The sequence below is a fragment of the Pseudomonas knackmussii B13 genome (genome assembly GCF_000689415.1).
In the GTDB taxonomy this organism is placed as follows: domain Bacteria; phylum Pseudomonadota; class Gammaproteobacteria; order Pseudomonadales; family Pseudomonadaceae; genus Pseudomonas; species Pseudomonas knackmussii.
Genome location: NZ_HG322950.1, coordinates 1679919 through 1791395 on the forward strand (window position 1 = coordinate 1679919; position 111477 = coordinate 1791395).

Genomic DNA, 111477 nt, shown 5'->3' on the forward strand with positions numbered 1-111477 from the left:
GCCTCGCCCTGCATGGCCACGGTGACCGAGCCGGTCAAGGCTCGAATCACCACCTGATCTCCTTTGTGAACGACTGCTGCCTGCTCCAGGAATACCGGGGCGAGCACCTGGTCGTTGGTGGTCGGACGCTTGAGCTTCTGCCCGACGGCGCGGTCCGGTTCGGTCAGGTAGCCCTGGCTGAGCTGACCGACGTCGCGCTCGACGACGCTGATGTCGCCCGGCTCGATGACGTGGTCGCGCTTGAGCGGCTGGGTGGTCACCACCACCTGGCGATAGAGGTGCACGGTGGCTGGGATGTACACGGTCCACGGCGAACTGCCGTCGCAGCGCACCTGCACCGTCACCCGGCCGAGCGGCTGCGCCGGGCTTTCCAGCGACTGCGACAGGTCCTTGTCGCATTGCGCCAGGCGCAGGCGCGGATCGAGGCGCGCCACTTCGATTTCGTAGCGTGCGTCGATGCCGCTGTTACGTAGATAATCTTCAACCTTGAACTCAAGAAACCCCTGGGTCGAGCCGATAAGGATTTCGGGAGCGGTGAAGTCCTCTGCCTGGGCCATGCCCAGTCCGAACAGGCCGGTCGCCCCCAGAACTCCGCAGAGTGTCCGGACGCGTTTTCGGGACTGTCGGAAAAATGTCGTTGACTGTTTCATGCAACGATCCAAGCAATGCTCGTGCCGCTTGGCGTGGAATCGCGCTGCGGCGGCAAATGGAGGCGCAATGGCCGGAGTCATGGATTCGGTCAACCAGCGCACGCAGCTGGTTGGCCAGAATCGTCTCGAGTTACTGCTGTTCCGGCTGGATGGCAGCCAGCTCTACGGTATCAACGTGTTCAAGGTGAAAGAGGTACTGCAGTGCCCGCGCCTGACCGTGATGCCCAAGTCCAGTCCGGTGGTGCGCGGTGTGGCGAACATCCGCGGCGGCACCATCCCGATCCTCGACCTGTCGCTGGCCACCGGCCGCCGCGGCTTGCGCGATATCGAAAACAGTTTCGTGATCATCACCGAGTACAACACCAAGGTGCAGGGCTTCCTGGTGCACTCGGTGGAACGCATCGTCAACATGAACTGGGGCGAGATCCATCCGCCGCCCAAGGGCACCGGCCGCGATCATTACCTGACGGCGGTCACTCGTGTGGACAAGCAGCTGGTGGAAGTCATCGACGTGGAGAAGATCCTCGCCGAAGTCGCGCCGACCAGCGAGGAAATCTCCGAGGGCGTCGTGGATGCCGATACCCAGGCTCGCGCGATCAGCAAACGCGTGCTGGTGGTGGACGACTCCTCCGTGGCCCGCAAGCAGCTGGTGCGCTGCCTGGAAACTGTCGGTGTCGAAGTGCTGGCGCTCAATGACGGCCGCCAGGCGCTGGACTACCTTCAACAGATGCTGGATGCCGGCGGCAAGCCGGGCGAAGAACTGCTGATGGTGATTTCCGACATCGAAATGCCGGAGATGGACGGATACACGCTGACAGCAGAAATTCGCCATGATCCGCGACTGCAGGATTTGCATATTCTCCTGCATACTTCGTTGTCGGGGGTGTTCAACCAGGCGATGGTCAGGAAGGTCGGCGCCGACGATTTCCTGGCCAAGTTCCGTCCGGACGACCTGGCGGCACGAGTAGCCGAACGGATTCGCGCGTTCGACGCACGTTGACACGGGGAACACCCGCAAGGTGACCACGGGCGGCCCCAGTGCCGTCCAAGGCCGGGGTCGACTCCGGCCTGCACGGTGCCGCAGTGGGCATCGGGCCAACACAAAGGGGCGTTCATAGGTGACATCAACCAATCTGGAATTCGAGCTGTTCCGGGACTTCCTGGAAAAGACCTGTGGCATCGTGCTGGGTGCCAACAAGCAGTACCTGGTCGCCAGCCGTCTGAACAAGTTGATGGAACAGCAGGGCATCAAGACGCTCGGCGAATTGGTGCAGAAGATCCAGGGCCCGTCGCGCGGTCAATTGCGCGAGCTGGTCGTGGATGCCATGACCACCAACGAAACCCTCTGGTTTCGCGACACCTATCCCTTCGAGGTGCTGAAGAACCGCGTGCTGGCCGAGAGCATCAAGGCCAGTCCCGGACAGCGCCTGCGCATCTGGTCGGCGGCCTGTTCGTCGGGCCAGGAGCCCTACTCGCTGTCGATGACCATCGACGAGTTCGAGAAGACCAACCTCGGCCAGCTCAAGGCCGGCGTGCAGATCGTGGCGACCGACCTTTCCGGCTCCATGCTCAACGCTTGCCGCGCCGGCGAGTACGACAGCCTGGCGATCGGCCGCGGCCTGTCCCAGGAGCGCCTGCAGCGCTACTTCGACGCCAAGGGGCCGGGACGCTGGGCAGTGAAGCCGGCAATCAAGAGCCGCGTCGAGTTCCGCGCGCTGAACCTGCTGGACAGCTACGCGAGCCTCGGCAAGTTCGACCTGATCTTCTGCCGCAACGTGCTCATCTATTTCTCCGCCGAGATCAAGCGCGACATCCTGCTGCGCATGCACGCCGCGCTGAAGCCGGGCGGCTACCTGTTCCTCGGCGCCTCCGAAGCGCTCAACGGCCTGCCGGATCATTACCAGATGGTCCAGTGCAACCCGGGGATCATCTACAAGGCCAAGTAGGCCGTGGCCGGACCGGCGTTGCGGCCGGCCCGTGCATCTGGTGCAGGCCTATCGGTCTGTTGCCGATCCGATCTCTCCCTCTCCCCAACCCTCTCCCGCAAGCGGGAGAGGGGGCTGTCCGGCGTGTGCGGAAATCCCGGCGTCAGCCTGCAGGAGCGGATTCATCCGTGAACCGTACGGCACCGTGATCCCTGTAGGAGCGGCCCATGGCCGCGAATCGCGCGCATGGCGCGCTCCTACAGGTTCAAATTGGCGCGAGAATTTTCGCGGATGAATCCGCTCCTGCATGACCTGGAAGGGAAGCTCGATGCGCGACTGTAGGAGCGGACCTTGTCCGCGAAAATTCGCAGGCGCAGCCTCGCACTCGCGGAGATCACGGGAAGCTGCGAGCGGAGCTCGAACACCCCGCCCAAAGGGCAGGGCGCCCTTGCCGCCGGGCGGAAATGCCTTGCCGCTTGCCGCGATTTGCCGCCTCTTGCCGCTCCCGATTTCATCTCAATGCCTTGATTTAAAAGGATTTCAAATATTGGCACGCACCTTGCTGAAGTGATGGCAAGCCCACACCGGCAAACAGGTTCGTGACCATGAGCATCAGCTTCGATACCGCCCTCGGCATCCATCAGCAGGCCCTCAGCTTCCGCTCACAGCGCGCCGAGGTCCTGGCCAACAACCTGGCCAACGCCGACACGCCGAACTACAAGGCGCGCGACATGGATTTCGCCTCGGTGCTCGCGGCCCAGTCCGGCAATGCCCAGCGCGGCAACTTCGCCACCACGCTCACCAACTCCCGGCACATCGAAGCCGACGGCGTGAGCCTGAGCGACGACGCGCTGAAGTACCGCATTCCGGCCAACCCCGCGCTCGACCAGAACACCGTCGACGCGCAGGTCGAGCAGGCGAAGTACGCCGAGAACGCCACCCAGTTCCAGGCCAGCTTCACCTTCCTCAACAGCAAGTTCAAAGGTCTGATGACCGCCATTCGCGGGGAGTGATCGCCATGTCTCTGGCCAGTGTCTTCAACATCGCCGGTACCGGCATGAGTGCCCAGACCACCCGTCTGAATACCACCGCCTCCAACCTCGCCAACGCCGAGAGCGTGTCCTCGAGCATCGATCAGACCTATCGCGCGCGCCATCCGGTGTTCTCCGCGATGTTCCAGCAGGCCCAGGGCGACCAGGGCTCGCTGTTCGACGACGGCAACAACCAGGCCGGCAGCGGTGTGCAGGTGCTCGGCGTGGTCGAGGACCAGAGCCCGCTGGTGCCGCGCTACGAGCCGAACCATCCGGCTGCCGACGCCAACGGCTACGTGTACTACCCGAACGTCAACGTGGTGCAGGAGATGGCCGACATGATCTCCGCCAGCCGCTCGTTCCAGAGCAATGCGGAAATGATGAACACCGCCAAGCAGATGATGCAGAAGGTGCTGACCCTGGGTCAGTGAGTCGCCGCCTCGAAGGATAGAAAATGACCACCACTTCCAGCGCCACCAACAGCAGCTCCAGCGCCTCGATCCTGTCGGCACTCAACGCCGGCTCGTCGAGTTCGTCGAGCTCGACTGCGGAAACCGGCACCAGCTCGCTGGGCAAGGATTCGTTCCTGCAGCTGCTGGTCACCCAGCTGAACAACCAGAACCCACTGGACCCGCAGGACAACACCCAGTTCGTGTCGCAGCTGGCGCAGTTCAGCAGCCTGGAGAGCATGGAGAACCTGGATACCACCCTGGGCTCCTTCTACTCCTCCTTCCAGTCCTCGCAGGCCCTGCAGGCTTCGTCGCTGGTCGGCCGCTCAGTGATAGTCGCCTCCGGCAAGGCCCAGCTCGACGATCCGACTGCCGGTGTCGCGGGCACCCTGGTGATGCCTTCGGCCGGCGACGGCACCGCGGTGAAGATCTACGACGCCGACGGCGACCTGGTGCGCACCATCGACATGGGCACGCAGAAGAGCGGCAACATCGACTTCAAGTGGGACGGCAAGGACGACAGCGGCAACCTGGTGGATGCCGGCGCCTACACCTTCAAGGCCACCTCGACGATCGATGGCACCAGCACCGCGCTGACCACCTACCTGCCGGCGACGGTGAACAGCGTCACGCTGGGCCAGAACGGCGCGAGCATGACCCTCAATCTCGCTGGCATCGGCGCCGTCTCGGCCTCCAGCATCCAGACCATTGGCAAATAATCACGCCGTCCTTCGGCACGGGAGCTGATCCATGTCTTTCAATACCGCCCTGAGTGGACTGAACGCCGCGAGCACTGACCTGAACGTGACCGGCAACAACATCGCCAACGTCGGCACCACCGGCTTCAAGTCGTCGCGCACCGAGTTCGCCGACCTCTATGCCTCTTCCATGCTCGGCACCGGGCGCAATGCCGTGGGCAGCGGGGTCATCACCCAGTCGGTGTCCCAGCAGTTCACCCAGGGCAACCTGAGCAACACCGGTCGCAGCCTGGACCTGGCCATCAGCGGCAACGGCTTCTTCATGACCAGCGACAACGGCTCGCGCATCTATACCCGTAACGGCACCTTCAATACCGACGCCGCCGGCTACATCATCGACGGCTCTGGCAACCGCCTGCAGGGTTACGGCGTGAGCTCCACCGGTTCGGTGGTCAACGGCGTGATCACCGACCTCAAGGTCGATACTGCCAACCAGCCGCCGAGCCCGACCTCGAAGATCACCTCGACCCTGAGCCTGAATTCCAAGGCCACCACTCCGACCACCACGCCGTTCGACGCGACCAACTCGGACACCTACAACTGGTCGACCTCGGTGGATATCTACGACTCCCAGGGCAACTCGCACACCATGACGAACTACTTCGTCAAGGACAGCAGCAACAACTGGAGCATGTACAGCCTGGTTGACGGCCGCTCGCCGACCAACCCGGCCAGCACCACGCCGATGACCACCCAGCTCACCTTCAGCAGCGCCGGCCAGCTCACCGGGATCAGCTCCACCGACCTGACGGTGAACGCCGACAACAGCCTGACCCTGAACGGCTGGGTGCCGGCCGCGGTCACCAACGCCAACACCAATCCGGTGACCTGGGGTGCCAACGGCGCGGCGGCCGCTTCCGGCGGCATCAACATGGACTTCACCAAGACCACCCAGACCAACGCCAGCTTCGCGGTCACCGCAGTGACCCAGGACGGCTACTCCACAGGCCAGATGTCCGGCCTGTCGGTGGCCGAGGACGGGCAGATGTACGCCACCTACACCAACGGCCAGTCCAAGGTGATCGGCCAGGTGATTCTCGCCAACTTTGCCAACACCCAGGGCCTGACCCCGGTGGGCAACACCGGCTGGAAGCAGTCGCTGGCTTCCGGCGAGGCAGTGGTGGGCACACCGACTTCCGGCACCCTGGGTTCGGTGGGCTCCGGTTCGCTGGAAGAATCCAACGTCGACCTCACCGCGCAGCTGGTGAACCTGATCGTGGCGCAGCGCAACTACCAGGCGAACGCCAAGACGGTCCAGACCGAAAGCACCATCTCCGACGCGATCATCAACATCCGCTGATTGCGGCAAGGCGTCTTGCCGCTGGCGGCAGTCCGTCGCCGCCAGCGCTCCCTTCAGGCTCCCTCGGGAGCCTTCTGTTTTTGTTTTTTCCTTTCATATCAGCGTTTTATTCTTATTTTTCAGATTTGGCACAGCCCTTGCTGAAGTACCTCCAGCAGCGCCGGGAAACCGACCCGGCCTTGGAGGATCACCTTGGACAGAATGCTCTACGTCGCCATGAGCGGGGCCAGCCAGAACACCCTGGCGATGCAGGCCCACGCCAACAACCTGGCGAACATTTCCACCACCGGATTCCGTCGGGATTTCGAGCAGGCGCGTGCCATGCCGGTCTTCGGCGACAGTTTTCCGGCGCGTGTGTACGCCATGAGCGAACGCCCGGCCACCGACTTCAGCGGCGGCTCCCTGCAGGAAACCGGACGTGACCTCGACGTAGCTGCCAAGGGCAATGCCTGGATCGCCGTGCAGGCGCCGGACGGCGGTGAAGCCTACGTGCGCACCGGCAGCCTGGAAATCGACGCGCTCGGCCAGCTGCGTACCGGCGACGGCATGCCGGTGCTGGGCAATGGCGGGCCGATCGCCGTGCCGCCGGAAGAGAAGATCGACATCGGCGAGGACGGCACCATCACCATCCGCGGCCAGGGCAACAACCCCAACGCGCTGGCCACCGTCGACCGCATCAAGCTGGTCACTCCGGACCCCAAGCAACTGGAGAAGGGCGCCGACGGCCTGATCCGCGTCGCCCAGGGCCAGCCGGCGCCACAGGCCGACGCCAATGCCAGCGTGCAGTCCGGCTTCCTCGAATCGAGCAACGTCAACGCGGTGGAAGAGATGACCTCGATCCTCGCGCTGTCCCGCCAGTTCGAGCTCCACGTGAAGATGATGCGCACCGCCGAGGATGACTCCCAGGCGGCGGCAAAGGTTTTGCAAATTAGCTAATCACCCGGTAGAGGCGTCATGAATCCGACGCCCGAGGAGAACCGACATGCTTCCGGCTCTGTGGGTCAGCAAGACGGGCTTAGCCGCCCAGGACATGAACCTGACCACCATTTCCAACAACCTGGCCAACGTCTCGACCACCGGCTTCAAGCGCGATCGCGCCGAGTTCCAGGACCTGCTGTACCAGATCAAGCGTCAACCCGGCGCCAACTCGACCCAGGACAGCCAACTGCCCTCGGGCCTGCAGCTGGGCACCGGCGTGCGCATCGTCGGCACCCAGAAGAACTTCACCGCCGGCAGCCTGCAGACCACCGACAACCCGCTGGACATGGCGGTCAACGGTCGTGGTTTCTTCCAGGTGCTGACCCCGGACGGCACCGTCGCCTACACCCGCGACGGCAGCTTCCACCTGAACTCCGACGGCCAGATCGTCACCTCCAACGGCAACGCCCTGGAGCCGGCCATCGTGGTCCCGGCAGAAACCCAGACCTTCACCGTCGGCACCGACGGCACCGTCTCGGTCACCGTCGCCGGCAACTCCACGCCGCAGGTGATCGGCAACATCCAGACCGCCGACTTCATCAACCCGGCGGGCCTGCAGGCCAACGGCAACAACCTGTTCCTGGAGACCGCTTCCAGTGGTGCGCCGCAAGTCGGCACGCCGGGCCTCAACGGCCTGGGCACCGTACAGCAGAACACCCTGGAGAACTCCAACGTCAGCGTGGTGGAAGAGATGGTGAACATGATCACCACCCAGCGCGCCTACGAAATGAACTCCAAGGTGATTTCCACCGCCGACCAGATGCTGGGCTTCATCAGCCAGAACCTGTGATGAGTGACCGGGCCGCGAGGCCCGGGTAGTTGAAAGCTCTCCCCGAGAGGTAGTTGCAATGAACCGTTTCCACGTCCTTCCGCTGCTGGCGATCACCGCACTGGCTGGTTGCGTCAGTCCTCCGCCGAAGCCGGACGATCCCTACTACGCACCGGTCATGCCGCGTACCCCGATGCCGGCGGCGCAGAACAACGGTTCCATCTATCAGTCCGGGTTCGAGAACAACCTCTACGGCGATCGCAAGGCGTTCCGCGTCGGCGACATCATCACCGTGACCCTCAACGAGAAGACCCAGGCGAGCAAGAAGGCCAACTCGGATGTCTCCAAGGACAGCAAGAACAAGCTGGGCGTGACCTCGCTGTTCGGCAGCACACCGTCGACCGATAACCCGTTCGGCAGTGGCAGCCTGAACCTCGGCGCCGAGTACAACGGCAGCCGCGAATCCAAGGGCGACAGCTCGGCGGGGCAGAGCAACAGCCTGACCGGCTCGATCACCGTGACCGTGGCCGAAGTCATGCCCAACGGCATCCTCGCCGTACGCGGCGAGAAGTGGATGACGCTGAACACCGGCAATGAGCTGGTGCGCATCGCCGGCCTGATCCGCGCCGACGACATCGCCACCGACAACACCGTGTCCTCGACCCGGGTCGCCGATGCGCGCATCACCTATTCGGGCACCGGCTCCTTCGCCGACGCCAGCCAGCCGGGTTGGCTGGACCGCTTCTTCCTGAGCCCCCTGTGGCCGTTCTGACGGGGTGACCTGAGATGTCGATGTTCTCTCGCCTGCTCCTTGTCCTCGGCCTGTCCTGCCTGGCGTTCGCCGCCCAGGCCGAGCGCCTGAAGGACATCGCCAGCATCCAGGGCGTGCGCAGCAACCAGCTGATCGGCTACGGCCTGGTGGTCGGCCTCAACGGCACCGGCGACCAGACCACGCAGACCCCGTTCACCCTGCAGACCTTCAACAACATGCTGGCGCAGTTCGGCATCAAGGTGCCGGCGGGAAGCGGCAACGTGCAGCTGAAGAACGTCGCCGCGGTGTCGGTGCATGCCGACCTGCCGCCGTTCGCCAAGCCGGGCCAGACCATCGACGTCACCATCTCGTCCATCGGCAACTCCAAGAGCCTGCGCGGCGGCAGCCTGCTGATGACCCAGCTGAAAGGCATCGACGGCCAGACCTACGCCATCGCCCAGGGCAACCTGGTGGTCGGCGGCTTCGATGCCGAAGGCCGCGACGGTTCGAAAATCACCGTCAACGTGCCGTCGGCCGGGCGCATTCCTTCCGGCGCTACCGTCGAACGTACCGTGCCGAGCGGCTTCGACCAGGGCAACAGCCTGACCCTGAACCTCAACCGTCCGGACTTCACCACCGCCAAGCACATCGTCGACCGCATCAACGACATGCTCGGCCCGGGCGTTGCCCAGGCCATCGACGGCGGTTCCGTGCGGGTCAGCGCGCCGCTGGATCCGAACCAGCGGGTCGATTACATGTCGGTGCTGGAGAACCTCGAAGTGCAGTCCGGCGAGGCGGTGGCCAAGGTCATCATCAACTCGCGTACCGGCACCATCGTCATCGGCCAGAACGTGCGCGTCTCGCCGGCCGCCGTGACCCACGGCAGCCTCACCGTGACCATCACCGAAGACACCCAGGTCAGCCAGCCGGCGCCATTCTCCAACGGCCAGACCGCGGTAACGCCGCGCTCCACCGTCAACGCCCAGCAGGAAGCCAAGCCGATGTTCAAGTTCGGCCCGGGCACCACCCTCGACGAGATCGTCCGGGCGGTGAACCAGGTCGGCGCGGCGCCCAGCGACCTGATGGCCATCCTCGAAGCCCTCAAGCAGGCCGGCGCGTTGCAGGCCGAGCTGATCGTCATCTGAGGACGCCACCATGGACGCACGACTGCTCAATTCCGGTACCACCAGCGGCGACAGCCAGGCCTTCACCGACCTCAATCGCCTGAGCCAGCTCAAGACCGGCGACAAGAACAGCCAGGGCAACATCCGCAAGGTGGCCCAGGAATTCGAGTCGCTGTTCATGAACGAAATGCTCAAGTCGATGCGCTCGGCCAACGAGGTGTTCGCCAAGGACAACCCGATGAACAGCGAGGCTGGCAAGCAGTACCAGGACATGTACGACCAGCAGCTGTCGGTGAGCCTGTCGCGCAACGGCCACGGCATCGGCCTGGCCGACATGCTGGTCAAGCAGATGGACAAGATGCAGGGCGTGCGCCACACCGGCGACAACCCCTTCGCCAAGACCCAGGCGCAGGCCGACGCCACCAGCCAGACCCAGGCCTCCGGCGAGCGCCAGCAGGCGAAGAGCCTGTGGTCTTCCAGCGGCAAACCCTTGCCGGTGCCGGCCGCCGGCCGCGACGACCGCGCCGCGCTGAACGCCCGTCGCCTGGCGCTGCCAGGCAAGCTCAGCGACCGCCAGGTCGCCGGCATCAGCGGCGCCTACACCAAGGCCGCGAGCGACACGCAAGGGCAGTCTCTGGGCAACGACAACTGGCGCCAGGGCAAGGCCTATGACGCGCAGCAGGATGCCAGCCAGGCGAGTGCCGATGCCTCCAGCGCCAAAATGTCGGTCAAGCCGGGCAAGCCGATGTTCGCCTCCGCCGACGACTTCGTCGCCACCATGATGCCGATGGCCGAGCGCGCCGCAAAGCGCATTGGCGTCGATCCGCGCTACCTGGTCGCCCAGGCCGCGCTGGAAACCGGCTGGGGCAAGAAGATGATCGCCCAGCGCGATGGCAGCAGCAGCCATAACCTGTTCGGCGTGAAGAGCGGCTCGAACTGGGACGGCGCCTCGGCGCGCGCAGTGACCAGCGAGTACGAGAACGGCAAGCAAGTGAAGGAGGTGGCCTCGTTCCGCGCCTACAACTCCTTCGAGCAGAGCTTCCAGGACTACGTCAGCTTCCTGCAGAACAACGACCGCTATCAGGGCGCGCTGGATTCCACCGCGCGCCCCGACCAATTCATGAAGGAACTGCAACGCGCCGGTTACGCCACCGACCCGCAATACGCGCGCAAGGTGTCGCAGATCGCCAAGCAGATGCAGGTCTACCAGTCCGTCGCCATGGCCGACGCGCCGACCCGGACGCTCTAAGGAAAGCCCATGAACCTGTTATCCATCGGCCTGTCGGGCCTCAACGCCTCGCAGACGGCGCTGACCACCACCGGCAACAACATCACCAACGTCGACACCCAAGGCTACACGCGCCAGCAGTCGGTGCAGGTCGCCTCGGCGTCGCAGTTCGCCGGCCAGTACTACGTCGGCACCGGTACCACGGTGCAGGACGTTCGCCGCCTCTACAGCCAGTTCCTGGCCAACCAGCTGCGCGGCGCCACGGCGGTGGACAACGATGCGCAGACCTACCTGACCCAGGTGAACCAGGTCGACTCGCTGCTCTCGGACAGCACCACCGGCCTGTCGACAGTGATGCAGAACTTCTTCGCCTCGCTGCAGACGGCCGTCGCCACGCCCACCGACGCGGCCTCGCGCGGCCTGGTGCTGACCCAGGCGAAAAACCTGGCGCAGCGTTTCAACTCCATCTCCACCCAGCTCGGCACGCAGAACAGCTACGTCAATACGCAGATGGAAAGCCTGGCCGGGCAGGTCACTGACCTCGCCAAGACCATTGCCGGCTACAACCAGGCGATCACCGCGGCCTCGGCCAGCGGCGCCAGCGTCAACGACCTTCTGGACAAGCGCGACCAGGCGGTGGTGCAGCTGTCGAGCATGGTCGGCGTGAGCGTCGTGCAGCAGGGCAGTGCCTACAACCTCTACCTCGGTTCCGGGCAACCGCTGGTGGTCGGCAGCAACGCCTCGACCCTCAGCGCCGGCCCCAGCGCCAACAACCCGTCGCAGGACAGCCTGACCCTGACCAGCGGCAGCGTCGATGTCGATGTCACCTCGGTGGTCACCGGTGGCCAGATGGGCGGCCTGCTGCGCTATCGCACCGATGTGCTGGACACCACCCAGAACGAACTGGGGCGCATGGCGGTGGTGCTCGCCGATACCTTCAACAGCCAGCTGGGCCAGGGCCTGGACCTCAACGGCAATTTCGGCGCCGAACTGTTCAAGGACATCAACGACCCGAGCGTGATCGGCAACCGCAGCCTGGCCAACGCGCACAACGTCGGCACCGGCAACCTGAACGTCAGCATCGACGACAGCAGCGCCCTGACCACCAGCGACTACGAAGTGACCTTCACTTCGGCCACCGGTTATTCGGTGCGTCGTCTGTCCGATGGCCAGTCGATGGGCACCGGCGACCTCACCGACAGCCCGCCGAAGGATTTCGACGGCTTCAGCCTGAGCCAGCAGAGCGTCGGCACCATCCAGGCAGGCGACCGTTTCACGGTGATCCCGACGCGCACCGCCGCCTCCGACATCGGCGTCACCATGACAGATGCCAACCGCCTGGCCTTCGCCGCGCCCGTGGTCGGTTCCACCACCACCGGCAACATCGGCAGCGGCGCCATCAGCGGCACCAGCCTCACCACGCAGCTCGACGCCAGCAACAGCGCCACGCTGCCGGCGGCCATCCAGGCCGGGCTGCCGGTCAAGCTGGTGTTCGACGCCGCCAGCGGCGGCACCCAGGGCTATACCGTCTACGATTCGGCGGGCAACTCCCTGGGCACCGGCAGCATCGTGCCGGGGCAGAGCAACGACATTGCCGTGAACCTGGCCGGCCCGCCGGCGTTCAGCCTGCAGACCACCATCGCTGGCTATCCGGGACAGAACGACAGCTTCACCCTGGCTTTCAACGCCAATGGCGATGCCGACAAGACCAACGGCCAGAAGCTCATCGACCTGCAGAGCACCAAGACGGTCGGCAGCGGCACGGGCAGCGGCAGTGGCATGAGCCTCACCGGTGCCTACGCCAGCCTTACCGAGAACGTCGGCGCCACGGCCAACCAGGCGAAGCTCGATGCTACGGCGACCGACGCGGTGCTGACCCAGTCGCAAAGCAACCGCGACTCGCTGTCGGCGGTGAACCTCGACGAGGAAGCGGCGAACCTGGTGAAGTTCCAGCAGTACTACACGGCCTCCGCGCAGATCATCAAGACCGCGCAGACGCTCTTCGACACCCTGATCAACAACATCTGAGGCGGCCGTGATGCGTATTTCCACCCCGCAGATCTTCAACTCCAACATCGACGGTTACCAACGCGGCTACGCCAGCATCGCCAAGACCCAGGAACAGATTTCCAGCGGCGTGCGCATCCAGACACCGGCGGACGACCCGGTCGGCGCCGCGCGCTTGCTGCAACTGCAACAGCAGCAGGCGCTGCTGACCCAGTACAGCGGCAACATGACCACCGCGACCAACAGCCTGAACCAGGAACAGAGCGTTCTCGATTCGATCAACAGTGCGCTGCAGCGCGCCCGCGAACTGACGCTGTCGGCTGGCGACGGTTCGCTGACCGACGAGGACCGCGGCGCGCTGAGCGACGAGCTTGGGCAGATCCAGAACCAGCTGCTGACCCTGATGAACAGCAAGGACGCCAGCGGCAACTACCTGTTCTCCGGCAGCAAGAGCACTGTGCAGCCCTTCGTGCAGAACGCCGACGGCAGCTACAGCTACCAGGGCGACCAGAGCGCGCTGGACCTGCAGGTGTCCGACAACCTGCTGATGCCGATCAGAGACAGTGGCTGGGGCATCTTCGAGATGGCCGCCAACGCCAGTCGCACCACCAGCTCGCTGACCACCAACCCGAACGCCGACGGCGTGCAGCGAGCGTTCCTCTCGCAGGGCACGGTGACCGACAACACCAGCTACAACGCCGACTTCCGTAGCGGCGCGCCCTACACCTTGAAGGTGCTCAGCGGGACGCAGTACCAGATCCTCGACAGTGGCGGCAACGACGTCACCGCCGAGGCCAATACCAATGGCACCTTCGACGCGACCTCCAGCGACAGCAACACCATCCTGTTCCGCGGCTCGCAGTTCCAGCTCGACGTGTCACTGGCCAAGGGCGACGATCCCACCCAGATGAACACCCTGGTCGGCGGCTACAGCTTCAGCTTCGGTACCGCACCCGATGCCATGGCGATCAAGCGCAACGCGTCGAACACCTCGGCCGCGCAGATCACCAGCGCCACGGTCAGCAACACCACGGCCTACAACACCCAGTTCCCCAATGGTGGCGTGCAGCTGAAGTTCACCAGTGCCACGACCTACGATGTCTACGCGCTGCCGACCAGCCCCAGCGCCACGCCGATGACCAGCGGAAGCCTTGGCGCCACTTTCCCGCAGACCATCACCGTCGGCGGGGTCGACTTGTCGATCAGCGCGGCGCCGAACACTGGCGACCAGTTCAGCATCACCGCCACCTCGCCGGAACGGCAGAACATCCTCAATACCCTGGGCGACCTGCGCAAGGCGCTGGATACCTCGACCACCAACAACCCCCAGGCCCAACTGGCCATTCGCGACATGGTCGCCAGCGCCGTGAGCAACATCGACAACGGCATGAACCAGGTGCTCAGCACCCAGTCGTCGATCGGCTCGCGGCTTAACACCATCGACCTGCTCGGCCAGGAGAACCAGAGCCTGAGCCTGACCAACACCACCACGCAGTCGTCGATCCGCGACACCGACATGGCCTCGGCCACCTCGCAGCTGGTGCTGCAGCAGACCATGCTGGAGGCCGCGCAGGCGGCGTTCGCGCGAATCAGCCAGCTGAGCCTGTTCAACAAGCTCTGAGGTTTTCCAGCGGACATGAAAAAGGGGATGCCATCGGGCATCCCCTTTTTCATTGGCCTGAGGGTCAGGCTTTCTTCAGGCGGAGGAGGGTGAGGCGGTTGTCGAGCTGCTCGTGCAGGCCCAGGGCCGCCTTGTGCGGCAACTTCTGGTGGTCGTGCAGCAGGAACCCGTGGCGGTTGGCCTGGCCCAGGTACCACTCGGCGTCGCGGTAGCGGCCGGCCTGGTCGTGGGACAGGTTCCAGCGGGCATCCATGATGTCCAGCAGCAGCAGGTCGCCTCGGTGTCCGCCGAGGCTCGCGAGCACGGCGCTGAACTGTTCGTCGTTGAGGCGGCCGAGGATGTCGCCCAGCACCAGGTTCGCGGTCGGGAAGCGCCGCGAAAGATCGGCCAGGGCGTCGTTGCCGAGTTCGATGTCGAGCCCGCGTTGCAGGTCGTGGGCCAGCAGGCGGCCGTCGGCGACGCGCAGCTCCAGGGTCGGGGTGTCACCCAGGTAAGCCTGCAGGTAGTCCGGAATCGACCATCCGCAGGGCGCTTGCCCGGGAACCAGCGGTACGCGTGATTTCCACTCGCGGTGTGCAGCGACTCCACGCTCGTAGAATCCTTTGCGCTCCTGCAGCGGCAGCAGCAGGTAGTTGGATGCGTTGACCAGTTCGAACACGCGATGCACGCGGTAACCGTTGTGCGCGACCCAGGCCAGGAACGGCGACTTGTTGGCGTTGGCGATCTCGATCAGCAGCAGCGGTCGGGCCCGCTGGATGAGCGCCTGGGCGCCGGCCAGGACTTCCAGCTCCATGCCTTCCACGTCGATCTTCAGCAGGTCGATGTCGGCATCCGGGAACAGCCGGTCCAGGGTCTCGACTTCGATCTGACCGTGTTCGTCGTTCTTCAGGCTGGTGGCGCCGAGGTTGCTCGTGTCGATCCGGTCGAGGCTCGCGCGGCCACTGCTGGCGCCGATGCCAAGACGATGGATGCCGTAGCGTGACGGTTCGATCTCGTTGATGCGGAAGTTCACTTCCAATTGCTCGGCGATGTGCTCGGCCGGCTCGAAGCAGTGGATCTCCGCCGCTTCGCCGATGCAGGCGAAGAACAGGGCGTGGTTGCCGATGTTGCTGCCCACGTCCAGTATCCGCGCCTGTTTCGGCAGGCAGAGCAGGGTCTCGGAGAGTTCCGCGACCTCGAAGAAATGCTCGCGGGCGAGCTGGTTCTGGATCAGGTCCAGGGTATTGCCGAGGCGGAAGTGCACCTGCTGCCCGCCGAAAGGCACGCTGGCGATGACGTCGTTGTCGCGGCAGAAGTCGCTGAACACCCGGTTGATCGCGTTGCGCCAGTCGGTGCCGGTGGCCGAGCGCGGCCCGGTGGAGTGCTGGCCGCGGACATTGAGGAACAGCGGCCGGTCGATCTTGATGCAGCGATTTTCCTTCCACACGCGCAGGTAGTAATCGAAGTCCTCGCCGGTATCCATCTCCGTGTCGAACGGGTAGGCGGCGGCGACTTCCTGGCGGACGAAGTGACCCATTTGCAGGGTCAGGTAAGGGTCGTTGAGCAACAGCTGTTCGAGGGTCGTCAGCGGACTGATCTGCTGCGGCCGCCGTTGTGCCTGCTGCGATTGCAGGTCGGCGACGTAGATCGCGCCCCAGATGCCGTCCTGCTCCTGGAGCAGGTCAGCCACTTCGAGGAAGGCGCTTTCGACCATCAGGTCGTCGGCGTCGAGGAAGAACAGCCAGTCGGCGCCTTTCTCGCCGGCCGCGGCGACGGCAAGATTGCGCGCCCGCGAGCGGCCCAGGCCCTGGCTGTCGTCCTGGATCAGGATCTCGATGTCATCGAAGGCTCCGGTGCCCTGTGCCTTGGCGCGCTCCACGGAGGCTGCGGCGCGTTGGGCGAGTTCCAGGTGTCCCGGTCCGACCGGGATGATGACGCAGCACTTCATGCGATTGATCCTTCTTGGAGAATGCCGTCGCCGCGCAATTGCCCGGCCACTCGAGTCAGGACATCGTCCCATTCGTTCAGTTTGTGGTTACGTACCCGCCGCACGCTCGGATACCAGTAGCTGGGGCCTTCCTCCAGCCCCCAGCGCCAGTTCGGATTCAGCGGGAGCAGGGCATAGGTCGGCACGCCAATCGCGCCCGCCAGGTGCACGGTGGTGTTGTCGATGCTCACCACGGCGTCCAGGGCCGCGATCTGGGCCGCCTGGCGGTCCATGTCGTGCAGCGGATTGACGCTCTCGTCGTGATGGATCTCGAAACCGTTCTCGCGGGCTCTTTCGCGCTCGGTGCTGGTGTCGCCGTATTGCAGGTTGACCAGTTGCACATCGGGCTGCGCCGCAAGGATCGCCAGGCTTGGGATAGGGATGATCCGGCTTTGCTTCTCGTTCGAGACGCTGGTGCCGCCGCGCCAGGAAACGCCGATCAGGCGCTTGCCGGGGAAGCGCTGCTGGTAGTCCTGGCGAAGTTCGGCGGCCATGGCCGGGTCGGCCTGCAGGTAATGCGGCTGCCGCGGGAAGCTTTCCAGGTTCGGTCGCAGCAGGGCGGGAAGGCTGCCCATGGGAATCTGATAATCGCTTCTCGGCCAGGTCTGCCGATGCATGACTTGGGCGCCATCCTTTGCGGTGCCCTGCAGTTCGCGGCGAACGAACTGGACCGAGGGGAAGCTGCGGCTGAAGAGGGCATCCAGGCGCTCGTAGATTTCGTAGTGGATGGTGCCGCCCAGCTTGGTCAGCTCTTCGAGCATGCTGGCGAACATGATGTGGTCGCCAATGCCCTGTTCCGCCCAGACCAGCAATGTCTTGCCTTCCAGGGACTCGCCTTGCCAGCGCGGAATGCTGAAGAACTGGTTGTGCTCCTTCTGCACCTCGGCCCAACGCCACTCGTATTGCTGCCAGCCCTGCTCGAACTCGCCCAGGCGCAGCATCAGCAAGGCCAGGTTGTTGTGGGTGGCGACGTGTTCGGGGTCCAGGCGCAGGACCTTGGCATAGGCCTCGAAGGCTTCCCTATAGCGTGCGACCTGTTCTTGGGCGACTGCGTAGTTGAAATTCAACGGCACGCTGTCCGGCGCCTGTTCCAGGCCGAGCTGGCAGCAGGCGACGCTCTCGTGGAAGCGCCCGGTGTTGTAGTAGAGCTGGGCCAGCAGGTTCAGAACCTGGGTCTGCTCGGAGGACGGCAGCGGCTGCTCCAGGGTCCTGAGAATCAGCTGCTCGGCGTCGGCGTGGGCTTCGATGCGATTCAGCGCAGCCAGCAGCAGCTTGAAGCGCCAGAGGTTCGGCTTGGCGTCGTACCACTGCTGTGCCTTCACCAGGTGGCCATTGAAACGCGGGCGCTTGGCCAATTCGTCGAACAGCAGGCTGTCTACCTGGTCGTCCTGAGGCAATGCCAGTGCGTGCTCCACGTGCGGTAGCGCCTCGTCTTCGCGATCACGCTCGAGCAGCAGGGCGGCAAGGTGGGCGTGGGCCAGCGCGAGGTCGGGCAGCAGCTTCAGCAACTGGCGATATAGAGGAATCTTGGCTTCCTCGTCCCCGGTCCGTTCGGCTTCGCCCAGCGCCTGCGCTATACGCTGGACCTGGGCCTGGAGGGTCGGTGTCTGCATGGAGCCTTTACCTTGAAGTGACGTTGCCTTGACGGGATGCAGGAGGGTTGCAAGAAGGGGGCCAGCGCCGCTTTGCAAGAGGGATGGAAAAAAAATTTGAAAAAGGGCTAAAGGCCAGCCGCGTCCCGACGATAACCCTAACGAAGGTTCTCCAGGCCACTTCGGGCGGTTGCCAAGGCTGGGAGCCACAGTTGCCCAAATTACGAGGATCTCGTCATGGCTCTTACTGTTAATACCAACATCGCTTCGCTGTCCGTTCAGAAGAACCTGAGCAAGGCTGCCAACTCGCTGTCGAACTCGATGACCCGCCTGTCCACCGGCCTGCGTATCAACAGCGCCAAGGACGATGCCGCCGGCTCGCAGATTTCCAACCGTCTGACCAGCCAGGTCAAAGGCCTCGATGTGGCGGTGAAGAACGCCCAGGACGCCAACTCCATCGCCCAGGCCGCCGAAGGCGCCCTGCAGGAGTCCACCAACATCCTGCAGCGTATGCGTGAACTGTCCCTGCAGTCGGCCAACGGCTCGAACAGCTCCGAAGACCAGGCTTCCCTGAACCAGGAGTTCAAGTCGCTGACCGCTGAACTGACCCGTATCTCCAAGACCACCACCTTCGGTGGCGGTACTTCCGGTATCAAGCTGCTCGACGGCACCGCCGGCACCAACGGCACCATGACCTTCCAGGTCGGCGCCAACGCCAACGAAACCATCAGCTTCAGCCTCGGCGACATGGGCGCTTCGGCCCTGAAAGGTTCGTCCTCCCTGGCTTCGGTCAACGTAACCCTGACCACCGCCCTGGCCTCGGCCAACGCCGTGACCGCAACTGCCGGTACCATGAAAATCGACGGCACCACCGTGAACATCGCCAAGGGGTCGACCACCAAGGACATCATCAGCGCGATCAACACCAACGTCAGCGGTGTGACTGCCACCACCGACAGCACTGGCACCAAGATCATCCTGCACTCCGGTAGCACCGTAATCGTCAGTGCTGGTAGCGGTGCCACTGCGGCGACCGCCAGCAGCACCAACACCGTTCCGTCGTCCTTCACCGTTCAGCAGCTGGACATCACCACTTCCAAGGGTGCCCAGTCCGCTACCCAGGTGATCGACGCCGCGCTGAAGCAGATCGACACCCAACGCTCCGCCCTGGGTGCCGTGGAAAACCGCCTGGACAGCACCATCTCCAACCTGCAGAACGTGTCGCAGAACGCCACTGCCGCACGTAGCACCATCCAGGACGTGGACTTCGCCTCGGAAACCGCCGAAATGACCAAGCAGCAGACCCTGCAACAGGCCGCCACCGCGGTGCTGGCCCAGGCCAACCAGCTGCCGTCCGGCGTGCTGAAGCTGCTCCAGTAACAGGGGCGCCTGAAGGCAGAAAATGGGGGAAGGGCGCTCGGCGCCCTTCCTTGCTTTGCGTGTGGAGGGTAAAGCCAGATGGATACGAACATCCGCATCACGACTCTGGGCTCCGTCGACACCGTCGGATTCACCGCAGGCCGGTCGACCAGCGCTGCCTCGAGCGGCAACGCCTTGCCGCAGGACGACAAGAATTCGCCTGCCGCCAAACCGTCCGACCTGGGCGAAGCCGTACGCCAGTTGCAGGATCACGCCCAGAGCGTGCAGCGCAACCTGGAGTTTTCGGTGGATGAAGCCAGCGGTGAAACCGTGGTCAAGGTGGTAGCCTCCGATACCGGCGAGCTGATCCGGCAGATTCCGTCCGAGGTCGCACTCAAGTTGGCGGAGAGTCTGAAGGAGTCCGGCAACCTGTTGTTCGAGCGTGCCTGAAAGCTGGCGCGAAACTTGAATGAGACCGGAACAGCGAACGCGGTGACGAAAAACCGCCGGGATTTTGGATAGGAGAGTGCTGAGATGGCTGGGACTTCAATCAATGGGGTGGGCTCCGGGTACGACATCGACTCGATCGTGTCGTCGCTGGTCAACGCCCAGAAGGCTCCGAAGCAGAGTCAGATCACCACTCAGCAGACCAAGGCCAATACCCAGCTCTCGGCGCTCGGCAGCCTGAAGAGTGCGCTGTCGACCTTCCAGACCGCCCTGGAGAAGCTCAACGATTCGAGTTCCTTCGCCGGCCTGGCCGTCAAATCCTCGTCGACCGACGTGCTGACCGCCAAGCTTGGCACCGGCGCTGCGGCGGGCACCTACGCGATCAACGTCACCAGCCTGGCCACCAGCTCCAAGGTTGCCACCCAGTATGTCGGTGCCTCGACCAGCTTCGGCGCCGGCAGCCTGAAGATCACCCAGGGCAGCAGCACCTACAACGTCAACGTTGCAGACGGCTCCAGCCTGTCGACCATTCGCGACAGCATCAACACCCAGCTGAAGTCCAGCGGCATCACCGCCAACATCATTACCGACTCCACCGGCCCGCGCCTGGTGCTCAGCTCCAGCACCACGGGGGCGGGCAGCGACATCAGCATTGCCGCGTCGGGCGACAGCAGCCTGAACGTGCTCAACATCGACGGCTCCGGCACCCAGGCCTCGGCAACTGCCGGTGGCTATGTCTCCGCGCCGGCCGCCAATGCGTCGTACACCATCGACGGGCTGCAGATGTCCAGCAGCACCAATACCATCACCAGCGCAATCAGCGGTGTGGAGTTCGACCTGGTCTCTGCCGGTAAATCGACGGTAACCGTCGACACCAACAAGGACGGTCTGAAGACCTCGATCCAGTCCTTCGTCGACGCCTATAACGCGCTGACGACTTCGATCAACTCGCTGACCAAGGTCACCAACACCACCGACAGCAGCGGCAACGCCACTACCTCGGCTGCGGCCCTGGCAGGCGACGCCATGACCCGTAACCTGGTAAGCGGCCTGCGCGACCAGCTGGTGGGTACTTCGGCAAGTGGCGGGACCATCAAGCTGCTCTCGCAACTGGGCATTGCCACGCAGAACGATGGCACCCTCGATATCGATGACACCAAGCTGGACAAGGCGCTGAACAACAACTTCGCCTCGGTGCAGGGCTTCTTTACCGGCAGCGGCGGCCTGCTCGATCGCATGACCAGCAGCCTGAAGAGCTACACGCAGAGCAACGGCCTGCTCGATCAGCGCACTTCGAACTTGAACCAGGCCCTGAGCGACCTTGCGACCCAGCAAACCACGCTGGATAACCGCATGGACAAGCTGAACACCACGCTGATGGCCAAGTACAACGCCATGGACAGCCTGGTCGCCCAGCTCAAGTCCACCAGCAGCAGCGTGCTGACCACGCTGAACGCGCTGAACAACAAGAACAGCTCCAGCAGCTGATCCGGCTTCCCTTCGAACGGCTGGAATGGCGCAAGTCGCATTCCAGCCGCTTTCCTCCTAAAGATTCCCGTAACATCGCCGATACCCTGGATACCAACGATCTGATCGTTCAAGGAATCAAGGGGATATCGCATGAATGCCATGGCTGCGCTGCGCCAGTACCAGAACGTCAACACCCAGTCCGCGGTGCACGACGCTTCGCCTCATCGTCTGATCCAGATGCTGATGGAAGGTGGCCTGAGCCGTATCGCCCAGGCCAGGGGCTCCATGGAGCGCGAAGAGTTCGCGCAGAAGGGCATGCTGATCGCCAAGACCGTCGCTATCATCGGCGGCCTGCGCGAAGCGCTGAATTTCGAAGTCGGTGGTGAGCTGGCGCACAACTATGCCAATCTCTACGACTACATGAGCCGTCGCCTGGGCGAGGCCAACCGCAGTAACGACGTGGAAATCCTCGATGAGGTCTCCGGCCTGCTGCGTACCCTTAAGGAAGGCTGGGACGCTGTCGCCCAATAACGACGGACCGCCAGGAGATACCGACCATGACCCTCGCCGTCGAGCGAATCGAACAGACCCGCGCTGCCCTGGGCACCGCACTGGCCGATCAGGACTGGGAAGCCGTCGCACGGCTCGACCTGGAGTGCCGCCAGCATGTCGACGCCGCCATGCTCGAGCCGATGGATGATGACAGCGACCTCAAGCGCAGCCTCGAAGGCTTGCTGATGCTCTATCGCCAGCTGGTCCAGGAAGTCACGCGGCAGCGCGAGAACGTCGCCGAGGAAATCATTCGGGTGAACCGTTCGCACAAGGGCGCGAAGGTCTACCAGCTCTTCGGTTGATCCGGTCGGGTCGCCCGTTCGGCGCGGCCCTTCTTTCCGACATTGCCGCCGCGCAGCCGAGCGAGTAAGTTCTTCTTCGTCGGAAACAACGAGAAAAACACGCCATTAATTTGACTGCTGCCACATTTTTGACTTTACTAGTGGCCAGTTGATGGCAGTTCGTTTCTGCCTTTCCCTTCCAGTCGCCGGTCATCGGCCCTCCAAGCCATCGGAAGATAAGAGCAACATGTGGCGTGAAACCAAGATCCTGCTGATTGACGACAACGCCGAGCGTTGCCACGAACTCTCGGTCATCCTCAACTTCCTTGGCGAGGACCAGCTGTCCTGCCGCAGCCGTGACTGGCGCCTGACCGTCGACCCGTTGCCCAATGGCAGCCGCGACGTGCTCTGCGTGCTGGTCGGCAACATCGAAAACAAGGGTGGGGCGCTGGAGCTGCTCAAGCAGCTCGCCGCCTGGGACGAATACCTGCCGGTGCTGCTGATCGGCGAACCGGCGCCGACGGACTGGCCGGAAGAGCTGCGCCGCCGCGTGCTGGCCAGCCTGGAAATGCCGCCCAGCTACAACAAGCTGCTCGACTCCCTGCACCGCGCCCAGGTCTATCGCGAGATGTACGACCAGGCGCGCGAGCGTGGCCGCCAGCGCGAGCCCAACCTGTTCCGCAGCCTGGTCGGCACCAGCCGCGCCATCCAGCAGGTTCGGCAGATGATGCAACAGGTCGCCGACACCGACGCCAGCGTGCTGATCCTCGGCGAGTCCGGCACCGGCAAGGAAGTGGTGGCGCGCAACCTGCACTACCACTCCAAGCGCCGCGACGCGCCTTTCGTCCCGGTGAACTGCGGGGCGATCCCGGCGGAGCTGCTGGAAAGCGAACTCTTCGGTCATGAGAAGGGCGCCTTCACCGGCGCCATCACGACCCGCGCCGGCCGCTTCGAGCTGGCCAACGGCGGCACCCTGTTCCTCGACGAGATCGGCGACATGCCGCTGCCGATGCAGGTCAAGCTGCTGCGCGTGCTGCAGGAGCGCACCTTCGAACGTGTGGGCAGCAACAAGACGCAGAACGTCGACGTGCGCATCATCGCCGCGACCCACAAGAACCTGGAGAAGATGATCGAGGGCGGCAGTTTCCGCGAGGACCTGTACTACCGCCTGAACGTCTTCCCCATCGAGATGGCGCCGCTGCGCGAGCGCGTGGAAGACATCCCGCTGCTGATGAACGAGCTGATCTCGCGCATGGAGCACGAGAAACGCGGCTCGATCCGTTTCAACTCCGCCGCCATCATGTCGCTCTGCCGCCACGACTGGCCGGGCAACGTGCGCGAGCTGGCCAACCTGGTCGAGCGCCTGGCGATCATGCATCCCTATGGGGTGATCGGCGTCGGCGAGCTGCCGAAGAAATTCCGTCACGTCGACGACGAGGACGAGGATCTGGCCACCAGCCTGCGCGAGGAACTGGAAGAGCGTGCGGCCATCACCGCCGGTCTGCCGGGCCTGGATTCGCCGGCGATGCTGCCGGCAGAGGGCATCGACCTCAAGGACTACCTCGCCAACCTCGAGCAGGGGCTGATCCAGCAGGCGCTGGACGATGCCAACGGCGTAGTTGCCCGTGCCGCCGAGCGTTTGCGCATCCGCCGCACCACCCTGGTGGAGAAAATGCGCAAGTACGGCATGAGCCGGCGCGAGGAGGAAATGGCGGAGGATTGACGCCTTCGCCATGCTCCATTTCTTAAGTGCCTGAAAATAAAGGAATAAATTTTAGGCACGCGGTTTGCTAAGACTCTTCCAGCCGACGCTTCGATGACGTCGGGTGGAAGAGAGAGCCGCATGATGCAAGCCGTATCCCAGCAGTCCGAGCCGACCTCCAGCGAAAGCATGGAGGAGAGCAGCCGTGCCAATCTGGAACAGGCCTTCGCCCTGTTCAACCAGATGGGCAACCAGCTCAGCCAGTCCTACAGCATGCTGGAAGCGCGCGTCAGCGAGCTGAAGGGCCAGCTCGCCCTGGTCAGCGCCCAGCGCATGCAGGAATTGGCCGAGAAGGAGCGCCTGGCCAACCAGCTGCAAAGCCTGCTCGACCTGCTGCCCGGCGGCGTCATCGTCATCGACGGCCAGGGTGTGGTGCGCGAGGCCAACCCGGCGGCGATCGGTTTCCTCGGCCAACCACTCATAGGCATGCTCTGGCGCCAGGTCATCGCGCGCTGCTTCGCCCCGCGCAAGGACGACGGCCACGAGATTTCCCTGCGCGACGGACGCCGCCTGTCCATCGCCACCCGCTCGCTCGACGGCGAGCCCGGGCAATTGGTGCTGCTCAACGACCTGACTGAAACCCGTCGCCTGCAGGATCAGCTGGCGCGTCACGAACGCCTGTCCGCGCTGGGGCGGATGGTCGCTTCGCTGGCCCACCAGATCCGCACGCCGCTGTCTGCCGCCATGCTCTATGCCAGCCACCTGAGCGAGCACGAGCTGCCGCTGGAACAGCAACAGCGTTTCGCCGGGCGCCTAAAGGAGCGCCTGCACGAACTGGAAAACCAGGTGCGCGACATGCTGGTGTTCGCCCGTGGCGAACTGCCGCTGCCGGACCGCCTGAGCCCCTCTGAACTCTTCGCCAGCCTGCGCGCCGCCGCCGACCCTCATGTCGCCGGCCTGCAACTGCGCTGGCAGTGCGACGCCCGCCACGGCGAGTTGCTGTGCAATCGCGACACCCTGGTCGGCAGCGTGCTCAACCTGCTGCACAACGCCATCCAGGCAGGCGGCAGCAATGTGCGCCTCAAGGTGCACCTGTTCGCCCGCGGCGACTGCCTGCGCCTGGCGATCAGCGACAGCGGCCCGGGCATGGACGCCAGCACCCTGGCGCGCCTGGGCGAGCCTTTCTTCACCACCAAGAACACCGGCACCGGCCTCGGCGTGGCGGTGGTCAAGGCCGTTGCCAAGGCCCACCAGGGCGCGCTGCAGCTGCGCTCGCGGCCCGGCCGCGGCACCTGCGCCATCCTCGACCTGCCGCTGATCGCGGCGGCCGTTCGCGAACACAAGGAATAACCGCATGTCCGCCAAAATTCTGCTCGTCGAAGATGATCGCGCGCTGCGCGAGGCGCTCTCCGATACCCTGCTGCTCGGCGGCTGCGACTTCACCGCGGTGGATTGTGCCGAGGCGGCGCTGGTCGCGCTGCAGCGCGAAGGCTTCGGCCTGGTGATCAGCGACGTGAACATGCCAGGCATGGACGGTCACCAGCTGCTCGGCCTGATCCGCGCACGCTACCCGCAACTGCCGGTGCTGCTGATGACCGCGTACGGCGCGGTGGATCGCGCTGTGGACGCCATGCGTCAGGGCGCCGCCGATTACCTGGTCAAACCCTTCGAGCCGAAGGTGCTGCTGGAGTTGGTGGGGCGCCATGCCCTGGGCCGTTCGATCGCCGCTGAAGGCGAGGGACCGGTGGCCGTGGAGCCAGCCAGCCTGCAATTGCTGGAACTGGCTGCACGGGTCGCGCGCAGCGATTCCACTGTGCTGATCTCCGGCGAGTCCGGCACCGGCAAGGAAGTGTTGGCGCGCTACATCCACCAGCAGTCGCCGCGTGCGGGCAAGCCTTTCATTGCCATCAACTGCGCGGCCATTCCCGACAACATGCTCGAGGCCACCCTGTTCGGCCACGAGAAGGGCGCCTTCACCGGCGCCATCGCCGCGCAGCCGGGCAAATTCGAGCTGGCCGACGGCGGCACCATCCTGCTCGACGAGATTTCCGAGATGCCCCTGGCGCTGCAGGCCAAGCTGCTGCGCGTGCTGCAGGAGCGCGAGGTGGAGCGGGTAGGCGCGCGTAAGCCGATCGAGCTGGATATCCGCGTGCTCGCCACCACCAACCGTGACCTGCTCGGTGAAGTGGCGGCCGGGCGCTTCCGCGAGGACCTGTACTACCGCCTTTCGGTGTTCCCCCTGGCTTGGCGCTCGTTGCGCGAACGCCCGGCGGACATCCTGCCGCTGGCCGAGCGCCTGCTGGCCAAGTACGTGAAGAAGATGAACATGGCCGCGACGACCCTGTCGGCCGAGGCCCGCACTGCGCTGCTGGAGCACCCGTGGCCGGGCAACGTGCGCGAGCTGGACAACGCCATCCAGCGTGCGCTGATCCTGCAGCAGGGCGGCCAGATCCAGCCGCACGACCTGTGCCTGACTGCGCCCATCGGTCATCGGCCGGTGCCGGTGATGGCGCCGGTGGTGACTTTGACGCCGCCGCCGGCGAGTGTGCCGAGCAGCGCCGGAATTCCGTCACCGGCTGTCGCGGACATTGCCGGGGCCCTGGGCGAAGACCTCAAGCGCCGCGAGTTCCAGATGATCATCGACACCCTGCGCAGCGAGCGCGGCCGCCGCAAGGAGGCCGCCGAGCGCCTGGGCATCAGCCCGCGCACGCTGCGATACAAGCTCGCGCAGATGCGTGACGCCGGCATGGATGTCGAGGCCTACCTGTACGCCAGCTAAGCAGCATCGCTTTCCCCTTTCAGGCCCGCCGCGTGCGGGCCTCTTTCTTGGCGCGCGGGCGTCCCTAAACCTCCGAATAGAGCTGGAGGCCGCGCCATCCGGGCGCTTCGAAAATCTGGCACCCTTGTTGCAATTCCTTCTGGCAAAACGATGCCGGCGTCAAAAAGCCGTAGCCGATGTAGAGGGGAAGGGAAATGAGTCAGGGTATCGAGTTCAACCGCCTGCTGCTGGAAATGCGTTCCATGCAGATGGACGCCATGGCCAAGGCCAAACCGGTGGCAACCGCACCGGCTGCCGTGGAAGGCGCGCCGAACTTCTCCGACATGCTCGGGCAGGCGGTGAACAAGGTGAACGCCACCCAGCAGGCGGCCAGCAGCCTGGCCAATGCCTTCGAGGTCGGCCAGAGCAACGTCGACCTGACCGACGTGATGATCGCATCGCAAAAGGCCAGCGTTTCCTTCCAGGCCATGACCCAGGTACGCAACAAGGTTGTCCAGGCGTACCAGGACATCATGCAGATGCCCATCTGATTCACGGGGTAGATAGTTCATGGCCGATGCCACTGTAGACAACCAGGTCCCCGCCAAGGCCGGCGCAGCAGAAATGCTGAAGAAGCCGCTGATGGGCCTGCAGTTCCTCGAGAACCTCGCCGACATGCCAGTGCTGCGTCAGGTCGGCCTGCTCGTCGGGCTCGCGGCGAGCATCGCCATCGGTTTCGGCATGGTGCTCTGGTCGCAGCAGCCGGACTACAAGCCGCTGTACGGCAGTCTCAATGGTGTCGACGCCAACAAGGTGGTGGAGACGCTCAACGCCGCCGACATCGCCTACAAGGTCGACCCCAGCTCCGGCGCCCTGCTGGTCAAGGCCGACGACCTGGGGCGTGCGCGCATCAAGGTGGCCGGCGCGGGCATCGCCCCGACCGACAACAACGTCGGCTTCGAGATCCTCGACAAGGAACAGACCCTCGGCACCAGCCAGTTCATGGAGGCCACCAACTACCGCCGTGGCCTGGAAGGCGAACTGGCGCGGACCATCTCCAGCCTGAACAACGTCAAGGGTGCCCGCGTGCACCTGGCCATCCCGAAGAGCTCGGTGTTCGTTCGCGACGACCGCAAGCCCAGCGCCTCGGTGCTGGTCGAGCTGTATCCGGGCCGCAGCCTGGAGCCGAGCCAGGTGCTCGCCATTGTCAACCTGGTGGCTACCAGCGTGCCGGAACTGGACAAGGGCCAGGTCACCGTCGTCGACCAGAAAGGCAACCTGCTCTCCGACCAGCAGGAGCTCTCCGAGCTGACCGTGGCCGGCAAGCAGTTCGACTACACCCGGCGCATGGAAAGCAACTTCACCCAGCGCGTGCACAGCATCCTGCAGCCGGTGTTGGGCGAGGGCCGCTACAAGGCCGAGGTTTCCGCCGACGTCGACTTCAGCGCCGTGGAATCCACCGCCGAGTCCTACAACCCGGACCAGCCGGCGCTGCGCAGCGAGCAGGTCAACAACGAGGAGCGGCAGACTCCCGGCGGCGTCCAGGGCGTGCCCGGTGCGCTGTCGAACCAGCCGCCGACTCCGGCCAGCGCGCCGCAGAAGACCGCGCAGAACAGCTCTTCGGAATACATCGCGCCCGGCCAGCCGCTGAAAGATGCCAACGGCCAGCCCATCATCGATCCGAAGACCGGCAAGCCCGAGCTGGCGCCATACCCGACCGACAAGCGCGAACAGAACACCCGCAACTACGAGCTGGACCGTTCGATCAGCTACACCAAGCAGCAGCAGGGCCGTCTGCGCCGGCTGTCCGTCGCGGTGGTGCTGGACGACCGCATCAGCCTCGACGCCAAGACCGGCGAAGTCAGCCACAAGCCCTGGACCGCCGAAGAACTGGCGCGCTTCACCCGCCTGGTGCAGGACGCAGTGGGCTACGACGCCAGCCGTGGCGACAGCGTCAGCGTGATCAACGCGCCCTTCGCCCCGGAGCAGAACCTGGACGTCGCCTCGCCGCCGTTCTACTCGCAGCCGTGGTTCTGGGACGTGGTCAAGCAGGTGCTGGGCATCGTCTTCATCCTGGTGCTGGTGCTCGGCGTGCTGCGCCCGGTGCTGAACAACCTCAGCGGCAGCAAGAACAAGGCCCTGGTGGCCGGCGCTGGCGGCGACATGTCCCTCGGCGACTTGGGCGGCATGGAAGGCGAGCTGGCCGAGGACCGGGTGAGCCTCGGCGGTCCGTCGAGCATTCTGTTGCCCAGCCCCAGCGAGGGGTACGATGCGCAGCTGAACGCCATCAAGGGCCTGGTCGCCCAGGACCCGGGCCGCGTGGCCCAGGTGGTGAAGGAATGGATCAACTCGGATGAGTGACGTTGTATGAGCGCTACCGCCAAACTGAGCAAGGTCGACAAGGCCGCCATCCTCCTGCTGTCGCTCGGCGAGACCGACGCGGCGCAGGTGCTGCGGCACATGGGGCCGAAGGAAGTGCAGAAGGTCGGCGTGGCCATGGCGCAGATGCGCAACGTGCATCGCGAACAGGTCGAGCAGGTGATGGGCGAGTTCGTCGAGATCGTCGGCGACCAGACCAGCCTGGGCGTCGGCGCCGACAGCTACATCCGCAAGATGCTCACCCAGGCCCTGGGCGAGGACAAGGCGAACAACCTCATCGACCGTATCCTGCTGGGCGGCAACACCAGCGGCCTGGACAGCCTGAAGTGGATGGAGCCGCGCGCCGTCGCCGACGTGATCCGCTACGAGCACCCGCAGATCCAGGCCATCGTGGTCGCCTACCTGGACCCCGACCAGGCTGCCGAAGTGCTCAGCCACTTCGACCACAAGGTGCGCCTGGACATCGTCCTGCGCGTGTCTTCGCTGAACACCGTGCAACCCTCGGCGCTGAAGGAACTCAACCTGATCCTCGAGAAGCAGTTCGCCGGCAACGCCAACTCCACCCGCACCACCATGGGCGGCGTGAAGCGCGCGGCGGACATCATGAACTTCCTCGACAGCGGCGTGGAAGGCGCGCTGATGGACGCCATCCGCGAGGTGGACGAAGACCTCTCCGGGCAGATCGAAGACCTCATGTTCGTCTTCGACAACCTCGCCGACGTCGACGACCGCGGCATCCAGGCGCTGCTGCGGGAAGTCTCCTCCGACGTGCTGGTGCTGGCGCTCAAAGGCTCCGACGAGGGCATCCGCGAGAAGATCTTCCGCAACATGTCCAAGCGTGCCGCCGAGCTGCTGCGCGACGACCTCGAGGCCAAGGGCCCGGTGCGCGTCAGCGAAGTGGAAGGTGCGCAGAAGGAAATCCTCACCATTGCCCGGCGCATGGCCGAATCCGGGGAAATCGTCCTCGGCGGCAAGGGCGGCGAGGAGATGATCTAAGTGGTGAACCCAGGCAAGCCAAAGGGTGACGAAGATGCCGCCGGCCTGATCCGCGCGCGCGACGTTGCGGCCTTCGACCTGTGGTCGCTGCCCAGCTTCGACCCGGTGGTGGAGCGGCCGGAGCCCGAGCCGGAACCCGTGGTTGAAGAAATCCCCGAGATCGAGGAAGTCCCGGTCGAGGAAGTCAAACCGCTGACGCTCGAAGAACTCGAGGCGATCCGCCAGGACGCCTACAATGAGGGCTTCGCCACCGGCGAGAAAGACGGTTTCCACAGCGGCCAGATGAAGGCCCGGCAAGAGGCCGAGGCGGTCCTGCAGGAACGCTTGAAGAGCCTGGAAACCCTGATGGGCCAGCTGTTCGAACCGATCGCCGAGCAGGATCAGCTGATCGAGCAGGCCATGGTCAACCTGGTCAGCCAATTGGCGCGGCAGGTGATCCAGCGCGAACTGTCGACCGATTCCAGCCAGATCCGCCAGGTCCTGCGCGAGGCGCTCAAGCTGTTGCCGATGGGCGCGGAGAACATTCGCATCCACGTCAATCCGCAGGATTTCGAGCTGGTCAAGGCCATGCGCGATCGCCACGAGGAAAGCTGGCGCATCCTCGAAGACGACGCGCTGCTCCCCGGCGGCTGCCGCATCGAGACCGAACATTCGCGTATCGACGCGAGCATCGAGACGCGCCTGGCGCAGGCCAGCAAGCAGCTCTTCGAGCAGCAGCGCGACCAGGCCACGCACGCCCTGGAGCCGGACCTGCACATCGACCTGGATGCGCCCCATGCGTCTTGACCGGGTGAGCTTTGCCAAGCGCCTGGAAGGCTATGTCGAGGCCACTCGACTGCCATCGCAACCGGTGGTCGAGGGCCGCCTGCTGCGCATGGTCGGCCTGACCCTGGAAGCCGAGGGCCTGCAGGCCGCGGTGGGCAGCCGCTGCCTGGTGATCAACGACGGCGGCTATCACCCGGTGCAGGTGGAAGCCGAGGTCATGGGCTTCTCCGGCAACAAGATTTTCCTCATGCCGGTGGGCAGCCTCGTCGGCATCGCTCCCGGCGCCCGCGTGGTGCCGCTGCCGGACAGCGGCCGCCTGCCGATGGGCATGTCGATGCTCGGCCGCGTGGTCGACGGTGTCGGCCGTGCACTCGACGGCAAGGGCGGGATGCGCGCCGAAGACTGGGTGCCGATGGACGGCCCGGTGATCAACCCGCTGGCGCGCGAGCCTATCCACGAACCCATGGACGTCGGCATCCGCTCGATCAACTCGCTGCTTACAGTCGGTCGCGGCCAGCGCCTGGGCCTGTTCGCCGGTACCGGCGTGGGTAAGTCGGTGCTGCTGGGCATGATGACCAAGTTCACCAAGGCCGACATCATCGTGGTCGGGCTGATTGGCGAACGGGGCCGCGAGGTCAAGGAATTCATCGAACACATCCTCGGCGAGGAAGGCCTCAAGCGTTCCGTAGTGGTCGCATCCCCCGCCGACGATGCGCCGCTGATGCGCCTGCGCGCGGCGCAGTACTGCACGCGTATCGCCGAATACTTCCGCGACAAGGGCAAGAACGTCCTGCTGCTGATGGATTCGCTGACCCGCTACGCCCAGGCGCAACGCGAGATCGCCCTGGCCATCGGCGAGCCGCCGGCGACCAAGGGCTATCCGCCGTCGGTGTTCGCCAAGCTGCCGCGCCTGGTGGAACGTGCCGGCAATGGCGAAAAGGGCGGCGGCTCGATCACCGCCTTCTACACCGTGCTCAGCGAGGGCGACGACCAGCAGGACCCGATCGCCGACGCCGCGCGCGGCGTGCTCGACGGCCACTTCGTGCTGTCGCGCCGACTGGCCGAGGAAGGTCACTATCCGGCCATCGACATCGAGGCTTCGATCAGCCGGGTAATGCCGCAGGTGGTCAGCCCCGAGCAATTGCAGAACGCCCAGCGCTTCAAGCAGCTGTGGTCGCGCTACCAGCAGAGCCGCGACCTGATCAGCGTCGGCGCCTACGTTGCCGGCGGCGACGCCGAGACGGACCTTGCGATCCAGCGCTTCCCGGTGATGCGCCAGTTCCTGCGCCAGGGCCTGACGGAAAGCCAGAGCCTCGACGACAGCAGCCTGTTGCTCGACGCCGTGCTGACTGGCAAGGCCGGTTGAGGTCGCTCTGAATGTCCCGTGTAGCTGACGAGGGTCGTCCATGAACCGCCGCGCCGAACGCCTGGCGCCGGTCGTGGACATGGCCCTGAAAGCCGAGCGCGAGGCCGCGCGGCAGCTCGGCCAGGCGCAGAACCAACTGCTCCAGGTACAGCGCAAGATGGCCGAACTGGAACGCTTTCGCGGCGACTACCAGCAGCAATGGATCGAGCGCGGCCAGCACGGCGTCAGCGGTCAGTGGCTGATGAACTACCAGCGCTTCCTCTCGCAGCTGGAAACCGCCGTGGAGCAGCAGGGCCGCAGCCTGACCTGGCACCAGGACGTGGTCGACAAGGCCCGCGCCAGCTGGCAGGAGAAGTACGCCCGCCTCGAAGGCCTGCGCAAGCTGGTCGAACGCTACCGCCAGGAAGCGCAGTTGCTGGCGGACAAGCAGGAACAGAAGCAGCTCGACGAGTTCGCCCAGCGCCTCAAGCCAAGCGCGTACTGAGGCCTTCCTGCTAGGCTTCGGCGCACGTTGCACCCGATTCGTCCGAGAACCTCGCCGATGCCGTTCAATCGCGCCCTGCTGCAAACCCATCCGCGCCTGTTGATTGCCGCAGCTGCCGGCCTGCTGCTGGCCCTGGCGGCCAATCCGCTGGCGCCGCTGCCGCGCGCACTGGCCGGCTGGAACCTGACGGCCTGGCTCTACGTGCTGCTGATCGCCGGCCATGCCGCGCGCTCGCGCGCCGAGGAGGTACGGCGCCTGGCCGAGATCGAGGACGAGAATGCCCGTGCGGTGCTGGCAATCGCCTGTCTAGCGGCGCTCGCAAGCCTGGTCGCCATCGTGTTCGAACTGGCCGGCGCGCATGACCTGCAGGGCAGCGCCAAGTTGCTGCGCTATGTCTTCACCGGCAGCACCGTGCTCGGTTCCTGGTTCTTCATCGGCACGCTCTTCAGCATGCATTACGCGCGGCTGTACTACAGCGCCGAGCAGCCACCGCTGCACTTCCCCGACGCGCAGCTGCAGCCGGACTACTGGGACTTCGCCTACTTCGCCTTCACCATCAGCGTCGCCGTGCAGACCTCCGACGTGAGCATCGTCTCGCCGGCGATGCGCAAGCTGGTGCTGGTGCAGTCCATCGTGTTCTTCCTGTTCAACACCGCGATCCTCGGCCTGAGCATCAACATCGCCGCCGGCCTCATCGGCTGACGCGAGTCAGTGCCGCCAGAAGGCCGGGGTGAACAGCACCAGCACGGTGAGGATCTCCAGGCGGCCGAAGAGCATGCCGAAGGACAGCAGCCACTTGGCCGCATCCGGCAGCGGTGCGAAGTTGCCCGACGGGCCGATGATCGGCCCCATCCCCGGCCCCACGCCGGCCACGGTGCTGGCAGCACCGGTCAGTGCGGTCATCCAGTCCAGGCCGAGGAAGGTCAGGGCCAGGCCCAGGCCGGCCACGGTCGCGCCGAAGAAGAACGAGAAGGTCAGGATCGAGCGCACGATCTCCTCGTCCAGGCGGTGGCCGTTGTAGCGCTGGCTGAGCACCGCGCGCGGGTGGATCAGCTGGTACAGGCTGCTCCTGAGCAGGATGAAGGCGACCTGGAAGCGGAAGATCTTCAGGCCGCCGGCGGTGGAGCCGGAGCAGCCGCCGATGAAGCCCAGGTAGAAGAACACCATGATCGAGAAGTGGCCCCAGAGGCTGTAGTCGCCCAGGGCGAAGCCGGTGGTGGTGACCACCGAGGTGACGTTCACCGCGACGATGCGGAAGGCGTCGGGCCAGGACAGATTCGAGTTGAACGCGTACCAGGTGCCCATCACCAGCCAGGTGAACACCAGCAGGCCGAGGAAGCCGCGTACCTGGTGGTCCTTGTACAGCGCCTTGCGGTGCCCGCGCAGGGTGGCGACGTAGAGGGCGAAGGGCAGGCTGCCGAGGATCATCAGCACCACCGCCACCCAGTGCACCGCCGGCTGGTGCCACTTGGCCAGGGACTGGTCGGAGGTGGAGAAACCGCCGGTGGAGATCGCCGACATGGCGTGGTTGAGCGAATCGAACAGACCCATGCCGGCCCACCACAGCGCCAGGGTGCCGAGGAGGGTGATGCCGACGTACACCCCGACGATGTACTTGGCGACCATGTGCGAGCGCGGCATGACCTTGTCGCTGCGATCCGAGGACTCGGTCTGGAACAGGCGCATGCCGCCGATGCGCAGCATCGGCAGGATGGCCACTGCCATGCCGATGAAGCCGATGCCGCCCAGCCAGTGCAGCAGCGAGCGCCAGATGAGGATGCCCGGCGACATGCCGTCGAGCCCGCTGAGCACGGTGGAGCCGGTGGCGGTGATGCCCGACATGCTCTCGAAGATGGCGTCGGTGAAGCTCATGTGGCGCGCGAGGATGAAGGGCAGGGCGGAGAAGAAGCAGACGATGATCCAGCTCGACACCGTGAGCATGTACATGTCGCGCGGACGCAGGCGCACCTGCTCGGGGCGGCCGGGCAGGACCATGCCCAGGCCGGCGATCAGCGTCAGCAGGCTCGACCAGAGGAAGGGCGAGATCTCATGCGCGCGGTGGTAGTGGAAGAGGGTGGCCACGGGCACCAGCATGGCCACCGCCAGGGTGATCAGGAACAGGCCGATGATGTATCCGAGGATGCGTAGGGTCGGCAAAGCCATGGGGCGCGCTCAGCGGTCGTAAACGCGCAAGTCTACCTGCCGCCGGGCCGCCGTGCAGTGCTTCGCGGGCGTCTGAGGGAGCGTGCCCTTCTGTAGGAGCAGATCCTATCCGCGAAAAACCCGCGCTCATCTCCCATTCAGGAGCGCGCTTGGCGCGCTTCGCGGGCAAGGTCCGCTTGTGTTTTCTGGGTGATACCCCTTCGGGCCAGCGCAAGCGCTGTTCGCGATGAAGCCGCGTCCCGCGTTCGCGGGGATGACGCAGGAGAAAGCGAATCTTAGTCCCGTCACTCCCGCGAACGCGGGAGCCCAGAAGGCAGTTGCTCCTACATGGGGTGCTAACAGCGGCGGATTGCGCACGACTATCGCTTCACCCCCTGCGCTGATGAGAACCCATTGCGTCTACAATGTGCGTCTTTGCGTTCTTGCCGGAGGTAGCCCATGGAGGCTTACGAAACGCTGCTCAAACGAGTTTCCCATGCCCGCCTGGGCGAGCCGGCGCCCAGCGCCGAGCAGCTCGATCGGCTGTTCCGTGTGGCGCTGCGCGCGCCGGATCACGGTCAGCTGCGGCCTTGGCGCTTCCTCACCGTCGAGGGCGATGCTCGTGTGCAATTGGGCGAACTCTTCGCTCGCGCCCTGAGTGCGGAGCAACCCGACGCCACCCCCGAAGCCTTGGCCAAGGCGCGGGCCATGCCGATGCGTGCGCCGACTCTGGTGGTCGCCATCGCGCGTCTGCAGGACCACCCGAAGGTGCCGGAGATCGAGCAGATGCTGGCGGCCGGCTGCGCGGCCTATGGCGTGGTGCAGGGCGCTTTCGTGGAAGGGTTGGGTGCCATGTGGCGCACTGGCGCCATGGCGTTCGATCCCGTGGTGCGCGATGGACTGGGGCTGGCCGCCAACGAACGCATCGTCGGTTTCATCTACCTGGGCACGCCGATCGGCGAGCTGCGTCAGCCGGTCGCGCTCGATCCGGCGGACTTCGTCAGCGCCTGGCGGGGCTGAGCGGCAGTTCCAGGCGTACCTTCCAGTGGTTGCCGCTGGTTCGCCAGCGCAGCCGTCCGCCCTGCCAGGCCGCCAGTCTCTGCGCGCCGGGGGGGGCCCGCGGCAGCCAGCGGCGGGCCTGGGCGTCATCGCCGTCGAGGTCGACGCGCAAGGCGCCACGCTGCAGGCCAAGGCCCAGCGCTACGGCTGCGTCGTCCTGCCATTCCACGGCATCGGCCAGTAGCGCATCCAGCGCTTGCTGCAAGGCCTCCGGCCAGCTCAGCAGCGGCCAGGTGCCGCCCGCCGGCAGGCTGAGGCGCAATTCCGGCCAGCGCCGCCGCCAGCGTTGCGCGAGCAGGCCGAGCTCCACCGCCATGACCAGGCTTTGCGGCTCGGCGCCGGGATTTTCCGGTAGCAGAGGCATCGGCAGGGCGACGGGCGACATCAGTGCGGTTGCGTTCATGGCAGGCTCCGCGGTCAGACGTGAGGGCGGGTGAGCGGCACTTCGATGCTCGCCACGAACCCGCCTTCCGGGTGATTGCTCAGGCGCAGGCGCCCGGCGTGGCGTTCCACCGCGCGTCGGGCGATGGCCAGGCCCAGGCCATGGCCCGGGCTGTCCTGGTTAGGCGCGCGGTAGAAAGGTTCGCCGAGCTGCCCCAGATGCGCGGCGTCGGCGCCCGGACCGTGGTCGCGCACGCGCAGATGCAGCAGGTGGCCGTCGCTGTCGGCCTCGACTTCCAGCGGCTTGCCCGGCGGGTTGAAGCGCAGGGCGTTGCGCAGCAGGTTGTCCAGTGCGCGTTCGAGCATGTCCGGCCAGCCGTCGAGCGCCAGGTCTTCGGGCACGCGCAACTGGATGTGCTGTTCCGGCGCGAGCAACTGGGCGTCCTCGCGCAGGCGTTCGAGCATCGGCAGCAGGGCGATCTTGCTGGCCGGCCCGGGATCGGCGTCGAGGCGGGCGAGGGCGAGGATCTCGGCGATCAGCGCCTCCAGGCGGTCGCACTCCTGCTCCAGGCGCGGCCACATGTTGGCGCGCTGTTCCGGCGTGGCCCGCTCGGCCAGGGCCAGGGCGATACGCAGGCGCGCCAGCGGCGAGCGCAGCTCGTGGGAGACGTCGCGCAGCAACTGGCGCTGGCTGCTGATCAGCCGCTGCAGGCGTGCGCCCATGCGGTTGAAGTCGCGTGCCAGCACGCCCAGCTCGTCACCGCGGCGCGCCAGCAGGGCCAGGCTGTCCTGCTGGTAGGCGGTCTGGCCGAGGTCATGCACGGCGCGGCGCAGGCGGTTCAGCGGGCGGGTGATGGAGAGGGTCAGCAGCAGGCTGAAGATGGTCAGCACCACCAGGGCGATGCCCAGGGCGCTGAGCGGCCACAGCAGGCTGCCGCGATGCCAGGCCTCCAGGGCGCCGTGCGGAATTCGGTAGATGAACAGGTAGGTGTGGTCGGTCTGCGCGCTGGTGTATTCCTGGCTCAGCTGGCGCCAGGGGAAGCGCGGCAGGTTCTGCGGGTTGAAGCCTGCCTCGGGCCGTTTCGGCGGACGCGGCAGGTAGGTGCCGTCGACCAGGCGCTGCCCGGTTTCGTCGAGCACCTGCACCGACAGGTCGAAGTCGTGGCGGCGCTGCTCCAGCAGCTGCTGTGCGGCGGCGGGCCCTTGGTTCTCATAGAGCACCGTCCACTGCTTGGCCAGGTCGTGCAGGCCGGGGTAGCGGGCGATGACCCAGGTGTCTTGATTGAGCGCGCGGCCGAGCAGGATGGAGAGCCCCGCGACCAGCAGCAGGGCAAGCCAGAAAGCGGCGAGAATCCGCCAGAAAAGCGATCGCATGGTCTTTCGGTTCAGTCGCATCGGCCTGCTCGGGTCGGGGTTTCATGAATGACGAAACGCCGGGTGGATGCCCGGCGTTTCGTGTGGGTTGCCGTCAGTTGGTCTTGGCGTCCGCCGGCGCTTTCTGCTTCGCGGCCCATTCGGCCTTGCGCTGCTCGCGCTTGGCCTTGATTTCGTCGAACTTCTTCTGCTGATCCGGGGTGAGCAGGCCGCGGATGCTCTGGTCGGTCTTGTCGCGGTTGGCCTTGAGCTCGTCTTGCATGGCCTTGCGTTCAGCGGCCGGCAGCTTGTTGAAGTACTTTTCGGTGATCTCGTGGCGCGACTTCATCGAATCGCCCATCAGCTTGCCGATCTGCTCGCGCTGCTCCTGGGTCAGGTTCAGCTCGCGCATCGGGCCGCCGTGGCCGAAGTGCTTGCCGCCGTGGCCATCCATCATCGGAGCGCCGGCGGGGGGCGGCGGGACGTCGCTCGGTGCCTGGGTGGCGGCCATCGCCAGGGTCGGCAGGGTGGCGGCGAACAGCAGGGCGGTGAGGGGCTTGCGCATGAAACTTCTCCTTTCGTGGACCGGTTTCTGAACCGGATGTGCCCAGTCTAGGCATGGCAAGGTCAAGGGCGGTCAGGCCCCGGTAAAGCTTCGGTAAAGATTGCGTCTAAGGCTCTGCACCGGGCTTTTCGGCCGGGGCGGCGCATCAGGGCGCGTAGAAATAGCCGCGCCCGCGCAGGGCCAGGATGCGCGGGCGACCGTCGGGGTGCGTGCCGAGCTTCTTGCGCAGGTTGCTGACGTGCATGTCCAGGCTGCGGTCGTAGAGGGTCAGCTTGCGGCCCAGGGCGATCTGCGCCAGGGCCTGCTTGTCCAGCGGCTCGCCCGGCTGGCGCAGCAGCGCCTCGAGGATGCGGCTTTCGGAGAGGGTCAGGCCGACGTCCTCGCCGCCGACGCTGGCGACGCCGCGGGCCAGGTTCAGGCTGAGGTCGCCGAGGTCGACCTGGGCGCTGGGCTGGCTTGGATGGCTGCGCCGCAGCACCGCGCGCAGACGGGCAGTCAGTTCACGCGGGTCGCAGGGTTTGGCCAGGTAGTCGTCGGCGCCGAGCTCCAGACCGAGGATGCGGTCCAGCGGCTCGCCGCGTGCGGAGAGCATCAGCACCGGCAGGTCGGGGTGCTCGCTGCGCAGTTGCTTGAGCAGTTCCAGGCCGCTGCCGTCGGGCAGCATGACATCCAGCACCACCGCATCCGGCGTGCGTCCGGACAGCGCCGCGCGGGCCGCGCTGCCATCGTGGCTGGCCCGGACGCTGAAGCCTTCCTGGGCCAGCCAGGTGCACAGCAGTTCGCACAGTTCGCGGTCATCGTCGATCAGCAGCAGCTCACTCATGGTCCGGCTTCTTTCAGTTGATCCACTCGCGGCGCTGGCGGCGACGGCCGCGACTCAGGGCGCCGAGGATGAAGGCGAGCAGGGCGGTGGCGCCCCCGGTCGCGAACCAGGTCTGCTCGTCGCTGAGCAGGCGTGGCGGTTGTTGGGCCTGGGCATCGCGCAGTTGCGATTTCAGGCGCTGGTTTTCCTGGCGTAAACGATCGACCACTGCATTGCCGGCACCGTTCAGTTGGGCGGTGAGTTCGGCACGCTGTCTTTCGCTATCGTCCAGGCGCTTCTGCAATTCGTTCAGGCGCTGGGCGAACTCATCGACTTCGGGGCTTTCGGGGCTGCTTGCGGGTTGAGCGTCGGTGGCAGGAGGGGCGCTGGTTTCGGCCAGGCTGGCGAGCGGCAGGCTCAGGCAGAACAGAAGGGGCAACAGCTGTCGAGGGCGCATCGCAACTCCTTGTACTGGGATGAACCTCGGATCATCGCGCTCCCGGCGATACCCGGCGATAGGAAATATCCTCTGCTGCCTGCGGGGGCGCGCTCCCTGCGCCGCCCCGTGCCTTACGGCAGGACTTTCTTGAACGGCTTGACCACGACGTCGGCGTACACGCCGGCCGCGCGGTAGGGGTCGGCATCGGCCCAGGCCTGGGCGGCGGCCAGCGACTCGAACTCGGCGACGATCAGGCTGCCGGTGAAGCCCGCGGCGCCCGGGTCGGGGCTGTCGATCGCCGGGTGCGGGCCGGCGAGGACCAGACGGCCTTCTTCCTTCAGCTGCTCGAGACGGGCCAGGTGTGCCGGGCGGGCAGCCAGGCGGCGTTCCTGGGAGGCGGTGATATCGCGGGCGATGATTGCGTAGAGCATGTCAGTCCTTGGGCTTTTCGCCGGTTGGGGCGTCGTGCATGTGGCGAGCCAGGAACACGCCCTGGCCGATCAGGAAGAGCAGGGTCATACCCAGGCTGCCGAACACCTTGAAGTCCACCCAGATGCTCTGGAAGGTGAAGGCAACGAACAGCTGGATGCAGCCGCAGATCACGAAGAACAGCACCCAGGCCAGGTTCAGACGCTGCCAGAGATGCTCCGGCAGCTGTACCGCATGGCCCATGATGCGCTCGATCAGCGGGCGCCGGTCGCCCACCAGGGTGCTGCCGAGGAAACCCAGGGCGAACAGCCAGTTGACCACCGGCGCCTTCCACTTCAGGAAGGTTTCGCTGTGGAAGGCCAGGGTCATGCCGCCGAACACCAGGCAGCAGGCAAGGGTCAGCCACTGGCCCTTGTCGAGCCGGCGCTGTTTGATCAGCAGGGCGCCGTAGACCAGCACCGAAGTGCCGATCAGTACGGCGGTGGCGCTGTAGATACCGCCGAATTCGAAGGCGTTGCCCGCCAGTTCGACGGTGCGCGGAGACAGCTTGTAGACAATGAAAAACAGGATGAGGGGGATGAAATCGATGAATTGCTTCATTGCGGCAGCCAGAGCCCAGTCGAGGCGGCATAATACCAACCTGCGGACGATCTGAAATAGTCACCCGTCTCGTCCGCTCCTGAGCGAATGCCGTGAACGCCCGCGGCACAGCGTCTATACAGAAGAAAACACCTTCCGGATTGCCCATGCGTGTCGACCTGCATTGCCACAGTACCGCCTCCGACGGCCAGCTTCCCCCGGCCGTGGTGGTCGGCCGCGCCCACGAGCGTGGTGTGCGCGTGCTCGCGCTGACCGACCACGACACCCTCGAAGGCCTGGCCGAGGCGCGTAGCGCCGCCGAGGAGCTGGGGCTGCACCTGGTCAACGGGGTCGAGCTGTCCTGCACCTGGGGCGGCGCGACCATCCATGTGCTGGGCTACGGCTTCGATCTGCAGGCCGAGCCGCTGCTGCGCGCGCTGGAAGATCTGCACCACGGTCGCTGGGCGCGCGCCGAAGAGATCGGCCGCCGCCTCGACGCCAAGGGCATGCACGGCGCCTTCGAAGGCGCGCGGGCGATCCAGCGCGAACTGGGCGACAGCGGCAACGCTCCTGCGCGCCCGCATTTTGCCGAGTTCCTGGTCCGCGAAGGCTACGTCGGCGACCGCGCCGAGGCATTCCGCAAGTGGCTTGGCGCCGGCAAGCTGGGTGACGTCAAGCAGCACTGGCCGGCGCTCGCCGAGGCGGTCGGGACGCTGCGCGAAGCGGGGGCCTGGATCAGCCTGGCGCACCCCTACCAGTACGATTTCACGCGTACCAAGCGACGCAAGCTGATCGCCGACTTCATCCAGGCCGGCGGCCACGCCATCGAGGTGGTCAACGGGCCGCAGCCGGCCGAGCAGGTCGGGGTGCTGAGCATCCTGGCCCGCGAATTCGGCCTGCTGGTCAGCGCCGGCAGCGATTTCCACGGTCCCAGCGACTGGTCGGAGCTGGGGCTGTACCGCGCCGTGCCGGACGACCTGCCGCCGCTGTGGATGCGCTTCAAGGGAGTGGCGCAGGTCCTAGAGGAGACTCAATGAGCCAGTTCTTCCAGATCCACCCGGAAAACCCGCAGCCGCGCCTGATCAAGCAGGCGGTGGAGATCGTCCGCCAGGGCGGGGTGATCGCCTATCCCACCGACTCCTCCTATGCGCTGGGCTGCCGTCTGGGTGAAAAGGGCGCGGTCGAGCGCATCCGTCGCCTGCGCAAGCTGGACGACAAGCACAACTTCACCCTGGTCTGCCGCGATCTTTCCGAGCTGGGGCTCTATGCCAAGGTCGATACCGGTCTGTTCCGCCTGCTCAAGGCGCACACACCGGGGCCGTACACCTTCATCCTCAACGCCACCCGCGAGGTGCCGCGCATGCTGCTGCACCCCAAGCGCCGTACCATCGGCCTGCGCGTGCCGGGCTGCCCGATCGCCCAGGCGCTGCTGCAGGAACTGGGCGAGCCGCTGATGAGCGTGAGCCTGATCCTGCCCGGGCAGCACGAGCCGCTGAGCGACCCCTACGAGATGCGCCAGATGCTCGAGCACGACGTCGACCTGGTGCTGGATGGCGGTTTCGGCGGCGTCGAGGCTTCCACCGTGATCAACCTTTCCGGCGACGAGGCGGAAGTGGTGCGCGTCGGTTGCGGCGATCCGACGCCGTTCGAGGTTGTCGCCTGATCCTGCCCATGATCGATCCCTTGTCCGCTATTCCGAGGCCCCGCGCTTGAGCAACGTCGATTCCCAGCGCCGTGTGCTGTCCGGCATGCGCCCCACCGGGCGCCTGCACCTGGGACACCTGCACGGCGTGCTGCAGAACTGGGTTCGCCTGCAGCACGAATACGAGTGTTTTTTCTCCATCGTCGATTGGCACGCGCTGACCACCGAGTACGACGATGTCGGGCAGATTCGCCAGCATGTGCGCGACATGGCCATCGACTGGCTGGCCGTGGGCGTCAGCCCCAGTGCCGCGACCCTGTTCATCCAGTCCCAGGTGCCCGAGCACGCCGAGCTTCACCTGCTGCTGTCGATGATCTGCCCGCTGTCCTGGCTGGAGCGGGTGCCCACCTATAAGGAATTGCAGGAGCGCCTCAGCCACAAGGACCTGTCCACCTACGGTTTCCTTGGTTACCCGCTGCTGCAGGCCGCCGACATCCTGATCTACCGCGCCGGCCTGGTGCCGGTGGGCTCCGACCAGATGGCTCACGTCGAGTTCTCCCGCGAAGTAGCGCGGCGCTTCAACCATCTGTACGGCGGCGAGGTGGACTTCGAGGAACGCGCCCAGGCGGCCATCGGGCGCCTCGGCAAGAAGACCGCCAAGCTCTACAGCGGCCTGCGCAAGGCCTGGCAGGAGCAGGGCGACGGTGATGCGCTGGAAACCGCGCGGGCGCTGCTCAAGGAGCAGCAGAACCTCACCCTCGGCGATCGCGAGCGACTGTTCGGCTACCTCGAAGGCTACAGCCGCGTGCTGCTGCCCGAGCCCCAGGCGCTGACCGCGAAGAACGCGCGCATGCCCGGGCTGGACGGGCAGAAGATGTCCAAGTCCCACGGCAACGTCATCGGTTTGCGCGAAAGCCCGGCCGAGGTCGAGGAAAAGCTCTCGCGCATGCCCACTGATCCGGCGCGGGTGCGCCGCAGCGATCCGGGCGACCCGCAGCGCTGCCCGGTCTGGCAGTGGCACCTGATCTACTCCGACGCCGGTTGCCAGCAGTGGGTGCAGGAAGGCTGCCGCAGCGCCGGCATTGGCTGCCTGGACTGCAAGCGGCCGCTGATCGAGGCGATCAACCAGGAGCTGTCGCCAATCCGCGAGCGCGCCCTGGACTTCGAAGACAACCCGGAGCTGGTGCGCAGCATCCTCGCCGAAGGCGCCGAACGGGCCCGCGAGGCAGCCCGCGAAACCCTGGTGGAAGTGCGCCAGGCCATGGGGCTGACCTACCGCTAGCGCAGTCTCCCTCCGTAGGAGCGGATCTCATCCGCGAATTGCGCCGGCCATTCCGGCCATCGCGGACAAGGTCCGCTCCTACGGGCTCGCATGTGCCGCTCCGTCCCTTTGCTTCCCCGGCGCTCATGAAAGCAGGGATAATGCCGCCCTGAATCTGCAGAGCCCGACGAGAGGCCGATGAGCGACCTGACCGAGCCGGAAGTCCCTTCCAGTCTTCCCGAGTACCGTGAGCCGGTACAGCTGGCGCTCGTCTACGGCGAGGCGGTCACCGAGTTGCCGCAGGACCTGTACATCCCGCCGGATGCCCTGGAAGTCTTCCTCGAGGCCTTCGAAGGCCCGCTCGACCTGCTGCTCTACCTGATCCGCAAGCAGAACATCAACATCCTCGACATCCCCGTGGCGGAAATCACCCGCCAGTACATGGGCTACGTCGAGCTGATGAAGTCGGTGCAGCTGGAGCTGGCCGCCGAGTATCTGGTGATGGCCGCCATGCTCGCCGAAATCAAGTCGCGCATGCTGCTGCCGCGCTCGGCCGAGGTCGAGGACGAGGAAGAAGACCCGCGCGCCGAGCTGATCCGCCGCCTGCAGGAATACGAGCGCTTCAAGAAGGCCGCCGAGGACCTCGACAATCTGCCGCGCCAGGGCCGCGACTACGTGGTGCCGACCGTGGCCGCGCCCGAGGCGAAGGCGCGCAAGCTGCTGCCGCAGGTGGACATGCAGGAGCTGATGCTGTGCATGGCCGAGGTGCTGCGCCGCGCCGACCTGTTCGAAAGCCACCAGGTCACCCGCGAGATGCTCTCTACCCGCGAGCGCATGAGTGAAATTCTCGAACGCCTGAAGGATGCCGGTTTCGTGCCCTTCATCGAGCTGTTCCGCGTCGAGGAAGGCCGTTTGGGCGTGGTGGTGACCTTCATGGCGGTGCTCGAACTGGTCAAGGAACAGTTGGTAGAGCTGGTGCAGAACCAGGCCTTCGCGCCTATCCATGTGCGCGCCCGGAGTGAGGTGGAGGAGGGGCCGCCGGCGAGCGAAGCCCTGGAGGAAGGCGACGAAGGTGTCTTCGAGCCAAGCGAGGAGCCCGCGCCTGAGCCTGCGTTCGAGGACATCGAGTTCGGCGGCTCGACGGATGCCGACGAAGACGAGCCGATCTGATCCCTGGCATTGCCGCCACCGCCGGCATTGAGTAGCTTTCCCCGCCAAACCGGCGATTCCCGAACCCGACCCGAGCGACCCGATGAACCTCTCCGACCCGCACGAACTGGCGACCCTGCTCGAAGGCATCCTGCTGGCCTCCGGCAAGCCGCTGTCGCTGGAGCGCCTGGGCGAGCTGTTCGAGGAGGCCGAGCGGCCCGAGCCGCAGCAGCTCCGCGACGCCCTGTCGATCCTCGCGCTGTCCTGCGCGGGGCGGGCCTTCGAGCTGAAGGAAGTGGCCACCGGCTACCGCCTGCAGATTCGCGAGCCGCTGGCGCCCTGGGTCGGCCGCCTGTGGGAGGAGCGCCCGCAGCGCTATTCCCGCGCGCTGCTGGAAACCCTGGCGCTGATCGCCTACCGCCAGCCCATCACCCGTGGCGAGATCGAGGACATCCGCGGTGTGGCGGTGAACACACAGATCATCAAGACGCTGATGGAGCGCGAGTGGATCCGCATCGTCGGCTACCGCGAGGTCCCGGGGCGCCCGGCGATGCTCGCCACCACCCGCACCTTCCTCGACTATTTCAACCTCAAGAGCCTGGAAGAGCTGCCGCCGCTGGCGGAGCTGCGCGAAATGGAGGCCGAGCCCGAAGACGTGCAGCTGGTGCCGATCAACCTGCCCAGCCCGGTTCTCGACGAGGACTACGTGCCGGCGTCGATCCAGGCGCTGGCCGACCAGGCCCTGCGCGAAGCCGGCGAAGAGCCGGAGCCCGCACCGCCGGAAGAAAAGCCCGAGGAAACCAGCTTCCGCAGCCTGCTCGCCGAGCTGGACGAGATGGAACAAGGGCTGAAGACCGACTTCGACGACCTATTGGTGCTGCCACCGGAGGCACCCGACGAAGAGGCTCCGCCGGAATCGGCTGCCATCTTGCCGGAGCCGCCGGCCGCCGAGCCTGAGCCTGGGCCTGCCGCCGCCGAACCGGCGCAGCCGGTGGAGGAGGAGTACGACGAGGAGCGCGCCCTGGCCGAGGCCATGCGCGAGGAGCTCGAGGCCCTGGCGCGCGATCGCGACCACTGATCTTCGTCGGTCTGGCGCCGCCGCAAAACGTTCAACCGTTGACTTCCGCCGCGCGCGCGACGACCTTATGTGCCGCGCCGGAACGGGCGGCGACGGTGGCACCTGGGGGAACCGTCGGATTCCCGCCGTTCGTGGCAGATACCAACACATTCATCTTTCAACAGTCGGCTGCCGTCATCGTGCAGACCACTGAGTGCGCTCAATGAAAAGAACTCGAATCAGCCGCATCGGGCTCGGCCTGCTGCTCGGGCTGAACAGCGCTTGTCTGCTGGCTGCCGAAGGGCCGGCCGTACCGCAGCCGGGGCAGTCCAAGGACGACTTCATCAATCAGCTGATGGGGCAGATGACCCAGCAGGAAAAGATCGGCCAGCTGCGCCTGGTCAGTGTCGGCCCGGATCATCCGAAGCCGGTCCTGCTCGACGAGATCGCCGCCGGCACCACCGGCGCGATCTTCAACACCGTGGTGCGTCCGGGCATTCGCGACCTGCAGGACGCGGCCATGAAGAGCCGCCTGAAGATCCCGCTGTTCTTCGCCTACGACGTGGTCCACGGCCACCGCACCGTATTCCCCATCGGCCTGGGCCTGGCCGCCAGCTGGGACATGGGCGCGGTCGCCACCAGCGCGCGCATCGCCGCTGAAGAGGCCAGCGCCGACGGCCTCAACCTGACCTACTCGCCGACCGTCGACATCGCCCGCGATCCGCGCTGGGGCCGTGTTTCCGAAGGCTTCGGCGAAGACACCTACCTGGTCAGCCGTATCGCCGAGACCGTGGTCAAGAGCTACCAGGGCAAGGGCCTGGACCAGCCCGGCACCATCATGGCCGGGGTCAAGCACTTCGCCTTGTACGGCGCCGGTGAGGGCGGCCGCGACTACAACACCGTCGACATGAGCCTGCCGCGCATGTTCCAGGACTCCCTGCCGCCGTACCGCGCGGCGATCGACGCCGGCGCCGGCGCGGTGATGGTGTCGCTGAACAGCGTCAACGGCGTTCCCTCCACCGCCAACAAATGGCTGCTGCAGGATGTGCTGCGCCAGCAGTGGGGCTACAAGGGCGTGCTGCTCAGCGACCACGGCGCGGTCATGGAGCTGATCAAGCACGGCGTCGCCGGTGAACCGCGTGAAGCGGCGCGCCTGGCAATCGCCGCGGGCGTCGAGATGAACATGAACGACGACCTCTATGGCAAGGAGCTGCCCGAGCTGCTCAAGGCCGGCGCCATCCAGCAGAGCGATATCGACCGCGCCTGCCGCGACGTGCTCGCGGCCAAGTGGGACATGGGCCTGTTCAAGGACCCGTACCGCTACCTGCAGGGCGCCGACCCGGTGGACACCGACGCCGAAAGCCGCCTGCACCGCGCCGAAGCCCGCGACGTGGCGCGCAAGGGCATGGTCCTGCTGAAGAACCAGGGCGACGTGCTGCCGCTCAAGCGCAACAGCACCATCGCGCTGATCGGCCCGCTGGCCGACAGCAAGCGCGACGTCATGGGCAGCTGGTCCGCCGCCGGCAAGGCCTTCCAGGCCGTGACCGTGCTAGAGGGCATGGGCCATGCCACCCGCGGCAAGGGTGCGCTGCTCTACGCCAAGGGCGCCAACGTCACTAATGACGAAGAGATCATCAAGTACCTCAACGAGTACAACCAGGACGTGGTGATCGATAAGCGCAGCCCGCAGGCGATGATCGACGAGGCAGTGGCCAAGGCGAAGATGGCCGACGTGGTCGTGGCCGTGGTCGGCGAAGCCCAGGGCATGGCCCACGAGGCATCGAGCAAGGCCAACCTGCGCATCTCCGCGAGCCAGCTCGACCTGCTCAAGGCGCTCAAGGCCACCGGCAAGCCGCTGGTGCTGGTGCTGATGAACGGCCGTCCGCTGGACCTGCGCTGGGAAAGCGAGAACGCCGACGCCATGCTGGAAACCTGGTTCAGCGGCACCGAGGGCGGCAACGCCATCGCCGACGTGCTGTTCGGCGACTACAACCCGGCAGGCAAGCTGGCCATGACCTTCCCGCGTTCGGTGGGGCAGATCCCGATCTACTACAACCACCTGAACACCGGCCGTCCGTTCGACCACGAGCACCCGAACAAGTACACCTCGCGCTACTTCGACTCGCAGAACGGCCCGCTGTACCCCTTCGGCTACGGCCTGAGCTACACCAGCTTCAGCGTCTCCGACGTGAAGCTGTCGAGCGCGAAGATGCACAAGGGCGACACCCTGACCGCACGCGTGACCGTGAAGAACACCGGCAAGCGCGCCGGCGAGACCGTGGTGCAGCTGTACCTGCGCGACCTGGTGGCGTCCATCAGCCGGCCGGTCAAGGAGCTCAAGGGCTTCCGCAAGGTCATGCTGCAGCCGGGCGAGTCGAAGGTGGTGGAGTTCCCGATCCGCGAACAGGACCTGCGCTTCTACGACGGCAGCCTGCGCTACGCCTCGGAGCCGGGTGACTTCAAGGTGATGATCGGCCTGGACTCGGACGACGTGAAGGAAGGGCAGTTCACCCTGCTCTGATCGCGTCTCGGCGTTCTACTTGTCGCCCCGACCGGCCTCGCCGCTCGGGGCGATGTCTTTCTGGCGGCGGACCGCCCGTCGCACACGCCGGCAACCTATCACCGGCGCCCCCATGTTCAATGCGGGAACCGAGGAGAAGCGCGCATGAAAGACCCCTGCATCAGTGTCTGCGAGTTCGACGATGGCATCTGTCGTGGCTGTGGGCGCAGCCGCGCCGAGATCAGGGCCTGGAAGAAGCTGGATCGGCCGCAGCGCCAGGCCGTACTGGCGGAAGCCGACATGCGCCTGCTGGTGCTGCAGGCGCGCGGGAGGCGCAAGTTCCGCTGAAATTCGCCCTTTCGGAAAAGTTGGAACGCTTCCTGCTATTACCCCTGTGACGCCCATGCCGGCGTCAAAACTTTGATGTTCGCGGGCGACAGACCCGCGCCAGGGCAGGGGAGTTCGGGGTGGATCGTACGCAATTGATCGGAACAGTGCGCAGCAACCTGGCCGGGATGGGCCGTGGCAGCCTCGGCGTGCCGCTGCTGCTGCTGGCGATGCTGGCGATGATGACGCTGCCGATCCCGCCGTTCCTGCTGGACGTGCTCTTCACCTTCAACATCGCGCTTTCCATCGTCGTCCTGCTGGTCTGCGTGTACGCCCTGCGCCCGCTCGACTTCGCCGTTTTCCCGACCATCCTGCTGGTCGCCACCCTGCTGCGCCTGGCACTGAACGTCGCCTCCACCCGCGTGGTGCTGCTGCACGGCCACGACGGCCACGCTGCCGCCGGCAAGGTGATCCAGGCCTTCGGCGAGGTGGTGATCGGCGGCAACTACGTGGTCGGCATCGTGGTCTTCGCGATCTTGATGATCATCAACTTCGTGGTGGTCACCAAGGGTGCCGGGCGTATCTCCGAAGTGAGCGCCCGCTTCACCCTCGACGCCATGCCCGGCAAGCAGATGGCCATCGACGCCGACCTCAACGCCGGCCTCATCGAGCAGGCCGAGGCGAAGAAGCGCCGCGCCGAAGTGGCCCAGGAAGCCGATTTCTACGGCTCCATGGACGGTGCCTCGAAATTCGTCCGCGGCGACGCCGTCGCCGGCCTGCTGATCCTCTTCATCAACCTGATCGGCGGCGTGGCCATCGGCGTGATCCAGCACGCCATGTCCTTCGGCGACGCCGGCAAGGTCTACGCCCTGCTGACCATCGGTGACGGCCTGGTGGCGCAGTTGCCTTCGCTGCTGTTGTCGACCTCCGCCGCGATCATGGTGACCCGCGTGTCCAGCGCCGAAGACATGGGCGCCCAGGTCAACCGGCAGATGTTCTCCTCGCCCAAGGCGCTGGCCATCTCTGCCGCCATCCTCATCGCCATGGGCCTGGTCCCGGGCATGCCGCACATTTCCTTCATCGGCCTCGGTGCGCTGGCCGGTGCTGGCGCCTGGATGATCGTGCAGCGCCAGCGCAAGACGGCCCAGGCCGAGGCCCAGGAAGTGCAGCGTCAGCAGGAACTGCTGCCGGCGCAGCGCGCCCAGGAGACCAAGGAGCTGGGCTGGGACGACGTGACCCCGGTGGACATGGTCGGCCTGGAAGTGGGCTACCGGTTGATCCCGCTGGTCGATCGCAACCAGGGCGGCCAGTTGCTGGCGCGGATCAAGGGCGTCCGCAAGAAGCTGTCGCAGGACATGGGCTTCCTCATGCCCTCGGTACACATCCGTGACAACCTCGACCTGCTGCCCAACGCCTATCGTTTGACGCTCATGGGCGTCAGCGTGGCGGAAGCGGAGATCTATCCGGACCGCGAACTGGCGATTAACCCCGGTCAAGTGTTTGGCAGCCTCAACGGCATCGCCGGCAAGGACCCTGCGTTCGGCCTGGAAGCGGTGTGGATCGAGGCCGGCCAGCGCGACCAGGCGCAGTCCCTCGGCTACACGGTGGTGGACGCCAGCACCGTGGTCGCCACGCACCTCAACCAGGTGCTGCACAAACATGCCCACGAGCTGCTCGGCCACGAAGAGGTCCAGCAACTGATGCAGCTGCTGGCCAAATCCTCGCCGAAGCTGGCGGAAGAGCTGGTTCCGGGGCTGATTTCCCTGTCGACCCTGCTCAAGGTCCTGCAGGCGCTGCTGCAGGAACAGGTGCCGGTACGCGACATCCGCACCATTGCCGAGTCCATCGCCAACGTTGCCGCCAAGAGTCAAGATCCCGCCGCGATGGTCGCCGCGGTTCGCGTCGCGCTGAGCCGCGCAATCGTGCAAAGCATTGTGGGGCTTGAGCCGGAGCTGCCTGTGATCACTCTGGAACCCAGGTTGGAACAGATCTTGCTCAATAGCTTGCAGAAGGCCGGACAAGGCTCGGAAGAAGGCATTCTTCTGGAGCCGGGGATGGCCGAGAAGCTGCAACGCTCGTTGGTCGAGGCGGGGCAGCGTCAGGAGATGCTCGGGAAACCGGCGATCCTCCTGGTAGCCGGCCCCATCCGCGCGATGATGTCGCGATTCGCTCGGATGGCGGTGCCCAGCATGAGCGTGCTGGCCTACCAGGAAATCCCGGATAACAAGCAAGTGACCATCGTCGCCACCGTTGGACAGAATTGAAGGACAGCGCCATGCAGGTTAAACGCTTCTTCGCCGCCGATATGCGTCAGGCCATGAAACTGGTCCGCGATGAGCTGGGCGCGGATGCCGCCATCATCGGCAACCGCCGGGTTGCCGGCGGTGTCGAGCTGACCGCGGCGCTGGACTACCAACCGCCGGCCGCGGCCAGCAAGCCGAACCCGGCGCTGGAAGCCGAGCTGCGCAAGACCCAGGCGCGCATCGCCCAGGCCCGTGCTGAACTGGACACGCCGGCCCGCGCCGCCGCCAGCCCGCGCAAGGATCGTCAATTGTACGGCGCCGAGCCGGCCAAGCGCCCGACCCTGGCCGAAGCCATGGCGGCCCCGGACGCTCCGGCAACCCCGGCGCCGGCTGCGGTCAGCCAGCAGTCGCTGGACGCGATGCGTTTCGAACTCAACGGCCTGCGCGAACTGCTCGAAGTGCAACTGGGCTCCATCGCCTGGAACCAGATGCAGAGCCAGCGGCCGAAACAGGCTGGCCTGTGGCGCCGCCTGCAACGCATGGGCGTGCCGGCCGACCTGGGTCGCCAGCTGCTCGAACGCGTCGCCTCCATCGCCGATCCCAAGCAGGCCTGGCGCATGCTGCTGGCGCACCTGGCACGCGCCATCCGCACACCCGACGAAGACCTGCTGGAACAGGGCGGGGTGATCGCCCTGGTCGGTCCGGCCGGCATGGGCAAGACCACCACCCTGGCGAAGCTTGCGGCCCGCTATGTGCTGAAGTACGGCGCACACAACCTGGCGCTGGTCAGCATGGACAGTTTCCGCCTGGGCGCGCAGGAGCAGATCAAGACGCTGGGGCGCATCCTCAATGTCCCTGTGATCCTGGTCGATCCCGGCCAGTCTCTGCTCCAGGCCATGGCTCCGCTGGCGCGCAAGCGCCTGGTGCTGATCGACACCGCCGGTCTGCCCGCCAGCGATCCGGCGCTGCGCATGCAGCTCGAAGCGCTGGCCGCGCAGAGCCTGAACGTGAAGAATTACCTGGTGCTGGCGGCAACCAGCCAGAGCCAGGTGCTCAAGGCCGCCTGGCACGCCTACCGCAGCTGCGGACTGGCCGGCTGCGTGCTGACCAAGCTTGACGAGGCCGGTAGCCTGGGCGAGGCGATGTCGCTCGTGATAGCACAACGCCTGCCTGTTGCCTATCTGGCGGACGGGCCGCGAATTCCGGATGATCTGCAGGTGGCGCGCGCGCACCAGCTGGTCAGCCGTGCGGTGAGCCTGCAGGTGCCCGAAGAGCCCTGCGAGGACACCATGGCCGGCATGTTCGCCGGCCTGTATCAGCAACCGGCAAGACACGCCGGCTAAAGGATTCCAGACGGGCACCGGAGACGGGGCCCACGGTGGCCGGATGGCCGCCAAGCGGATACGGATGCTCAAGGTAGATCCGTCACGCCAACTGCGGCCGAGCACCGCAGCTGGCAGGGTCCCGGTGGCGGGATCGTTGAAGAGACAAGGTAATTTTTATGGGTATGCATCCCGTTCAGGTAATCGCGGTCACCGGTGGCAAAGGCGGCGTAGGCAAGACCAACGTCTCGGTGAATCTGTCCATGGCGCTGGCCGACCTCGGCCGTCGCGTCATGCTGCTCGACGCCGACCTCGGCCTGGCCAACGTCGACGTCTTGCTGGGCCTGCAGCCCAAGCGCACGCTGGCTGACGTCATCGAGGGCGAATGCGACCTGCGCGACGTCATCCTCCAGGGACCGGGCGGCATCCGCATCGTCCCGGCGGCGTCCGGCACGCAGAGCATGGTGCAGTTGTCGCCGATGCAGCACGCCGGCCTGATCCAGGCGTTCAGCGATATCAGCGAAAACATCGACGTGCTGGTGGTGGATACCGCCGCCGGCATCGGCGATTCGGTGGTGAGCTTCGTCCGCGCCGCGCAGGAAGTCCTGCTGGTGGTGTGCGACGAGCCGACCTCGATCACCGACGCCTACGCCCTGATCAAGCTGCTCAACCGCGACCACGGCATGACCCGCTTCCGCGTGCTGGCCAACATGGCGCACAGCCCGCAGGAAGGGCGCAACCTGTTCGCCAAGCTGACCAAGGTCACCGACCGCTTCCTCGACGTGGCGCTGCAGTACGTCGGCGCGATTCCGTACGACGAATCGGTGCGCAAGGCGGTGCAGAAGCAGCGCTCGGTCTACGAGGCCTTCCCGCGCAGCAAGGCGGCGCTGGCCTTCCGCGCGATTGCACAGAAGGTCGACAGCTGGCCGCTGCCGGCCAACCCCCGTGGCCACCTGGAGTTCTTCGTGGAGCGCCTGGTGCAGAATCCCACCGCGGGTTCGACCGTATGATGAGCGGCTCCGGAGCGCGTATGTACACGAAAGCACAGGCGCAGAACTCCCAGGAACAGCTGATCCAGCGTTACGCACCGCTGGTGAAGCGGATCGCCTACCACCTGCTGGGCCGCCTGCCGGCCAGCGTGCAGGTCGAGGACCTGATGCAGGCCGGCATGATCGGCCTGCTCGAGGCGGCGAAGAAATACGACTCCGGCAAGGGCGCGAGCTTCGAGACGTACGCGGGCATCCGCATCCGCGGCGCCATGCTCGACGAAGTGCGCAAGGGCGATTGGGCACCGCGTTCGGTGCATCGCAACACGCGGATGGTCAGCGACGCGATCCGTGCCATCGAAGCGCGCACCGGACGCGACGCTAAAGATCAGGAAGTTGCTGCCGAACTCAATATGAGTCTCGACGATTACTACGCGATCTTGAGCGACACCCAGGGCAGTCGCCTGTACAGCTTCGACGACCTGTTGCAGGAAGGGGCCCAGGGGCCGGCGGAAGACACCTCGCACCTGGACAACGAACCCTCCCACGGTCTGGAGGACGAGCGTTTCCAGGCGGCGCTGGCCGATGCCATCACCAAGCTTCCCGAGCGCGAGCGCCTGGTGCTGGCGCTGTACTACGACGAAGAGCTCAACCTCAAGGAGATCGGCGAGGTGCTCGGGGTCAGCGAGTCGCGGGTCAGCCAGTTGCATAGCCAGTGCGCAGCGCGCCTGCGGGCAAGGTTGTCGGAGTGGCGCGCGCACTAAGTGCACGGAAGTAACGGAATTTTCCGACGGGACGTATAGAATCCCGCCGGTCCGACGATCACTGGCGAATGGCCAGGCGATTCGTCGAAAGGGCAGAGCGGCGAACAGCGGCTCGGCGCCAGACAAGCAACAAGGCAGGTGCCGCCTCGGCACTCGCCAAAGGGTATTCAAGGTGCGCCTGCAGCGGCGCACCGGGACTGGACGGAGGCAGGCTTGGACAAGAACATGAAAATTCTCATCGTGGACGACTTCTCCACGATGAGGCGCATCATCAAGAACCTCCTGCGCGACCTGGGGTTCACCAACACCGCGGAAGCCGACGACGGCACCACCGCGCTGCCGATGCTGCACAGCGGCAATTTCGACTTCCTCGTCACCGACTGGAACATGCCCGGCATGACCGGCATCGACCTGTTGCGTGCAGTGCGCGCCGACGACCGCCTGAAGCACCTGCCGGTGCTGATGGTGACCGCCGAAGCCAAGCGCGACCAGATCATCGAAGCGGCCCAGGCCGGGGTCAATGGCTACGTGGTCAAGCCTTTCACCGCTCAAGTGCTGAAAGAAAAGATCGAGAAGATTTTCGAGCGGGTCGGCTGATTCCGACCAAGAGGGCGTCATGGAGCTCGTCAACGATTCCACGGGTGACTTCGAGTCGACCCTGAAAAAACACGCGCGCGATTTGGTCGAGAGCCTGGAGCGCGGCGAGGTGCAGCAGGCCGTGCAGCTCATCCAGGAGCTCAACCAGACCCGCGATCGCGGCCTCTACCAGGAGGTCGGCAAGCTCACCCGCGAACTGCACAACGCGATCGTCAATTTCCAGATCGATCCGAATTCCCGGCACGCCGCGGAAATGTCGCAGATCGCCGATGCCACCGATCGTCTGTCCTACGTGGTGACGATGACCGAGAAGGCCGCCAACCGCACGATGGACCTGGTCGAGGAGTGCTCGCCGCTGCTCACGCACATCGAGCACGAGGCCAAGGACCTGCAGGAACAGTGGTCGCGCTTCATGCGCCGCGAGATCGGTCCGGATGCCTTCCGCGACCTGGCCAAGCGCGTCGAGCAGTTCCTCTACGTCAGTGCCCAGGACAGCCGCAAGCTGTCTGCACACCTGAACGACATCCTGCTCGCACAGGATTTCCAGGACCTCACCGGGCAGGTGATCAAGCGCGTCACCAAGCTGGTCACCGAGGTCGAGAGCAACCTGGTCAAGCTGGTCTGGATGGCTGGGCAGGTGGACCGCTACGCGGGCATCGAGCACGACCACCAGGGCATGCGCGACGAAGTCGAAAAAGAAAGATCGTCCAAGGGTGAAGGTCCGCAGATCGCTGCCGATACAAGGAAAGACGTCGTGTCCGGTCAGGACGATGTCGACGATCTGTTGTCCAGCCTTGGATTCTGAAGTGCGCAAACGCGCCGTGGGGAGCACCGAATGAGCTTCGACGCCGATGACGAAATCCTCCAGGACTTCCTGGTGGAGGCCGGCGAGATTCTCGAGCAACTGTCCGAGCAGCTGGTCGAGCTGGAAAGCCGACCCGATGACATGGACCTGCTCAATGCCATCTTCCGTGGTTTCCACACCGTCAAGGGTGGGGCAGGTTTCCTCCAGCTGAACGCGCTGGTGGAGTGCTGCCATATCGCCGAGAACGTCTTCGACATCCTGCGCAAGGGCGAACGCCGCGTCAGCTCCGAGCTGATGGACGTGGTCCTGCAGGCGTTGGATACGGTCAACGTCATGTTCAGCCAGGTGCGCGACAACGAGGAGCCGACTCCGGCCTCCGCCGAGTTGCTCGCCGCGCTGTCGCGCCTGGCCGAGCCGGGCGGTGACGAGGAAGAGGCCATTGCTGAAGTTGCTGCCCCCGTGGCCGCTGCCGAAGTCGAGGCTCCAGTTGCCGAGCCGGCCGCCTATGGCGACATCACCGATGCCGAGTTCGAGCAACTGCTCGATGCCCTGCAGCCGGGCGCCGAAGCGGCCGCGCCGGTCGAACAGCCGGCCCCGGCCAGCGAAGCCGGCAGTGACGAAATCACCGACGACGAGTTCGAAGCGCTGCTCGACCAGCTGCATGGCAAGGGCAAGTTCAGCGCTGCCAGTGAGTCGGCTCCGGCCGCTGCTGCGCCGGCGGCCCCGGCCGCGCCTGTCAGTGCCGAAGGCGACGAGATCACCGACGACGAGTTCGAAGCGCTGCTCGACCAGTTGCATGGCAAGGGCAAGTTCGGCGCCCCCGCCGAGGGCGAAGTGGCAGCGGTTGCTGCTGCGCCCGCCGCACCCGCCGCCGAAGCTCCCGCGCCGGCCGCCGGTGGCGACAACATCACCGACGACGAATTCGAGGCGCTGCTGGATCAGCTGCACGGCAAGGGCAAGTTCGGCGATGCGCCGGAAGGCCCGGTTGCTGCCGCCGCTGCTCCCGCTCCTGCGCCGGCCAAGCCGGCCGCCGTGGCCAAGCCCAAACCGGCTGCGGCCAAGCCTGCCGAGAGCCCGCGCCAGGCCAGCGCGCCGGCCCCGGAGAAGAGCGCCAACGAGGCCGAAACCACGGTGCGCGTGGACACCGCGCGCCTGGACGAGATCATGAACATGGTCGGCGAACTGGTGCTGGTGCGTAACCGCCTGGTGCGCCTGGGCAGCAACAGCGGCGACGAAGCCATGGCCAAGGCCGTGGCCAACCTCGACGTGGTCACCGCCGATCTGCAGATGTCGGTCATGAAGACCCGCATGCAGCCGATCAAGAAGGTCTTCGGCCGCTTCCCGAGCCTGGTCCGCGACCTTGCGCGCAACCTGAAGAAAGAAATCAACCTCGAGCTGGTGGGCGAGGAAACCGACCTCGACAAGAACCTGGTCGAGGCCCTCGCCGATCCGCTGGTGCACCTGGTGCGCAATGCCGTGGACCACGGCATCGAGTCGCCCGAGGAGCGCGAAGGCTCCGGCAAGCCGCGTGGCGGCCGGGTGGTGCTGTCGGCCGAGCAGGAAGGCGACCACATCCTGCTGTCCATCTCCGACGACGGCAAAGGCATGGACCCGGACATCCTCCGCGCCAAGGCGGTGGAGAAGGGCCTGCTGGACAAGGATGCCGCGGACCGCCTGAGCGAGTCGGATTGCTACAACCTGATCTTCGCCCCGGGCTTCTCGACCAAGACCGAGATCTCCGACGTCTCCGGCCGCGGTGTCGGCATGGACGTGGTGAAGACCAAGATTTCCCAGCTCAACGGCATCATCAACATCTACTCGACCAAGGGCCAGGGCTCGAAGATCGTCATCAAGGTCCCGCTGACCCTGGCGATCATGCCGACGCTGATGGTCATGCTCGGCAGCCAGGCCTTCGCCTTCCCGCTGGTCAACGTCAACGAGATCTTCCACCTCGACCTGTCCAAGACCAACGTGGTCGACGGCCAGGAAGTGGTGATCGTCCGCGACAAGGCGCTGCCGCTGTTCTACCTCAAGCGCTGGCTGGTTCCCAGCGAAGCGCATGAGGAACAGGGCGAGGGCCACGTGGTGATCCTTTCCGTGGGCACCCAGCGCATCGGCTTCGTGGTCGATCAGCTGGTCGGCCAGGAGGAAGTAGTGATCAAGCCGCTGGGCAAGATGCTGCAGGGCACGCCAGGCATGGCCGGTGCGACCATCACCGGCGACGGGCGCATCGCCCTGATCCTCGACGTACCGAGCATGCTCAAGCGCTACGCACGACGTATCTGATCCGACGCGCGCGGGGACGCCCGCGCGCCAAGACCCCTAGGGAGTGTTTATGGCAGTCAAAGTCCTGGTGGTGGACGATTCGGGATTCTTCCGTCGCCGCGTCTCGGAAATCCTCTCCGGCGATCCGCAGATCCAGGTGATCGGCACGGCCACCAACGGCCGCGAGGCCATCGATCAGGCGCTGGCGCTCAAGCCCGACGTGATCACGATGGACTACGAGATGCCGATGATGGACGGCATCACCGCGGTGCGGAACATCATGCAGCGCTGCCCGACGCCGGTCCTGATGTTCTCCTCGCTGACCCACGAAGGCGCCCGCGTCACCCTCGACGCCCTGGACGCCGGCGCGGTGGACTACCTGCCGAAGAACTTCGAGGACATCTCGCGCAATCCGGACAAGGTGCGCCAGATGCTCTGCGAGAAGGTGCACAGCATCGCCCGCGCCAATCGTCGCTACGCCTCGTTCCACACCACGCCGGCGACCAGTACGCCGCCGGCGGCCAGCGGCGGGTTCTCCGCTCGGCCGGCCACGGCTCCTGCGCATGCGCCGGCTGCCCCGGCTGCTGCGGCGACCAGCGCCGCCCCAAAGCGTAAGCCCTACCGGCTGGTCGCCATCGGTACCTCCACCGGTGGGCCGGTGGCGCTGCAGCGGGTCCTGACCCAGCTGCCGGCCAACTTCCCCGCGCCCCTGGTGCTGATCCAGCACATGCCGGCGGCCTTCACCAAGGCTTTCGCCGAGCGCCTGGACAAGCTCTGCAAGATCACCGTCAAGGAAGCCGAGGACGGCGACCTGCTGCGTCCCGGCGTGGCCCTGCTGGCGCCAGGCGGCAAGCAGATGATGGTCGACGCGCGCGGCGCGGTGCGCATTCTTCCCGGCGACGAACGCCTGAACTACAAGCCCTGCGTCGATGTGACCTTCGGCTCGGCATCCAAGGCCTATGCCGACAAGGTACTGGCGGTGGTCTTGACCGGCATGGGCGCGGACGGCCGCGAAGGTGCGCGCATGCTCAAGCAGAGCGGCAGCCAGGTGTGGGCCCAGGACGAAGCCAGCTGCGTGATCTACGGCATGCCGATGGCCATCGCCAAGGCCGGCCTGGCCGACGCCATCTACAGCCTCGACGACATCGGCCGGCATATCACCGAGGCCTGCGCATGACTCCGGAGGCGAGCTGAATGGATGTGCTCAGCCTGGTCGGCCTGATCCTCGCGCTGGTCGCCATCATTGGCGGCAACTTCCTCGAGGGTGGGCACATCAGTGCCCTGGCCAACGGCCCGGCGGCGCTCATCGTGGTCGGCGGCACCCTGGCGGCAGCTTTGCTGCAGACGCCGGTGCCGGTACTCAAGCGCGCCCTGACGATGCTGCGCTGGGTCGTGCTGCCGCCCAGGGTCGATCTGCCTGGCGGCATCAACCGCGTGGTCGGCTGGAGCATGACCGCGCGCAAGGAAGGCCTGCTGGGCCTGGAAGTGGTGGCCGACGCCGAGCGCGATCCTTACGCCCGTAAGGGCCTGCAACTGCTGGTCGACGGCGTCGAGCCCGAATCCATCCGCAGCATCCTCGAGGTCGACCTGTTCAACCAGGAAGGCCGTGACCTGCAGGCCGCGAAGGTATTCGAGGGCATGGGCGGTTACGCGCCGACCATCGGTATCATCGGCGCCGTCATGGGCTTGATCCACGTGATGGGCAACCTGGCCGACCCCAGTCAGCTCGGCAGCGGTATCGCCGTGGCCTTCGTCGCCACCATCTACGGTGTGAGCTTCGCCAACCTCTTGCTGCTGCCGATCGGCAACAAGCTCAAGAGCATCGTCATGCGCCAGTCGAGCTATCGGGAGATGCTCATGGAGGGGCTGCTGTCCATCGCCGAGGGCGAAAACCCACGCTCCATCGAATTGAAGCTGCAAGGCTTCCTCGGTTGACCGGAGTCGCGCCATGGCCCGTCGTCCCCACCGTGAGGAGCATGAGAATCACGAACGCTGGCTGGTGTCCTACGCGGACTTCATCACCCTGCTGTTCGCCTTCTTCGTGGTCATGTACTCGATTTCCTCGGTCAACGAGGGCAAGTACAAGATCCTCTCGGAAACCCTGACCGGCGTCTTCAACCAGCCGGACCGCTCGATCAAGCCGATCCCGGTTGGCGACGACCGCCCGCGCACCACCCAGCAGCCCAACGACAGCATGCAGCAGGGCGGTGAGGACAATGTCGACGGCGACCCGCTGACGCAGATTGCCGATGCGGTGCGCTCGCAATTCGGCGAGCTGATCAAGAGCGACCAGCTGAGCGTGCGCGGCAACGAGCTGTGGATCGAGATCACCCTCAATTCCAGCCTGCTGTTCCCCAGCGGCGACGCGCTGCCCAACGATGCGGCCTTTACCATCATCGACAAGGTCGCCGGAATTCTGGCGCCCTATCGCAACCCGGTGCACGTCGAAGGCTTCACCGACAACGTGCCCATCCACAACGCTCAATACCCCACCAACTGGGAATTGTCCGCCGCGCGCGCGGCGAGCATAGTGCGTCTTCTGGCGCAGGACGGCGTCGCGCCATCGCGTCTGGCAGCGGTGGGTTACGGCGAGTTCCAGCCGCTGGCCGACAACGCCACGGCCGAAGGCCGGGCGCGCAATCGCCGGGTGGTGCTGGTGATCTCCCGCAACCTGGAGGTGCGCCGCAGTGTCAGCGGTGTGGGTAGCGCCAGGGCACAGCCGGACGCGACTTTGCGGCAGGCTGGCACGCAATCTGCACCACAGCCTGTCAACGAGGCTTCCGCGACCGGTGCCGTCAAATCACCGTCGCCGACGCCGGGGGGCTGAGTCGAATGAACTGCAACAACCGGGCATCCGGATCGGGGAGAACAGCATGAAAGTCTGGGCGGTTGCCAATCAGAAGGGCGGCGTCGGCAAGACCACTTCGTCCATCGCCCTGGCCGGCCTGCTGGCCGATGCGGGCAAGCGCGTGGTGGTGGTCGACCTGGACCCGCATGGCTCCATGACCAGCTACTTCGGGCATGATCCGGATTCCCTCGAACACAGCGTGTTCGACCTGTTCCAGCACCAGGGCGCGGTGCCCGAGGGGCTGCCGCAGCAATTGCTGCTGCCGACCAGTCACGAACGCATTGCGCTGCTGCCGTCGAGCACTGCGCTGGCTACGCTGGAGCGCCAGTCGCCTGGGCAGAACGGCCTCGGCCTGGTGATCTCAAAGGCCTTGGCCCAGCTCTGGCAGGAATTCGACCATGCCATCATCGACAGCCCGCCGCTGCTCGGTGTGCTGATGGTCAACGCCCTGGCGGCCAGCCAGCACCTGGTGATCCCGGTGCAGACCGAGTTCCTCGCCCTGAAAGGCCTGGAGCGCATGGTCAACACCATCAACATGATCAACCGCTCGCGCCGCCAGGCCTTGCCGTTCAGCATCGTGCCGACCCTGTTCGACCGCCGTACCCAGGCGTCCATCGGTGCCCTGCGCGTGTTGCGCGACACCTATCCGGAAACCCTTTGGCCTGCGTTCATTCCGGTGGACACCCGCCTGCGCGATGCCAGCCGCCACGGCCTGGTGCCGTCGCGCCACGACGCCAACAGCCGCGGCGTGATCGCCTACCGCGCACTGCTCAAGCACCTGCTCGGTCAGGTGCCGGCGAGCCAGGTGGCCTGACCATGCTTTTCCGACGAGAACCATCAAGTCCGGCCCAGGTCCTGCCGATAGGCTGCTTAACCCTTTTGCGCGGATTATCTGCATGAGCCGTTCCGCTACCGCCACTCGCCCCCAGCTCGCGCTGCAGTCCTACCTGGACGCGCTGCTGCAGGAGGCCACATTCGAAGATGCCTTCGCCGAGCCCGAGGCTCCTGCGCCCGCGCCGGTACAGCCGACTCCGGTGCTCGTTGCGCCGCTGACCCTGGTTGCCGAAGCGCCTGTCGTGCAGCCGGTTGCAGAGCCGGTGGTCGAAACGCCGGTGGTCGAGAGCGTCAGCCTGGATGAGTTCGAGGCTGCGGTGCTCGAAGAGCAGGTGCGCGATGCGCGCCTGCACGCGCCGCGCACCGAAGCCCCGGTGGTCGAGCCCGAAGTGGTGGTTGCCACGCCGGAGCTGCCGGTCGAAGCCGAAGTCATCGATTTACACGTTCCGGGCAGTGCACAGATGCCGGCCGCGCCGCTGGCACTGCTCGACGACGGTCGCCCGACCTGGGCTGCCGAGCCCTTCGAGTGCCTGCTGTTCGACGTCGCCGGGCTGACCCTGGCGGTACCGCTGGTGTGCCTGGGCTCGATCTACCCGCTCGCCGGCAAGGAGCTGACGCCGCTGTTCGGTCAGCCGGACTGGTTCCTCGGCATCCTGCCCGGCCAGGCCGGCAACCTTAAGGTGCTCGACACCGCACGCTGGGTGATGCCCGAGCGCTACCGCGAGGACTATCGCGAAGGCTTGCAGTACGTGATTTCCGTGCAGGGCTACGAATGGGGCCTGGCGGTACACCAGGTCAGCCGCTCGGTGCGCCTGGACCCGTCCGAGGTGAAGTGGCGCAGCCAGCGCGTGCAGCGCCCGTGGCTGGCCGGCACGGTGATCGAACAGATGTGCGCGTTGCTCGATGTCTCGGCCCTCGCCGGGCTGATCGACAGCGGCGCTGCGCGCAACCTGGGGCGCGGCTGAGCAGCCGGCCCGGTAATTCTTTGAACGACAACCGCCGCGCCCATTCGCAGGCGCGGCAGCACACGAGAGGCTAGGGGATATGAACAAGACGTCAGCGCAAGGTGCCGAAGATCCGATTCTGCAGTGGGTCACCTTCCGCCTGGACAACGAAACCTATGGCATCAACGTGATGCAGGTCCAGGAAGTGTTGCGCTACACCGAGATCGCTCCGGTGCCGGGCGCGCCCAGCTACGTGCTGGGGATCATCAACCTGCGCGGCAACGTGGTCACCGTGATCGACACCCGCCAGCGCTTCGGCCTGGATCCGGCGCCGGTCTCGGACAACACCCGCATCGTCATCATCGAGGCGGACAAGCAGGTGGTCGGCATCCTGGTCGATAGCGTCGCCGAAGTCGTCTACCTGCGTCAGTCGGAAATCGAGACCGCGCCCAACGTCGGCAACGACGAGTCGGCGAAGTTCATCCAGGGCGTCTGCAACAAGAACGGCGAGCTGCTGATCCTGGTCGAACTCGACAAGATGATGACCGAGGAAGAGTGGTCGGAGCTGGAGAGCATCTGACATGTGGGTCGCGGTGGCGTTGCTGGTGGTCGCGTGCTTGGCGCTGGCGGGGTTCAGCGTCTGGCTGCTGCTTGGGCAGCGCCGCCAGGCTGCGTTGCTGGTCCAGCAGGCCTCGCAGATCGCAGCGCAAGAGCTGCGCCTGAAGGAACTGGCCAAGCGCGGCGAGGCCTACCAGCGGGTCAACGTGCGCATGGGCGAAGAGCTCGGCGAGCTGCGCAAGCAGGTCGCCACGCTGCCCGAGCGCCTGGCGCGCCTGGAGCAGCGCGATCCCACCAGCCTGTCCTTCAGCCAGGCCGCGCGCCTGGCCGGCATGGGCGCCTCGGCCGCCGACCTGACCCAGGCCTGCGGGCTCTCCCAGGCCGAAGCGGACCTGATCGCGCGCCTGCATCGGGGCGGCAAGGTCCAGGAGTAAGGCCGTTCCCAACCACCCCGGCGAGATTGTCTGTGCCGAGAGGGGGCTGCCAGTTGGGAGTCAGGCTACAGAAGAATCAGACTTATCTGATCGGAGCGACAAGGGTGGCTCGGTAGATTGGCGTGCATTTCGCCATGTCGAGGAGCCACTCCATGCTTCCAGCATCCCGCCGGGTCCTGGTTTTCTGTCCGCACCACGGCTGCCTGCAGCAATTCGCCATCTGGCTCAATCGCCTCGAGGTCTACCACCTGAGTCTCTGTACGAGCATCGAGGAAGTGGAGGCCACGCTGGCAAATGGGCAGCGCTACAGCCTGTTCATCTACGACGATTTCTCCCGCGAAGACCTGGATCACCTGCAGCGCTTGGCGCACGAAGCGTCCATCGAGCAGTTCCTGCTGATCGGCGGTTTCAACGAGCAGGAACGGCTCGACCTGTTGCGCTGGGCCTGGAGCCGTCGTGTTCCTCTGCTGCCGGTACTGGCGCGCCCGTTCGGCCTGGCGCACTTGCGCCAGGCGCTGGCTGCGCTGGTCGATTACAGCGTCGTCGAACCGCGCACGAAGCCGCGGCTGCAGGCCGCGCCGGATGCGTTCAATGCGTCGCTCAGTGATGTTGCTCGGCCGCTGGGTCGACGGGCAGGTTGCTAGGCCCGGCCAGCAGCGCCTGGTTGCCTGGGCGCGGGGCGGGGCTCTTGCCCTTGAGGTACCAGGCGAAAGCGATGATTTCCGCCATGGTGCGATACAGCGCTTCCGGAATGGCGTCGCCCAGCTCCAGGCGCGCCAGCAGTTTGACCAGCTCACCGTTCTCGTAGATAGGCACCTGATGCTCGCGGGCGATGGCCAGGATGGCCTCGGCCAGCTCGGCGTCGCCCTTGGCGCTCAGGGTCGGTGCGCTCTGCCCGTCGTAGTTCAGGGCAATGGCCTGGCGGGGGCGGTTCTTGTTGCTCTTCATGCCTTTTCGTCCACCCAGCGTTGTTCCAATGCCGTGCGCATTCCCTGCGGCGGCTTGCCCTTGTGGCAGCACAATTCGCGCACCGTGAAGCCGGCGTTCTGCAGGCGTTCGCGCAGGTGTCCCAACTCCCGGTCGATCAGGCGCACGGTGTTATCGCGCTCCGCCCACAGCTGGCTGCTCAGGCCCAGCGGCGCCAGCATCGCTTGCACCTGCAGCGGCCCGAGCGGGTCGAGGTCGAAGGCCAGGTCCAGGCGCCAGATGCTCTCGCGAGGTTGCTCCTGCTCGCGCTCGCTACGCCCTTCTTCCTGCTGGACGCGCACTTGCAGCGGCAAGACGCCGTCGCCGTGGCGCATCGGGATTTCCAGCTGCCAGGTGTTGAGCTGGCCGCCGCCGGGCAACGGCTCGCTCTGTACCAGGCTGCTCAGTTGATGGGTCTGCAGGCGGGCCAGGGCGGCGCTGGCAAGCTTGAGCAGGGTTTCCAGGTCTTCCTCCTGCTCCTGTTCCAGCTGCTTGAATTGCCGGTTCGGTAGCGGGAAGTCGCTGCCCTGCACGCGCGGGGTGCCGTTCTGGTTGAGGGTGCCCAGGGCGTTGCGGACGAAGGCCGGCAGGCTACGCGCCAGGTTCGCGGCGGCGCCATTGGCGAAGTTCGCCAGCAGGCCCGGACTGGTATCGGGGCCACCTTCGCCGACATCGGGCAGCAACTGGTTGATCAGCCGCAGCAGGTTGGCCTTGTAGTCGCTTCCCTGGGGGCCATTGCCCTGCAGCAAGTGCGCCTCGAGGAAGCTGCCGCTCTGCTGCAGCGCCTGGGCGACGCCCTTGGGATCGCTGAGCTGGCGGGCGTCGGGCAAGCCGGCAAGCAGTTGCTCGACGGCTGTGCGCAGTGGCTGTGGCAGATCGCTGCCACTTTTGACCAGGTTCTGCAGGGCGCTGACCAGGCCTTCGGGAGACGCCTGGCGGGCCTGCTGCACGCCCAACTGGTTGTTCAGTTCGAGGCGGTCGAGGCGGCCTGCCAGCGGCAGGAAGAGCAGGGCGCGGCTGTCCTGCACCTGCGCGCTCAGCAGGGTGCCGGTTCGCACCGGGCGGCTTGAGTCGATATCCAGAACGCGCCCGGCCAAGGCGCCACCGATCAGACTGAGGAGCACCCGGTAGCTCGCCGGCTGCGCCTGCGTGCCGCCCTGCGGCGTACTCGACAGCACCTTGCCCTGTACCAGGCTGCCGACCGGCAATTGGTCGAGGTCCAGGCTGGTCAGCGGCAGACTTTCGTCGAGCTGTTGGACGGTGGAAGAGAGCAGCGTGGCGGCAAGGCTGGTGCCGGTGAGGGCCGAGATGGTCAGGCTGCTGCCCTTGGGCAGCGCTTGCGGGCTGTCGGCAACCACCAGGGCCTGTTGGCCGCTGGCCAGGGTAAGGCGCAACAGCAACTGGAAATTCAGAGGTTCCTGCCGGGCTGCGAGGACTTCCGCGTGGGCGCTTTGCCCCGGCTGGAGCAGGTCGCCGATGCTCTGCGCGAGCTTGAACGAAAGCTCCGCGGCGTTCAGTGTGGCGCGCGATTGCGGCAGGATCGGGAGCGGGCGGGAGGCGCCAATCTCGCTCGGCATGGAGTCTTCTACCAGGGGCCCCGACCTGAGTCGGTGCGGCGAAAGGACGCCGCAGGCCCTCACAAAGTGTCAAAAATGCCGGCGCCGGGGCCGGAATGCGGCGTGTATAATGCGCCGCCCTTGGCCACTATAGCGGCCTGCCGAGCACCGACTTTAGCCTGATTTCGCTTTTCCGACGGGGGCCGATGCCTTGACCAGTCCGCTTCTCGAAACCGTGGCGCTCGCCTGCGAGCGGGACTGGCGCATGCTCTTCGAGCGGCTCGACCTGCGCCTGGGCGCCGGCGAGATGCTGCAGGTAGTCGGCCCCAACGGCAGCGGCAAGACCAGCCTGCTGCGCCTGCTCTGCGGCCTGATGCAGCCCACCGACGGCGAAGTGCGACTCAACGGCAAACCCCTGGAACACCAACGCGGCGAACTGGCCCGCAGCCTGCTGTGGATCGGCCACGCCGCGGGCATCAAAGGGCTGCTGACCGCCGAGGAAAATCTCGCCTGGCTCTGCGCCCTGCATCAGCCGGCCGACAAAGCCTCGATCTGGCGAGCGCTGGAGGCGGTCGGCCTGCGCGGTTTCGAAGACGTTCCCTGTCACACCCTTTCTGCCGGCCAGCAGCGCCGCGTGGCACTGGCACGCCTATACCTGGACGCGCCGCCGCTGTGGATTCTCGATGAACCCTTCACCGCCCTCGACAAGCAAGGTGTCGCCCAGCTTGAGGAGCACCTGGCGCAACATTGCGAGAAGGGCGGTTTGGTGGTGCTGACCACGCACCACACGCTGACCCGCATGCCCAAGGGCTATCGCGACCTGGACCTCGGCCAGCACGCCCGGGCGATGGCGGGGGAGGGTGCATGAGCAACGTCTTCGGCCTGCTCCTGGCGCGCGAGGCGCGCCTGCAGTTCCGTCGCCCGGCGGAGCTGGCCAACCCGCTGGTGTTCTTCGCCATCGTCATCGCCCTGTTCCCGCTCGCCGTCGGCCCGGAAAGCCAGATGCTGCAGAACCTCTCGCCGGGCTTGGTGTGGGTAGCGGCGCTGCTGGCGGTGCTGCTGTCGCTGGACGGCCTGTTCCGCAGCGATTTCGAGGACGGCTCGCTCGAGCAGTGGGTCCTTTCGCCGCACCCGCTCCCCCTTCTGGTCCTGGCCAAGGTGCTGGCACACTGGCTCGTTTCGGGGCTGGCCCTGGTCCTGCTGTCGCCGCTACTGGCCCTGATGCTGGGTTTACCGGTACGCTGCCTGCCGGTGCTGTTGCTGTCGCTGTTGCTCGGAACCCCGGTGCTCAGCCTGCTCGGCGCGGTCGGCGCGGCGCTGACCGTTGGCCTGAAGCGTGGTGGACTGCTGCTGGCGTTGCTGATCCTGCCGCTGTACATCCCCGTCCTGATTCTTGGAAGTGGCGCCCTGCAGGCGTCGCTGCAAGGGCTGCCGACCGCCGGGCACCTGCTCTGGCTGGCCAGTCTGACCGCGTTAGCATTGACGCTGACACCCTTCGCCATCGCTGCCGGCCTGAAGATCAGCGTGGGCGAGTGACACCTGCCGGGGGCGCGCAAGCGGCGCCGGCAACTAGAAGAAGTGCCCTGACAGACAGAGCCTGATGATGAACTGGACTTGGTTTCACAAGCTTGGGTCGCCCAAGTGGTTCTACGAGATCAGCGGTCGCTGGTTGCCCTGGTTTGCCGTCGCTGCAGCGCTGCTGATCGCCGTCGGCCTGGTCTGGGGCCTGGCCTTCGCGCCGCCGGACTACCAGCAAGGCAACAGCTTCCGAATCATCTATATCCACGTGCCGGCGGCGTTCCTGGCGCAGTCCTGCTACGTGATGCTGGCGGTGGCCGGCGCCATCGGCCTGATCTGGAAGATGAAGATCGCCGACGTCGCCGTGCAGTGCGCTGCGCCCATCGGCGCCTGGATGACCTTCGTCGCGCTGGTCACCGGCGCCATCTGGGGCAAGCCGACCTGGGGCGCCTGGTGGGTCTGGGACGCGCGCCTGACCTCGATGCTGATCCTGCTGTTCCTCTATTTCGGCGTGATCGCCCTCGGCCAGGCGATCGGCAACCGCGACAGCGCGGCCAAGGCCAGCGCCGTGCTCGCCATTGTCGGCGTGGTGAACATCCCGATCATCAAGTACTCGGTGGAGTGGTGGAACACCCTGCACCAGCCGGCCACCTTCACCATCACCCAGAAGCCGGCGATGCCCGCTTCCATGTGGGTGCCGCTGCTGATCATGGTGCTCGGCTTCTACTGCTTCTTCGCCGCCGTGCTGCTCGTGCGCATGCGCCTGGAAGTGCTGAAGCGCGAGTCCCGCGCATCCTGGGTTCGCAGCGAGGTAGAGCGCGCATTATGAGTTTCCAGTCGTTCTCCGATTTCCTCGCCATGGGGCATCACGGTCCGTACGTGTGGTCGGCCTACGGCATCAGCCTGGTGGTGCTGGCGCTCAACGTGGCCATGCCGCTGCTGGCCCGCAAGCGTTACCTGCAAGAAGAGGCGCGCCGTCTGCGCCGGGAGGCCAACAAGTGAATCCGGTTCGCAAGAAACGCCTGTACATCGTCCTCGCCATCGTCGCCGGCGTAGGGGCTGCTGCCGCCCTGGCGCTGTCTGCGCTGCAGCAGAACATCAACCTGTTCTACACGCCGACGCAGATCGCCAACGGCGAGGCGCCGCACGACACGCGCATCCGCGCCGGCGGCATGGTCGAGAAGGGGTCGCTCAAGCGCTCGGCCGATTCGCTGGACGTGCAGTTCGTGGTCACCGACTTCGCCAAGGAAGTCACCGTGAAATACCGCGGCATCCTCCCCGACCTGTTCCGCGAAGGGCAGGGCATCGTGGCCCTGGGCAAGCTCGACGAGAACGGCGTGCTGACCGCCGACGAAGTGCTGGCCAAGCACGACGAGAAATACATGCCGCCGGAAGTCACCAAGGCGCTGAAGGACAGCGGCAAGCTCGGCCAGGTCGAGTCCGCCAAGCCCGGCAACGTCGCCCAGGGGAGCAACTGAGATGATCCCGGAACTCGGCCACCTGTCCCTGATCCTCGCCCTGTGCATGGCGCTGGTGATGTCCAGCTTCCCGCTGATCGGCGCCTGGCGCGGCGATCGCCAGTGGATGAGCCTGGCGCGCCCGGCAGCCTGGGGGCAGTTCAGCTTCCTCGTCTTCGCCTTCGCCTGCCTGGCGTGGGCGTTCCTGCATGACGACTTTTCCGTCGCCTATGTGGCCAGCAACTCCAACAGCGCGCTGCCCTGGTACTACAAGTTCAGCGCCGTGTGGGGCGCCCACGAGGGCTCGCTGCTGCTCTGGGCGCTGATCCTCGGCGGCTGGACCTTCGCCGTGTCGATCTTCTCCCGCGAGCTGCCCGAAGAGATGCTGGCGCGGGTGCTGGCGGTGATGGGCATGATCAGCACCGGCTTCCTGCTGTTCCTGATCATCACCTCCAACCCCTTCTCGCGCCTGCTGCCGCAGTCGCCGGCCGACGGCAACGACCTCAACCCGCTGTTGCAGGACCCGGGCCTGATCATCCACCCGCCGATGCTCTACATGGGTTATGTCGGCTTCTCGGTGGCCTTCGCCTTCGCCATCGCTGCATTGCTCGGCGGCCGCCTCGACGCCGCCTGGGCGCGCTGGTCGCGGCCCTGGACCCTGGTGGCCTGGACCTTCCTCGGCATCGGCATCGTGCTCGGCTCCTGGTGGGCCTACTACGAGCTGGGCTGGGGCGGTTGGTGGTTCTGGGACCCGGTGGAAAACGCCTCCTTCATGCCCTGGCTGGTGGGCACCGCGCTGATCCACTCGCTGGCGGTGACCGAGAAGCGCGGGGTATTCAAGAGCTGGACGGTGCTGCTGGCCATCGCCGCCTTCTCGCTGAGCCTGCTGGGCACCTTCCTGGTCCGCTCGGGCGTGCTGACTTCGGTACACGCCTTCGCCTCCGACCCGGAGCGCGGCGTGTTCATCCTCGCCTTCCTGCTGCTCGTAGTCGGCGGCTCCCTGACGCTGTTTGCCCTGCGCGCGCCGGTGGTGAAGAGCCAGGTCGGCTTCGCCCTGTGGTCCCGCGAGACCCTGCTGCTGCTGAACAATGTGGTGCTGGTGGTGACCGCCGCGATGATCCTGCTCGGCACCCTCTATCCGCTGGTGCTCGACGCTATCAGCGGGGCCAAGCTGTCGGTCGGCCCGCCGTACTTCAATGCCCTGTTCATCCCGCTGATGGCGGCGCTGATGCTGGCCCTGACCGTCGGCGTGCTGGTGCGCTGGAAAGGCACTCCGGGCGAATGGCTGCTGCGCATGCTCACGCCTGTGCTGATCGCCACCGTAGTGCTGGGCGGCCTTGCCACCTTCGCCTATGGCGACCTGCACTGGCAGGTGCTGGCAGTCTTCCTGCTGGCCGCCTGGGTGGTGCTGGGCGGCGTGCGTGATTTCCTCGACAAGGTCCGCCACAAGGGTGTGATCGCCGGGGCTGCCAGCCTCAATCGCAGCTATTGGGGTATGCAGGTGGCGCACTTTGGCATTGCCGTTTGCGCCATCGGCGTGGTGCTGACCAGCCAGTTCAGCGCCCAGCGCGACCTGCGCATGGCGCCGGGCGATCGAGTCGAACTGGCCGGCTACCAGTTCGCCTTCGAGGGCACCAAGCACTTCGAAGGCCCCAACTTCACTTCCGACAAGGGCACCATCCGCGTCACCCGTGACGGTAGCGAAGTGGCCGTGCTGCACCCGGAGAAGCGCCTGTACAGCGTGCAGCGCTCGATGATGACCGAGGCCGGCATCCACGGCAGCCTGACCCGCGACCTCTACGTCGCCCTGGGCGAGCCGCTGGACAACGGTGCCTGGGCCGTGCGCCTGCACATCAAGCCGTTCGTGCGCTTCATCTGGCTGGGCGGTCTGCTGACCGCACTCGGCGGCGTGCTGGCGGCGCTCGACCGACGCTACCGGCTGAAAGTGAAAACCAAGGTGCGCGAGGCCCTGGGCCTGGCCGCCGGACAGGGAGCCTGAATTTGAAGCGTGCGATCCTGCTGTTGCCGCTGGCGATCTTCCTGATCGTCGCGGTATTCCTCTACAAGGCGCTGTGGAAAGACCCGTCCGAGCTGCCCTCGGCGCTGATCGACAAGCCGTTCCCGGCCTTCTCGCTGCCTGGCGTGCTGGAACCGAACCGCACCTTCACCTTGGCAGACCTCAAGGGCCGGCCGGCGCTGGTCAACGTATGGGGCACCTGGTGCCCGACCTGCCGCTTCGAGCATCCGGTGCTGACCCAGCTGGCGGAGCAGGGCGTGGTGATCGTCGGGATCAACTACAAGGACGACAACGCCGCCGCGCAGAAGTGGCTGAACGAGCTGCACAACCCCTACGTGCTGAACATCGCCGACGCCCAGGGCACCCTGGGGCTGGACCTGGGCGTGTACGGCGCGCCGGAAACCTACCTGATCGACAAGAACGGCATCATCCGCCACAAGCTGGTCGGCGCCGTCGACGAGAAGGTCTGGCGCGAGCAGCTCGCGCCGATCTACCAGGGCCTGGTCGACGAGGCGGGTGGCAAATGAAGCGCCTGCTTGCCGTGGCCCTGCTGGGCCTGACCTTGTGCGGCGTGGCACGCGCTGCGATCGACACCTACGAATTCCCCGACGAAGGCGAGCGCCAGCGTTTCCGCGACCTGACCACCGAGCTGCGCTGCCCGAAGTGTCAGAACCAGGACATCGCCGACTCCAATGCGCCCATCGCCGCCGACCTGCGCAAGCAGATCTACGAGCAACTGAAACAGGGCAAGAGCGACGACCAGATCGTCGACTACATGGTCGCCCGCTACGGCGATTTCGTGCGCTACAAGCCGCCGGTCAACGAGCGGACCTGGCTGCTCTGGTTCGGCCCGGCTGCCTTGCTGGGCTTCGGTGTGCTGGTGATCGGCGTCATGGTGGCGCGTCGCCGCCGCGGTGCCAGCGGCGCTGCCTCCACGCTGTCCGCCGAGGAACAGGCTCGTCTGAATCAATTGCTGGATAACCAAGACAAATGATCGACTTCTGGCTCGCCGCCGGCCTGCTGTTGCTGGTGGCCATGGCTTTCCTGCTGATTCCGCTGTTGCGTGGCCGTCGCGCCCAGACCGAGGAAGACCGCACCGCCCTCAACGTCGCCCTGTACAAGGAGCGTCTCGCCGAACTGGCCGCGGAACACGCTGCAGGCATTCTCGACGACGCCCAACTGCAGGCCGGCCGCAACGAGGCCAGCCGCGAACTGCTGGCCGACACCGAAGGTGATGGCGAACGCCGCTCGCGCCTGGGGCGCGTGGCTCCGCTGATCGCCGTGGTACTGCTGCCGTTGCTCGGTCTTGGGCTCTACCTGCACTGGGGCGCCAGCGACAAGCTCGCCCTGGCCCGTGAATTCGCCCAGCCGCCGCACTCGATGGAAGAGATGACCGCGCGTCTGGAGAAGGCCGTGAAGGCCCAACCGGATTCCGCCGAAGGCTGGTACTTCCTCGGCCGTACCTACATGACCCAGGAGCGCTTCACCGACGCCGCCGCCGCCTTCGAGCGCGCCGCCACGCTTTCCGGTCGCCAGGCCGAAGTGCTTGGCCAGTGGGCGCAGGCGCTGTATTTCGCCAATGGCAAGAAGATGGCCGGTCAGCCGCAGACGGTGGCCGACGAGGCGCTCAAGCAGGACCCGCACGAAGTCACCACCCTCGGCCTGCTGGGCATCGCAGCCTTCGAGGACAAGCGCTACGCCGACGCCGCCGGCTACTGGCAACGCCTGGTCGAGGTGCTGCCGGGCGACGATCCTTCGCGCGAGGCGATCCAGAGCGGCATCGAACGCGCTCGCCAACGCCTTGCCGAGCGCGGCGAGAGCCTGCCGGAAGCCCCGGCTGCACCGGCCAGCAACGGTTTGCAGCTGAAGGTCGAAGTCAGCCTGAGCGACGCGGTGAAAGGGCAGGTCAAGCCGGACGACAGCGTCTTCGTCTTCGCCCGTGCGGTGAACGGCCCGCCCATGCCGTTGGCGGTCAAGCGCCTGAAGGTCGCCGATCTGCCGCGCGCGGTCACGCTCAGCGATGCCGACGCCATGATGCCGCAGCTCAAGCTGTCGGCCTTCCCCAATGTCGAGCTGGTGGCGCGCGTGTCGCGTGCCGGCAATGCGATCAGCGGGGAATGGATCGGACGCAGCCAGCCGTTGTCTACTACTGCCGGTGCGGGCGATCAGGCAGTGACCATCGACAGCCCGGACTCGCATTGACCGAAACCCAGCAGGAGGAGCGTCCGTGAACGCCCGGATGATCGCCCTTGCCGCGCTGCTCGCCCTGGGCGGCTGCGCGGCTCAACAGCCCTACAGCGAAAGCCCGGCGCCGATGACGCAGTCCGGCAGCGGCGCCAAGCCAGCCGGCGCGGCCCAGCCGAATCGTCCGGCGCCGCGCAACGCCATCACCCCGAGCCAGCAGCAGGGCGGCGCGACCAAGGCGCGCACCCATACGCAGTTCGCCCCGCCGCCCGGCGGCAAAGGCCGCTGGGACCCGAACCTGGGCGTCTACGTGATCCAGGGGCAGAAGGACGTGTACTACCGGCAGCGCACCTACTACCACTGGGACAACGGCTGGTTCTGGGGCGTCGGCCCGCAAGGCCCGTGGACCGCCACCGACTCCAGCGGTATCCCGCCGGGGCTGAACAGCCGCTACAACACGCCCTGAGCTGTAGGAGCGACCTTGCTCGCGAACAGCTTTGGTACGGGGTCTTTCGCGAGCAAGAGCTAGGCGCCCCCCTCGCTCCTACGAAGAGCCGCTTGCTCGTCTATTCCAAGGTGCCGCAAGGCGCCGCATCCATCACTTCGACGCGGTTGCGGCCGCTGGCCTTGGCCCGGTACAGCGCCTGGTCGGCGGTGGCGTAGAGGCGCTCGTAGGTACCGCTCACACCGCTTTCGAGGGTGGCGATGCCGAAGCTGGCTGTCAGATAGAGCAGGCCGTCCTTCATCGGCAGCGGCGTTTCCTCGAGCAACTTGCGCAGCTTCTCGGCGATCGCCATGGCCTGCGGCACCGCCGAGTCAGGCAGCAGCAGGAGGAACTCCTCTCCACCCAGGCGCGCCACGCTGTCGGTGCTGCGCGTGTGCTTGCGCAACAGGTTTGCGGTGTGACGAATCACCTCGTCGCCCAGCGGATGCCCGTAGCGGTCGTTGATGAACTTGAAATGGTCGAGGTCGATCATCAGCAGGCTGACCGGCATCGGCTGGCGGTCGCAGCGCGCCAGTTCCTGCTTCACCAGTTGATCGAACTGGCGGCGATTGAACAGCCCGGTCAACGGGTCGTGGCCGGCGAGGTACTCCAGTTGCCGGTTCTTCTCCTCGAGCTCCTTGCGCTGGCGTCGCAGGTGCTGGCGCTGGCGCAGGTTGCGCAGGTTGCCGGACCAGAGGATGAGCGACAGCAGGATGCCGATGCCGCAGATGGTCAGGCCGCCCATCTGGTTGGACAGGCGCATCTGCGGATCGGGCTGGGCGAGCTCCATGGCCAGCTCGAAGGCCACGAAGGCGCCGACGTAGAGGGTCGCGGCCGCCAACGGGCGCAACAGCAGGATCAACGCGGCGGCTACGCAGCCCATCAGGAAGGGGGTGATGCTGCTGGTGACCTGCTGATCGAAGAAGGTAATGGTCAGGCCGAACGCCAGCAGAACCCCGGCGGCGCCGGTGCCGAGCGCTTCGCAGTAGAGCAGGGGGGCGGGCTCGGTGCGGCGCCTGGCGTACCAGGCCAGCAACCCGATGCATGCCAGCAGCAGGGCGACCACTGCATGGGTGGCGATGATGCCGTGGCGCCAGCCATCGAACTCGGCCCGCGTGCCTTGCAGGTTCAGCGAGAACGCCAGGATGTGCAGCAGACCGAAGGGTACGCCGATCAGGGCCAGCCAGGTCAGGCGCTTGAGATTTTCCGAGGCGACCGAGCGGGCGAGCGGCGGCGTCAGCCGGTACAGCTGGCGAAGGCGTTGCGAGAAGGGTTGGGACACGGCAGGCCGTCCTTTGCGCAAGGGCATCCGGCTCTGAGCATAGACAGCGCAACCCGGCCTGTCCCGTTGGTCGCCGCATTGCGGCTTGCGGCATCGCGCCCGGGCTGGGCATAGTCCGCTACCTTTCAGGTCAGGCTGGTGAAGGAGAACGAGAATGCGCGAACGAGTGCTGCGACTGTCCGCCGAGGCGGGTCTGGATGCCGAGCGCGATGCCCTGGAGCGCGTGTTCGGTGGTGAATCGGACAGCCGCCTGCTGTTCTGGCGTCCGCTCGAGCAGGCCCTGGTGATGCCGCGCCGGCTCGGTCGCCTGGCGGGTTTCGCCGAGGCTGAAGCGCGTTGCCGCGAGCTCGGCTGGCCTATCGCCCTGCGCGACACTGGCGGAGAACCCGTACCGCAGTCACCGGCCGTGCTCAACGTCGCGCTGAGTTATGCGGTACCCGTCGCCGACAACGAGCAGACGCGCATCGATACCGCCTACCAGCGCCTGTGCCAGCCGCTGTGCGACTGGCTCGCTGCGCTGGGCCTGGAAGCTGGGCTGGGCGAGGTCGAGGGCGCTTTCTGCGACGGCCGCTACAACGTCAACATTGGCGGCCGCAAACTGGTCGGCACCGCCCAGCGCTGGCGCCGCCGAGCGCGTGACGGGCGCTACGTGGTGCTGGCCCACGGCGCCATCCTCATGGAAAACCAGCGAGCGGCGATGGCCGACGTGGTCAACGCCTTCTACCGTGCGTGCGATTTGCCGGCGGATATCCGCGCTGAAAGCCATATCGCCCTGGACGAGCGGCACTCCCAGCCCTGGGCGCAGGTCGAAGCGCTGGCCGCACACTTCCAGCACCACCTGGCCAGCCAGGGCCTGGAGCTGCCGCCGCTTTAGTTTCATTCGCCCGGCGGCGCTCGCCGGGCTCGTTCTGCCAAGGAGTCTCACGGCATGGAACAGGGTTCCAATTATCTGCAATCGGCGGTGATCTTCCTCATCGCCACCGTCTTCATGGTGCCGCTGGCCAAGCGCCTGCAACTGGGCGCGGTGCTCGGCTACCTGCTCGCCGGGGTGCTGATCGGTCCTTCGGTACTGCGCCTGATCGACAACCCGGAAAGCGTCGCCAGCCTCTCCGAGCTGGGCGTGGTGCTGCTGCTGTTCATTATCGGCCTGGAGCTTTCGCCCAAGCGTCTGTGGGTGATGCGCAGGGCGGTGTTCGGCATCGGCCTGGCGCAGGTGCTGCTCACCGCGCTGGTGATAGGCGCGCTGGTTCACCTGTCATTCGAGTTGCCGCTGAATACCGCGGTAGTGCTCGGTGGCGGCCTGGCGTTGTCATCAACGGCCTTCGGCCTGCAGATCCTCGCCGAACGCAAGGAACTGAACAGCCCGCACGGGCGCCTGGCCTTCGCCATCCTGCTGTTCCAGGACATAGCCGCGATCCCGCTGATCGCCATGGTCTCGCTGCCCGGCGCGCGCGCCGACGAAACGGCGGCGGGTGGCGACTGGCGCCATGTCATCGAAGTGGTCGGCAGCATCGCCGTGGTGGTCATCGGTGGCCGATACCTTCTGCGTCCGGTGTTCCGCGTGGTCGCGCGTACCGGCATGCCTGACCTATCGACGGCCACCGCCTTGCTGGTGGTGGTCGGCACCGCCTGGCTGATGGAGCACGCTGGCGTGTCCATGGGCCTGGGCGCCTTCCTCGCCGGCCTGCTGCTGGCCGACTCCGAATACCGCCACGAGCTGGAATCGCAGATAGAGCCGTTCAAGGGGCTGTTGCTGGGCCTGTTCTTCATCAGCGTGGGGATGAGCGCCGATCTCGGGTTGCTGCTCAGCTCGCCGCTGTGGGTGCTGGGCCTGACCCTGCTGCTGATCGGCATCAAGCTGCCGCTGCTGTACCTGCTCGGCCGCCTCAGTGGTGGTCTCGACAACCAGAGCGCACTGCGCCTGGGCATCGTCCTCGCCGCCGGCGGTGAGTTCGCCTTCGTGCTGTTCAAGCTGGCTCACGCCGAAGGGTTGATGGACTCGGGCATGTACGGCCGGCTGGTGCTGTGCATCACCCTGTCGATGGCGGTGACGCCGCTGCTGGTGCTGCTCGCCGGGCGCATGATCAAGGCCAAGCCGGAGCCCAAGGGCGAACCGCCGGAGGAGTACACACGCATCGAAGGCGATACACCGCGCGTGGTGATCGCCGGCATGGGCCGGATGGGCCAGGTGATCGCGCGGATCATGCGGGCGCAGCGTGTTCCCTTCATTGCCCTCGACACCTCGGTGGAGAGCATCGAGCTCAGTCGCAGCTACGGGAGTATCCCGATCTTCTACGGCGACCCGCTACGGCCGGAGATCCTGCGGGCGGCGCAGGTCGACAAGGCGGAGTTCTTCGTCGTCGCCACCGACGATCCGCAGGTCAACATCGACACCGCGCGGCTGGTGCGCAAGCTCTATCCGCACGTGAAGATCATCGCCCGCGCGCGCAACCGCCAGCACGTCTACCACCTGCTCGATGCCGGCGCGAGCCCGGTGCGCGAGCTGTTCCATTCGAGCCTGGAAATGAGCCGGCGGGTGCTGGTGGAGATGGGGCTGAGCGAGGAGCAGGCATTGGCGCGCATCCGCCGCTTCCGCCGTCACGACGAGGACGTGCTGATGGCGCAGTACAAGGTCTACGACGACGCCGCGGCGGTGATCCAGACCGCCCGCGAGGCGCGCCTGGAGCTGGAGACCCTGTTCGAGGCCGACCAGCTGGAGGATCAGGGCGTTCGCTGAGGTTCAGCCGCGCACGCGACGGCGCGGCGGCGCATCGATGCGGATCGGCTCGCCGGGCGAGCGCAGGGTCAGCACCGCGATCACGGTCAGCAGCAGGGTGCCGGCCAGGCCGATGGCGCCCATGGCGACATAGAGCAGCAGCTCCGCCAGGGAGCCGACGATGAGCAAGAAATCCAGGGCTGCCTGCATGATGCGATCCTCCAGTGCCTCGTTCGGGATGCGGGGCGGTCCGGTGAATGCACGCACTGGCTGCCTCGTTCGCCCCGACCATCGATTCGCGGGGCTTGGGCGAATGCTCGCCTGGCCAGGTTCTGAAGAGAATTGAATCTGCCTGCTGGTGACTATCGACGCCGTCGATGGTGCTGAAGCCCTGGAGTCCGGGAGGTAGGGTGCATAACCGCAAGGCGGTTATGCACCCTCGGTGAGATTCAGAAGCGCTCGTTGGGCAGCAGGTAACGCCACTGCCCGGCTTCCAGCTTGCCCATGGATACGCCGCCCAGGCGCAAGCGACGGATCGCCTCGACCTGCAGGCCCACCGCGCGGCACATGTGGCCGATCTGCCCGGGACGGAAGCCCTTGCCGGCGAAGCGCAGGCGCGTTTCGTTCTGCCAGCTCACCTTCAGCGGCGGCAGCGGCTTGCCTTCGTAGCTCAGGCCGTGGCGCAGGCGCTCCAGGCCGTTGGCGGCGATTTGGCCGCTGACCTCTACAACGTACTCGTGCTCGACGCTGGCCGCGTCCTCGACCAGGCGGCGCAGCACGCCGCGGCTCTGGGTGTAGATCATCAGGCCGCTGGCGTCGGTTTCCAGGGCGGTGGTCGATTCCTGGTGGGCGAAGTGCTTGCGCAGCAGGCGCATGCCGCTGGCGTCTTCGGGCCAACGGCGTTCGGCGCTGAGCAGTTGCTGCGCCGAGTTGGCGCCATTGCCGCTGCCGTAGCCGACCGGCTTGTTCAGCAGGAGGGTCACCGGGTGGATCGGATCGGGGCGGGCGCCGGGGAGCAGCTCGATGCGCTGGTCGGTGACGCGGAAGTGCGCCTCCTCGACAGGTTGGCCGTCCACCGTGACCCAGCCGCCCTCGATATACAGCTCGGCCTCGCGGCGCGAGCAGGGGAGGAGTTCGGCGAGGCGTTTGGACAGGCGGACGGCTTCGGTCATGACGGGCTGCGAATTGCGGAAAGGGCGCCCATTGTAGCCGTTGCGGCGCCCGTGATGCTGGTCATTGACTGGTGCCAGGCTCGGTTGCCGGCGCGCGGTCGCGGACCCAGGCCATGAACAGCTGGAAGCCCAGGGCGAGGAACACCGGGCCGATGAACAGGCCGATGATGCCGCCGGTGATCATGCCGCCCAGCGCGCCGATGAGGATCACCGGCATTGGCACAGCGACCCCGCGGCCGAGCATCAGCGGCTTGAGCACGTTGTCCGAGAGCCCGGCCAGGACCGTCCAGATGGTGAAGATCACCGCGCTGACGGTGCCGTAGTCGCCGCTCCAGAACACGTAGCCGACCGCCGGCAGGGAGACCAGCGCCACCGGCATCTGCACGATGCCCAGCAGCAGCACACCCAGCGAGAGCAGGCCGGCGCCGGGAATACCCATGACGATGAAGCCCAGGCCCAGCAGCAGCGTCTGGATGAAGGCCACGCCGACCACGCCCTGGGCCACCGCGCGGATGGTCGAGGTGCACAGCGCGGCGAGCTCCGGGCCGCGTTCCGGGCCGGAGATGCGGGTTGCGATGTCCTCGGCGGTTTTCGTGCCGAGCGGGCCGTAGACCATGATCACGCAGGCCACGAGGAAGGCGCCGAGGAATTGCATGAGCTCGATACCGACGCCGGCGACCTTGCCCAGCATCACCTTGGCCACCCCTTGCAGGTGCGGTGCCGCCTGCTGCGCGACGCCGAGGAAGTCCTGCGCCACGCGCTGCCAGGCGCTGAACACGTAAGGGCCGACCAGCGGCCAGTCTGCGACGCCTTCCGGCGGGGTAGGCACATGAAGGTCGCCGGCCTGGAAGCGGTGAACCAGGTCGGCCACCGAATCGGCGATGGAGAAGCCGATCATCACCACCGGCACCAGCAGCAGCGCCAGTCCGAACAGCGCCAGGAGCGACGAGGCGAGCACCGCGCGCTGGCCGAGCAGGCGTTGCAGCAGCAACTGCAGCGGGTAAAGGGTGACGGCGAGGATCAGCGCCCAGAGCATCAGGTCGAGGAAGGGATGGAAGATGCGATAGCAGAACACGGCCAGCAGCAGGATCAGGCCGGCGCGGATCAGCACGTCGAGCAGGTTACGGGATTGCAATCGGTCTGCCGGGGGCAGCATGGCCTCGCTCCTTTGAAGCTCTGAAAAAAGTGCACAGAGCATTGGTCGAGATTGGCCGATTGCCAAGCCTGAACTTGGAAAGTTCTACGTAAACGGGTGGGATGCGACGGGGCGTGCCCGGCGCTTGCCCGCGATTCGCCGTGTTCGGCGTTGCGGCACCGGGCCGCGTCGCGGGCAAGTTCGCTTCAGGACGAAGCGAAGGGCGGGGGATTACTTGCGGTCGAGGCTGATGTGACGGCTGACGGCGCCGCCAGGCTGACCAGTAACGCCCTTGGCGATCTCCTGGATCTCGCCGCCAGCGTTGAGGAACGCGGCTACCTGGGCTTCCAGGGACTCACGGCTGGTGACGGCCGCGGCGGGTTTCGGGGTGGCTTTCTGCCGGGTGGCGGGCTTGCGGATCATGCTTGCCATTACCTTTAAATCGCAAAACGGCCGGCCAGTATACAGGAACGGCGCCGCCTCCGGGGCAGAAACTGCCCGAACGGTCACGGGCCCCGGCGTCGCCGTCGTCCGATACGGGTGCTAACCTCGACGCTTCCAACCGCGCAGCGAGTCCTCCATGTCCCTGCTTTCCTCCCGTCAGCGCACGGCTTTGCGCCTGGCTCGCGGGTTTCTCGCCCCCTACCGCTGGCAAGCCGCCGGAGCCCTGCTGGCGCTGGTGGTGACGGCGGCCATCACGCTGTCGCTGGGGCAGGGCATCCGCCTGCTGGTCGACCAGGGCTTCATGACCCAGTCGCAGCAGCTGCTGAACCGTTCCATCGGGCTGTTCTTCCTGCTCGTGCTTGGGTTGGCGGTAGGCTCCTTCGCACGCTTCTACCTGGTGTCTTGGATTGGCGAGCGGGTGGTTGCCGACATGCGCAGGCGGGTCTTCGACCACCTGATCGAATTGCACCCCGGCTTCTATGAAAGCAACCGCGCTTCGGAGATCCAGTCGCGGCTGACCGCCGACACCACGTTGCTGCAGACGGTAATCGGCGCGTCCTTGTCGATGGCATTGCGCAACGCGTTGATGCTGGTCGGCGGAGTGATACTGATGTTCGTCACCAACGCCAAGCTCACCAGCATCGTGGTCGCCGCGCTGCCGCTGGTGATCGCGCCCATCCTGCTGTTCGGTCGCCGCGTGCGCGAGCTGTCGCGGCAGAGCCAGGATCGCGTTGCCGATGTTGGCAGCTACGTCGGCGAAACCCTCGGCCAGATCAAGACGGTGCAGGCCTACAACCACCAGGCGCAGGACCGCGAGCGCTTCGGCGCCACCGTGGAGGCCGCCTTCGCCACGGCGCGCAAGCGCATCCTGCAGCGGGCCTGGCTGGTCAGCGTGGTCATCCTCCTGGTGCTGGGCGCGGTCGGGGTGATGCTCTGGGTCGGCGGCATGGACGTGATCGCCGGGCGCATCAGCGCCGGCGCGCTGGCCGCCTTCGTGTTCTACAGCCTGCTGGTCGGCATGGCGTTCGGCACCTTGAGCGAGGTACTTGGCGAACTGCAGCGGGCCGCTGGTGCTGCCGAGCGCATAGCCGAACTGCTGCGTGCGCGCAGCGAAATCGTCCCGCCGACCAGCGACCTGCTGCAGCTACCAGAACGCGTGGAAGGGCGCATCGAACTGCGAGGCCTGCGTTTCGCCTATCCGACGCGTGCCCAGCACTGGGCTATCGACGGTATCGATCTGGACGTGCGCCCCGGCGAGACCCTGGCCCTGGTCGGGCCATCCGGCGCCGGCAAGTCGACGCTGTTTGACCTGCTGCTGCGTTTCTTCGATCCGCAGCACGGCGAAATTCGTATCGACGGCCGCCCCATCGCTCGCCTCGATCCGCGCGATTTGCGGCGCTGCTTTGCGCTGGTGTCGCAGAGTCCGGCGCTGTTCTACGGCACGGTGGAAGAGAACCTGCGCTACGGCCGTCCAGAGGCTAGCGATGCCGAGGTTCAGGCCGCGGCCCGTGCGGCGCATGCCGACGAATTCATCCGTCGCTTGCCGGATGGCTACCGCACGCACCTGGGCGAGAGCGGCGTCGGCCTTTCCGGTGGCCAGCGCCAACGCCTGGCGATCGCCCGCGCCTTGTTGGTAGACGCGCCCATCCTGTTGCTCGACGAAGCCACCAGCGCCCTCGATGCGGAAAGCGAACACCTGATCCAGCAGGCCTTGCCGGGTTTGATGAGCGGGCGCACTACACTGGTCATCGCCCACCGATTGGCCACGGTGCTGGGTGCCGACCGCATCGCAGTGATCGATCAAGGTCGCCTGCTGGCGCTGGGCAGCCACGCCGAACTGGTGGCCGGTAACCCGCTGTACGCGCGCCTGGCGGAATTGCAGTTCGGCCAGGCGCAGAGCGTGTAGAATGCCCCCCCTTTACCCGGAGTAGCGCAGATGGCAGCCATCGGCCGTTTCAATTCCCTGCAGGTGGTCAAGCACACCGAATTCGGCCTCTACCTCGATGGCGGCCCACACGGCGAGATCCTCCTGCCCAAGCGCTACGTGCCCAAGGACGAACCCACCGAGCCCGGCGAGTGGCTCAACGTGTTCGTCTACCTCGACAGCGAGGACCGGGTGATCGCCACCACCCTCAAGCCGCACGTACAGGTCGGCGGCTTTGCCAGCCTCAAGGTGGTGGAGGTCAACCGCATCGGCCTGTTCCTCGACTGGGGCCTGCCCAAGGACCTGTTGCTGCCTCACTCAGAAGAGAAGCGCCCGCTGCAGGTCGGCGACTACTGCGTGGTCTATTGCTACCTCGACGAGCGCACCCGCCGCATCACCGCCACCGCGCGCCTGGACCGCTACCTGGACACCACTCCGGCGAACTATCGCGCCGGCCAGGAAGTGGACCTGCTGGTGGTCGAGCGCACCGACCTCGGCTTCAAGGCGATCATCGACGGCAAGCATTGGGGACTTATCCACAAGAACGAGCTGTTCAAGTTCGTCCGCAACGGCATGAGCGAGAAAGGCTACATCAAGGAAGTGCGCGCCGACGGCAAGATCAGCCTGAGCCTGCAGCCAGTCGGCCAGGCCGCGCGCGACGACCTCGGCGAGCAGATTCTCGAAGCGTTGCGCCAGGCCGGCGGGCGCCTGGAGCTGTCCGACAAGAGCGCACCGGAGGACATCAGCCGTGCCTTCGGGGTCAGCAAGGGCAATTTCAAGAAGGCCATCGGTGGCCTGTTCAAGCAGGGCCTGATCGCCATCCAGGACGACCACATCGAGCTGCGCTGAGCTTAGGCACGCAGCTCCCCTCGGGCGCCAAAGGCACCCATATCCAGCCTTTTCTCCCGGTCGCCACGCGGCTACCGGGACGCCCTCACATCATGCGGCGGAAGCGATGCCAGGCCTGTTCCCAGGCCAGCACCCAGCGCGGCATGGCCTGGCCGAAGCCGGCGATCTCCAGGCGCGGATGGTGGCTGACCACCATGTCCAGCAGCGGCTCCTGTTCCGGACGCACATCGACGAAGAACACGTGCTGGCCGGACTTCAGCGGCTGGCCGAAGCGGCGCACGTCACCGCTGGGGCGCTGCAGGCCGAAGAAGCTGCCTTCCCACAGGCTGAAGCCGAGCAGCACGGCAGCCAGGAACAGCACCGGAACCCAGCCCGCCGCGGTTTCGCTCCAGCCGGCGAAGTAGCCGATCACCAGCACCGCCACGGCCAGCGTCAGGCCGATGGCCAGGCCGTACTTGCCACCGCGCACCACGTCCTTGCGCATGACGTCGGGGACTTCGTGCAGGTGCCGCTGGTCGAGCTGCGCGTCCTGCTCGCTGAGCACGTGCATCTGCTCCATCTCGATGCCCTTGTCCTGCAGTTCGTGTTCCAGGTTTTCCAGTTCGTCCAGGTTGTCGCTGATGTAGTAATGCCTGTTCATGAGATACCTCCAGGACATTCCCCCAACTTCCCCCAGTGGAACCATCGAAATATCGCCGCAGATCCCACTGGGATCGCGGCTTTTCGCAACCTTTGACACCTTTGAATTCTAGCACCCGGCCCCTCTCGCGGAGCCCCGCGCGACGGGCGTTGCGGCGCTTGCAGGAAGGCGCGCGCAGGCGGAGGATGCCGGTTCCCTAACGTGCACATGGAGCCTGGCGGCATGATCCGCGAGATTCTCAAGATGGGTGACGACCGGCTGCTGCGCGTCGCGCCGCCGGTACCGTCCGAACTGTTCGGCAGCGCCGAGCTGCAACAGCTGATCGACGACATGTTCGACACCATGGCCCATGCTGGCGGCGTTGGTCTGGCCGCGCCGCAGATCGGTGTCGACCTGCAGCTGGTGATCTTCGGCTTCGAGCGCAGCGAGCGTTACCCGGACGCACCGCCCGTGCCGCCGACCATCCTGCTCAACCCGGTCATCACGCCACTGGACGACGAGCAGGAAGAGGGCTGGGAAGGCTGCCTGTCGGTTCCTGGGCTGCGCGGCGCGGTGCCGCGCTACACGCGCATCCGCTACCAGGGCGTTGACCCGCAGGGCCAACCCATCGACCGCAGCGTGGAGGGCTTTCACGCGCGGGTGGTGCAGCACGAATGCGATCACCTGATCGGTCGTCTGTACCCGTCGCGGATCGTCGATTTCGCCAAGTTCGGCTTCACCGAAGTGCTGTTCCCGGGGCTGGACCCGAAAGCGGACGACTAACTAAGAGGAGCGTTGCTCCCGTAGGAGCGGATCTCATCCGCGAAATCATCCCGCGAGCGAAATCGCGGACAAGGTCCGCTCCTACGGGGTGAGAGGCGAGGGGGTGGGGAATGCGGACAACCGCCGCTGCGGTCGTCCGCGACAGGGTTTCAGGATTGTTGCCCGTGGGTGCCGAGCAGCGCAGGGCCGGCTTTCTTCTGCCGTTTCGCCATGCGTTTCTCCTGGGCGGTCTTCATGGGCTTCTTCTTGCCTTCCTTGTGGGCGTTCAGACCTTTGCTCATGGCCGTTTCCTCGTCGGATGGGAACTGCGGACGGCGTCCCTGCGGAAGATGCTCCCGCGGCCCGATCGCGCGGGCCGGCGCTCCATCAGCATAGACCCGCGCAAAGCGTCAGGCGTCGCCGCTGAGCTGCTGCAGCTCGCGGCGGACCATGGCGGCGTACTGCGGCGGTTTCAGCTGGTACAACTCGGTAGCCACCCAGCTCAGCCAGCGAGCGCCCAGGCGTTCGCGCTCGGCGAGCAGGCGCCGGGCTTCGTCCCGGGCCCGCTCGGCATGCTCCTGGTGATAGGCGGCGCGGCTCATCCCTTGCACTGCAGGGTCTGCGGGTCGATCTCGATGCTCGCCAGCGGCTTGCCGTCGCTGCCGTCGTAGTCGTGGGAGATGCGGATGCCATGCTGGCGGATGCGCTCGAGCAGCGCCGGCTGCTGGCAGGTGCCGCGCTCCAGGCGGGCGCGCTGTTCGCCGCGGAATTTGTCGAGGGCGGCGGCATCCAGGCCATCGGCCTTCATGTTGTTCAGACCGTAGTGGTAGTGCAGGACTTTGCTGCCGGTATCCAGGTTGACCTTCTCCAGGCGCGTCGCCTGGTCTACCTGCAGCGGCAGGCTGGTCTTGCTTTGCTGGTCGAAGAAGGCCGCCGACTCCTTGAGGAAAGTGGCTTCGTCCTCGGCCCGGGCCTGTTGCTGGAAGCCCCCGAGGGCCAGACCGAACAGGACGAGGGCGGCACCACCGAGCAGGCGGCGGGCTTGGGCGGGACGCGACATCGGGATGGGCATGCGGGTATTCCTCCGGCAGTGGGTGCGCTGAAGTGTATAGGCCAATTCTCTGCCCTGCGCAGCCGCTGCGTGGCTTCACCTGCGCGCCGGCGAGGTCTAGGCTTGCGCTGGGGATACGGCGCCTGGCGAAACTTGCCGGGCCCCGCCGGGGTCAATTGCCGGCACGCGGCCGTTGCCCGGCCGCAGGACAGTCACGCTGGAGGAAGGAAGCCGGGGGATGCGATTCATGGACATGCGGGGTCTCAAGCTGGGCCCCTGGAAACTGCTGAAACTGACCGTCGAGGGGTTCGTCGAGGACGAGATGCCGACCTACGCCGCAGCCCTGGCCTATCAAGGGTTGTTCTCGCTGTTCCCCTTCCTGCTGTTCCTGATCGCGCTGCTGGGTTTCCTGCACCTGCCGGAGTTCTTCGACTGGCTGCGCGGCCAGGCCGCCTATGTGCTGCCGGCCCAGGCGCTGGATCAGGTCAATCCGGTCATCGACCAGCTGCAGCAGCGCCAGGGCGGCCTGCTGTCCATCGGTATCATCATCGCGCTCTGGTCGTCCTCGGCGGCGGTGCGCTCGCTGATGCACGCGCTCAACGCCGCCTACGACGTCCCCGAGACGCGCCCGGTGTGGAAGCGCTTCCCGCTCTCGGTGTTCTACACCCTGGGCCTGGTGGTGATGCTGATGCTGGTTACGGCGCTGATGATCCTCGGCCCGCAGGTGATGGGCTGGATCGCCGAGAAGGTCGGCCTGCAGGACTTCGTGGTGCTGCTCTGGTCGCTGCTGCGCTGGCCGCTGATGATCCTGCTGATGATGATGGCGGTGGCGGTGATCTATAACGTCGCCCCCTGCGTGAAGCATCGCTTCCGCTTCATCACCCCCGGCTCGGTGCTGGCGGTGGTGGCCTGGGTGGCGGCGTCGCTGGCGTTCGGTTTCTACGTGAAGCACTTCGGCAACTACAACGCCATGTACGGCAGTGTGGGCGCGATCATCGTGCTGTTGCTGTACTTCTACATCTCCGCCGCCGTACTGCTGCTGGGCGCCGAGCTGAACGCGGCGATCGAGCAGCACCTGCCGCACGATCCGCCGCCTGCCGACAACGCCTGAGGGTTACTGCGCCGGCTGTTGGGTCAGCAGCATCTCGACGATTTCCTGGGCACGCTCGAAGCTGGGGTAGCCGCTCTTCGCTACGTCCAGGTTGGCGTAGGCCTGGCGGTAGTCCTCGGCCTTCAGCGCGTCGGCCTGCTGGCCCAGCATAGGCTGGCTGTAGACGCGATAGAGCAGGGCGACGGCATAGGGCTGGCCGGCATCGGCAGCGCGCTCCAGCAGCGGCAACACGTCTTCGGCCGGCGCCTTCTGGCGAATCTTCAGCAGGGCTTCGTAGAAGGACACTTCGCCGCGCTTGTCCTGGCTCTTGGCGCTTTCCAGCAGGCTGTTGGCCTGCTCGTAGTTGGCCGGGTTGGCGGAGGCGATCAGCAGCTTGGCCTGCAGCATGTCCTGGCGGTAGGCCTGATGCTGTTCCTCGGCGTTATGGCTGGCGCAGGCGGCCAGCAGCAGGGGCAGACCCAGCAGGGTCGGATGACGATGGCAAAGGCGGTTGCCCAATGGAGGTCCCTCGGCGGCAGATGAACGCGGGGACAGGCGTGCCCGCAGGGGCGAAGCATAGCCGGGCAGGGCCCTGCACAGGAACCCGGAAAATCCACGAGAGCACCGGAAACCCTGGGTTCGACCCCTTTCGACTGCAGCCGTCAGGCGCCGAAAAGCAGGTTGTTGTCCGCGTCGTCCAGGCCGCGCTCGAGCTTGATCTTGAGGCTCAGGTCGGTGCGCGAATCGGCGAACTTGAGCGCTTCGGCCACGCTGATACGGCCTTCCTCGAGTAGCCGATAAAGCGCCTGGTCGAAGCTCTGCATGCCGTGCTCCAGGGCGCGCTCGATGGCCCCGCGCAGCTCCGTCAATTCGTCGCGTTCGATCAGCCCGCGGATATGCGGCGTACCCAGCACCAGCTCGATTGCTGCCACCCGTCGCTGGGTCGTCCCCGGGACCAGGCGCTGGCCGATCACGGCGAGGAGGTTCTGCGAGAGGTCCGCCAGCACCTGGTGGCGCGCCTCATCGGGGAAGAAGCGGACGATCCGCTCGATCGCGTGGCGAGCGCTGGTGCCGTGCAGGGTGGCGACGCACAGGTGCCCCGTCTCGGCATAGTGCAGGGCGTGCTGCATGGTCGCGGCGTCGCGGATCTCGCCGAGCATGATCACGTCCGGCGCCTCGCGCAGCACGTTGCGCAGGGCATCCTCGAAGCTGTGGGTATCGAGGCCGACCTCGCGCTGATCGATGATCGAGCGCTGGTGGCTGTGGATGAACTCGATCGGGTCCTCGATGCAGACGATGTGTCCGCTGCGCTGGCGATTACGGAAATCGAGCAGGCAGGCGAGGGTGGTCGACTTGCCCGAGCCCGCGGCTCCCACCACCAGGATCAGCCCGCGATCCTGCAGCGCGAGCTTCTCCACGATTGGCGGCAGCCCGAGGCTGGCGGTGTCCGGGATCACGTGCTTGATCAAGCGGGCGACCATCGCCACTTCGCCGCGCTGGAAGTAAAGGTTGATGCGGAAGCGCCCGCTGCCCGGCACGTTCAACGCCATGTTCAGCTCCAGGTCGCGCTCGAACTCCTCGACCTGCTTCGGCGTGAGCATCTGGTAGGCCAGCAGCCGCACCTCGCCCTCCCGCAAGGCGCGCTCGCCCACCGGCCGGCTGAGCCCCTCGATCTTGATATGCGGCGGCGCGCCGACGCTGAAGAACATATCCGAGCCGGCATGCTGCGGGAGCAGGTTGAGATAGGTGTAGACGTCGGGCAGGGCGTTGTCGGCGGCGTCGCTCATCTGGTTTTCCTCGCTCGGGGAGCTTGGCCTTGCGCCGGGCTCCCATGTTGAATCCGCTCGTTCGCGGCAGCGGCTACCGACAAGCCTTGAGCGTAGGAAAGGCAGGCGTCGCCTGCGTTGATCTGGATCGCCCTGGCGACGTGCGGCGGCCGAAGCCGCCTTTGTCGAAGCGGTCAGCCCGACAGCTGGTTACTGAACTGCCCCACCGCATTGACCACGCGCTGGGCGCTGTCCTTGATCTCGACGATCACGTTGCCGGCCTGGCCGGACAGCTCCAGGCCGAGCTCGGCCTGTTCGCGGCCGCGGTCGATCATGGCCACGGCCTGCTCGGCGAGCTGCTGGTTCTGCTCCACCACCTTGCTGATTTCCACTGTCGCTTCACTGGTGCGCGAGGCGAGCTGTCGGACCTCATCGGCGACCACCGCGAAGCCGCGGCCCTGGTCGCCGGCGCGGGCGGCTTCGATGGCGGCGTTGAGGGCCAGGAGGTTGGTCTGGTCGGCGATGCTGCTGATGCTTTTGACGATGGTGCCGATGATCTGCGACTGCTTGTCCAGCGCCTCGATGCCGTTCACCGCTTCCTGCATGCGGTTGGCCAGCTCGCGCATCACTTCGACGGTCTGCTGCACGACCGATGCACCTTTCTGCGCGCTGTCGTCGGTGCCCTTCGAGGTCTCGAAGGCCAGGCTGGCAGCTTCGGCCACTGCCGCTTCGCGGTTCACCTGGTCGGTGATCACGGTGGCGAACTTCACCACCTTGTACAGGCGGTCGTGGGCATCGGTGATCGGGTTGTACGAGGCCTCCAGCCACACGGTGCGGCCGTGGGCGTCGACGCGCTGGAAGCGGCCGGCGACGAATTCGCCGCGGCGCAGCTGGTCCCAGAAGGCCTGGTACTGCGAGGACTGGTACTCGCTCGGCTCGCAGAACATGCGGTGATGCTTGCCCTTGATCTGCGCCAGGCTGTAGCCCATGGCGTCGAGGAAGCGGCCGTTGGCGTCCAGCACCTCGCCATCGAGGTTGAACTCGATTACCGCGGTTGAGCGTTGCAGCGCGGCGATCAGGTTCTCGTGCTCGCGCGAGGCTTCGATGGTGCGGGTCAGGTCGCTGGCGTAGATGGAGAAGTGCTGGATCACCCCGCGGCTGTCGCGGATCGGTTGCAGGATCGAGCGCAGCCAGGCCTCTTCGCCGTTGCCGCGCAGCAGGCGGATGACCCCGGCCAGGTGTTCGCCGCGCTGCAGCGCATTGCGCACCCGATGGTGGAAGTCGAGGTTGCGCACGTGCTCGGGAATCAGGTCGAGCAGGGCACGGCCCATGAGCTGATCGCCGCGGTAGAGCATTTCCTTCTCGAAGTTGGCGTTGACCGATTCGATGCGACCCTTCGAGTCGAGGGACAGCACGAGCATCTCTTCCTCGAGGCTGGCGCGTACCTGTTCGATGGACGACAGCTCTTCGCGCAGGCTCTGCAATTCCTGCTTCAAACGGGTGTTGAACATGGGGGGCGACTCGGGACAGGTGAGGGGGCTTGCCGTTATCCATTGCATCGGCATCCCGGCCCACTTCTTTAGTCCCTCTTTGCGAGTGAATCGCCCGTTTGACGCGGCCTGCAGACAATTGCCAGGCAGAAATGCAACGGCCGCCGGCTGCCCCCGGCGGGGGGGGGGGGGGGGGGGGGCCGTGGCCAGGAAAGTCGATCAGTCTTCGCGGCTGGTGACTTCGACCAGGTGATAGCCGAACTGGGTCTTAACCGGACCCTGGACCTGGTTCAGCGGCGCGCTGAACACGACCTGGTCGAACTCGCGGACCATCTGGCCCGGGCGGAAGGAACCGAGGTCGCCGCCGCTGCGGCCGGACGGGCAGGTGGAGTTGTCGCGGGCTACTTGAGCGAAGTCGGCGCCGCCTTCGATGGCAGCCTTGAGTTCATTGCACTTGGCTTCGCTGGAAACCAGGATGTGACGGGCAGAGGCACGGGCCATGGTAATGCTCCTGAAATGCTGTTGGGAGGGAGGCGAAGCCTAGCGCATTTGCGGGGCGCGGCCCAATTCGGCGGCGAACGGTTGTCGCGGTCGTTGGCGGGTGATTCCCCTTTGGGCCAGCGCAAGGGCTGTTCGCGATGGGGCCCAGTGAGCCGCGCGCTCGATATCCCGAGTGGAGTCTGCTTTTCGTAGGAGCGAGGGGGACGCCCAGTTCTTGCTCGCGAACCGCCTCGCACCAGCACTGTTCGCGAGCAAGCTCGCTCCTACATAAGGCAGGCGCTTTCAGCGTTGGCCGAACACTTCGTCGAGGTGACGCAGGTAACGCTGTACGTCGTTCTCGATGTCTGGGCGCTTCATCACATCGACGCAGAGGAAGGTCGGCAGCGGGCTCATGCCGAGGAACTGATTGGCCTTGTGGAAGGGGAAGTAGACGGCGTCCACGCCCTTGCCTTCGAAGAAATCGGTCGGGTCGTCGAAGGCCTGCTGCGGCGCGTTCCAGGTGGCGGAGATCATGTACTGCTTGCCCTGCAGCAGGCCGCCGCTGCCGTACTTCTGCGAGGCATCCGAGCGGGTGCGGCCGTCGTTGGCATAGAGGCTGCCGTGGCCGGCGGTGAAGACGTCGTCGAGGTACTGCTTCACGGTCCAGGGCGCGCCCATCCACCAGCCGGGCATCTGGTAGATCACCACGTCGGCCCAGAGGATCTTCTGCACTTCTTCCTCGATGTCGTAGCCGCCATCGATGAAAGTTTCGCGCACGTCATGGCCGAGCCGGTCAAGGTGGGCAATGGCGGCTTCGTGCAGGGTGGCGTTGTACTGGCCGTTGGAATGGGCGAACTGCTTGCCGCCGTTGAGCAGGAGGATCTTTTTCATGAGGGGAACTCCGGAAAGTGCGATTGGCCGGCAGGATAGAGGCGGCAAGGGCGCGGAAAAACCACCGGCGGGGCAAATGATTCGTGCACTGTAATCACGAATCCTGCGGGGGAGCCCGATCCAGGTCAGGGAATCGGTGGGGCGCGCCGTCGTGCGTGCTCATTGCTCCTGGGCGGCGGAGCGCTCCTCCAGGACGTAGCCGATCCCGCGCTGGGTATGGATGAGCTTGCTCGCAAAGGGCGCATCGATGCGCGAGCGCAGGCGGCAGATGGCGACGCTGACGGCGGCGTCGTCGTAGTAGGCGCCGTTGTCCCATAGCGCCGAGATGATCTTGCGCCGGGAAACCACCTTGCCGGCGTCGCGCATCAGCAGGTGCAACAGGGCGAACTCCTTGGCCGGCAAACGCCCCCGCCGGCCGCCACGCTGGACACGGAAGCGGGCGGGGTCGAGCTGGAGGTCGCCGACCTGCAGGCTGCCGTCCAGGTTGCCAGCCGGCGGGCGGCGCAGGAGGGCATGGGCGCGCGCCAGCAGTTCCGGGAGTTGAACGGGCTTTTCCAGGAAGTCATCGGCGCCCAGTTCGAAGGCCCGGAGCTTTTCGCTCAGGCGGGTTTCGGCGGTCACGATCAGGATGCAGGCCGAGCTGAGTTTTCGCAGGAGTTTCAGCGCGTGCCAGCCGTTCATGTCCTGCAACTGGATATCCACTATGTCGTCGGGCACGATGGGCGCGGCAAGGTTCTCGTTGTGCGGGGTGCTCGGGTCCGGGTCGGGGCCGCCAGGCAGGCTCAGGATCACGCGGATGTCGCGCGACGGGCTCACCGCCACGGTGGCGCTTTCGCGGACGATCTCGTAACGGGGGTGGAAGTCGCCGTTGATGAAGAGGCTGGCGTCCAGCGTCAGGGCCAGGACGTTGTTGAGGTTGGCCTCATCGACGTCGACGAAGGCGAACGGGGTGTCGCTGTCGTCCCAGTACACCTCGACCCTGTCCCCCAGGCGCATGCCCACGTAGGGATCGACGAAGACCTTCAGGCCGTCGTTGAGGGCGGCGAGGCCGACCCCGTAGAGCGGGCTGGCGGGCGTGTCGTAGGGGATCGGGACGGCATCGGGAATATTCAGCGGGGAGTAATCGGCGGCCGGAAGGGCATTACCAGTGTGTTTGCTTTTGCGAGACATGATTCACCTCGGGCGTGCAATGCGTGAGCGCAGCGACTGGCGTCGAGGACGAGCCCTCCAGGCGGGGTGCGCCTGGAGGGTGTCCTGGCTAGGGACTCAGAACAGGTCGATCGGGACGATGGCTGGCGCCGAGTCGTAGGTGGCGCCGTCCTGGGTCACGTGGTAGATGACCTGGCCGGCGCCCACCAGCTGGGTCGGGTTGGCCACGGCGATCACGTTGATGTAGGGGTCGTAAGGCACCAGGAACGACACCCCATTGGCCAGTTCGGGATCGCCCACCGTTTGCTCGAGCGCCGTATAGGCGGATTCGGGGATTTCCGTGCCGGCGGCGGCGTTCATCGTCGAGTAGGCGATCCAGTCCAGGCCGACCTTGTCGCCGGCGCGCATGTTCTCGTACGGCGGCACCAGGACCCGTGCTCCCCCCTGTTCTTCGAGCACCGCCCGGATGAGCCAGCCCTGGGTGTTCTTGTCGACGTACTCCGCCTCGCCCAGGCCGTCCGGACCGCCCGGCTGGTTCATGTGCACATTCACCGGCTGGGACGGCGACAGCACCGGGTTGGCGGGATCGGTTGCATTGCTGAGCTCGTAGAACACCGGCCACTGCGGGTCGTTCGGGGTCTGGTTGACCATGATCGTTTCGACCGAGAAGGGCGCGAAGTTCGGCAGGCTCAGGTCCGCATCGGTGACCGTGTAGGTGGTCACCAGGATCGCGTTCGGCCGTGGCCCCCAGTACAGCTTGAGCACTTCGCCGGCCTTGGCTTCGGCGTACACCGCGATGGTCACCAGTGCCGGCTTGTCGCGGTCGTCCGGCGCCAGTTCGTTGATCGAGCCGCTGCCGCCCTGGACGGTGGGGGGCGCGAGCAAGGGGTTCTCCGGGGTCACCGGATCGGGGTCTTCCGGGCCGGGGCTGTCGGTGTTGACGTTTACCGTGATGCTGGGCGCCTGCACGGCATGGGTGCGACGGATCACCTGGTAGCTCACGTCGATAGCCGTGTCGCCCTCCTGCTTGATGGTGGACGCGGGCACCGCCACCTGGACCGGGAAGTTCGACGGGAACACGATGCTCGGACTCAGCGAAGTGCTACCCCAGGACGCCACGACCAGGTCGCCCAGTTGGGCGTTGTCGTAGGCATCCACCTCGATGGTCACGCCGGCATAGAGGTCTTCGACGTCGATCAGCGTGCCGGCGTCCTCGGCCAGCGGCACCTTCGGCGCCTTGAGGTTGGCCGGCAGCGGTTTGAGCAGCACGTCGACCGTCGCCTGCAGCGAGTCGGGGCCGGAGAAGCCGGCCCGGCTGGTCAGGTAGTAGAACACCGGCTGCTGGCCCTCGCCGGCCTGGCGGACGGTGTCGCCGGAGACGGGAATCTCGACCTTGTTCGCGGCCACGTCGGCGTCGGTTACCGCGACATCGGGAAGGCGGATGTCTTGCGACCAGACCAGGGTCACGCGCTGGTCCTTCTCCATCCCGGCATAGGGCGGGATGGTGACCATCACCTGGTCGCCGTTGGCGGCGAGGTATTCACTGGTCAGCCCTCCCTGGTCGACTTCGGCGGGGAACAGCGGTGCATCCGGCGGGGCGCCATGGTTGGGCGGGGTCTTGTCGATCAATACGAGGGTCGCGAACGACAGGCGCTCTGTGCCGGAGGCCGCAATGACCTTGTAGAAGATCTGATGCGCACCATCGCCCAGCAGATAGGTATTGGGAATGGTGACCGGCAGGGGGAAGTCCGCTTCGGTCTGGGTGTCGATGACCAGGTCGTAGACGCCGCTCGGGGATTCGACGTCCCAGTACACGTACAGGTGGTCGTCGGGGAAGACTCGACCCCAGAAGGGAATGTTCACCCGTAGGTCGGCGTCCAGCACGTCGGCGGTCAGCAGGCCGTCCGCCAGGGCGTCCGGGACTTCGGGGGCTTCCAGGTCCGGTTCGCCCGGCGCGGCTGCTTGGCGCAGGCGAAGACGGGCAAGTTGCTTGTTGCGCTGCAGTTGTCGGGCTTGCTTGGAAGTGATCGTGGATTTCATGGTCGATGCTCCGGTTCTGGGGTATCGGCGGTAGGCGCGATACCCGGTCGGTGATGCCTGCGTGCTCAGGTGGCGCCAGGCGCAACCTGGACAGGCCCGGACTGCAAGGGCTTGCCTGTCTCGCACGCAGGTCCCTGGCCTCGCGGAGACGGCGCTCCGACGATGCAGGGGCGGTCGGCCGAGGAACCGCTTGGCTATTTCCGGAAAAAAGCATCCAGTGCCCGGTTGTCTCGGGCAGTCACAGAAGTCGCGGAAAGAGTCGTCAGCTCAATGGCCAGGATTCGATTGGAGTGGTTTGGAAACTGCGGTCGGGTAACCGGAGTTGCACGAGTCCTCCAGGAACTTTCGCTGGTTTCGGTATACCCCTGATACGGCGCATGAGCATAGAGAAAGAAACTAATCCGTCGGTCTGCATGGTGAGCAGGGTCGGGCGACTTCTCTAGCTCGCATGGCTCTGCAATGCGGTTTTCAAGGGTGTGCCACGTCACGGTAAGTTGAGGGTGAAGTGGCGGATATACGATGGTGAATTAATTATCTCTGATAACGAAATTATTAATTCCGATGAGCTTGAGACGTTGCGGGGTGATGACGTAGTGTCATTGTGTGGCGATGTTCGGGAGGTTGGGAAGTTTACTGATGGATAGGCGGTAAGTGGGAGTTTTTCTCGTGATTGGAACCTTTTAGGTTATGGGTAATTGTTGATGTGATTTATGAGGTTTCGCACTTTACGGTCATCTCTAGAAGAGGAGGTTCTCATAGTGGTTTCAGCTGTATTGCTATGGAGAGATATTCTCCGTGTGCTTGTGAGTTATAACGGCGTTGTTAATTCTTGCGACTTAATCAGGAGGGATTGCGGATCTGGCATTCGTGCAAAAGCACTAATCGACCTTTCGTCGCGCATTGGAGAAATTTGGTGCTTTTGCGCGGTATTTGAATCGCCGGGACGGGGCTAGGTTGGCCTCTCCTTGCAGTGCAATTCAGTGGTACGCCGTCATGTCTACTCCTGCCCGCTCCTCCGTCCGCATCGTGTCGGTTGGATGCCAGGGGATGCTGTCCCCTGACCTCCACCGGAGTCTTTCCACCCAGGGTTTCGACGTATTCGCCGAGGCTTTCGCCGAGGATTTCGAAACACGCATCCAGAGCCATGCCCCCTCCGTGTTGTTGCTCGGCCGTGAGGCCGGTCATCTGCCGTCGGTGTTGCGCCGCCTTGGCCGCCGTTGGCCGGCTCTGCTGCTGTCTGCCGACAGTTCGCCTGGCTCGGTGCTCAAGGCCATGCGCGCCGGCGCGGCCGGTTACCTGCTGCAGGCATCGCTCGAGCAGGAGCTGGTGCTGGCGCTGAATTCGGTGGTCGAGGGCTATCGCTACATCAGCCCGCGCGTCTGCGAGCCGCTGCTCGAAATTGCCGTCGGTGGGCGGGAGGACATGCAAGAGGTGCTGACGCGCCGCCAGGGCGAGGTGTTGCGCCTGCTGGCGCAAGGCAATTGCGTGAAGGAAATCGCCTATCGCCTGGGGCTGAGCATCAAGACGGTGAACGCGCACAAGCTGCGCCTGAAGGAGCGCCTGGGCATCAACGACCTGGCCGGGCTGGTGTTCTATGCCTTGCGCCAGGGGCTGATCGATCCGCCCGGAGTGAAGGCGCAGGCGTTCGTCCCGCCTCCGGCTCCGCCGATGTCGGCCTCAATGCAGTATGCCCAGTGACTTCGCCTTGGCGATGGCCTGGGTCCGGCGCTTGACCTCCAGCTTCATGGACAGGCGCTGGACGTGGCTCTTCACGGTGAATACCGAAATGAACAGGCGCTCGGCGATTTCCTGGTTGGAATGGCCCTCGGCGACCAGTTGCAGCACCTCGACCTCGCGCTCGGAGAGCAGGGTGCTTTGCACCTTCGGCGCGGCGACGCGCTCGAAGAGCTCCGGGCGGGTGCGTTGCAGGCGCTCCAGCGGCAGGCGCAGCTGCATGGCTTCCGCCTCGCCCAGGCCCTGTTCCAGCCAGGCCTGGGCGTCTGCCGCGGCGCCGGCCTGATGGGCGGCGGTGGCCAGCGCCAGCAGGGCCTCGCAGGCTTCGCCGCGAAAACCCAGCGCCCGGGCACGGTCCAGCACCCGCTGCAGGCGGGCCTGGGCCGCCGCGTGTTCGCCGCGCTCGGATTCGATGGCGGCCAGCATGCGTTCGCATTCCAGCAGCAGGCCCAGGTTGCAGAACGCCTGGCTGCGGGTCTGCGTCGTCGGATAGGCGCGCAGGATGTCCTGTAGCAGTTGCTCGGCCCGTTGCAGGTCCTCGCGCTGGAGATACAACCGCGCGCGCTGGATGCCGATGATGTTGCGGTAGATGCCCTCGGCGATGTTGCGCCGCTGAGCCAGCTGCTCGGCCTGGTCCAGCCAGTGTTCGGCCTTGGTCAGCTCATCATTGACCAGGGCGATCTGCGCGCGCCCCACCAGGCCGACGAAGGCGACCGGGTCGTAGAAGGCGTGGGCGATCTGATAGCCCTGCTGGAAGTGCGCTTCGGCGAAGGTCAGCAGGCCACGGGCGAGCATCAACTGACCCAGGCGCACCTGCACGCGCCCGGCGATACCGGTCTGGTTGTAGGGATGCACGTCGATGCGCCGCCAGCTGTGCTCGCTCAGTTGGCAGGCGCCCAGCAGTTCGCCGCGGATTTCCGCCAGCTCCGACTCGTACAGTTCGTTCAGCGCTTCGACGGTCGGGGCGTCCTGGGCGCGGGCATGGCCAAGCTCGGTACGCACGATGTTTTCCGCCTCGGCGAGTTCGCCGAAGAACAGGTGCTGGCGGATGAGGATGGCCCAGCAGACGCGCTTGAGTACCCAGTCGCCGTCGCCCAGCGCGGCGATGGCCTGCCTGGCATGGTGCCTGGCTTCGGCGGCTTCGCCGTCGGCCAGCGCCAGGAAGGCACGCACCACCTGGGCCAGGATGAGCAGCTTGTTCTGCTTTTGCGCGCTGGGCGCGGGCAGGAAGTTGCCCAGCAGTTCCAGGCAGCGGTGGCCTTTTTCCGTCTGCATCGACATGGCCAGCACCAACGCATTCATCAGCACCAGGTCGGCACTGCTGTAGAGAATCTCTACGGGGAGGGTGCGCGACCATTCGAGGATCTTGAAGGCCTGGTTGAAGTCGAGAATCTGGCTGCTGCCCAGACGCTCCAGCAGGCGCACGGCCCGCTCGGGATGCCCGGCGGCGAGGGCGTGGTCGATGGCCTGGCGCAGCTCGCCGGCGGCCTCGAGCCAGCTGCATGCCTTGTGGTGGATCTCGCTGGCCAGCCGGCTCTCGACCTGGCTAGGCAGCAGGCTGGCGAGCACCGGATGCACGCAGTACCAACCGGACTCGCGCGGTTCCAGGCGCACGAGCAGGTCGCGCTCCCAGAGCGCGTCGAAGTGCTCCAGGGTTTGCGCCTTGGCCAGGGCGAACGCGCACATGTCGCGGTTGAAGCGCTGCAGCAGCGACAGTGCGCGCAGCGTGTTGGCCTGGGCGGCCGGCAGTTCGTCCAGCACTTCCTGGTGCAGGTATTCGCTCAGCACGTCGTCGCGCGCGGCGGCCAGCGTCTGGCCGCTGCTGGTGCCGCGTTCCTCGGCCAGCGTGTGCATGGCGACGGCGGCGCACCAGCCCCGGGTCTGCTCGAACAGCTGGTGGGCCAGGCCCTCCTCGAGGTGATCCTGCCCGGCGAGGTACGCAGCGACTTCTTCCTCGCTGAAGAACAGGGCATCGGGGCCGAGAATCAGCAGCTGGTCTTCCAGCAACAGGCGCGGCAGGCCGCATTGCGGCCTTCGGCGCGCCGCCAGCCACCAGCGCAGGGCGCTGTTCTGGATGCCCAGCAACTGGTTGAGCACGGCATCCAGCGGGCTATCGGGGGCCCGGGGGAAATCATCGAGCATCAGCCACAACGGGCGTTCGCGATGGCGCAGGGTTTCCAGCACCCGCTCCTCGCCCTGGTAGGGTTCGGTTGCGTGCAAGGCATGGTGGAGCAGGGTGAAGAACGCCTGCCGGTCGAGCAAGCGGTCGTGCAGGTCGAGCCAGATCACCTCGATGTTCGGGTCGGCCTCGCGGGCGCAATCGGCCATCAGCGTGGTCTTGCCGCTGCCCGCCGGACCGTAGAGCAGGCTCAGCCGGCAGTCGCTGAGCAGCAGGGGGGCCAGCAGACGTTCGCGCTGCAAGTGGAGGCGGGGGCTTTTGGGGAGGTGCCGGTCCGTTCGCGCGGGAGGAGGGGATACCTGCTGCATGCCTTGATGCTCCTTGGCGCTGTCCGAGCCTGGATCCACAGTGAGGAGTCAACCGGGAGCGGCGCAGCACCTGGCCGTCTTGCCCTGTCTTCTGTGCATGGCGAAAGTCGCCACAGCCTGCCGAATTGAAGAGGGGCGGCACCCTACGGGGCTCCGGCTTTCGCTTGAATCGTGCAAAAGCACTAATCAAGCGCTCATGTCCGAAAAGTTGTAGGAAATGGCCGAATATCCATTTTCGAGAGTCTAGTCTCGGCCAGCGAATGTGGTTGCCGCGAGGACGGTCGGCATCCGCCAGCACAACGCGATCAGGGCGGTTATCGGAAACGATCAGGGCATACGGGGGACGCGGGCCGATTCGACTCGCCGGTCAGGCCGGTGCTTGGCCTGTCATTGGAGAAAATAACTTCCAAATATTTCGGTGGGCTCCCAGGGTGGCCGGCAACTGGTCGTTCGGGCCGAAGCCAACTTGGCCTGGACGTATCCAGCGAATGGCGACAGCCATCTGCCGCCGCACTCAACGCTGTGTCTACGGAGCCGCCCATGTTCGGTCTGGAATTCTGGGAAACCCTCATCGCCTCGTTCTCCGGCGCGCTGCTATCGCTCGGCCTGGTCAGCGAACCCACCTGGAAGCAGTCGCTGCTCGCCGTACTGACCGGTTTGGGCTTCGGCCAATATCTGTCACGCCCGGTGGCGATCTATGCCAGCCGCGAGCTGCAGCTGGACTTCGACAACTACCTGCTGTGCGCGGTGGCCTTCGTCCTCGGCCTGCTGGCGATCAGCATCGTGCCGGCGCTGCGCGCCATCATCGGGCGCTTTGCCTAGGAGCGGATCATGCTGATCGACGAATCCCGCCTGTCGCGGATCGCGCCGCAGGCGAACGAGCGTGCGCGGACCTTCGTACCGGCGCTGAACGAAGCCATGGCGCGCCATGGGATCGACCGGCCGTTGCGGGTGGCCGCTTTCCTCGCCCAGGTGCTGCACGAAAGCGTCTACCTGCGGCGCACGGTGGAGTCGCTGGACTACAGCGCGGCCGGCCTCGCGCGGGTCTGGCCCAAGCGCTACCGCGCCGCCGATGGCCTGCCCAACCTGCTGGCCATTGAGCTGGCCGGGCAACCCGAATCCATCGCCAATCACACCTACGCCAAGCGCAATGGCAACGGGCCGGTGGAGTCGGGCGATGGCTGGCGCTATCGAGGTCGCGGCTTGCTGCAGGTGACCGGCCGCGCCAACTACCAGGCGGTGGCGGCGGGGCTCGACCTGCCCTTGCTGGAGTGCCCCGAACTGCTGGCCGAACCGCCGGCGGCCTGCCTGTCGGCGACCTGGTGGTGGCGCACGCACAAGCTCAATGCCCTGGCCGATGCCGAGGCCATCGACGAGATCGGCAGCCTCATCAACACCGGTCGCAAGGGGCGCGTGCCGATTGGTGCGCAGGAGCGCCGGCAGCTGTGGCTGCGGGCCAGGGCTGTGCTGCTCGAGGGGTGAAGGGCCTTGATCGAGGTCAGTTCGCTGTGTGCCGGGGGCCCGCATGATCGGGAGTTCCTTGCACTACGAGCGGCCGCGCCAACACGAGGAAAACCGACCCAAAGTATCGGAACGGTCTGATAGTCCGCGGGCTTCGCCTAGGGCTATTTAGTGTGTCTTGTTTGTCCTAAGGACTAGTGACCATGAAGAAAGCCAGTTTGCGAATTCTGATTGCCGAGCCCAAACCACGGCGCCGCAAGACCCTGGAGAAGCTGCTCAACGCCCAGGGTTGCCACGGTGTCGCGACGGCATGCACCACTGCCGATACCATGAAACTGCTCGGTTTCGGTTTCGATCTGCTGCTGATCGAGCAATCGCTGTTCGGCTCGGAGCACAGCGAGCTCGGGCGCAAGCTGCTGGGCAAGGAGAGACGCCAGCATGTGCTCTGCTACCGCAGCGATGATCGCGACCCGGGCCCCATCGAGATCAAGCGGCGGCGCCAGGCGCTCCTGCTGAACATGCCCGGCACGCCGGACGCGATGGTCCTGCGTCGCGTTCTGGCCCGCGTGAACGCAGCGGAGTAGGGCGCCGAGTCAGCTCTTGCCCAGTGCCTGGCGCGCTTGCGAGCAGTTCAGCTTGGCGGCGCGCTCCAGGTAATCCTTGCGCTTGGCCTGCGGCACCTTGCTGGCGAGCATGAAGTTGATGTCGGCCTGGTATTGCTGCTGGCTGCCCTTGGGCGCCAGCAGCGACATGGAGCGCCCCACCTGGCACCAGCCCAGCGCATGGCTGGGTTGCGGGAAGTAGCTGGCATAGCGGGTCGAGCGGGCTGCCGCTTCGGCCTGGCCGACGAAGGCGTCCTGCTTGGCGAGATCGGGGCAGAGGGTTTCCGCTTCCAGCGCCGCGGGGGCGAAGCCCTGCTTCAGGCTGTCGCCGAGCAGTTGGCAGACGCGCTGCTGGCTCTTCTCGTCCTGGGCGAAGTCCGCCAGCACCTGGGCCAGGCGCAGCTCGGCCACCGGGTGCTTCTGCCGTGCGGCCTTGTCGAGCAGCGGCATGGCCTGCCTGAGGTTCGCCGACAGCGCATCCCGATACGGCTGGGCGGCAGCGTCCGGGGCGAGCCCGGCCTCGCGGCCTTTCTCCATGCCGGCGATCTGCTGCCGCGCCTGGTCCAGGAAGGGCAGGGCCTGGCGGTACTGCGCGTCGCCCGGCAGCGGCTGGTCCTTGGGCTTCTCCTTCGCCTGGGCAGCGGGGGCCAGGAACAGGGCGAGGCAGAGCAGGGGCAGGGCGGCTTTCACGACGGGACTCCAGAGGGCGGGCAGAAGGCGCGCATGGTAACAAGGGCCGGCAGGCGGTACGCGCGCCAGCAGTCGGCTCGCGCGCAGTTGCGCGCGGTGTGGAATCGCGCATCATGTGCGCATTTCGCCAAGGGGGGAGCTGTCCATGCGCGTGTTGCCGTTCGTACTGCGTTGCCTGTTGTTGCCGCTGGGGCTGTCGGCCGCCGCCGCCCACGCCGCCAACCAGCAGGCCCTGCTCGATGCCATCAATGACTTCCGCAGCCAGCCGCAATCCTGCGGCGGCCAGGCCTCGGCGCCGTTGCCGCCGCTCACCGAGGACCCGCGCCTGGTGCAGACGCCCACGGCCGGTGACTGGCAGGTGTTGCTGAAGCAAAGCGGCTACCCGATGAGCAGCGCCCGCATGCTCGGGCTGACCGGGCCGAAGGACGAGCAGGCGGCGATGACCGCGCTGCGCGAGAGTTTCTGCCAGGTCATCCTCGACCCGCAGTTCGTCGACATCGGCGTGAACCGCAACGGCAACGACTGGCGCATCCTGCTGGCGCGGCCGCTGCTCAAGGGCAAGCTGGGCGACTGGCAAGCCGAGGGCCAGCAACTGCTGCAACTGGTGAACAAGGCACGCAGCCAGGCGCGCCAGTGCGGCGGCCAGCCCTACGCTGCGGCGCCGCCGCTGAGCTGGAACGCGGTGCTTGGCAGCACGGCCGAGGCGCATAGCCGCGACATGGCCAACAACAACTATTTCGACCACAAAGACCGCGCCGGCCAGACCCCGGGCGACCGCGCCGAGCTGGCCGGCTACAGCGCCCAGCAGATCGGCGAGAACATAGCCGCAGGCCAAGGCACCCCGCAGCGCGTGCTCGACGGCTGGCTGGCCAGCGCCGGCCATTGCGCCAACCTGATGAACCCCCAGTTCCGCGAGATGGGCGCGGCCTACGCGGTGGACCCGAAGAGCGACGCGGGCATCTACTGGACCGGGATGTTCGGCGCGCAGTAAGGCGCCACCTGTAGGGGCGTATAACCGTTCGCTGCTATACGCCAATGCCCGGCGCGAACGCGGCGGATAACCCCCTCGGGGTTATTCGCCCTACCAAAGCGATTCCATCCGCGAAAATCCCTGCACCAACGTCCGCCTGTAGGAGCGCGCCATGCGCGCGAATCGCGGCCATGGGCCGCTCCTACAAGGGGGCGCGAGCGTTGAGGTTTGCGGTCAGGCGAAGACGAAGTACTTGCGCACCGTCTCCACCACTTCCCAGGTGCCCTTCATGCCGGGCTCGATGACGAACACGTCGCCGGCCTTCAGGTGGATCGGCTGCTCGCCTTCGGGGGTGATGATGCAGTAGCCGTCAAGGAAGTGGCAGAACTCCCACTTCTCGTAGTTCACCTCGAACTTGCCGGGGGTGCAGATCCAGGTGCCCATGATCTTGCTGCCGTCTTTCGACAGGTAAGCATTCAGGTTGACGGTGTGCGGGTCGCCGCCGATGCGCTTCCACTTGGTGGCGTCCACGACCGGGACGGGGCAGGTTTCACGCAGGACGGTGATGAAGTCGGACATGACAGCTCCAGGCTGGTGAGGGAATGGCCCGTCACCATAGGACGGCCACGCTCGCGGGGTTTGCCTGGGGTCGACGTCGAGTTGCCTGGAAACGCAGGGGGACACCGGCCGGGCGCGGGGCGGCGGCGAAGTCTGGTCAGTGCGCTGCGCCTCAGTAGGAGCCGTTTTCCCAGGGGCCGCGTTTGGCTCGACGGTCGCCCTGGCGGCGATCGGCCTCGAAACGGATGGACTGCCGCCGGTCGCTTCCGCTGCGTCGGTCCGTCACGTGGCGGGTATCGATGGCGAACTTGGCCGGGCCCTTGGTCTCGGGGGGCGGCGCTGCCGGCTCCTGGGGTTCCAGGCTGAGGTCTTCGAGCTTCATGTCGCTGATCGTTATTGTCATCGCATCGCTCCGAATCACGGGGTCAGCTGAGGTCTTGTGCATCAGGCTGAGCGTAGATCGCGCCCCCCTGGCTGGCGCTGGGCAGGGGGCGAGCGGTAGGCGACAGGCGAGGAAATGTCGACCCGTTCGCAATTTTCCAGATGGGCAGAGGGCAGAGCGGCGAAATTCGCCGCAGGGCGCACGTTCAGGGTGGCTGCCGCGACTGGTCTCAGTGGCGGCCGTCGCGACCCAGTTCGGAGATCAGCTGTGCCGGCTGCTGCGAGCCGGTTGCCGCCACTTCGGCCAGGGTCTGGCTGGCGTCGTTCACTTCCAGGCCGCGTGCGCGCAGCTTGCCGAGCAGTTCATCGGTGGTCATGTGGTAGAGCGGTGCGACTTCCACCAGGCGCGCCTGGGACAGCACCTGGATGGCGGCGAAGGCGGGGTTGCCGCCACGTCCGCCCGCACCGCCGGCCGGCAGCACGAAGAGTCGGCCGCCCCCTGCCGATGCCAACAGCGGCAGGAGCAGCGTCTTGCGCCGCAGGTAGCCGACCAGGCCGCTCCAGTTCTTCCAGACATGCAGGGCGAACGGCAATAGCAGGGCTATGCTCAGCCACTCATGCATGCCGTGGAAGGCGCCGGGCGCCCAGTGGAAGAACAGCGCGATGCCGGAAACGGTGGAAACGGCGAAAAGCCCGGTGGTCAGCGGCGTGGCATAGCGGTGGATGGCGTTGGTGACGGCAGCGTTGGGCATGGCGATCTCTCGGTCAGGGGCGGACAGGGGCCGTCGTGGTCCCACGTGCATGCCCGCGATCCCTGACGGCGGCGCGATTCTAGCGGTGGCTTCGGTAAAGAAGACGTCAGCTTTTGTAAAGATCGCTGCTACATGAGCGATTTTCGATGAGGTTCGCGAAAAGGCTGGGGTCGAACAGGGCAGTCCATCCGGCAGGGCGATTACCGGTTTCCCGCGTGCGCGGGAATGACGGCGACAGCGGGCCCCCACCGTCGTCCCCGCGAACGCGGGGACCCCGTTAACGCGGGGCCCGGTGAACCCGCCCCGACAACGCCCGGATCAGGCGCCTTGCACCTGCAGTGCGCGCGGGCGCTGACTGCGCTGCTCGTCGTCGGCGCTGGTGGCCTTCTGCAACTGGAAGCTGAACTCCAGCTCGGCGTGGCGGCCGCTGGCGTCCTCGACGAAATTGACCTCACCGACCAGGCCGTCGCGGGTGGCGTAGGCGAAGTCGTCCCACAGGTACTGATCGCCCGACAGGTTGATCTGGGTGGTCAGGTGGCGATAGCCCGGCGCCGGACTGCGCTGCTCGTCGTCGGCGCTGGTGGCCTTCTGCAACTGGAAGCTGAACTCCAGCTCGGCGTGGCGGCCGCTGGCGTCCTCGACGAAATTGACCTCACCGACCAGGCCGTCGCGGGTGGCGTAGGCGAAGTCGTCCCACAGGTACTGATCGCCCGACAGGTTGATCTGGGTGGTCAGGTGGCGATAGCCCGGCGCCGAGATGAAGAAGTGGATGTGCGCCGGACGCTGGCCGTGGCGGCCGAGACGGTCCAGGCATTCCTGGGTCGGGCCGTCGGCCGGGCAGCCATAGCCGCTGGGCACGATGCTGCGGGCGCGGTAGCGGCCCTGGGCGTCGGTGACGATGCGGCGGCGCAGGTTGTACGCCGACTGGCTCTGGTCGAAATAGGAATACAGGCCCTTGGTGTTGGCATGCCAGACGTCGACGATGGCGCCGGCGATGGGCTTGCCGTCCAGGTCCAGCACCCGGCCTTCGAGGAACATCGGGGTTCCCGGGTCGCGGCCGTCGTCGAGGCGCGCCTCGCCTTTGGAGAGCGGCGCGCCGGCCACGTACAGCGGGCCTTCGATGGTGCGCGGGGTGCCGCCGGTCTTGCCGACCTCGGCGTCCTTGGCATCGCTGAGCAGGTCGAGGAAGTGCTCGATGCCCAGGCCCGCCACCAGCAGGCCGGCTTCGCCGCGGCCGCCCAGGCGGTTCAGGTAGTCGACGGCGGTCCAGAACTCGTCGTCGGTGATTTCCAGGTCCTCGATCAGCTTCGCGGTGTCCTGCAGCACGCGCAGCACGATCTGCTTCATGCGCGGGTTACCGTGCTCGTTGCCGAAGCCGGCGGCCTCCTGGAAGAACGTCTGGATTTCGGCAGTCCGGGAAATGCTCAGGGGCATGGGATTCACCTCGTCGGTTGTTGTTGTCATGTTCGGCGAGGTTGCTGTGGCAATTGCAATGCCAATTAGCTAACGGTTTGATATGGAAGGAATTTTCATTCGGCGATGAGCGCGGCCCGGCCGCGCGCTCGAGCAAATGATCAAAGGCGCGGCGGGCGATTGCTCAAATGCTCAATCCTTGCCGGGCGAGCCTTCGGCGGGGGCCTTCTTCAGCCGGTAGGCCAGCGCCGGCCGCGTCATGCCGAGCAGGCGTGCGGCCTCCGAGACGTTCTGCCCGGCGCGGTTCATGGCTGCCTGCATGAGCGCCTCTTCCACGGCGTCCAGGCTGACGCCGCTGTCGATGATCTTCGCGATCCACTCCGGCGCCTGCGACTCGCCCGTGTCCACCAGGCGTCCGTCGCTGGCCAGGCCGATGCTTTCCTCGCTGGCCGACGCGTGCGGGAAGAGGGCATCGAGGCCGATGCTCTGGTTCTCGTCGGTGATGATCACGCCGCGCTCCATGAGGTTCTCCAGCTCGCGCACGTTGCCCGGCCAGTCGTAGCGTAGGCACGCCTCCAGGGCGCGGTCGCTGAGGCCGAGGGTCTTCTTGCCGTAGCTCTCGTGCAGGCGGCCGAGGAAGTGCTCGATCAGCAGCGGAATGTCCTCCCGGCGATCGCGCAGTGCCGGGATGCGCACCGGGAAGACGTTGAGCCGGTAGAACAGGTCGGCGCGGAAACGCCCCTGCTTGACCGCTTGCTCCAGGTCTTCGTGGGTGGCGGCGATGACCCGCACGTCGACCTTGCGGGTGCGTGTGTCGCCCACCCGCTCGAGCTCTTCTTCCTGCAGCACGCGCAGCAGGCTGGCCTGGGCGCGCGGGGTCAGCTCGACGATCTCGTCGAGGAACAGGGTGCCGCCGTTGGCCCGCTCGAAGCGCCCCATGCGCGCCTGCTGGGCACCGGTGTAGGCGCCTTTCTCGACGCCGAAGAGTTCGGCTTCGATCAGGTCCGGCGGAATGGTCGCGCAGTTCAGCGCGACGAAGGGCGCGCCGGCTCGCTCGCTGCGCAGGTGCAGGCTGCGCGCGATCACTTCCTTGCCGACGCCGGTCTCGCCCAGCAGCAGCACCGAGGCCTTGCCAGCGGCGACCTTGTCGATCAGCGCGCAGGTGCGCCGGTAGTTCGGCGACTGGCCGATGCCGTAGAACTGCCCGGCTTCCAGTTGCAGGCGCTGGCGCATGTTGGCCACCTGCACCTGCAGGGCCTGCAGCTCATCGATGATCGGGTCGCTCTGGAAGTAGCGCATGAACTCCTCGGCGTCCTCCCACTGCTCCACCGGCTTGCCGATGATGCGGCACAGGGCGCCGCCGCAGCCGCGGCAGCTGACCTCCTTGTAGAGCACCTGGCGGCCGAGGAAGAACGAGCTGTAGCTGATCGCGTAGCCCAGCAGCATCCAGCACACCGGCTGGTCGGAATGCAGGTTCTCGGCCTGGCAGTTTTCCACCTCGAAGGAGTCCTGCCACTCGATGTCGGCGTAGAAGTGGCCGTTCTCCAGGTCGATCTCCAACTGCAGCGGGCGCACCTTGACCATGCCCTTGAGCGAGTGCAGCTGCGGGCCGATGAAGAACATCTCCACTTCGTTGCCCTGGGGGCGCAGCTTGCGCGCCAGCTGCGCGTCCTTGAGCCCGGACTGGTAGCCCATGCGCAGGAAGAAGCCCTTGGCGCGCTCGACGCCGAGCATCTCGATCAGCTCGCGGCGCATGCTGGCCATCATCCCGGCCTGGACCAGCAGCATGCGCTGCTCGTCCAGCCATATCTTGCCTTCGGTGCCGAGGAAACGGACCTGCTCAGTGAGGTCCTTCAACGCCGGAGCGGGGTCCGGCGCCTTGTACTGGGTGATCATGCGTTGCGCCCCTGATTTGTAGTTGTACGGGGAGATCGGCGCGTCCCGCCCAGGCCATGGCGGGTGTCGGTCGCGCCGGAACGACCCTTTGTCTGCAGGCAAGGTCCGGGTCGTTCTGTCTTTTTTCTAAGCCGCCTGAAAGCCTGGGAAAAGTCAATCGCGGCGCGATTCGCCATTTGCTCCAGTGGCCCCTGGGCGATTGAGCAAATGATCAAACGCCCCCTTCGCCAGAGGCCATCCGGCCCGCCTTCTGGCCGACCTCGAAGCGCTCGTTGTTTTTAAAAAAATAAATTTAATCAATTACTTGCGTGGCTCTTTAAGCGCTGCAAAAAGCCCCTGGCACAGCCGTTGCTCTGGTCCTTGCGAGCCCAGCCGGAGCACGCCGCATGAACCCAGCAACCCCTTCCTTCGAGCAGATGCCGCGCTACGTCCGCGTACGCAGCGAGCCGGACGCGACCTTCGTCGAGTTCGACTTCGCCATCGGCTATCCGGACCTGTTCGTCGAGCTGGTCCTGCCGCGCGCCGCCTTCGCCCGCTTCTGCGAAAGCAACCGGGTCCGCCACATGGACGCCTCGATGGCCGCCGCCGTCGATGCCGACATGGAGAAGTGGCGCTACGGCGAGAGCCGCGGCCAGGACGACTGACGCGCCGTCACCCGACGCGTCGCTTCCCCACAACAACAAGTACAGGACGCCTTGCATGAGCATCGAGATCAAGACGGCCACGGTCGAGCCGATCCGCCAGACCTTCAGCCACATCCGCCGGCGCTTCGGCGACAAGCCTGCCAGCCGCTACCAGGAGGCCAGCTTCGACATCGAGGCGGCGACCAACTTCCACTACCGTCCGCTGTGGCAGCCGGACAAGCTGCTCAACGACCCGACCCGCACCGCCGTGCGCATGGCCGACTGGTACGCGGTCAGCGACCCGCGCCAGTACTACTACGGCGCCTATGTGCAGGCCCGCGCCCGCATGCAGGAGAACGCCGAGCACGACTACGCATTCTGCGAGAAGCGCGAACTGCTGGCCGGGCTCTCCGCGGAGAACCGGGCGCTGATCGCCCGGCTTCTGCTGCCGCTGCGCCACGCCGAGCTGGGCGCGAACATGAACAACAGCGGCATCGCCGCCGACGGCTTCGGCACCAGCCTCACCCAGATGCACATGTTCCAGGCCATGGATCGCCTGGCCATGGCCCAGTACCTGTCGCGCATCGGCCTGATGCTCGAGGACGACGGCCTGGCGCTGCTGGCCGAAGCCAAGCAGCGCTGGATGGACGACCCGGCCTGGCAGGGCGTGCGCCGCTACGTCGAGGACACCCTGGTGGTGCGCGACTGGTTCGAGCTGAGCCTGGCGCAGAACCTGGTCAGCGACGGCCTGCTGCATCCGCTGCTGTTCGAGCGCTTCGACGCCCAGCTGGTGGCCGCCGGGGCGGGGCAGGTGGGCATGCTCACCGAGTTCATGCGCCTGTGGTTCGCCGAGAGCCAGCGCTGGGTCGACGCCCTGGTCAAGACCGTGGCCGCCGAGAGTGCGGAGAACCGCGCGCTCATCGAAGGCTGGGTCGCCCACTGGCGCTCCCGCGCCCTCGAAGCGCTAGCGCCGCTGGCCGAGATCGGCCCCGGCCGCGAAGCCCTCGACGCCCTCGACAGCGCCTTTGGCGCCCGCCTGAAGAAACTCGGCCTGACCGGAGCAGCAGCATGACTTCCCTCGTCTACATCGCCTTCCAGGACAACGACAGCGCCCGCTACATCGTCGAGGCCATCGCCCAGGACAACCCCAACGCCGTGATCCAGCACCAGCCGGCAATGATCCGCGTGCAGGCCGAAGGCCGCCTGGAGATCCACCGCGCCACGGTGGAGGAAAAGCTCGGCCGCGAATGGGACGTGCAGGAAATGCTGATCGACGTGATCACCCTCGGCGGCAACGTCGAGGAAGACGAGGACTGCTTCGCCCTGCACTGGAACTGATCCGCGCACAACGACAAGAATCCGGAGACCCACCATGGCCGCCAAACGCCTGAACCAGAAAGACAAGTACCGCTGCCTGACCCGCGACCTCGGCTGGGAGCCGAGCTACCAGAGCAAGGAAGACATCTACCCCTACGAGCGCTTCGAGGGCATCAAGATCACCGACTGGGACAAGTGGGAGGACCCCTTCCGCCTGACCATGGACGCCTACTGGAAGTACCAGGCGGAGAAGGAGAAGAAGCTCTACGCGATCTTCGACGCCTTCGCCCAGAACAACGGCCACGCGAACATCTCCGACGCCCGCTACGTCAACGCCCTGAAACTCTTCCTGTGTGGCGTCACGCCCCTGGAGTACCAGGCCTACCAGGGCTTCGCGCGGGTCGGCCGGCACTTCGGCGGCGCCGGCGCGCGGGTCGCCTGCCAGATGCAGGCCATCGACGAGCTGCGCCACGTGCAGACGCAGATCCACGCGATGAGCCACTACAACAAGCACTTCAACGGCCTGCACGACTTCGCCCACATGCACGACCGCGTGTGGTTCCTCTCGGTGCCCAAGTCGTTCTTCGAGGACGCCCGCACCGCCGGCCCGTTCGAGTTCCTCACGGCCATCTCGTTCTCCTTCGAGTACGTGCTGACCAACCTGCTGTTCGTGCCCTTCATGTCCGGGGCGGCCTTCAACGGCGACATGGCCACCGTCACCTTCGGCTTCTCGGCGCAGTCCGACGAGGCCCGGCACATGACCCTGGGCCTGGAAGTGATCAAGTTCCTGCTGGAGCAGCACGAGGACAACGTGCCCATCGTGCAGCGCTGGATCGACAAGTGGTTCTGGCGCGGCTACCGCCTGCTGACCCTGGTCGGGATGATGATGGACTACATGCTGCCGAACAAAGTGATGTCCTGGGCCGAGGCCTGGGAGGTCTACTTCGAGCAGGCCGGCGGCGCGCTGTTCAAGGACCTGGAGCGCTACGGCATCCGCCAGCCGAAGTACGTCGAGCAGACCACCATCGGCAAGCAGCACATCAGCCACCAGGCCTGGTCGATCTTCTACCAGTACAGCCAGGCCACCAACTTCCACACCTGGATGCCCACCGACGAGGAACTGGACTGGCTCTCGGCCAAGTACCCGGACACCTTCGACCGCATCTACCGGCCGCGCTACGAGCACTGGCGCGAGATGCAGGCGCGCGGCGAGCGCTTCTACAACCCCACGCTGCCGATGCTCTGCCAGGTCTGCCAGATCCCGCTGTCGTTCACCGAGCCCGACGACGACACGCGCCTGAGCCACCGCAGCGTGGTGCATGCCGGCGAGCGCTATCACTTCTGCTCCGACGGCTGCTGCGACATCTTCGCCCACGAGCCGGAGAAGTACGTGCAGGCCTGGCTGCCGGTGCACCAGATCCTGCAGGGCAACTGCGGCGGCGGCGACGTCGAGGCGGTGGTGCGCGACTACTACAACATCGCTCCCGGCGAGGACAACTTCGAGTACCAGGGCTCCCCCGAGCACCAGCGCTGGCAGGACCTGCAGGGCGCCGAGCGCAAGGCCGGCTGAGCCAGGCGGGCGCGCTCCCTGCGACGCGCCCATCGTCCTCCGACAAGAACAAGGAATACCGCCATGTCCGTGACCGCCATCGGCACCTACACCGCCCAACCCCTGGATCGCCAGGCCAATTTCCACGGCGCGCAACTGGTCTACCTGTGCTGGGAGTGCCACCTGCTGTTCTGCGCACCCTTCACCCTGCCGGTCGACCCAGCGCTGCGTTTCGCCGACTTCATCGAGCAGGTGGTCAAGCCGGCCATCTCGCTGCACCCGGATGCCGCGCTCGTCGACTTCGCCGCCGCGCGCTGGTTGCTCGACGACCAGCCGTTCAGCCCCGACCCGGCGCGCAGCCTGGTGGACAACGGCATCGGCCACAAGAGCCTGCTGCACCTGCACACCCCGGGCCTCGAAGGCCTGGGCGGCAGCCGCAACTGAGGAGCGCCGCCATGAGCTACCAAGTCACCATCGAACCCACCGGCGAGCAGATCGAAGTGGAAGAGGGCCAGACCATCCTCCAGGCCGCGCTGCGCCAGGGCGTCTGGCTGCCCTTCGCCTGCGGCCACGGCACCTGCGCCACCTGCAAATGCCAGGTGCTGGAAGGCGAGGTCGACGTCGGCGCCGCCTCGCCCTTCGCCCTCATGGACGTGGAGCGCGAGGAGGGCAAGGTGCTCGCCTGCTGCGCCATCCCGCAGAGCGACCTGGTCATCGAGGCCGACATCGACGTCGACCCGGACTTCGCCGGCCACCCAGTGCAGGACTACCGCGCGGTGGTCAGCCGCGTGGTCGAGCTGTCGCCGACCATCAAGGGCGTACACCTGAAGCTCGACCGGCCGATGGCCTTCCAGGCCGGGCAATACATCAACCTGCAACTGCCGGGCATCGAAGGCACGCGGGCTTTCTCCCTGGCCAATCCGCCCGGCCGGCCGGACGAGGTGGAGCTGCACGTGCGCCTGGTCGATGGCGGGGCCGCCACTGGCTACATCCATCGCGAGCTGCAGGT

At 66.1% G+C, this 111477-nt stretch carries 113 protein-coding genes and 3 pseudogenes (2 of these 116 running past the window's edge); 78 read left to right on the top strand and 38 right to left on the bottom strand.

The features are described from left to right. Positions 1 to 650 carry the 5' portion of a flagellar basal body P-ring formation chaperone FlgA gene (gene flgA, locus PKB_RS08050; RefSeq protein ID WP_043250601.1) on the bottom strand. It extends 109 nt beyond the left edge of the window, so 650 of the gene's 759 nt are visible here — the first part of the coding sequence; its start codon is at positions 648 to 650; its stop codon lies off the left edge, out of view. A gap of 67 nt (positions 651 to 717) precedes the next feature. On the opposite strand from flgA, the gene PKB_RS08055 reads away from it, so the two are divergent. The 13 genes from PKB_RS08055 (at position 718) to PKB_RS08115 (ending at position 14591) form a co-directional block, all read left to right on the top strand. Next, complete coding sequence (locus tag PKB_RS08055; RefSeq protein ID WP_043250602.1) at positions 718 to 1650, top strand: chemotaxis protein CheV; 933 nt, start codon at positions 718 to 720, stop codon at positions 1648 to 1650. Between the two features lie 118 nt (positions 1651 to 1768). Then, positions 1769 to 2596, top strand: coding sequence for a protein-glutamate O-methyltransferase CheR (cheR, locus tag PKB_RS08060; RefSeq protein WP_043250603.1), 828 nt, complete (start codon positions 1769 to 1771; stop codon positions 2594 to 2596). Between the two features lie 584 nt (positions 2597 to 3180). After that, positions 3181 to 3588: a flagellar basal body rod protein FlgB gene (gene flgB, locus PKB_RS08065; protein WP_043250604.1), complete on the top strand. Its 408-nt coding sequence runs from the start codon at positions 3181 to 3183 to the stop codon at positions 3586 to 3588. Positions 3589 to 3593: 5 nt separating this feature from the next. After that, the gene (gene flgC / locus PKB_RS08070) at positions 3594 to 4037 is read left to right on the top strand and encodes a flagellar basal body rod protein FlgC (protein WP_043250606.1); all 444 of its coding nucleotides are present in this window, start codon (positions 3594 to 3596) and stop codon (positions 4035 to 4037) included. A 23-nt stretch (positions 4038 to 4060) separates the two neighbouring features. Beyond that, positions 4061 to 4774, top strand: a complete 714-nt coding sequence (gene flgD / locus PKB_RS08075) for a flagellar hook assembly protein FlgD (RefSeq protein WP_043250608.1) — start codon at positions 4061 to 4063, stop codon at positions 4772 to 4774. Between the two features lie 31 nt (positions 4775 to 4805). After that, entirely contained in the window at positions 4806 to 6113 is a 1308-nt protein-coding gene (gene flgE / locus PKB_RS08080) for a flagellar hook protein FlgE (RefSeq protein WP_043250610.1), read from the top strand. Positions 6114 to 6305: 192 nt separating this feature from the next. After that, positions 6306 to 7049, top strand: a complete 744-nt coding sequence (gene flgF, locus PKB_RS08085) for a flagellar basal-body rod protein FlgF (RefSeq protein ID WP_043250613.1) — start codon at positions 6306 to 6308, stop codon at positions 7047 to 7049. A gap of 46 nt (positions 7050 to 7095) precedes the next feature. Continuing rightward, on the top strand, positions 7096 to 7881 hold the full coding sequence (gene flgG / locus PKB_RS08090) for a flagellar basal-body rod protein FlgG (protein WP_043250616.1): 786 nt from the start codon (positions 7096 to 7098) through the stop codon (positions 7879 to 7881). Positions 7882 to 7939: 58 nt separating this feature from the next. Then, positions 7940 to 8632, top strand: a complete 693-nt coding sequence (gene flgH / locus PKB_RS08095) for a flagellar basal body L-ring protein FlgH (RefSeq protein ID WP_043250618.1) — start codon at positions 7940 to 7942, stop codon at positions 8630 to 8632. A 14-nt stretch (positions 8633 to 8646) separates the two neighbouring features. Further along, complete coding sequence (locus tag PKB_RS08100; protein WP_197539246.1) at positions 8647 to 9756, top strand: flagellar basal body P-ring protein FlgI; 1110 nt, start codon at positions 8647 to 8649, stop codon at positions 9754 to 9756. A 10-nt stretch (positions 9757 to 9766) separates the two neighbouring features. Beyond that, positions 9767 to 10984, top strand: coding sequence for a flagellar assembly peptidoglycan hydrolase FlgJ (gene flgJ, locus PKB_RS08105; RefSeq protein WP_043250622.1), 1218 nt, complete (start codon positions 9767 to 9769; stop codon positions 10982 to 10984). A gap of 9 nt (positions 10985 to 10993) precedes the next feature. Next, a complete protein-coding gene (flgK, locus tag PKB_RS08110; RefSeq protein ID WP_043250624.1) occupies positions 10994 to 12991 on the top strand; it encodes a flagellar hook-associated protein FlgK in 1998 nt (665 codons plus the stop codon). Between the two features lie 10 nt (positions 12992 to 13001). Further along, entirely contained in the window at positions 13002 to 14591 is a 1590-nt protein-coding gene (locus tag PKB_RS08115; RefSeq protein ID WP_043250626.1) for a flagellar hook-associated protein 3, read from the top strand. 64 nt (positions 14592 to 14655) lie between these two features. On the opposite strand, the gene PKB_RS08120 is transcribed toward PKB_RS08115, so the two are convergent. Both PKB_RS08120 and PKB_RS08125 read right to left on the bottom strand, forming a co-directional pair. Then, positions 14656 to 16518, bottom strand: a complete 1863-nt coding sequence (locus PKB_RS08120; protein WP_043250628.1) for an FkbM family methyltransferase — start codon at positions 16516 to 16518, stop codon at positions 14656 to 14658. After that, positions 16515 to 18170, bottom strand: coding sequence for a tetratricopeptide repeat-containing glycosyltransferase family protein (locus tag PKB_RS08125; RefSeq protein ID WP_043250631.1), 1656 nt, complete (start codon positions 18168 to 18170; stop codon positions 16515 to 16517). Before PKB_RS08125 ends, PKB_RS08120 begins: the two co-directional genes overlap by 4 nt. A gap of 216 nt (positions 18171 to 18386) precedes the next feature. On the opposite strand from PKB_RS08125, the gene PKB_RS08130 reads away from it, so the two are divergent. From PKB_RS08130 to PKB_RS08200, 15 genes are all read left to right on the top strand, one after another. Next, complete coding sequence (locus PKB_RS08130; protein WP_043250633.1) at positions 18387 to 19529, top strand: flagellin N-terminal helical domain-containing protein; 1143 nt, start codon at positions 18387 to 18389, stop codon at positions 19527 to 19529. A gap of 78 nt (positions 19530 to 19607) precedes the next feature. Further along, complete coding sequence (locus PKB_RS08135; protein WP_043250635.1) at positions 19608 to 19958, top strand: flagellar protein FlaG; 351 nt, start codon at positions 19608 to 19610, stop codon at positions 19956 to 19958. 84 nt (positions 19959 to 20042) lie between these two features. Then, on the top strand, positions 20043 to 21443 hold the full coding sequence (fliD, locus tag PKB_RS08140; protein ID WP_043250638.1) for a flagellar filament capping protein FliD: 1401 nt from the start codon (positions 20043 to 20045) through the stop codon (positions 21441 to 21443). A gap of 132 nt (positions 21444 to 21575) precedes the next feature. After that, the gene (fliS, locus tag PKB_RS08145) at positions 21576 to 21956 is read left to right on the top strand and encodes a flagellar export chaperone FliS (RefSeq protein WP_043250639.1); all 381 of its coding nucleotides are present in this window, start codon (positions 21576 to 21578) and stop codon (positions 21954 to 21956) included. A 26-nt stretch (positions 21957 to 21982) separates the two neighbouring features. Then, positions 21983 to 22279, top strand: coding sequence for a flagellar protein FliT (gene fliT, locus PKB_RS08150; RefSeq protein WP_043250641.1), 297 nt, complete (start codon positions 21983 to 21985; stop codon positions 22277 to 22279). A gap of 226 nt (positions 22280 to 22505) precedes the next feature. Next, positions 22506 to 23981 (top strand): sigma-54 dependent transcriptional regulator, encoded by a 1476-nt coding sequence (locus tag PKB_RS08155; protein ID WP_043250644.1) that lies wholly within the window; start codon positions 22506 to 22508, stop codon positions 23979 to 23981. A 123-nt stretch (positions 23982 to 24104) separates the two neighbouring features. Next, the gene (locus tag PKB_RS08160; protein ID WP_043257051.1) at positions 24105 to 25310 is read left to right on the top strand and encodes a sensor histidine kinase; all 1206 of its coding nucleotides are present in this window, start codon (positions 24105 to 24107) and stop codon (positions 25308 to 25310) included. Between the two features lie 4 nt (positions 25311 to 25314). Continuing rightward, positions 25315 to 26739 carry a sigma-54-dependent response regulator transcription factor FleR gene (gene fleR, locus PKB_RS08165; protein WP_043250647.1) on the top strand — a complete coding sequence of 475 codons (1425 nt, stop codon included), beginning with the start codon at positions 25315 to 25317 and terminating at the stop codon, positions 26737 to 26739. Between the two features lie 194 nt (positions 26740 to 26933). Further along, entirely contained in the window at positions 26934 to 27269 is a 336-nt protein-coding gene (gene fliE / locus PKB_RS08170) for a flagellar hook-basal body complex protein FliE (RefSeq protein ID WP_043250649.1), read from the top strand. Between the two features lie 19 nt (positions 27270 to 27288). Continuing rightward, positions 27289 to 29079, top strand: coding sequence for a flagellar basal-body MS-ring/collar protein FliF (fliF, locus tag PKB_RS08175; RefSeq protein ID WP_043250652.1), 1791 nt, complete (start codon positions 27289 to 27291; stop codon positions 29077 to 29079). Positions 29080 to 29085: 6 nt separating this feature from the next. Next, complete coding sequence (gene fliG, locus PKB_RS08180) at positions 29086 to 30093, top strand: flagellar motor switch protein FliG (RefSeq protein WP_043250654.1); 1008 nt, start codon at positions 29086 to 29088, stop codon at positions 30091 to 30093. Positions 30094 to 30096: 3 nt separating this feature from the next. Further along, positions 30097 to 30879: a flagellar assembly protein FliH gene (fliH, locus tag PKB_RS08185; protein WP_242411238.1), complete on the top strand. Its 783-nt coding sequence runs from the start codon at positions 30097 to 30099 to the stop codon at positions 30877 to 30879. Continuing rightward, positions 30869 to 32224 carry a flagellar protein export ATPase FliI gene (fliI, locus tag PKB_RS08190; protein WP_043250658.1) on the top strand — a complete coding sequence of 452 codons (1356 nt, stop codon included), beginning with the start codon at positions 30869 to 30871 and terminating at the stop codon, positions 32222 to 32224. The genes fliH and fliI overlap by 11 nt, the downstream gene beginning before the upstream one ends. A 40-nt stretch (positions 32225 to 32264) precedes the next feature. Continuing rightward, the gene (gene fliJ / locus PKB_RS08195) at positions 32265 to 32708 is read left to right on the top strand and encodes a flagellar export protein FliJ (RefSeq protein ID WP_043250660.1); all 444 of its coding nucleotides are present in this window, start codon (positions 32265 to 32267) and stop codon (positions 32706 to 32708) included. A 57-nt stretch (positions 32709 to 32765) separates the two neighbouring features. Continuing rightward, the gene (locus PKB_RS08200; RefSeq protein ID WP_043250662.1) at positions 32766 to 33410 is read left to right on the top strand and encodes a DUF1345 domain-containing protein; all 645 of its coding nucleotides are present in this window, start codon (positions 32766 to 32768) and stop codon (positions 33408 to 33410) included. Positions 33411 to 33416: 6 nt separating this feature from the next. On the opposite strand, the gene PKB_RS08205 is transcribed toward PKB_RS08200, so the two are convergent. Further along, complete coding sequence (locus tag PKB_RS08205; RefSeq protein WP_043250664.1) at positions 33417 to 34871, bottom strand: TrkH family potassium uptake protein; 1455 nt, start codon at positions 34869 to 34871, stop codon at positions 33417 to 33419. 438 nt (positions 34872 to 35309) lie between these two features. Here PKB_RS08205 and PKB_RS08210 point away from each other — a divergent pair, with 438 nt between their 5' ends. Further along, the gene (locus PKB_RS08210; protein ID WP_043250666.1) at positions 35310 to 35870 is read left to right on the top strand and encodes a nitroreductase family protein; all 561 of its coding nucleotides are present in this window, start codon (positions 35310 to 35312) and stop codon (positions 35868 to 35870) included. Here PKB_RS08210 and PKB_RS08215 read toward each other — a convergent pair. The 7 genes from PKB_RS08215 to PKB_RS08245 all read right to left on the bottom strand — a co-directional run bounded on the left by PKB_RS08215 (position 35851) and on the right by PKB_RS08245 (position 40478). Beyond that, on the bottom strand, positions 35851 to 36312 hold the full coding sequence (locus PKB_RS08215) for a hypothetical protein (RefSeq protein ID WP_052355208.1): 462 nt from the start codon (positions 36310 to 36312) through the stop codon (positions 35851 to 35853). The genes PKB_RS08210 and PKB_RS08215 overlap by 20 nt on opposite strands. 14 nt (positions 36313 to 36326) lie before the next feature. Further along, a complete protein-coding gene (locus PKB_RS08220; protein ID WP_043257055.1) occupies positions 36327 to 37664 on the bottom strand; it encodes a sensor histidine kinase in 1338 nt (445 codons plus the stop codon). Positions 37665 to 37758: 94 nt separating this feature from the next. Continuing rightward, on the bottom strand, positions 37759 to 38208 hold the full coding sequence (locus tag PKB_RS08225) for a Spy/CpxP family protein refolding chaperone (RefSeq protein ID WP_043250668.1): 450 nt from the start codon (positions 38206 to 38208) through the stop codon (positions 37759 to 37761). A gap of 145 nt (positions 38209 to 38353) precedes the next feature. Beyond that, positions 38354 to 39031: a response regulator transcription factor gene (locus PKB_RS08230; RefSeq protein WP_043250671.1), complete on the bottom strand. Its 678-nt coding sequence runs from the start codon at positions 39029 to 39031 to the stop codon at positions 38354 to 38356. Between the two features lie 13 nt (positions 39032 to 39044). Beyond that, complete coding sequence (locus tag PKB_RS08235) at positions 39045 to 39467, bottom strand: SH3 domain-containing protein (RefSeq protein WP_043250673.1); 423 nt, start codon at positions 39465 to 39467, stop codon at positions 39045 to 39047. Between the two features lie 113 nt (positions 39468 to 39580). Next, positions 39581 to 39880, bottom strand: a complete 300-nt coding sequence (locus PKB_RS08240) for a YciI family protein (RefSeq protein WP_043250675.1) — start codon at positions 39878 to 39880, stop codon at positions 39581 to 39583. A gap of 1 nt (position 39881) precedes the next feature. Continuing rightward, positions 39882 to 40478, bottom strand: coding sequence for a septation protein A (locus tag PKB_RS08245; protein ID WP_043250677.1), 597 nt, complete (start codon positions 40476 to 40478; stop codon positions 39882 to 39884). Positions 40479 to 40624: 146 nt separating this feature from the next. Between PKB_RS08245 and PKB_RS08250 the strand changes: the two genes are divergently transcribed. The 22 genes from PKB_RS08250 to PKB_RS08355 all read left to right on the top strand — a co-directional run bounded on the left by PKB_RS08250 (position 40625) and on the right by PKB_RS08355 (position 63637). Then, a complete protein-coding gene (locus PKB_RS08250; protein WP_043250679.1) occupies positions 40625 to 41494 on the top strand; it encodes a PHP domain-containing protein in 870 nt (289 codons plus the stop codon). Next, positions 41491 to 42120: an L-threonylcarbamoyladenylate synthase gene (locus tag PKB_RS08255; RefSeq protein WP_043250682.1), complete on the top strand. Its 630-nt coding sequence runs from the start codon at positions 41491 to 41493 to the stop codon at positions 42118 to 42120. Before PKB_RS08250 ends, PKB_RS08255 begins: the two co-directional genes overlap by 4 nt. Positions 42121 to 42166: 46 nt before the next feature. Next, a complete protein-coding gene (locus PKB_RS08260; RefSeq protein WP_043250684.1) occupies positions 42167 to 43381 on the top strand; it encodes a tryptophan--tRNA ligase in 1215 nt (404 codons plus the stop codon). Positions 43382 to 43687: 306 nt separating this feature from the next. After that, positions 43688 to 44530, top strand: coding sequence for a segregation and condensation protein A (locus PKB_RS08265; protein ID WP_236658405.1), 843 nt, complete (start codon positions 43688 to 43690; stop codon positions 44528 to 44530). 82 nt (positions 44531 to 44612) lie between these two features. After that, complete coding sequence (scpB, locus tag PKB_RS08270) at positions 44613 to 45587, top strand: SMC-Scp complex subunit ScpB (RefSeq protein WP_043250687.1); 975 nt, start codon at positions 44613 to 44615, stop codon at positions 45585 to 45587. Positions 45588 to 45789: 202 nt separating this feature from the next. Beyond that, on the top strand, positions 45790 to 48087 hold the full coding sequence (gene bglX, locus PKB_RS08275) for a beta-glucosidase BglX (RefSeq protein WP_043250690.1): 2298 nt from the start codon (positions 45790 to 45792) through the stop codon (positions 48085 to 48087). Between the two features lie 144 nt (positions 48088 to 48231). Beyond that, the gene (locus tag PKB_RS08280) at positions 48232 to 48414 is read left to right on the top strand and encodes a DUF1289 domain-containing protein (protein ID WP_043250692.1); all 183 of its coding nucleotides are present in this window, start codon (positions 48232 to 48234) and stop codon (positions 48412 to 48414) included. Between the two features lie 119 nt (positions 48415 to 48533). Then, positions 48534 to 50657 carry a flagellar biosynthesis protein FlhA gene (gene flhA, locus PKB_RS08285; protein WP_043250695.1) on the top strand — a complete coding sequence of 708 codons (2124 nt, stop codon included), beginning with the start codon at positions 48534 to 48536 and terminating at the stop codon, positions 50655 to 50657. 11 nt (positions 50658 to 50668) lie between these two features. Continuing rightward, positions 50669 to 51979, top strand: coding sequence for a flagellar biosynthesis GTPase FlhF (gene flhF, locus PKB_RS08290; RefSeq protein WP_043250696.1), 1311 nt, complete (start codon positions 50669 to 50671; stop codon positions 51977 to 51979). A gap of 158 nt (positions 51980 to 52137) precedes the next feature. Next, positions 52138 to 52968, top strand: a complete 831-nt coding sequence (gene fleN / locus PKB_RS08295; protein WP_197539247.1) for a flagellar synthesis regulator FleN — start codon at positions 52138 to 52140, stop codon at positions 52966 to 52968. Beyond that, positions 52965 to 53708 (top strand): RNA polymerase sigma factor FliA, encoded by a 744-nt coding sequence (gene fliA / locus PKB_RS08300; RefSeq protein ID WP_043250698.1) that lies wholly within the window; start codon positions 52965 to 52967, stop codon positions 53706 to 53708. Before fleN ends, fliA begins: the two co-directional genes overlap by 4 nt. A 225-nt stretch (positions 53709 to 53933) precedes the next feature. Continuing rightward, positions 53934 to 54305 (top strand): chemotaxis response regulator CheY, encoded by a 372-nt coding sequence (locus PKB_RS08305; RefSeq protein WP_156958006.1) that lies wholly within the window; start codon positions 53934 to 53936, stop codon positions 54303 to 54305. Positions 54306 to 54324: 19 nt separating this feature from the next. Further along, complete coding sequence (locus PKB_RS08310; RefSeq protein ID WP_043250700.1) at positions 54325 to 55110, top strand: protein phosphatase CheZ; 786 nt, start codon at positions 54325 to 54327, stop codon at positions 55108 to 55110. Between the two features lie 30 nt (positions 55111 to 55140). After that, positions 55141 to 57396, top strand: coding sequence for a chemotaxis protein CheA (locus tag PKB_RS08315; RefSeq protein WP_043250702.1), 2256 nt, complete (start codon positions 55141 to 55143; stop codon positions 57394 to 57396). 49 nt (positions 57397 to 57445) lie between these two features. Beyond that, on the top strand, positions 57446 to 58552 hold the full coding sequence (locus tag PKB_RS08320; protein ID WP_043250704.1) for a protein-glutamate methylesterase/protein-glutamine glutaminase: 1107 nt from the start codon (positions 57446 to 57448) through the stop codon (positions 58550 to 58552). Between the two features lie 17 nt (positions 58553 to 58569). Next, a complete protein-coding gene (locus PKB_RS08325; RefSeq protein WP_043250706.1) occupies positions 58570 to 59310 on the top strand; it encodes a flagellar motor protein in 741 nt (246 codons plus the stop codon). A gap of 13 nt (positions 59311 to 59323) precedes the next feature. Continuing rightward, positions 59324 to 60202: a flagellar motor protein MotD gene (gene motD, locus PKB_RS08330; RefSeq protein ID WP_043250709.1), complete on the top strand. Its 879-nt coding sequence runs from the start codon at positions 59324 to 59326 to the stop codon at positions 60200 to 60202. Between the two features lie 46 nt (positions 60203 to 60248). Beyond that, on the top strand, positions 60249 to 61037 hold the full coding sequence (locus PKB_RS08335; RefSeq protein ID WP_043250711.1) for a ParA family protein: 789 nt from the start codon (positions 60249 to 60251) through the stop codon (positions 61035 to 61037). Between the two features lie 82 nt (positions 61038 to 61119). Beyond that, the gene (locus tag PKB_RS08340; RefSeq protein ID WP_084166588.1) at positions 61120 to 62022 is read left to right on the top strand and encodes a CheW domain-containing protein; all 903 of its coding nucleotides are present in this window, start codon (positions 61120 to 61122) and stop codon (positions 62020 to 62022) included. A 79-nt stretch (positions 62023 to 62101) separates the two neighbouring features. Continuing rightward, complete coding sequence (locus PKB_RS08345; RefSeq protein ID WP_043250714.1) at positions 62102 to 62581, top strand: chemotaxis protein CheW; 480 nt, start codon at positions 62102 to 62104, stop codon at positions 62579 to 62581. 1 nt (position 62582) lies between these two features. Next, entirely contained in the window at positions 62583 to 62993 is a 411-nt protein-coding gene (locus PKB_RS08350; RefSeq protein WP_043250716.1) for a DUF2802 domain-containing protein, read from the top strand. A 152-nt stretch (positions 62994 to 63145) separates the two neighbouring features. Next, a complete protein-coding gene (locus tag PKB_RS08355; protein WP_052355209.1) occupies positions 63146 to 63637 on the top strand; it encodes a hypothetical protein in 492 nt (163 codons plus the stop codon). Here the strand turns inward: PKB_RS08355 and PKB_RS08360 are convergent. Together PKB_RS08360 and fliK are read right to left on the bottom strand one after the other, a co-directional pair. Continuing rightward, a complete protein-coding gene (locus PKB_RS08360; RefSeq protein WP_052355210.1) occupies positions 63594 to 63941 on the bottom strand; it encodes an EscU/YscU/HrcU family type III secretion system export apparatus switch protein in 348 nt (115 codons plus the stop codon). The genes PKB_RS08355 and PKB_RS08360 overlap by 44 nt on opposite strands. Beyond that, a complete protein-coding gene (gene fliK, locus PKB_RS08365) occupies positions 63938 to 65536 on the bottom strand; it encodes a flagellar hook-length control protein FliK (RefSeq protein WP_043250718.1) in 1599 nt (532 codons plus the stop codon). The genes PKB_RS08360 and fliK overlap by 4 nt, the downstream gene beginning before the upstream one ends. Positions 65537 to 65726: 190 nt before the next feature. Between fliK and ccmA the strand changes: the two genes are divergently transcribed. From ccmA to PKB_RS08415, 10 genes are all read left to right on the top strand, one after another. Beyond that, positions 65727 to 66383 carry a cytochrome c biogenesis heme-transporting ATPase CcmA gene (gene ccmA / locus PKB_RS08370; RefSeq protein ID WP_043250721.1) on the top strand — a complete coding sequence of 219 codons (657 nt, stop codon included), beginning with the start codon at positions 65727 to 65729 and terminating at the stop codon, positions 66381 to 66383. Beyond that, entirely contained in the window at positions 66380 to 67051 is a 672-nt protein-coding gene (ccmB, locus tag PKB_RS08375) for a heme exporter protein CcmB (protein WP_043250723.1), read from the top strand. The genes ccmA and ccmB overlap by 4 nt, the downstream gene beginning before the upstream one ends. A 64-nt stretch (positions 67052 to 67115) precedes the next feature. Beyond that, complete coding sequence (locus PKB_RS08380; protein WP_156958007.1) at positions 67116 to 67862, top strand: heme ABC transporter permease; 747 nt, start codon at positions 67116 to 67118, stop codon at positions 67860 to 67862. After that, complete coding sequence (ccmD, locus tag PKB_RS08385; RefSeq protein ID WP_043250728.1) at positions 67859 to 68035, top strand: heme exporter protein CcmD; 177 nt, start codon at positions 67859 to 67861, stop codon at positions 68033 to 68035. The genes PKB_RS08380 and ccmD overlap by 4 nt, the downstream gene beginning before the upstream one ends. Beyond that, a complete protein-coding gene (gene ccmE, locus PKB_RS08390) occupies positions 68032 to 68511 on the top strand; it encodes a cytochrome c maturation protein CcmE (RefSeq protein WP_043250730.1) in 480 nt (159 codons plus the stop codon). Before ccmD ends, ccmE begins: the two co-directional genes overlap by 4 nt. Before the next feature lies 1 nt (position 68512). Then, on the top strand, positions 68513 to 70489 hold the full coding sequence (locus PKB_RS08395) for a heme lyase CcmF/NrfE family subunit (protein ID WP_043250732.1): 1977 nt from the start codon (positions 68513 to 68515) through the stop codon (positions 70487 to 70489). Positions 70490 to 70491: 2 nt separating this feature from the next. After that, on the top strand, positions 70492 to 71034 hold the full coding sequence (gene dsbE / locus PKB_RS08400) for a thiol:disulfide interchange protein DsbE (protein ID WP_043250735.1): 543 nt from the start codon (positions 70492 to 70494) through the stop codon (positions 71032 to 71034). Continuing rightward, positions 71031 to 71501: a cytochrome c maturation protein CcmH gene (gene ccmH / locus PKB_RS08405; protein ID WP_043250738.1), complete on the top strand. Its 471-nt coding sequence runs from the start codon at positions 71031 to 71033 to the stop codon at positions 71499 to 71501. The genes dsbE and ccmH overlap by 4 nt, the downstream gene beginning before the upstream one ends. Beyond that, entirely contained in the window at positions 71498 to 72709 is a 1212-nt protein-coding gene (ccmI, locus tag PKB_RS08410) for a c-type cytochrome biogenesis protein CcmI (protein WP_043250740.1), read from the top strand. Before ccmH ends, ccmI begins: the two co-directional genes overlap by 4 nt. Positions 72710 to 72734: 25 nt before the next feature. Further along, positions 72735 to 73157, top strand: a complete 423-nt coding sequence (locus PKB_RS08415; RefSeq protein WP_156958008.1) for a hypothetical protein — start codon at positions 72735 to 72737, stop codon at positions 73155 to 73157. A gap of 100 nt (positions 73158 to 73257) precedes the next feature. Here the strand turns inward: PKB_RS08415 and PKB_RS08420 are convergent, their stop codons facing one another. Then, positions 73258 to 74457: a GGDEF domain-containing protein gene (locus tag PKB_RS08420; protein ID WP_052355211.1), complete on the bottom strand. Its 1200-nt coding sequence runs from the start codon at positions 74455 to 74457 to the stop codon at positions 73258 to 73260. 154 nt (positions 74458 to 74611) lie between these two features. Between PKB_RS08420 and PKB_RS08425 the strand changes: the two genes are divergently transcribed. Next, the gene (locus PKB_RS08425) at positions 74612 to 75331 is read left to right on the top strand and encodes a lipoyl protein ligase domain-containing protein (protein WP_043250745.1); all 720 of its coding nucleotides are present in this window, start codon (positions 74612 to 74614) and stop codon (positions 75329 to 75331) included. A gap of 54 nt (positions 75332 to 75385) precedes the next feature. Further along, positions 75386 to 77194: a monovalent cation:proton antiporter-2 (CPA2) family protein gene (locus tag PKB_RS08430; RefSeq protein ID WP_043250748.1), complete on the top strand. Its 1809-nt coding sequence runs from the start codon at positions 75386 to 75388 to the stop codon at positions 77192 to 77194. Between the two features lie 3 nt (positions 77195 to 77197). Here PKB_RS08430 and PKB_RS08435 read toward each other — a convergent pair whose 3' ends face one another. The 4 genes from PKB_RS08435 to PKB_RS08450 form a co-directional block, all read right to left on the bottom strand. Further along, positions 77198 to 77440, bottom strand: coding sequence for a hypothetical protein (locus PKB_RS08435; RefSeq protein WP_043250751.1), 243 nt, complete (start codon positions 77438 to 77440; stop codon positions 77198 to 77200). Between the two features lie 182 nt (positions 77441 to 77622). Beyond that, positions 77623 to 78345 carry an rRNA pseudouridine synthase gene (locus PKB_RS08440; protein ID WP_043250753.1) on the bottom strand — a complete coding sequence of 241 codons (723 nt, stop codon included), beginning with the start codon at positions 78343 to 78345 and terminating at the stop codon, positions 77623 to 77625. A 61-nt stretch (positions 78346 to 78406) separates the two neighbouring features. Then, positions 78407 to 79501: an AI-2E family transporter gene (locus PKB_RS08445; protein WP_043250756.1), complete on the bottom strand. Its 1095-nt coding sequence runs from the start codon at positions 79499 to 79501 to the stop codon at positions 78407 to 78409. Between the two features lie 210 nt (positions 79502 to 79711). Beyond that, positions 79712 to 79903, bottom strand: a complete 192-nt coding sequence (locus PKB_RS08450; protein WP_043250759.1) for a hypothetical protein — start codon at positions 79901 to 79903, stop codon at positions 79712 to 79714. Between the two features lie 157 nt (positions 79904 to 80060). Here PKB_RS08450 and PKB_RS08455 point away from each other — a divergent pair, with 157 nt between their 5' ends. Then, positions 80061 to 81830 (top strand): ABC transporter transmembrane domain-containing protein, encoded by a 1770-nt coding sequence (locus PKB_RS08455; protein ID WP_043250761.1) that lies wholly within the window; start codon positions 80061 to 80063, stop codon positions 81828 to 81830. A 30-nt stretch (positions 81831 to 81860) separates the two neighbouring features. After that, entirely contained in the window at positions 81861 to 82697 is an 837-nt protein-coding gene (locus PKB_RS08460; protein WP_043250763.1) for a CvfB family protein, read from the top strand. A gap of 85 nt (positions 82698 to 82782) precedes the next feature. Here PKB_RS08460 and PKB_RS08465 read toward each other — a convergent pair whose 3' ends face one another. Further along, on the bottom strand, positions 82783 to 83337 hold the full coding sequence (locus PKB_RS08465) for a magnesium transporter (RefSeq protein WP_043250765.1): 555 nt from the start codon (positions 83335 to 83337) through the stop codon (positions 82783 to 82785). Between the two features lie 222 nt (positions 83338 to 83559). Between PKB_RS08465 and def the strand changes: the two genes are divergently transcribed. Continuing rightward, positions 83560 to 84099 carry a peptide deformylase gene (gene def, locus PKB_RS08470; RefSeq protein ID WP_043250767.1) on the top strand — a complete coding sequence of 180 codons (540 nt, stop codon included), beginning with the start codon at positions 83560 to 83562 and terminating at the stop codon, positions 84097 to 84099. 149 nt (positions 84100 to 84248) lie between these two features. Here the strand turns inward: def and PKB_RS30320 are convergent, their stop codons facing one another. From PKB_RS30320 to PKB_RS08480, 3 genes are all read right to left on the bottom strand, one after another. Beyond that, on the bottom strand, positions 84249 to 84380 hold the full coding sequence (locus PKB_RS30320; protein ID WP_269090902.1) for a hypothetical protein: 132 nt from the start codon (positions 84378 to 84380) through the stop codon (positions 84249 to 84251). Positions 84381 to 84488: 108 nt separating this feature from the next. Further along, positions 84489 to 84680: a hypothetical protein gene (locus PKB_RS08475; RefSeq protein WP_043250769.1), complete on the bottom strand. Its 192-nt coding sequence runs from the start codon at positions 84678 to 84680 to the stop codon at positions 84489 to 84491. Next, positions 84677 to 85150, bottom strand: coding sequence for a hypothetical protein (locus tag PKB_RS08480; protein ID WP_043250771.1), 474 nt, complete (start codon positions 85148 to 85150; stop codon positions 84677 to 84679). Before PKB_RS08480 ends, PKB_RS08475 begins: the two co-directional genes overlap by 4 nt. A gap of 217 nt (positions 85151 to 85367) precedes the next feature. On the opposite strand from PKB_RS08480, the gene PKB_RS08485 reads away from it, so the two are divergent. Continuing rightward, positions 85368 to 86240 carry a YihY/virulence factor BrkB family protein gene (locus PKB_RS08485; RefSeq protein WP_043250773.1) on the top strand — a complete coding sequence of 291 codons (873 nt, stop codon included), beginning with the start codon at positions 85368 to 85370 and terminating at the stop codon, positions 86238 to 86240. Between the two features lie 3 nt (positions 86241 to 86243). Here the strand turns inward: PKB_RS08485 and PKB_RS08490 are convergent, their stop codons facing one another. The 8 genes and pseudogenes from PKB_RS08490 to PKB_RS08520 form a co-directional block, all read right to left on the bottom strand. Then, positions 86244 to 86738, bottom strand: coding sequence for a hypothetical protein (locus tag PKB_RS08490; RefSeq protein WP_043250774.1), 495 nt, complete (start codon positions 86736 to 86738; stop codon positions 86244 to 86246). A gap of 143 nt (positions 86739 to 86881) precedes the next feature. After that, the gene (locus tag PKB_RS08495; RefSeq protein WP_043250775.1) at positions 86882 to 88006 is read right to left on the bottom strand and encodes a PilT/PilU family type 4a pilus ATPase; all 1125 of its coding nucleotides are present in this window, start codon (positions 88004 to 88006) and stop codon (positions 86882 to 86884) included. Positions 88007 to 88179: 173 nt separating this feature from the next. Continuing rightward, entirely contained in the window at positions 88180 to 88758 is a 579-nt protein-coding gene (locus PKB_RS30515) for a methyl-accepting chemotaxis protein (protein WP_422613532.1), read from the bottom strand. Between the two features lie 9 nt (positions 88759 to 88767). Beyond that, positions 88768 to 89550 (bottom strand): annotated as a pseudogene (locus PKB_RS30520) (PAS domain-containing protein); the annotation flags it as partial. A gap of 144 nt (positions 89551 to 89694) precedes the next feature. Further along, on the bottom strand, positions 89695 to 89976 hold the full coding sequence (locus PKB_RS08505; RefSeq protein WP_043250780.1) for a peptidylprolyl isomerase: 282 nt from the start codon (positions 89974 to 89976) through the stop codon (positions 89695 to 89697). A gap of 282 nt (positions 89977 to 90258) precedes the next feature. Further along, the gene (mdaB, locus tag PKB_RS08510; RefSeq protein WP_043250782.1) at positions 90259 to 90846 is read right to left on the bottom strand and encodes an NADPH:quinone oxidoreductase MdaB; all 588 of its coding nucleotides are present in this window, start codon (positions 90844 to 90846) and stop codon (positions 90259 to 90261) included. A gap of 159 nt (positions 90847 to 91005) precedes the next feature. Then, entirely contained in the window at positions 91006 to 92016 is a 1011-nt protein-coding gene (locus PKB_RS28720) for a response regulator transcription factor (RefSeq protein ID WP_052355213.1), read from the bottom strand. A gap of 96 nt (positions 92017 to 92112) precedes the next feature. After that, on the bottom strand, positions 92113 to 94035 hold the full coding sequence (locus tag PKB_RS08520; RefSeq protein ID WP_052355214.1) for a hypothetical protein: 1923 nt from the start codon (positions 94033 to 94035) through the stop codon (positions 92113 to 92115). Positions 94036 to 95082: 1047 nt separating this feature from the next. Between PKB_RS08520 and PKB_RS08525 the strand changes: the two genes are divergently transcribed. Further along, positions 95083 to 95733, top strand: coding sequence for a response regulator transcription factor (locus tag PKB_RS08525; RefSeq protein WP_052355215.1), 651 nt, complete (start codon positions 95083 to 95085; stop codon positions 95731 to 95733). Here the strand turns inward: PKB_RS08525 and PKB_RS08530 are convergent. Continuing rightward, positions 95713 to 98190, bottom strand: coding sequence for a LuxR C-terminal-related transcriptional regulator (locus PKB_RS08530; protein WP_043250784.1), 2478 nt, complete (start codon positions 98188 to 98190; stop codon positions 95713 to 95715). The genes PKB_RS08525 and PKB_RS08530 overlap by 21 nt on opposite strands. Positions 98191 to 98796: 606 nt before the next feature. Between PKB_RS08530 and PKB_RS08535 the strand changes: the two genes are divergently transcribed. The 3 genes from PKB_RS08535 to PKB_RS08545 all read left to right on the top strand — a co-directional run bounded on the left by PKB_RS08535 (position 98797) and on the right by PKB_RS08545 (position 100301). After that, complete coding sequence (locus tag PKB_RS08535; protein WP_052355216.1) at positions 98797 to 99078, top strand: hypothetical protein; 282 nt, start codon at positions 98797 to 98799, stop codon at positions 99076 to 99078. Between the two features lie 9 nt (positions 99079 to 99087). Continuing rightward, positions 99088 to 99738: a glycoside hydrolase family 19 protein gene (locus tag PKB_RS08540; RefSeq protein WP_043250787.1), complete on the top strand. Its 651-nt coding sequence runs from the start codon at positions 99088 to 99090 to the stop codon at positions 99736 to 99738. A 182-nt stretch (positions 99739 to 99920) separates the two neighbouring features. After that, positions 99921 to 100301, top strand: coding sequence for a hypothetical protein (locus PKB_RS08545; protein WP_043250789.1), 381 nt, complete (start codon positions 99921 to 99923; stop codon positions 100299 to 100301). A 9-nt stretch (positions 100302 to 100310) separates the two neighbouring features. Here PKB_RS08545 and PKB_RS08550 read toward each other — a convergent pair whose 3' ends face one another. Next, positions 100311 to 101009: a hypothetical protein gene (locus PKB_RS08550; protein WP_043250791.1), complete on the bottom strand. Its 699-nt coding sequence runs from the start codon at positions 101007 to 101009 to the stop codon at positions 100311 to 100313. A 145-nt stretch (positions 101010 to 101154) separates the two neighbouring features. Here PKB_RS08550 and PKB_RS08555 point away from each other — a divergent pair, with 145 nt between their 5' ends. Further along, positions 101155 to 102000 carry a CAP domain-containing protein gene (locus PKB_RS08555; protein ID WP_043250794.1) on the top strand — a complete coding sequence of 282 codons (846 nt, stop codon included), beginning with the start codon at positions 101155 to 101157 and terminating at the stop codon, positions 101998 to 102000. 213 nt (positions 102001 to 102213) lie between these two features. On the opposite strand, the gene PKB_RS08560 is transcribed toward PKB_RS08555, so the two are convergent. The 6 genes and pseudogenes from PKB_RS08560 to PKB_RS08580 all read right to left on the bottom strand — a co-directional run bounded on the left by PKB_RS08560 (position 102214) and on the right by PKB_RS08580 (position 106979). Beyond that, positions 102214 to 102558, bottom strand: coding sequence for a cupin domain-containing protein (locus tag PKB_RS08560; protein ID WP_043250796.1), 345 nt, complete (start codon positions 102556 to 102558; stop codon positions 102214 to 102216). Between the two features lie 151 nt (positions 102559 to 102709). Further along, entirely contained in the window at positions 102710 to 102940 is a 231-nt protein-coding gene (locus PKB_RS08565; RefSeq protein WP_043250799.1) for a hypothetical protein, read from the bottom strand. A 208-nt stretch (positions 102941 to 103148) separates the two neighbouring features. After that, complete coding sequence (locus tag PKB_RS08570; RefSeq protein WP_043250801.1) at positions 103149 to 103670, bottom strand: DUF4405 domain-containing protein; 522 nt, start codon at positions 103668 to 103670, stop codon at positions 103149 to 103151. Positions 103671 to 103988: 318 nt separating this feature from the next. Continuing rightward, positions 103989 to 104210: pseudogene (locus PKB_RS30110) on the bottom strand (dioxygenase family protein); the annotation flags it as partial. Positions 104211 to 104216: 6 nt separating this feature from the next. Continuing rightward, positions 104217 to 105104, bottom strand: a pseudogene (catA, locus tag PKB_RS08575) (catechol 1,2-dioxygenase); the annotation flags it as partial. Positions 105105 to 105275: 171 nt separating this feature from the next. Beyond that, the gene (locus PKB_RS08580; RefSeq protein WP_043250804.1) at positions 105276 to 106979 is read right to left on the bottom strand and encodes a sigma-54-dependent Fis family transcriptional regulator; all 1704 of its coding nucleotides are present in this window, start codon (positions 106977 to 106979) and stop codon (positions 105276 to 105278) included. A 386-nt stretch (positions 106980 to 107365) separates the two neighbouring features. Between PKB_RS08580 and PKB_RS08585 the strand changes: the two genes are divergently transcribed. From PKB_RS08585 to PKB_RS08610, 6 genes are all read left to right on the top strand, one after another. Continuing rightward, complete coding sequence (locus PKB_RS08585; RefSeq protein WP_043250807.1) at positions 107366 to 107623, top strand: phenol hydroxylase subunit; 258 nt, start codon at positions 107366 to 107368, stop codon at positions 107621 to 107623. Between the two features lie 55 nt (positions 107624 to 107678). Next, a complete protein-coding gene (locus tag PKB_RS08590; protein WP_043250809.1) occupies positions 107679 to 108674 on the top strand; it encodes an aromatic/alkene monooxygenase hydroxylase subunit beta in 996 nt (331 codons plus the stop codon). Next, positions 108671 to 108940, top strand: coding sequence for an MmoB/DmpM family protein (locus PKB_RS08595; RefSeq protein WP_043250811.1), 270 nt, complete (start codon positions 108671 to 108673; stop codon positions 108938 to 108940). The genes PKB_RS08590 and PKB_RS08595 overlap by 4 nt, the downstream gene beginning before the upstream one ends. 34 nt (positions 108941 to 108974) lie before the next feature. Beyond that, complete coding sequence (locus PKB_RS08600) at positions 108975 to 110489, top strand: aromatic/alkene/methane monooxygenase hydroxylase/oxygenase subunit alpha (protein WP_043250813.1); 1515 nt, start codon at positions 108975 to 108977, stop codon at positions 110487 to 110489. 63 nt (positions 110490 to 110552) lie between these two features. Then, positions 110553 to 110912 (top strand): phenol hydroxylase subunit P4, encoded by a 360-nt coding sequence (locus PKB_RS08605; protein ID WP_043250814.1) that lies wholly within the window; start codon positions 110553 to 110555, stop codon positions 110910 to 110912. A gap of 11 nt (positions 110913 to 110923) precedes the next feature. Continuing rightward, positions 110924 to 111477 carry the 5' portion of an NADH:ubiquinone reductase (Na(+)-transporting) subunit F gene (locus PKB_RS08610; RefSeq protein WP_043250816.1) on the top strand. Its footprint extends 508 nt past the window's final position, so the window shows 554 of its 1062 coding nt (coding positions 1–554); it begins with the start codon at positions 110924 to 110926; its stop codon lies beyond the right edge, outside the window.

Excerpts from the sequence above, each read along its gene's own strand:
- PKB_RS08450 (WP_043250759.1), bottom strand. The coding sequence starts at position 79,903 with ATGATCCGCAAGCCCGCCACCCGGCAGAAAGCCACCCCGAAACCCGCC.
- PKB_RS08220 (WP_043257055.1), bottom strand. The coding sequence starts at position 37,664 with ATGCGATCGCTTTTCTGGCGGATTCTCGCCGCTTTCTGGCTTGCCCTG.
- scpB (WP_043250687.1), top strand. The coding sequence starts at position 44,613 with ATGAACCTCTCCGACCCGCACGAACTGGCGACCCTGCTCGAAGGCATC.
- PKB_RS08570 (WP_043250801.1), bottom strand. The coding sequence starts at position 103,670 with ATGCCCAACGCTGCCGTCACCAACGCCATCCACCGCTATGCCACGCCG.
- PKB_RS08350 (WP_043250716.1), top strand. The coding sequence starts at position 62,583 with ATGTGGGTCGCGGTGGCGTTGCTGGTGGTCGCGTGCTTGGCGCTGGCG.
- PKB_RS08440 (WP_043250753.1), bottom strand. The coding sequence starts at position 78,345 with ATGACCGAAGCCGTCCGCCTGTCCAAACGCCTCGCCGAACTCCTCCCC.
- ccmD (WP_043250728.1), top strand. The coding sequence starts at position 67,859 with ATGAGTTTCCAGTCGTTCTCCGATTTCCTCGCCATGGGGCATCACGGT.
- flgB (WP_043250604.1), top strand. The coding sequence starts at position 3,181 with ATGAGCATCAGCTTCGATACCGCCCTCGGCATCCATCAGCAGGCCCTC.
- PKB_RS08600 (WP_043250813.1), top strand. The coding sequence starts at position 108,975 with ATGGCCGCCAAACGCCTGAACCAGAAAGACAAGTACCGCTGCCTGACC.
- PKB_RS08495 (WP_043250775.1), bottom strand. The coding sequence starts at position 88,006 with ATGAGCGACGCCGCCGACAACGCCCTGCCCGACGTCTACACCTATCTC.
- PKB_RS08465 (WP_043250765.1), bottom strand. The coding sequence starts at position 83,337 with ATGAACAGGCATTACTACATCAGCGACAACCTGGACGAACTGGAAAAC.
- fliE (WP_043250649.1), top strand. The coding sequence starts at position 26,934 with ATGAGTCAGGGTATCGAGTTCAACCGCCTGCTGCTGGAAATGCGTTCC.
- PKB_RS08280 (WP_043250692.1), top strand. The coding sequence starts at position 48,232 with ATGAAAGACCCCTGCATCAGTGTCTGCGAGTTCGACGATGGCATCTGT.
- PKB_RS08445 (WP_043250756.1), bottom strand. The coding sequence starts at position 79,501 with ATGCTGCCCCCGGCAGACCGATTGCAATCCCGTAACCTGCTCGACGTG.
- PKB_RS08535 (WP_052355216.1), top strand. The coding sequence starts at position 98,797 with ATGTTCGGTCTGGAATTCTGGGAAACCCTCATCGCCTCGTTCTCCGGC.
- PKB_RS08130 (WP_043250633.1), top strand. The coding sequence starts at position 18,387 with ATGGCTCTTACTGTTAATACCAACATCGCTTCGCTGTCCGTTCAGAAG.
- flgJ (WP_043250622.1), top strand. The coding sequence starts at position 9,767 with ATGGACGCACGACTGCTCAATTCCGGTACCACCAGCGGCGACAGCCAG.
- PKB_RS08210 (WP_043250666.1), top strand. The coding sequence starts at position 35,310 with ATGGAGGCTTACGAAACGCTGCTCAAACGAGTTTCCCATGCCCGCCTG.
- fliS (WP_043250639.1), top strand. The coding sequence starts at position 21,576 with ATGAATGCCATGGCTGCGCTGCGCCAGTACCAGAACGTCAACACCCAG.
- flgE (WP_043250610.1), top strand. The coding sequence starts at position 4,806 with ATGTCTTTCAATACCGCCCTGAGTGGACTGAACGCCGCGAGCACTGAC.
- PKB_RS08230 (WP_043250671.1), bottom strand. The coding sequence starts at position 39,031 with ATGAGTGAGCTGCTGCTGATCGACGATGACCGCGAACTGTGCGAACTG.
- mdaB (WP_043250782.1), bottom strand. The coding sequence starts at position 90,846 with ATGAAAAAGATCCTCCTGCTCAACGGCGGCAAGCAGTTCGCCCATTCC.
- PKB_RS08255 (WP_043250682.1), top strand. The coding sequence starts at position 41,491 with ATGAGCCAGTTCTTCCAGATCCACCCGGAAAACCCGCAGCCGCGCCTG.
- flgG (WP_043250616.1), top strand. The coding sequence starts at position 7,096 with ATGCTTCCGGCTCTGTGGGTCAGCAAGACGGGCTTAGCCGCCCAGGAC.
- PKB_RS08425 (WP_043250745.1), top strand. The coding sequence starts at position 74,612 with ATGCGCGAACGAGTGCTGCGACTGTCCGCCGAGGCGGGTCTGGATGCC.
- fliF (WP_043250652.1), top strand. The coding sequence starts at position 27,289 with ATGGCCGATGCCACTGTAGACAACCAGGTCCCCGCCAAGGCCGGCGCA.
- def (WP_043250767.1), top strand. The coding sequence starts at position 83,560 with ATGATCCGCGAGATTCTCAAGATGGGTGACGACCGGCTGCTGCGCGTC.
- PKB_RS08565 (WP_043250799.1), bottom strand. The coding sequence starts at position 102,940 with ATGACAATAACGATCAGCGACATGAAGCTCGAAGACCTCAGCCTGGAA.
- flhF (WP_043250696.1), top strand. The coding sequence starts at position 50,669 with ATGCAGGTTAAACGCTTCTTCGCCGCCGATATGCGTCAGGCCATGAAA.
- flgD (WP_043250608.1), top strand. The coding sequence starts at position 4,061 with ATGACCACCACTTCCAGCGCCACCAACAGCAGCTCCAGCGCCTCGATC.
- PKB_RS08100 (WP_197539246.1), top strand. The coding sequence starts at position 8,647 with ATGTCGATGTTCTCTCGCCTGCTCCTTGTCCTCGGCCTGTCCTGCCTG.
- fliG (WP_043250654.1), top strand. The coding sequence starts at position 29,086 with ATGAGCGCTACCGCCAAACTGAGCAAGGTCGACAAGGCCGCCATCCTC.
- PKB_RS08475 (WP_043250769.1), bottom strand. The coding sequence starts at position 84,680 with ATGAGCCGCGCCGCCTATCACCAGGAGCATGCCGAGCGGGCCCGGGAC.
- PKB_RS08320 (WP_043250704.1), top strand. The coding sequence starts at position 57,446 with ATGGCAGTCAAAGTCCTGGTGGTGGACGATTCGGGATTCTTCCGTCGC.
- bglX (WP_043250690.1), top strand. The coding sequence starts at position 45,790 with ATGAAAAGAACTCGAATCAGCCGCATCGGGCTCGGCCTGCTGCTCGGG.
- fleR (WP_043250647.1), top strand. The coding sequence starts at position 25,315 with ATGTCCGCCAAAATTCTGCTCGTCGAAGATGATCGCGCGCTGCGCGAG.
- PKB_RS08540 (WP_043250787.1), top strand. The coding sequence starts at position 99,088 with ATGCTGATCGACGAATCCCGCCTGTCGCGGATCGCGCCGCAGGCGAAC.
- PKB_RS08460 (WP_043250763.1), top strand. The coding sequence starts at position 81,861 with ATGGCAGCCATCGGCCGTTTCAATTCCCTGCAGGTGGTCAAGCACACC.
- flgC (WP_043250606.1), top strand. The coding sequence starts at position 3,594 with ATGTCTCTGGCCAGTGTCTTCAACATCGCCGGTACCGGCATGAGTGCC.
- PKB_RS08205 (WP_043250664.1), bottom strand. The coding sequence starts at position 34,871 with ATGGCTTTGCCGACCCTACGCATCCTCGGATACATCATCGGCCTGTTC.
- fliA (WP_043250698.1), top strand. The coding sequence starts at position 52,965 with ATGATGAGCGGCTCCGGAGCGCGTATGTACACGAAAGCACAGGCGCAG.
- PKB_RS08505 (WP_043250780.1), bottom strand. The coding sequence starts at position 89,976 with ATGGCCCGTGCCTCTGCCCGTCACATCCTGGTTTCCAGCGAAGCCAAG.
- PKB_RS08590 (WP_043250809.1), top strand. The coding sequence starts at position 107,679 with ATGAGCATCGAGATCAAGACGGCCACGGTCGAGCCGATCCGCCAGACC.
- PKB_RS08580 (WP_043250804.1), bottom strand. The coding sequence starts at position 106,979 with ATGATCACCCAGTACAAGGCGCCGGACCCCGCTCCGGCGTTGAAGGAC.
- PKB_RS08315 (WP_043250702.1), top strand. The coding sequence starts at position 55,141 with ATGAGCTTCGACGCCGATGACGAAATCCTCCAGGACTTCCTGGTGGAG.
- PKB_RS08120 (WP_043250628.1), bottom strand. The coding sequence starts at position 16,518 with ATGAAGTGCTGCGTCATCATCCCGGTCGGACCGGGACACCTGGAACTC.
- PKB_RS08485 (WP_043250773.1), top strand. The coding sequence starts at position 85,368 with ATGCGATTCATGGACATGCGGGGTCTCAAGCTGGGCCCCTGGAAACTG.
- PKB_RS08355 (WP_052355209.1), top strand. The coding sequence starts at position 63,146 with ATGCTTCCAGCATCCCGCCGGGTCCTGGTTTTCTGTCCGCACCACGGC.
- PKB_RS08545 (WP_043250789.1), top strand. The coding sequence starts at position 99,921 with ATGAAGAAAGCCAGTTTGCGAATTCTGATTGCCGAGCCCAAACCACGG.
- PKB_RS08135 (WP_043250635.1), top strand. The coding sequence starts at position 19,608 with ATGGATACGAACATCCGCATCACGACTCTGGGCTCCGTCGACACCGTC.
- PKB_RS08115 (WP_043250626.1), top strand. The coding sequence starts at position 13,002 with ATGCGTATTTCCACCCCGCAGATCTTCAACTCCAACATCGACGGTTAC.
- PKB_RS08380 (WP_156958007.1), top strand. The coding sequence starts at position 67,116 with ATGATGAACTGGACTTGGTTTCACAAGCTTGGGTCGCCCAAGTGGTTC.
- PKB_RS08480 (WP_043250771.1), bottom strand. The coding sequence starts at position 85,150 with ATGCCCATCCCGATGTCGCGTCCCGCCCAAGCCCGCCGCCTGCTCGGT.
- fliJ (WP_043250660.1), top strand. The coding sequence starts at position 32,265 with ATGAACCGCCGCGCCGAACGCCTGGCGCCGGTCGTGGACATGGCCCTG.
- ccmH (WP_043250738.1), top strand. The coding sequence starts at position 71,031 with ATGAAGCGCCTGCTTGCCGTGGCCCTGCTGGGCCTGACCTTGTGCGGC.
- PKB_RS08560 (WP_043250796.1), bottom strand. The coding sequence starts at position 102,558 with ATGTCCGACTTCATCACCGTCCTGCGTGAAACCTGCCCCGTCCCGGTC.
- fliD (WP_043250638.1), top strand. The coding sequence starts at position 20,043 with ATGGCTGGGACTTCAATCAATGGGGTGGGCTCCGGGTACGACATCGAC.
- PKB_RS30320 (WP_269090902.1), bottom strand. The coding sequence starts at position 84,380 with ATGAGCAAAGGTCTGAACGCCCACAAGGAAGGCAAGAAGAAGCCCATG.
- PKB_RS08525 (WP_052355215.1), top strand. The coding sequence starts at position 95,083 with ATGCTGTCCCCTGACCTCCACCGGAGTCTTTCCACCCAGGGTTTCGAC.
- PKB_RS08305 (WP_156958006.1), top strand. The coding sequence starts at position 53,934 with ATGAAAATTCTCATCGTGGACGACTTCTCCACGATGAGGCGCATCATC.
- fliI (WP_043250658.1), top strand. The coding sequence starts at position 30,869 with ATGCGTCTTGACCGGGTGAGCTTTGCCAAGCGCCTGGAAGGCTATGTC.
- PKB_RS08125 (WP_043250631.1), bottom strand. The coding sequence starts at position 18,170 with ATGCAGACACCGACCCTCCAGGCCCAGGTCCAGCGTATAGCGCAGGCG.
- PKB_RS28720 (WP_052355213.1), bottom strand. The coding sequence starts at position 92,016 with ATGTCTCGCAAAAGCAAACACACTGGTAATGCCCTTCCGGCCGCCGAT.
- PKB_RS08595 (WP_043250811.1), top strand. The coding sequence starts at position 108,671 with ATGACTTCCCTCGTCTACATCGCCTTCCAGGACAACGACAGCGCCCGC.
- PKB_RS08360 (WP_052355210.1), bottom strand. The coding sequence starts at position 63,941 with ATGAAGAGCAACAAGAACCGCCCCCGCCAGGCCATTGCCCTGAACTAC.
- PKB_RS08605 (WP_043250814.1), top strand. The coding sequence starts at position 110,553 with ATGTCCGTGACCGCCATCGGCACCTACACCGCCCAACCCCTGGATCGC.
- fliT (WP_043250641.1), top strand. The coding sequence starts at position 21,983 with ATGACCCTCGCCGTCGAGCGAATCGAACAGACCCGCGCTGCCCTGGGC.
- PKB_RS08335 (WP_043250711.1), top strand. The coding sequence starts at position 60,249 with ATGAAAGTCTGGGCGGTTGCCAATCAGAAGGGCGGCGTCGGCAAGACC.
- PKB_RS08520 (WP_052355214.1), bottom strand. The coding sequence starts at position 94,035 with ATGAAATCCACGATCACTTCCAAGCAAGCCCGACAACTGCAGCGCAAC.
- PKB_RS08340 (WP_084166588.1), top strand. The coding sequence starts at position 61,120 with ATGAGCCGTTCCGCTACCGCCACTCGCCCCCAGCTCGCGCTGCAGTCC.
- PKB_RS08250 (WP_043250679.1), top strand. The coding sequence starts at position 40,625 with ATGCGTGTCGACCTGCATTGCCACAGTACCGCCTCCGACGGCCAGCTT.
- ccmI (WP_043250740.1), top strand. The coding sequence starts at position 71,498 with ATGATCGACTTCTGGCTCGCCGCCGGCCTGCTGTTGCTGGTGGCCATG.
- ccmB (WP_043250723.1), top strand. The coding sequence starts at position 66,380 with ATGAGCAACGTCTTCGGCCTGCTCCTGGCGCGCGAGGCGCGCCTGCAG.
- PKB_RS08245 (WP_043250677.1), bottom strand. The coding sequence starts at position 40,478 with ATGAAGCAATTCATCGATTTCATCCCCCTCATCCTGTTTTTCATTGTC.
- PKB_RS08325 (WP_043250706.1), top strand. The coding sequence starts at position 58,570 with ATGGATGTGCTCAGCCTGGTCGGCCTGATCCTCGCGCTGGTCGCCATC.
- PKB_RS08235 (WP_043250673.1), bottom strand. The coding sequence starts at position 39,467 with ATGCGCCCTCGACAGCTGTTGCCCCTTCTGTTCTGCCTGAGCCTGCCG.
- PKB_RS08395 (WP_043250732.1), top strand. The coding sequence starts at position 68,513 with ATGATCCCGGAACTCGGCCACCTGTCCCTGATCCTCGCCCTGTGCATG.
- PKB_RS08200 (WP_043250662.1), top strand. The coding sequence starts at position 32,766 with ATGCCGTTCAATCGCGCCCTGCTGCAAACCCATCCGCGCCTGTTGATT.
- PKB_RS08155 (WP_043250644.1), top strand. The coding sequence starts at position 22,506 with ATGTGGCGTGAAACCAAGATCCTGCTGATTGACGACAACGCCGAGCGT.
- PKB_RS08240 (WP_043250675.1), bottom strand. The coding sequence starts at position 39,880 with ATGCTCTACGCAATCATCGCCCGCGATATCACCGCCTCCCAGGAACGC.
- fleN (WP_197539247.1), top strand. The coding sequence starts at position 52,138 with ATGGGTATGCATCCCGTTCAGGTAATCGCGGTCACCGGTGGCAAAGGC.
- PKB_RS08585 (WP_043250807.1), top strand. The coding sequence starts at position 107,366 with ATGAACCCAGCAACCCCTTCCTTCGAGCAGATGCCGCGCTACGTCCGC.
- PKB_RS08055 (WP_043250602.1), top strand. The coding sequence starts at position 718 with ATGGCCGGAGTCATGGATTCGGTCAACCAGCGCACGCAGCTGGTTGGC.
- PKB_RS08455 (WP_043250761.1), top strand. The coding sequence starts at position 80,061 with ATGTCCCTGCTTTCCTCCCGTCAGCGCACGGCTTTGCGCCTGGCTCGC.
- motD (WP_043250709.1), top strand. The coding sequence starts at position 59,324 with ATGGCCCGTCGTCCCCACCGTGAGGAGCATGAGAATCACGAACGCTGG.
- fliK (WP_043250718.1), bottom strand. The coding sequence starts at position 65,536 with ATGCCGAGCGAGATTGGCGCCTCCCGCCCGCTCCCGATCCTGCCGCAA.
- PKB_RS08430 (WP_043250748.1), top strand. The coding sequence starts at position 75,386 with ATGGAACAGGGTTCCAATTATCTGCAATCGGCGGTGATCTTCCTCATC.
- flgK (WP_043250624.1), top strand. The coding sequence starts at position 10,994 with ATGAACCTGTTATCCATCGGCCTGTCGGGCCTCAACGCCTCGCAGACG.
- PKB_RS08345 (WP_043250714.1), top strand. The coding sequence starts at position 62,102 with ATGAACAAGACGTCAGCGCAAGGTGCCGAAGATCCGATTCTGCAGTGG.
- PKB_RS08160 (WP_043257051.1), top strand. The coding sequence starts at position 24,105 with ATGCAAGCCGTATCCCAGCAGTCCGAGCCGACCTCCAGCGAAAGCATG.
- flgH (WP_043250618.1), top strand. The coding sequence starts at position 7,940 with ATGAACCGTTTCCACGTCCTTCCGCTGCTGGCGATCACCGCACTGGCT.
- PKB_RS08215 (WP_052355208.1), bottom strand. The coding sequence starts at position 36,312 with ATGAACGCAACCGCACTGATGTCGCCCGTCGCCCTGCCGATGCCTCTG.
- PKB_RS08310 (WP_043250700.1), top strand. The coding sequence starts at position 54,325 with ATGGAGCTCGTCAACGATTCCACGGGTGACTTCGAGTCGACCCTGAAA.
- PKB_RS08225 (WP_043250668.1), bottom strand. The coding sequence starts at position 38,208 with ATGCGCAAGCCCCTCACCGCCCTGCTGTTCGCCGCCACCCTGCCGACC.
- PKB_RS08555 (WP_043250794.1), top strand. The coding sequence starts at position 101,155 with ATGCGCGTGTTGCCGTTCGTACTGCGTTGCCTGTTGTTGCCGCTGGGG.